The 115,343-nt window shown below is 52.6% G+C and carries 106 protein-coding genes, 1 tRNA gene, 1 other RNA gene, 1 CRISPR repeat array and 1 riboswitch (2 of these 110 cut by a window edge); of the genes, 56 read left to right on the top strand and 52 right to left on the bottom strand.

What is annotated here, in order from left to right:
- The 4 genes from HVE01_RS06090 to HVE01_RS06075 form a co-directional block, all read left to right on the top strand.
- Positions 1-139: the 3' portion of a DNA-directed RNA polymerase subunit alpha gene (locus tag HVE01_RS06090; RefSeq protein WP_009723881.1), read on the top strand. It extends 857 nt beyond the left edge of the window; the window shows 139 of its 996 coding nt (coding positions 858-996); its start codon lies beyond the left edge, outside the window; its stop codon occupies positions 137-139.
- Positions 140-178: 39 nt separating this feature from the next.
- Entirely contained in the window at positions 179-565 is a 387-nt protein-coding gene (gene rplQ, locus HVE01_RS06085) for a 50S ribosomal protein L17 (protein WP_125744952.1), read from the top strand.
- A gap of 200 nt (positions 566-765) precedes the next feature.
- Positions 766-2,190, top strand: coding sequence for a serine hydrolase (locus HVE01_RS06080; protein ID WP_146943036.1), 1,425 nt, complete (start codon positions 766-768; stop codon positions 2,188-2,190).
- A gap of 104 nt (positions 2,191-2,294) precedes the next feature.
- Positions 2,295-3,170, top strand: a complete 876-nt coding sequence (locus HVE01_RS06075) for a DMT family transporter (RefSeq protein WP_240645128.1) — start codon at positions 2,295-2,297, stop codon at positions 3,168-3,170.
- On the opposite strand, the gene HVE01_RS06070 is transcribed toward HVE01_RS06075, so the two are convergent.
- The 6 genes from HVE01_RS06070 to HVE01_RS06045 all read right to left on the bottom strand — a co-directional run bounded on the left by HVE01_RS06070 (position 3,167) and on the right by HVE01_RS06045 (position 7,325).
- Positions 3,167-3,904, bottom strand: coding sequence for a DODA-type extradiol aromatic ring-opening family dioxygenase (locus tag HVE01_RS06070; protein ID WP_146943034.1), 738 nt, complete (start codon positions 3,902-3,904; stop codon positions 3,167-3,169). The genes HVE01_RS06075 and HVE01_RS06070 overlap by 4 nt on opposite strands.
- Positions 3,905-3,975: 71 nt before the next feature.
- Complete coding sequence (locus tag HVE01_RS06065) at positions 3,976-4,383, bottom strand: DoxX family protein (RefSeq protein ID WP_146943032.1); 408 nt, start codon at positions 4,381-4,383, stop codon at positions 3,976-3,978.
- A 91-nt stretch (positions 4,384-4,474) separates the two neighbouring features.
- The gene (locus HVE01_RS06060) at positions 4,475-5,395 is read right to left on the bottom strand and encodes a LysR family transcriptional regulator (protein WP_146943030.1); all 921 of its coding nucleotides are present in this window, start codon (positions 5,393-5,395) and stop codon (positions 4,475-4,477) included.
- Positions 5,392-6,006 carry a thiamine phosphate synthase gene (gene thiE, locus HVE01_RS06055; protein ID WP_146943028.1) on the bottom strand — a complete coding sequence of 205 codons (615 nt, stop codon included), beginning with the start codon at positions 6,004-6,006 and terminating at the stop codon, positions 5,392-5,394. Before thiE ends, HVE01_RS06060 begins: the two co-directional genes overlap by 4 nt.
- Complete coding sequence (gene thiM, locus HVE01_RS06050; protein WP_146943026.1) at positions 5,996-6,805, bottom strand: hydroxyethylthiazole kinase; 810 nt, start codon at positions 6,803-6,805, stop codon at positions 5,996-5,998. The genes thiE and thiM overlap by 11 nt, the downstream gene beginning before the upstream one ends.
- A 24-nt stretch (positions 6,806-6,829) precedes the next feature.
- Positions 6,830-6,925, bottom strand: a riboswitch (TPP riboswitch).
- A gap of 55 nt (positions 6,926-6,980) precedes the next feature.
- Positions 6,981-7,325: a hypothetical protein gene (locus tag HVE01_RS06045; protein ID WP_125744966.1), complete on the bottom strand. Its 345-nt coding sequence runs from the start codon at positions 7,323-7,325 to the stop codon at positions 6,981-6,983.
- A 238-nt stretch (positions 7,326-7,563) separates the two neighbouring features.
- On the opposite strand from HVE01_RS06045, the gene gloA reads away from it, so the two are divergent.
- Both gloA and HVE01_RS06035 read left to right on the top strand, forming a co-directional pair.
- Positions 7,564-8,097: a lactoylglutathione lyase gene (gloA, locus tag HVE01_RS06040; RefSeq protein WP_125744968.1), complete on the top strand. Its 534-nt coding sequence runs from the start codon at positions 7,564-7,566 to the stop codon at positions 8,095-8,097.
- A 1-nt stretch (position 8,098) separates the two neighbouring features.
- Positions 8,099-8,464 (top strand): DUF6164 family protein, encoded by a 366-nt coding sequence (locus HVE01_RS06035; protein ID WP_125744970.1) that lies wholly within the window; start codon positions 8,099-8,101, stop codon positions 8,462-8,464.
- Between the two features lie 9 nt (positions 8,465-8,473).
- Here the strand turns inward: HVE01_RS06035 and HVE01_RS06030 are convergent, their stop codons facing one another.
- From HVE01_RS06030 to HVE01_RS06015, 4 genes are all read right to left on the bottom strand, one after another.
- Positions 8,474-9,166 (bottom strand): cupin domain-containing protein, encoded by a 693-nt coding sequence (locus HVE01_RS06030; protein WP_146943024.1) that lies wholly within the window; start codon positions 9,164-9,166, stop codon positions 8,474-8,476.
- A 122-nt stretch (positions 9,167-9,288) separates the two neighbouring features.
- Positions 9,289-10,353 carry a metal ABC transporter solute-binding protein, Zn/Mn family gene (locus tag HVE01_RS06025; RefSeq protein ID WP_146943022.1) on the bottom strand — a complete coding sequence of 355 codons (1,065 nt, stop codon included), beginning with the start codon at positions 10,351-10,353 and terminating at the stop codon, positions 9,289-9,291.
- Between the two features lie 27 nt (positions 10,354-10,380).
- The gene (locus HVE01_RS06020) at positions 10,381-11,271 is read right to left on the bottom strand and encodes a metal ABC transporter permease (RefSeq protein WP_009723865.1); all 891 of its coding nucleotides are present in this window, start codon (positions 11,269-11,271) and stop codon (positions 10,381-10,383) included.
- Positions 11,255-11,989 (bottom strand): metal ABC transporter ATP-binding protein, encoded by a 735-nt coding sequence (locus HVE01_RS06015; RefSeq protein ID WP_125744982.1) that lies wholly within the window; start codon positions 11,987-11,989, stop codon positions 11,255-11,257. The genes HVE01_RS06020 and HVE01_RS06015 overlap by 17 nt, the downstream gene beginning before the upstream one ends.
- A gap of 581 nt (positions 11,990-12,570) precedes the next feature.
- Here HVE01_RS06015 and cas1f point away from each other — a divergent pair.
- Positions 12,571-13,557 (top strand): type I-F CRISPR-associated endonuclease Cas1f, encoded by a 987-nt coding sequence (gene cas1f, locus HVE01_RS06010; RefSeq protein WP_146943020.1) that lies wholly within the window; start codon positions 12,571-12,573, stop codon positions 13,555-13,557.
- Positions 13,554-16,898, top strand: coding sequence for a type I-F CRISPR-associated helicase Cas3f (cas3f, locus tag HVE01_RS06005; protein ID WP_146943018.1), 3,345 nt, complete (start codon positions 13,554-13,556; stop codon positions 16,896-16,898). The genes cas1f and cas3f overlap by 4 nt, the downstream gene beginning before the upstream one ends.
- 2 nt (positions 16,899-16,900) lie before the next feature.
- Here cas3f and HVE01_RS06000 read toward each other — a convergent pair whose 3' ends face one another.
- On the bottom strand, positions 16,901-17,230 hold the full coding sequence (locus tag HVE01_RS06000; RefSeq protein ID WP_146943016.1) for a type II toxin-antitoxin system HicB family antitoxin: 330 nt from the start codon (positions 17,228-17,230) through the stop codon (positions 16,901-16,903).
- A gap of 16 nt (positions 17,231-17,246) precedes the next feature.
- Positions 17,247-17,498, bottom strand: a complete 252-nt coding sequence (locus tag HVE01_RS05995) for a toxin HicA (RefSeq protein WP_146943014.1) — start codon at positions 17,496-17,498, stop codon at positions 17,247-17,249.
- Between the two features lie 243 nt (positions 17,499-17,741).
- On the opposite strand from HVE01_RS05995, the gene csy1 reads away from it, so the two are divergent.
- From csy1 to HVE01_RS05970, 5 genes are all read left to right on the top strand, one after another.
- A complete protein-coding gene (gene csy1, locus HVE01_RS05990) occupies positions 17,742-19,115 on the top strand; it encodes a type I-F CRISPR-associated protein Csy1 (RefSeq protein ID WP_146943012.1) in 1,374 nt (457 codons plus the stop codon).
- On the top strand, positions 19,108-20,076 hold the full coding sequence (gene csy2, locus HVE01_RS05985) for a type I-F CRISPR-associated protein Csy2 (protein WP_146943010.1): 969 nt from the start codon (positions 19,108-19,110) through the stop codon (positions 20,074-20,076). The genes csy1 and csy2 overlap by 8 nt, the downstream gene beginning before the upstream one ends.
- Positions 20,077-20,091: 15 nt before the next feature.
- On the top strand, positions 20,092-21,117 hold the full coding sequence (csy3, locus tag HVE01_RS05980) for a type I-F CRISPR-associated protein Csy3 (protein ID WP_146943008.1): 1,026 nt from the start codon (positions 20,092-20,094) through the stop codon (positions 21,115-21,117).
- 3 nt (positions 21,118-21,120) lie between these two features.
- Positions 21,121-21,690, top strand: coding sequence for a type I-F CRISPR-associated endoribonuclease Cas6/Csy4 (gene cas6f / locus HVE01_RS05975; RefSeq protein ID WP_146943006.1), 570 nt, complete (start codon positions 21,121-21,123; stop codon positions 21,688-21,690).
- Positions 21,691-21,819: 129 nt separating this feature from the next.
- A CRISPR array of direct repeats spans positions 21,820-24,478; the repeat unit is 28 nt; unit sequence GTGCGCTGCCGCCCAGGCAGCTCAGAAA.
- A gap of 343 nt (positions 24,479-24,821) precedes the next feature.
- Positions 24,822-25,628, top strand: coding sequence for a mechanosensitive ion channel family protein (locus tag HVE01_RS05970; RefSeq protein ID WP_146943004.1), 807 nt, complete (start codon positions 24,822-24,824; stop codon positions 25,626-25,628).
- 82 nt (positions 25,629-25,710) lie between these two features.
- Here the strand turns inward: HVE01_RS05970 and HVE01_RS05965 are convergent, their stop codons facing one another.
- The gene (locus HVE01_RS05965) at positions 25,711-26,013 is read right to left on the bottom strand and encodes a hypothetical protein (RefSeq protein WP_125744988.1); all 303 of its coding nucleotides are present in this window, start codon (positions 26,011-26,013) and stop codon (positions 25,711-25,713) included.
- 364 nt (positions 26,014-26,377) lie between these two features.
- Positions 26,378-27,001 (bottom strand): hypothetical protein, encoded by a 624-nt coding sequence (locus tag HVE01_RS05960; protein WP_146943002.1) that lies wholly within the window; start codon positions 26,999-27,001, stop codon positions 26,378-26,380.
- Between the two features lie 484 nt (positions 27,002-27,485).
- On the opposite strand from HVE01_RS05960, the gene glnA reads away from it, so the two are divergent.
- The 3 genes from glnA to glnG all read left to right on the top strand — a co-directional run bounded on the left by glnA (position 27,486) and on the right by glnG (position 31,751).
- Complete coding sequence (gene glnA, locus HVE01_RS05955) at positions 27,486-28,892, top strand: glutamate--ammonia ligase (protein WP_125744992.1); 1,407 nt, start codon at positions 27,486-27,488, stop codon at positions 28,890-28,892.
- 373 nt (positions 28,893-29,265) lie between these two features.
- Entirely contained in the window at positions 29,266-30,324 is a 1,059-nt protein-coding gene (gene glnL, locus HVE01_RS05950) for a nitrogen regulation protein NR(II) (protein ID WP_125744994.1), read from the top strand.
- Positions 30,321-31,751, top strand: coding sequence for a nitrogen regulation protein NR(I) (glnG, locus tag HVE01_RS05945; protein WP_125744996.1), 1,431 nt, complete (start codon positions 30,321-30,323; stop codon positions 31,749-31,751). Before glnL ends, glnG begins: the two co-directional genes overlap by 4 nt.
- 54 nt (positions 31,752-31,805) lie before the next feature.
- On the opposite strand, the gene HVE01_RS05940 is transcribed toward glnG, so the two are convergent.
- The 6 genes from HVE01_RS05940 to HVE01_RS05915 all read right to left on the bottom strand — a co-directional run bounded on the left by HVE01_RS05940 (position 31,806) and on the right by HVE01_RS05915 (position 36,349).
- Entirely contained in the window at positions 31,806-32,654 is an 849-nt protein-coding gene (locus HVE01_RS05940; RefSeq protein ID WP_146943000.1) for a ChaN family lipoprotein, read from the bottom strand.
- Positions 32,655-32,666: 12 nt separating this feature from the next.
- Positions 32,667-32,843 (bottom strand): DUF6435 family protein, encoded by a 177-nt coding sequence (locus HVE01_RS05935; RefSeq protein ID WP_125745000.1) that lies wholly within the window; start codon positions 32,841-32,843, stop codon positions 32,667-32,669.
- Positions 32,844-33,023: 180 nt separating this feature from the next.
- Positions 33,024-33,536, bottom strand: coding sequence for a YqiA/YcfP family alpha/beta fold hydrolase (locus tag HVE01_RS05930; protein ID WP_146943119.1), 513 nt, complete (start codon positions 33,534-33,536; stop codon positions 33,024-33,026).
- A 5-nt stretch (positions 33,537-33,541) separates the two neighbouring features.
- Positions 33,542-33,676, bottom strand: a complete 135-nt coding sequence (locus tag HVE01_RS05925; RefSeq protein ID WP_125745002.1) for an entericidin A/B family lipoprotein — start codon at positions 33,674-33,676, stop codon at positions 33,542-33,544.
- Between the two features lie 959 nt (positions 33,677-34,635).
- The gene (locus HVE01_RS05920) at positions 34,636-35,175 is read right to left on the bottom strand and encodes a phosphatase PAP2 family protein (RefSeq protein WP_146942998.1); all 540 of its coding nucleotides are present in this window, start codon (positions 35,173-35,175) and stop codon (positions 34,636-34,638) included.
- Complete coding sequence (locus HVE01_RS05915; protein ID WP_146942996.1) at positions 35,138-36,349, bottom strand: glycosyltransferase family 4 protein; 1,212 nt, start codon at positions 36,347-36,349, stop codon at positions 35,138-35,140. The genes HVE01_RS05920 and HVE01_RS05915 overlap by 38 nt, the downstream gene beginning before the upstream one ends.
- A gap of 494 nt (positions 36,350-36,843) precedes the next feature.
- Between HVE01_RS05915 and HVE01_RS05910 the strand changes: the two genes are divergently transcribed.
- Positions 36,844-37,845 (top strand): porin, encoded by a 1,002-nt coding sequence (locus HVE01_RS05910; protein WP_146942994.1) that lies wholly within the window; start codon positions 36,844-36,846, stop codon positions 37,843-37,845.
- Between the two features lie 150 nt (positions 37,846-37,995).
- Here HVE01_RS05910 and HVE01_RS19815 read toward each other — a convergent pair whose 3' ends face one another.
- The 9 genes from HVE01_RS19815 to ugpB all read right to left on the bottom strand — a co-directional run bounded on the left by HVE01_RS19815 (position 37,996) and on the right by ugpB (position 45,597).
- Positions 37,996-38,136, bottom strand: a complete 141-nt coding sequence (locus HVE01_RS19815) for a hypothetical protein (RefSeq protein ID WP_167457096.1) — start codon at positions 38,134-38,136, stop codon at positions 37,996-37,998.
- Between the two features lie 173 nt (positions 38,137-38,309).
- Positions 38,310-38,678: a DUF1428 domain-containing protein gene (locus HVE01_RS05905; protein ID WP_125745011.1), complete on the bottom strand. Its 369-nt coding sequence runs from the start codon at positions 38,676-38,678 to the stop codon at positions 38,310-38,312.
- Positions 38,675-39,052, bottom strand: coding sequence for a YciI family protein (locus tag HVE01_RS05900; protein ID WP_125745013.1), 378 nt, complete (start codon positions 39,050-39,052; stop codon positions 38,675-38,677). Before HVE01_RS05900 ends, HVE01_RS05905 begins: the two co-directional genes overlap by 4 nt.
- The gene (locus HVE01_RS05895) at positions 39,049-39,894 is read right to left on the bottom strand and encodes a YciI family protein (RefSeq protein ID WP_146942992.1); all 846 of its coding nucleotides are present in this window, start codon (positions 39,892-39,894) and stop codon (positions 39,049-39,051) included. The genes HVE01_RS05900 and HVE01_RS05895 overlap by 4 nt, the downstream gene beginning before the upstream one ends.
- A 97-nt stretch (positions 39,895-39,991) precedes the next feature.
- The gene (locus HVE01_RS05890) at positions 39,992-41,218 is read right to left on the bottom strand and encodes an RNA polymerase sigma factor (RefSeq protein WP_146942990.1); all 1,227 of its coding nucleotides are present in this window, start codon (positions 41,216-41,218) and stop codon (positions 39,992-39,994) included.
- Positions 41,219-41,360: 142 nt separating this feature from the next.
- Entirely contained in the window at positions 41,361-42,413 is a 1,053-nt protein-coding gene (locus tag HVE01_RS05885; protein ID WP_125745019.1) for a sn-glycerol-3-phosphate import ATP-binding protein UgpC, read from the bottom strand.
- A gap of 1 nt (position 42,414) precedes the next feature.
- Positions 42,415-43,257 (bottom strand): sn-glycerol-3-phosphate ABC transporter permease UgpE, encoded by an 843-nt coding sequence (gene ugpE / locus HVE01_RS05880; protein ID WP_146942988.1) that lies wholly within the window; start codon positions 43,255-43,257, stop codon positions 42,415-42,417.
- 31 nt (positions 43,258-43,288) lie between these two features.
- Positions 43,289-44,173, bottom strand: a complete 885-nt coding sequence (gene ugpA, locus HVE01_RS05875) for a sn-glycerol-3-phosphate ABC transporter permease UgpA (RefSeq protein ID WP_146942986.1) — start codon at positions 44,171-44,173, stop codon at positions 43,289-43,291.
- A 98-nt stretch (positions 44,174-44,271) separates the two neighbouring features.
- Positions 44,272-45,597 carry a sn-glycerol-3-phosphate ABC transporter substrate-binding protein UgpB gene (gene ugpB, locus HVE01_RS05870; RefSeq protein WP_146942984.1) on the bottom strand — a complete coding sequence of 442 codons (1,326 nt, stop codon included), beginning with the start codon at positions 45,595-45,597 and terminating at the stop codon, positions 44,272-44,274.
- Positions 45,598-45,798: 201 nt separating this feature from the next.
- Here ugpB and argE point away from each other — a divergent pair, with 201 nt between their 5' ends.
- Positions 45,799-46,968: an acetylornithine deacetylase gene (argE, locus tag HVE01_RS05865; RefSeq protein ID WP_146942982.1), complete on the top strand. Its 1,170-nt coding sequence runs from the start codon at positions 45,799-45,801 to the stop codon at positions 46,966-46,968.
- A 99-nt stretch (positions 46,969-47,067) separates the two neighbouring features.
- Here argE and HVE01_RS05860 read toward each other — a convergent pair whose 3' ends face one another.
- The gene (locus HVE01_RS05860; protein ID WP_125745026.1) at positions 47,068-47,379 is read right to left on the bottom strand and encodes a hypothetical protein; all 312 of its coding nucleotides are present in this window, start codon (positions 47,377-47,379) and stop codon (positions 47,068-47,070) included.
- Between the two features lie 154 nt (positions 47,380-47,533).
- Here HVE01_RS05860 and HVE01_RS05855 point away from each other — a divergent pair, with 154 nt between their 5' ends.
- A complete protein-coding gene (locus tag HVE01_RS05855; protein WP_146942980.1) occupies positions 47,534-47,995 on the top strand; it encodes a YchJ family protein in 462 nt (153 codons plus the stop codon).
- Positions 47,988-48,287, top strand: a complete 300-nt coding sequence (locus HVE01_RS05850; protein WP_146942978.1) for a GIY-YIG nuclease family protein — start codon at positions 47,988-47,990, stop codon at positions 48,285-48,287. The genes HVE01_RS05855 and HVE01_RS05850 overlap by 8 nt, the downstream gene beginning before the upstream one ends.
- Positions 48,288-48,313: 26 nt before the next feature.
- Here HVE01_RS05850 and HVE01_RS05845 read toward each other — a convergent pair whose 3' ends face one another.
- The 7 genes from HVE01_RS05845 to HVE01_RS05815 all read right to left on the bottom strand — a co-directional run bounded on the left by HVE01_RS05845 (position 48,314) and on the right by HVE01_RS05815 (position 55,520).
- Positions 48,314-48,718 carry a universal stress protein gene (locus tag HVE01_RS05845; protein ID WP_146942976.1) on the bottom strand — a complete coding sequence of 135 codons (405 nt, stop codon included), beginning with the start codon at positions 48,716-48,718 and terminating at the stop codon, positions 48,314-48,316.
- A gap of 85 nt (positions 48,719-48,803) precedes the next feature.
- Positions 48,804-50,282, bottom strand: coding sequence for a Na+/H+ antiporter NhaC (gene nhaC, locus HVE01_RS05840; protein WP_125745034.1), 1,479 nt, complete (start codon positions 50,280-50,282; stop codon positions 48,804-48,806).
- A 62-nt stretch (positions 50,283-50,344) separates the two neighbouring features.
- A complete protein-coding gene (locus HVE01_RS05835) occupies positions 50,345-51,532 on the bottom strand; it encodes an acetyl-CoA C-acyltransferase (protein WP_146942973.1) in 1,188 nt (395 codons plus the stop codon).
- On the bottom strand, positions 51,529-52,812 hold the full coding sequence (locus HVE01_RS05830) for an ArgE/DapE family deacylase (protein WP_146942971.1): 1,284 nt from the start codon (positions 52,810-52,812) through the stop codon (positions 51,529-51,531). The genes HVE01_RS05835 and HVE01_RS05830 overlap by 4 nt, the downstream gene beginning before the upstream one ends.
- Positions 52,812-53,465, bottom strand: a complete 654-nt coding sequence (locus HVE01_RS05825; RefSeq protein WP_095604401.1) for a 3-oxoacid CoA-transferase subunit B — start codon at positions 53,463-53,465, stop codon at positions 52,812-52,814. Before HVE01_RS05825 ends, HVE01_RS05830 begins: the two co-directional genes overlap by 1 nt.
- Positions 53,455-54,156, bottom strand: coding sequence for a CoA transferase subunit A (locus HVE01_RS05820; protein WP_146942969.1), 702 nt, complete (start codon positions 54,154-54,156; stop codon positions 53,455-53,457). The genes HVE01_RS05825 and HVE01_RS05820 overlap by 11 nt, the downstream gene beginning before the upstream one ends.
- 5 nt (positions 54,157-54,161) lie before the next feature.
- Positions 54,162-55,520 (bottom strand): aminotransferase family protein, encoded by a 1,359-nt coding sequence (locus HVE01_RS05815; protein WP_146942967.1) that lies wholly within the window; start codon positions 55,518-55,520, stop codon positions 54,162-54,164.
- A 110-nt stretch (positions 55,521-55,630) separates the two neighbouring features.
- On the opposite strand from HVE01_RS05815, the gene HVE01_RS05810 reads away from it, so the two are divergent.
- From HVE01_RS05810 to HVE01_RS05790, 5 genes are all read left to right on the top strand, one after another.
- Complete coding sequence (locus HVE01_RS05810; protein ID WP_125745044.1) at positions 55,631-56,536, top strand: LysR family transcriptional regulator; 906 nt, start codon at positions 55,631-55,633, stop codon at positions 56,534-56,536.
- Between the two features lie 199 nt (positions 56,537-56,735).
- Positions 56,736-57,083, top strand: coding sequence for a hypothetical protein (locus tag HVE01_RS05805; RefSeq protein WP_125745046.1), 348 nt, complete (start codon positions 56,736-56,738; stop codon positions 57,081-57,083).
- Positions 57,084-57,115: 32 nt separating this feature from the next.
- Complete coding sequence (locus tag HVE01_RS05800) at positions 57,116-58,858, top strand: VRR-NUC domain-containing protein (RefSeq protein WP_146942965.1); 1,743 nt, start codon at positions 57,116-57,118, stop codon at positions 58,856-58,858.
- Positions 58,855-61,188, top strand: a complete 2,334-nt coding sequence (locus HVE01_RS05795) for an ATP-dependent DNA helicase (protein ID WP_146942963.1) — start codon at positions 58,855-58,857, stop codon at positions 61,186-61,188. The genes HVE01_RS05800 and HVE01_RS05795 overlap by 4 nt, the downstream gene beginning before the upstream one ends.
- Positions 61,189-61,204: 16 nt before the next feature.
- A complete protein-coding gene (locus tag HVE01_RS05790; protein ID WP_125745052.1) occupies positions 61,205-61,987 on the top strand; it encodes a sulfite exporter TauE/SafE family protein in 783 nt (260 codons plus the stop codon).
- A gap of 69 nt (positions 61,988-62,056) precedes the next feature.
- Here HVE01_RS05790 and HVE01_RS05785 read toward each other — a convergent pair whose 3' ends face one another.
- Entirely contained in the window at positions 62,057-62,245 is a 189-nt protein-coding gene (locus tag HVE01_RS05785; protein ID WP_146942961.1) for a helix-turn-helix transcriptional regulator, read from the bottom strand.
- A complete protein-coding gene (locus HVE01_RS19965; protein ID WP_198350399.1) occupies positions 62,242-62,433 on the bottom strand; it encodes a hypothetical protein in 192 nt (63 codons plus the stop codon). Before HVE01_RS19965 ends, HVE01_RS05785 begins: the two co-directional genes overlap by 4 nt.
- A gap of 457 nt (positions 62,434-62,890) precedes the next feature.
- Between HVE01_RS19965 and HVE01_RS05775 the strand changes: the two genes are divergently transcribed.
- Positions 62,891-64,351: a M14 family zinc carboxypeptidase gene (locus HVE01_RS05775; protein WP_146942959.1), complete on the top strand. Its 1,461-nt coding sequence runs from the start codon at positions 62,891-62,893 to the stop codon at positions 64,349-64,351.
- 92 nt (positions 64,352-64,443) lie between these two features.
- On the opposite strand, the gene HVE01_RS05770 is transcribed toward HVE01_RS05775, so the two are convergent.
- Positions 64,444-64,520 (bottom strand) — tRNA-Pro (locus HVE01_RS05770).
- 102 nt (positions 64,521-64,622) lie between these two features.
- Positions 64,623-65,627, bottom strand: a complete 1,005-nt coding sequence (gene ispB, locus HVE01_RS05765) for an octaprenyl diphosphate synthase (protein ID WP_125745058.1) — start codon at positions 65,625-65,627, stop codon at positions 64,623-64,625.
- Positions 65,628-65,912: 285 nt separating this feature from the next.
- Between ispB and rplU the strand changes: the two genes are divergently transcribed.
- The 4 genes from rplU to proB all read left to right on the top strand — a co-directional run bounded on the left by rplU (position 65,913) and on the right by proB (position 69,069).
- Positions 65,913-66,224 (top strand): 50S ribosomal protein L21, encoded by a 312-nt coding sequence (gene rplU / locus HVE01_RS05760; RefSeq protein WP_030071396.1) that lies wholly within the window; start codon positions 65,913-65,915, stop codon positions 66,222-66,224.
- A gap of 30 nt (positions 66,225-66,254) precedes the next feature.
- On the top strand, positions 66,255-66,512 hold the full coding sequence (gene rpmA, locus HVE01_RS05755) for a 50S ribosomal protein L27 (protein WP_009097313.1): 258 nt from the start codon (positions 66,255-66,257) through the stop codon (positions 66,510-66,512).
- Between the two features lie 141 nt (positions 66,513-66,653).
- A complete protein-coding gene (gene cgtA, locus HVE01_RS05750) occupies positions 66,654-67,847 on the top strand; it encodes an Obg family GTPase CgtA (protein WP_146942956.1) in 1,194 nt (397 codons plus the stop codon).
- Positions 67,848-67,908: 61 nt separating this feature from the next.
- On the top strand, positions 67,909-69,069 hold the full coding sequence (gene proB, locus HVE01_RS05745) for a glutamate 5-kinase (protein ID WP_213017573.1): 1,161 nt from the start codon (positions 67,909-67,911) through the stop codon (positions 69,067-69,069).
- A gap of 60 nt (positions 69,070-69,129) precedes the next feature.
- On the opposite strand, the gene HVE01_RS05740 is transcribed toward proB, so the two are convergent.
- Both HVE01_RS05740 and HVE01_RS05735 read right to left on the bottom strand, forming a co-directional pair.
- Positions 69,130-70,137, bottom strand: coding sequence for a DUF1853 family protein (locus tag HVE01_RS05740; RefSeq protein WP_186808809.1), 1,008 nt, complete (start codon positions 70,135-70,137; stop codon positions 69,130-69,132).
- Between the two features lie 201 nt (positions 70,138-70,338).
- Positions 70,339-70,815, bottom strand: a complete 477-nt coding sequence (locus tag HVE01_RS05735; protein WP_125745064.1) for a PepSY domain-containing protein — start codon at positions 70,813-70,815, stop codon at positions 70,339-70,341.
- A gap of 151 nt (positions 70,816-70,966) precedes the next feature.
- On the opposite strand from HVE01_RS05735, the gene HVE01_RS05730 reads away from it, so the two are divergent.
- The 7 genes from HVE01_RS05730 to HVE01_RS05700 all read left to right on the top strand — a co-directional run bounded on the left by HVE01_RS05730 (position 70,967) and on the right by HVE01_RS05700 (position 78,853).
- Entirely contained in the window at positions 70,967-71,359 is a 393-nt protein-coding gene (locus HVE01_RS05730) for a PepSY domain-containing protein (RefSeq protein ID WP_422822480.1), read from the top strand.
- Positions 71,360-71,370: 11 nt separating this feature from the next.
- Positions 71,371-72,045, top strand: coding sequence for a winged helix-turn-helix domain-containing protein (locus tag HVE01_RS05725; RefSeq protein WP_146942950.1), 675 nt, complete (start codon positions 71,371-71,373; stop codon positions 72,043-72,045).
- Positions 72,042-73,406, top strand: a complete 1,365-nt coding sequence (locus tag HVE01_RS05720) for a sensor histidine kinase (protein ID WP_125745070.1) — start codon at positions 72,042-72,044, stop codon at positions 73,404-73,406. The genes HVE01_RS05725 and HVE01_RS05720 overlap by 4 nt, the downstream gene beginning before the upstream one ends.
- Positions 73,407-73,440: 34 nt before the next feature.
- On the top strand, positions 73,441-75,360 hold the full coding sequence (locus tag HVE01_RS05715) for a metallophosphoesterase family protein (protein WP_146942948.1): 1,920 nt from the start codon (positions 73,441-73,443) through the stop codon (positions 75,358-75,360).
- Between the two features lie 131 nt (positions 75,361-75,491).
- A complete protein-coding gene (locus HVE01_RS05710) occupies positions 75,492-77,252 on the top strand; it encodes a bifunctional diguanylate cyclase/phosphodiesterase (RefSeq protein ID WP_146942946.1) in 1,761 nt (586 codons plus the stop codon).
- Between the two features lie 363 nt (positions 77,253-77,615).
- Positions 77,616-78,245, top strand: coding sequence for a histidine phosphatase family protein (locus tag HVE01_RS05705; RefSeq protein WP_125745076.1), 630 nt, complete (start codon positions 77,616-77,618; stop codon positions 78,243-78,245).
- A gap of 128 nt (positions 78,246-78,373) precedes the next feature.
- On the top strand, positions 78,374-78,853 hold the full coding sequence (locus HVE01_RS05700) for a C40 family peptidase (protein ID WP_146942943.1): 480 nt from the start codon (positions 78,374-78,376) through the stop codon (positions 78,851-78,853).
- Between the two features lie 51 nt (positions 78,854-78,904).
- Here the strand turns inward: HVE01_RS05700 and HVE01_RS05695 are convergent, their stop codons facing one another.
- A complete protein-coding gene (locus HVE01_RS05695; protein ID WP_125745080.1) occupies positions 78,905-79,525 on the bottom strand; it encodes a putative metalloprotease CJM1_0395 family protein in 621 nt (206 codons plus the stop codon).
- A gap of 113 nt (positions 79,526-79,638) precedes the next feature.
- Here HVE01_RS05695 and HVE01_RS05690 point away from each other — a divergent pair, with 113 nt between their 5' ends.
- The 5 genes from HVE01_RS05690 (at position 79,639) to HVE01_RS05670 (ending at position 84,490) form a co-directional block, all read left to right on the top strand.
- Entirely contained in the window at positions 79,639-79,866 is a 228-nt protein-coding gene (locus HVE01_RS05690; RefSeq protein WP_089039946.1) for a DUF2835 family protein, read from the top strand.
- Between the two features lie 8 nt (positions 79,867-79,874).
- Positions 79,875-80,255 carry a hypothetical protein gene (locus HVE01_RS05685; RefSeq protein WP_125745082.1) on the top strand — a complete coding sequence of 127 codons (381 nt, stop codon included), beginning with the start codon at positions 79,875-79,877 and terminating at the stop codon, positions 80,253-80,255.
- Between the two features lie 146 nt (positions 80,256-80,401).
- The gene (locus HVE01_RS05680; protein ID WP_125745084.1) at positions 80,402-80,980 is read left to right on the top strand and encodes an antibiotic biosynthesis monooxygenase; all 579 of its coding nucleotides are present in this window, start codon (positions 80,402-80,404) and stop codon (positions 80,978-80,980) included.
- A 226-nt stretch (positions 80,981-81,206) separates the two neighbouring features.
- Positions 81,207-81,878, top strand: coding sequence for a glutathione S-transferase family protein (locus HVE01_RS05675; RefSeq protein ID WP_125745086.1), 672 nt, complete (start codon positions 81,207-81,209; stop codon positions 81,876-81,878).
- Between the two features lie 86 nt (positions 81,879-81,964).
- Complete coding sequence (locus HVE01_RS05670; protein WP_125753397.1) at positions 81,965-84,490, top strand: EAL domain-containing protein; 2,526 nt, start codon at positions 81,965-81,967, stop codon at positions 84,488-84,490.
- Positions 84,491-84,549: 59 nt separating this feature from the next.
- Here the strand turns inward: HVE01_RS05670 and nhaD are convergent, their stop codons facing one another.
- Entirely contained in the window at positions 84,550-86,028 is a 1,479-nt protein-coding gene (nhaD, locus tag HVE01_RS05665; protein ID WP_125745088.1) for a sodium:proton antiporter NhaD, read from the bottom strand.
- Positions 86,029-86,469: 441 nt separating this feature from the next.
- Here nhaD and HVE01_RS05660 point away from each other — a divergent pair, with 441 nt between their 5' ends.
- Together HVE01_RS05660 and HVE01_RS05655 are read left to right on the top strand one after the other, a co-directional pair.
- On the top strand, positions 86,470-87,447 hold the full coding sequence (locus tag HVE01_RS05660; RefSeq protein ID WP_146942941.1) for a TAXI family TRAP transporter solute-binding subunit: 978 nt from the start codon (positions 86,470-86,472) through the stop codon (positions 87,445-87,447).
- A gap of 88 nt (positions 87,448-87,535) precedes the next feature.
- On the top strand, positions 87,536-89,338 hold the full coding sequence (locus HVE01_RS05655; RefSeq protein ID WP_125745092.1) for a TRAP transporter permease: 1,803 nt from the start codon (positions 87,536-87,538) through the stop codon (positions 89,336-89,338).
- 42 nt (positions 89,339-89,380) lie between these two features.
- On the opposite strand, the gene HVE01_RS05650 is transcribed toward HVE01_RS05655, so the two are convergent.
- Together HVE01_RS05650 and HVE01_RS05645 are read right to left on the bottom strand one after the other, a co-directional pair.
- The gene (locus tag HVE01_RS05650) at positions 89,381-89,929 is read right to left on the bottom strand and encodes a hypothetical protein (RefSeq protein ID WP_146942939.1); all 549 of its coding nucleotides are present in this window, start codon (positions 89,927-89,929) and stop codon (positions 89,381-89,383) included.
- 135 nt (positions 89,930-90,064) lie between these two features.
- Positions 90,065-91,033, bottom strand: coding sequence for a LysR family transcriptional regulator (locus HVE01_RS05645; protein WP_125745096.1), 969 nt, complete (start codon positions 91,031-91,033; stop codon positions 90,065-90,067).
- A 279-nt stretch (positions 91,034-91,312) separates the two neighbouring features.
- On the opposite strand from HVE01_RS05645, the gene ggt reads away from it, so the two are divergent.
- From ggt to HVE01_RS05625, 4 genes are all read left to right on the top strand, one after another.
- Positions 91,313-93,052: a gamma-glutamyltransferase gene (ggt, locus tag HVE01_RS05640; RefSeq protein ID WP_146942937.1), complete on the top strand. Its 1,740-nt coding sequence runs from the start codon at positions 91,313-91,315 to the stop codon at positions 93,050-93,052.
- Between the two features lie 259 nt (positions 93,053-93,311).
- Entirely contained in the window at positions 93,312-94,253 is a 942-nt protein-coding gene (locus HVE01_RS05635; protein WP_146942935.1) for a sodium-dependent bicarbonate transport family permease, read from the top strand.
- A gap of 483 nt (positions 94,254-94,736) precedes the next feature.
- Positions 94,737-96,269 carry a Na+/H+ antiporter NhaC gene (nhaC, locus tag HVE01_RS05630; RefSeq protein ID WP_125745102.1) on the top strand — a complete coding sequence of 511 codons (1,533 nt, stop codon included), beginning with the start codon at positions 94,737-94,739 and terminating at the stop codon, positions 96,267-96,269.
- Between the two features lie 154 nt (positions 96,270-96,423).
- Positions 96,424-97,686 carry an NAD(P)/FAD-dependent oxidoreductase gene (locus HVE01_RS05625; RefSeq protein ID WP_146942933.1) on the top strand — a complete coding sequence of 421 codons (1,263 nt, stop codon included), beginning with the start codon at positions 96,424-96,426 and terminating at the stop codon, positions 97,684-97,686.
- 88 nt (positions 97,687-97,774) lie between these two features.
- Here HVE01_RS05625 and HVE01_RS05620 read toward each other — a convergent pair whose 3' ends face one another.
- Entirely contained in the window at positions 97,775-99,082 is a 1,308-nt protein-coding gene (locus HVE01_RS05620) for a TonB-dependent receptor (RefSeq protein ID WP_146942931.1), read from the bottom strand.
- A 918-nt stretch (positions 99,083-100,000) separates the two neighbouring features.
- Between HVE01_RS05620 and HVE01_RS05615 the strand changes: the two genes are divergently transcribed.
- Together HVE01_RS05615 and HVE01_RS05610 are read left to right on the top strand one after the other, a co-directional pair.
- Positions 100,001-105,028 carry an AAA domain-containing protein gene (locus tag HVE01_RS05615; RefSeq protein WP_146942929.1) on the top strand — a complete coding sequence of 1,676 codons (5,028 nt, stop codon included), beginning with the start codon at positions 100,001-100,003 and terminating at the stop codon, positions 105,026-105,028.
- Positions 105,021-106,586 carry a hypothetical protein gene (locus HVE01_RS05610; protein ID WP_146942927.1) on the top strand — a complete coding sequence of 522 codons (1,566 nt, stop codon included), beginning with the start codon at positions 105,021-105,023 and terminating at the stop codon, positions 106,584-106,586. The genes HVE01_RS05615 and HVE01_RS05610 overlap by 8 nt, the downstream gene beginning before the upstream one ends.
- 323 nt (positions 106,587-106,909) lie before the next feature.
- Here HVE01_RS05610 and ssrA read toward each other — a convergent pair.
- Both ssrA and smpB read right to left on the bottom strand, forming a co-directional pair.
- Positions 106,910-107,288, bottom strand: a transfer-messenger RNA (tmRNA) gene (gene ssrA, locus HVE01_RS05605).
- Between the two features lie 45 nt (positions 107,289-107,333).
- A complete protein-coding gene (gene smpB / locus HVE01_RS05600; RefSeq protein WP_009723766.1) occupies positions 107,334-107,825 on the bottom strand; it encodes an SsrA-binding protein SmpB in 492 nt (163 codons plus the stop codon).
- Positions 107,826-107,951: 126 nt separating this feature from the next.
- Here smpB and HVE01_RS05595 point away from each other — a divergent pair, with 126 nt between their 5' ends.
- Together HVE01_RS05595 and HVE01_RS05590 are read left to right on the top strand one after the other, a co-directional pair.
- Positions 107,952-108,386 carry a type II toxin-antitoxin system RatA family toxin gene (locus HVE01_RS05595; RefSeq protein WP_146942925.1) on the top strand — a complete coding sequence of 145 codons (435 nt, stop codon included), beginning with the start codon at positions 107,952-107,954 and terminating at the stop codon, positions 108,384-108,386.
- Positions 108,376-108,687, top strand: coding sequence for an RnfH family protein (locus tag HVE01_RS05590; RefSeq protein WP_125745110.1), 312 nt, complete (start codon positions 108,376-108,378; stop codon positions 108,685-108,687). The genes HVE01_RS05595 and HVE01_RS05590 overlap by 11 nt, the downstream gene beginning before the upstream one ends.
- Positions 108,688-108,709: 22 nt before the next feature.
- On the opposite strand, the gene HVE01_RS05585 is transcribed toward HVE01_RS05590, so the two are convergent.
- Positions 108,710-109,156, bottom strand: coding sequence for an outer membrane protein assembly factor BamE (locus HVE01_RS05585; RefSeq protein WP_125745112.1), 447 nt, complete (start codon positions 109,154-109,156; stop codon positions 108,710-108,712).
- A 72-nt stretch (positions 109,157-109,228) separates the two neighbouring features.
- Between HVE01_RS05585 and fur the strand changes: the two genes are divergently transcribed.
- Positions 109,229-109,681, top strand: coding sequence for a ferric iron uptake transcriptional regulator (gene fur, locus HVE01_RS05580; protein ID WP_009723762.1), 453 nt, complete (start codon positions 109,229-109,231; stop codon positions 109,679-109,681).
- 124 nt (positions 109,682-109,805) lie between these two features.
- On the opposite strand, the gene recN is transcribed toward fur, so the two are convergent.
- Positions 109,806-111,479: a DNA repair protein RecN gene (gene recN / locus HVE01_RS05575; protein WP_146942923.1), complete on the bottom strand. Its 1,674-nt coding sequence runs from the start codon at positions 111,477-111,479 to the stop codon at positions 109,806-109,808.
- A 201-nt stretch (positions 111,480-111,680) separates the two neighbouring features.
- Here recN and grpE point away from each other — a divergent pair, with 201 nt between their 5' ends.
- The 3 genes from grpE to dnaJ form a co-directional block, all read left to right on the top strand.
- Positions 111,681-112,310 carry a nucleotide exchange factor GrpE gene (gene grpE / locus HVE01_RS05570; RefSeq protein WP_146942921.1) on the top strand — a complete coding sequence of 210 codons (630 nt, stop codon included), beginning with the start codon at positions 111,681-111,683 and terminating at the stop codon, positions 112,308-112,310.
- A 168-nt stretch (positions 112,311-112,478) separates the two neighbouring features.
- Complete coding sequence (gene dnaK / locus HVE01_RS05565; RefSeq protein WP_125745118.1) at positions 112,479-114,413, top strand: molecular chaperone DnaK; 1,935 nt, start codon at positions 112,479-112,481, stop codon at positions 114,411-114,413.
- Between the two features lie 110 nt (positions 114,414-114,523).
- Positions 114,524-115,343 carry the 5' portion of a molecular chaperone DnaJ gene (gene dnaJ, locus HVE01_RS05560; protein WP_146942919.1) on the top strand. 323 nt of this gene lie beyond the right edge of the window, so only the first 820 of its 1,143 coding nucleotides appear in the window; its start codon is at positions 114,524-114,526; its stop codon lies off the right edge, out of view.

Genomic DNA, 115,343 nt, shown 5'->3' with positions numbered 1-115,343 from the left:
GCTGCTGAAGACACCGAATCTTGGTAAAAAGTCTTTGAATGAAATCAAAGACGTATTGGCAGCGCGCGGCTTGTCCCTCGGTATGCGGTTGGAAAATTGGCCACCCGCTAGCCTGAAGGACGACAAGGCCTCCGCGTGAGTGTCGACTTGAGTCCCAGTTTGGTAAGGAATTACAACCATGCGTCATCGTAAGAGTGGTCGTCATCTGAATCGTACCAGCTCGCATCGTCAGGCCATGTTCAAGAACATGTCTGTCTCGCTGGTCGAACATGAAGTCATCAAGACAACCCTGCCTAAGGCCAAGGAATTGCGTCGCGTTATCGAGCCGCTAATTACCCTAGCTAAGCAGGACAGCGTTGCAAACCGTCGTTTGGCGTTTTCCCGCACGCGCTCCAAAGAAGCCGTCGGTAAACTGTTTAACGAGCTAGGTCCGCGTTATGCCGAGCGTCCGGGTGGTTACATCCGTATTCTCAAGTGCGGTTACCGCACAGGCGACAACGCGCCTATGGCGTTCGTTGAGCTAGTTGACCGTCCGGTTGTTGAAGAAGCAGCTGCAGAAGAGTAAGTCTCTGCGTTGTTGTTCAACAAAATGAAAGCCGACCCCTTAGGGTCGGTTTTTTTTGTTCTATTCATTGCGTTTTCAACTTTTATACTGCTTTCTTAATTTACTTGAAGAGTTACCGTGCTAGTCTTAGATTTCTTAGTGTGGCAAGTAGATTAATAGTTGGTAGTGTGACATTACAGCAAAACAAGAAAGGGGCATGTATGGCAACAAGGGGAATATGCGCAACGATAGTCGCGCGTTGGTGGCTTCCACTGTCGTTAATGGTATTGCTGCTAAGCGCCATATCGAGTGCTCATGCAAATCCGCGTTATGCTGGGATTGTGGTGGATTTAGAAAACGGAGAGGTACTGTACGCCGAGAATGCCGATGAGCGTCGCTACCCCGCATCGTTAACCAAAATGATGACGTTGTACCTTACATTTGAAGCATTGGAGAGTGGTCGGCTCAGCCTTAATCAGCCGCTTCCTGTGTCTGCTCAAGCTGCCGCTATGCCTGCTGTAAAACTATGGCTTTCTGCGGGCAGCACTATCCCCGTTGATTCTGCGATTCGTGCGTTAGCAGTGCGCTCTGCTAATGATGTTGCCGTCGTGGTGGCTGAAGCGTTAGGCGGTAGTGAGCAGCGTTTTGCCCAGTTGATGACCGCAAAAGCTCGCGAGCTTGGCATGAATGCCACCACATTCCGCAATGCTTCGGGCCTGCCTGATGACCAACAGGTCACCACAGCACGGGATATGGTGACACTCTCTGTGCGCGTGATGCAGGACTTCCCACAGTACTACCACTACTTTGGGCTCCAAGAGTTCACCTATCGTGGTACCCGGCACACCAGCCATAATCGCTTAGTGAAAAACTACCCCGGTGCAGATGGCCTTAAAACCGGCTTTATTCGTGCATCTGGTTTCAATGTCGCGACAACGGCCGTCCACGGAGATCGTCGCATGGTGGGCGTTGTCATGGGTGGCTTTAGCGGGGCATCTCGTGATTCTCATATGGCGAACTTGTTAGATCGCAGTTTTGCTCGTGCAGCGCTGCGTGACCAGCAAACGTGGTTGGCAAATACGACTTTCTCTAGTGAGTTTATGGCTTTCTCTGGCTCTGGCGCTCCTAGCCAACGCCCGATGTCGGCACCGCCAGTCTCGAATCGCCCTGTTATGGCTAGTAACGTAACGATTTCGAATAATTCAGCGCCCGCGAATAATTTGGCAGCGACAACACTGTCTCCTTCGCCAGCGTCTACACCTATTGTTGAAATTGAAGATCGTCTCGCACGCTCCATGGAAACACCGGCGGAAAGACCTGCCGCCCATACACCCGATCCGGTGAATACGTTTATTGAACGTGAACGCGAGTTGGCTGCTACGCCCCAACGGTCTGTGACTGCGGGTAATTGGGGGATTCAGGTAGGTGCATTTAGCCAAGTAGCACGAGCAGAGCAGTTGGCACGTCAAGCTGCTCAGCGCCTGCCTCATGAAGTAGGAGGGCGGGTGGCTATTGACACCCTAGCTGGTCAAACGCCGGTATTCCGCGCCCGTGTTGTCGCGTTGGACGAAGCGCGCGCTAGACGCGCCTGTAGAACGCTTCAGGCGCAGGGAATGGAGTGCATGGTGGTTAACGCAAGTTTGTAAAACCACGCAAGATCCACAACCCCGCCAGTGACACATTGGCGGGGTTTTTTATTAGTTGTTTAATGCCGATTGATAAAGTGTCCTTAGGGTAAAAGGAGAGCGTCGTGACAACGTCGTTAAAGGGTATCCTGTGCATGTGCTTAGGGGTTCTGTTCTTGGCCCTTGGTGACGCGGTATCAAAGTGGCTAGGCGAAGTGCATTCGCCGCTGCAGATTATTTTCTTTCGTACGCTGGTGTCACTGCCGCTCATTGCCCTGTTGGCCCATTTTGCCGGCGGGTTGCGCAAGTTACACACCAGGCGCCCACGTATCCACCTTCTGAGAGGATTGATTTATACCGCTACGATGGTGTGTTTTGTCTGGGGGCTAACCCTGTTACCACTCGCAGAGGCCACGGCAATTGCCTTTGTGGCGCCTTTGTTTGTCACCTTGCTATCAGTGCCATTGCTTGGCGAGCGGATCGATCCACCCGTATTCATGGCGTCGCTAGTTGGCTTTTCCGGCGTGCTGATTGTGGTTCGTCCCGGTGGTGATGCATTCCAGCTTGGCACGCTAATCCTCTTGGCCGCGGCTTTCTTTTATGCCCTGATGATGATTACTGCGCGGCGCTATGGCGCTAGAGAGCACCTGTGGGCAATGGTGTTCTACATGACGTTAGTGCCCTTTATCGTCACTGCTCTGAGTTTGCCTTGGGTTTGGCAAACCCCAGAGCCTTGGCACTGGCTTGGCTTTTTGGTCTCGGGTGTTTTTGGTATTGGTGCGACGGCCTTTATTACCCTGGCGTTTCGCTTTGCCCCTGCTGCGATTGCCGCCCCATTTGATTACACAGCGATGCTGTGGGCGGTACTACTTGGCTGGTGGTTCTGGGGAGAGCTGCCGGATCTGTGGGTATGGGTAGGCAGTGTGCTGATTATGGGCAGCGGGCTGGCTATTGCCTACTATGACCGCCGCACCACGTTGAAACCCCGGCCAACAGCTTAAGCGAACTGATAGATATCCATCGCCAGTACGCCATGTTCAACGCTGTGGTGTAACTGAGTTGCATCACCGCCCGCGCCCATGGCCACCAGCAAGGGCTGGAAGTGTTCAGGAGTTGGGTGGTTTTCCAGCGCTTTTGGAGCACGCTCCCAGTGGCGTAATGCCTGGCGATCATTGGCTGTAATGTGCTTGCTGACCCACTGGGCAAACTCATCCACCCAGACGGGAGCAGGGCTGCCCTGGGGCAGAGTTTCATATAAGTTATGAGTCAGGCTGCCTGAGCCAATAATCAGAACCCCTTCTTTTCGCAATGCTGATAGGCGTTCGCCTAGCGTGATTAGCGCGTCATTTTCCCAACGCACAGGTAGCGACAGGGAAACGACCGGTACATTGGCCTCTGGAAACATCAGTGAAAGTGGTACCCAAGCGCCGTGGTCAAGGCCGCGCTCTACGCGTTCGGCAGCCAATAACAGCGCAATTTGTTCAGCCAGTTCAGGGTGGCCAGGCGCTGGATACTGACACTCGAAAAGAGCTTGTGGAAACCCACCAAAATCATGGATTGTTTCTGGTTGTGCGCTAGTGCTGACCTTGAGTGTAAGGCTCTCCCAGTGGGCTGATACGACGACCACCGCACGCGGGGAAAAGCGCTTCCCCAATTCACGAAGATAAGCGTGAGCCGGCGTTTTATTCAGTGCCAGCATGGGGGAACCATGGGAAATAAACAGGCTGGGTAGCATTTTAGTACCTCCGTTAGCCTATAGAAGGCTAATAATGCCCGCACCAGCCGAAGCCAATGCGGGCAGAGTGGTTAGGCGAATTTACGGCTGACAACAGCGCTACCGCCACCTAGGCCTGCTTGTACCACCAGGGCAATCGTCCAAAAAATAGGGAATTCCCAGCCACCGCCCGGGTTCGAGAACAGCCAGCCATTACCCAAGTGTACCGAAGCCGCCCCTAGCAGCACGGGGACGAGAGCAAGGCTTACCCAGCGAGTATAAAGGCCTAGTAGCAGTGCTAGGCCACCACCTACTTCGGCAGCAATGGTTAAGTAAGCAAGAACACCCGGCAAGCCCAGGGATTCAAAGTAGCTGACAGTGCCTGGCAGGGTGAAGACAAACACCTTAAGCAAGCCGTGAGCTAAGACCATCACGCCTAAACTGATACGTAGCAAGGCGGTGGCATAAAGGGCGAGTGGTGAAGTATTGGTAGTGGTCATAGCGGTCTCTCTTAGTCGCGAGCATCACCTTGGATGCGATAGTGCCACTTTACAGATGATAGCTAGGGAGATAATCCACTGTTCCTGCACTTCACTGTTGCGATAAAGGCGACAATCCTGGCTCGACTTCCCAGATTGGCGGATCGCCCCATGCTGCCGCCAATAACTCAATAAAGCGCTCTACTTTGGCAGGTAAATAGCGTCGGGCTGGGTAAAGCGCATGGATGTCTAGCAACGCCGGCGGTAAGTTCTGCAAAATCGGTACTAAACGTCCGCTCGCAATGCTGTCAGTGACTAAAAAGCTGGGCTGCTGCGCTATTCCTAAGCCCGCTTCAGCTGCATGCGTCAGCATATCGCCATTGTTGCTCTCTAAGGGGCCAGAAACACTAAGTAGTTGCCGACCAATCCGCCAATCGCCACTATTTTGGCCGCTTCGGTAGCGAAGGCAACGGTGAGATGCCAAATCTTCACTCTTTAGAGGCGTACCGTGCTGGGCGAGGTAATCAGGTGATGCGCAAAACAGCATCCGGCACTGAGTGAGCCGTCGCGCCACTAAGCTAGAGTCGGGCAGGGTGCCAATGCGAATGGCGATATCGTAACCCTCCTCCAGCAAATCAACGCGGCGGTCGTTTAAATCCAAACGCACCTCAAGCCCCGGGTGCGTTTGCATAAACTGTGCAACCAGCGGCGAAAGATAACGTGTGCCGAAGCTCATCGGGCCATTGATACGCAGCCGCCCGTTCACCGTGCTGGTGCCACTGCCGATTTCTGCTGCTGCCTCGTCCAAAGCGATCAAAATGCTTTGCGCACGAACGAGATAGCGTTCGCCTGCTTCCGTGAGGTGCAGCCGCCGCGTGGTGCGCTGAATAAGCCGAGCACCCAATGCCGCTTCAAGTGCCATCACTTGGCGGGACACCCGCGTGCGGGAAAGGTCTAGCGCCTCGGCTGCGCGGGTATAACTGCCCAGCTCGGCGACCTTTACAAACGCCGCGATATGCTCGAGCTGGGTCATTGCGCGTTGAACGCCTGGGCCGCCAGTCGAGGGTCTGGTTGGCCACAAATAGCAGAAATAACCGCAACACCGTTTGCCCCTGCGGCTTTCACTTGAGCAACGTGTTCAGCTTTTAGCCCGCCAATCGCGACGCTGGGCAGTTGGCAAGCACTGGCAAGCCGAGCCAGCCCATCAAAGCCAATTGGCTGGGCGTGATCTTGTTTACTACCAGTTGCAAACACGGGTCCTAAACCGACGTAATTAAGCAGTTCGACGGGAGCCGCCAGAAGTTGGTCAGGCGTGTTAATTGAAAGCCCGATAATGGCGTGCTGGCCAAGTGTGTTGCGCGCTTCCTGAACAGCCGTGTCGCTCTGCCCAACATGTAAGCCATCCGCTTGGCTTGCGAGCGCAACCTTAAGGCGATCATTAATGATCAGAGGGACGCCACTACCAGCCAACATCGCCTTGAGACGTTTGGCCTGGGTGATCATGTGCTCGTCACTAGCGTGTTTATCGCGTAATTGCACCATGGTAACGCCGCCCTGCACAGCAGCTTCAACCGTTTTTTCCAGACCCATGCCAGCACAAAGACCCGCATCGGTGACTAAATAGAGTGAAAGATCAAACGGCATGCACCGCCTCCAATTGAGCAAGAGTCGAAAGGTCGTCAGGGGATAACTGATACAGCGCGTCCAATAGCGCTACTTGGAAGCTGCCCGGACCTTGAGCGTGCTCTCCTGCACGGCTTCCAGCGATGCTAAAACACGCCAAAGCCGCTAGGCTGGCCTCCAACGGCTGCTCGCGGTTTGCGGCCACAAAGCTTGCCACCAGTGCACTCAAGCCGCAGCCCAAGGTCGTCACACGGGGCATCAGCGCATGCCCGCCTGTAAGACGATAATGGTCAGTGCCATCGGTAATGAAATCGCTCTCGCCAGTCACCGCCACCACACAGTGATGTTGCTGTGCCAGCGCAATGGCAGCAGTTGCCGCTTCTTGGGTGCTAGCCGTCGCATCGACCCCACACCCCTGGCTGGCTAATCCGTTAAGTGCTTGTATTTCTGAGGCATTGCCACGAATAACGTTAGGCTGATAAGCCAGCAACGTCTCGCAAACACGCTGGCGAAATGTGGTCGCACCAACAGCCACAGGATCAAGCACCCACGGGATGTGATTTTCATGAGCAGCGCGCGCGGCCATGACCATGGCGTCAGCCCAAGGGGAAGAGAGGGTGCCAATATTAATCGATAGCGCGCCAGCAATCGCTGTGAACTCTGCCACTTCTTCTTGAGCATGCAGCATGGCGGGGGAAGCGCCTATCGCCAATAGCAAATTAGCGGTGCTATTCATCGCCACATAGTTAGTCATGCAATGTACCAGCGGTGTGGTAGCGCGCAGGTCGCGGAGATAATCGCCGAGTGGGCGTGAAGGCATAATATCCTCCCGGCTGGGAGGTGATGCAATTGCACCACGACTCCCTACGCCGGTGTTATCCGGTTCAGGTTCAAAGGGTGCTTCTCAGCCCGTTAAGCAAGGGCGCCCCTGTCGTGATGGTACTATCCTTGGCTTAGATCAATCTGTAAAGCCTGGGCAACGCGAAGCGCGTATATCAACGAAACGAGATGCGGGTTCCGTAGGTGAGCATCTCATCAGGCGTTATCGCTTTACCCTCAACACCAATCATTTCATCGCCACACTGGTCGGCAAACGTAAGCACTCCATGCGTAAGACCCAGCTGGCCAAGGGTGTCGCGAATTTCACCAGTACCCAAAAAAGTACTGACATGGCCATCGGCATTGGTTAAATCGGAGACGCCGTTAGCGTGATGGAAGCGAACCTTATAAATACCATCCATTGACTCGACTTCCACAATCGGTGAAAAGCCATTGTGTATGGCGCGGGCTAACTGCTTCAGGGTTAGGTGGGCGCCGAGGGTCATATCAATCGCGGTCATGGAAAACTCCTGTGGACGTCTCAACGGTGAGGCATCGCTTATGTTGCAGAGCCTGCTTTTTTGTAAAGCTTATGAATAATAAGTGTAGGATTTTTGTTTAGTATTGCCAGTGCGCTGACTGCGACACTGCGCTAGCGAATCCTACATGCTTGTAAGGGCTGGTATTATGGCGCTAAAGCCCTCATGGTAAGTGAGGCTCAGTGGATTCAATGATCGGCATTAGCAACAGGAGAGCAAAATGAGTTTTCAAGGCGAACAACATCCCGGAATCGCGCCCGTCGCGCCACAAACTCAAGGGTTTCGCTTAAATCACACAATGTTGCGGGTGAAAGATCCCGAACGCGCGCTAGCGTTCTACTCCAAGGTATTTGGAATGCAGGTACTGCGCCGGTTGGATTTCGAAGAGATGCAGTTTTCGCTCTACTTCCTCGCCAATCTCGAAAGCAGCGATAGCGTGCCAGAAGATGCTCAAGCACGTACTGCCTGGACCTTCAGTCAGAAAGGCTTGCTGGAGTTGACACATAACTGGGGCACCGAAGATCAGCAGGATTTTGCCTATCACGACGGTAACGCTGAGCCCCAAGGCTTCGGTCATATCTGCTTTAGTGTGCCTGATTTAGAAGCTGCTCAAGCTTGGTTTGATGAGCATGAAGTAACGTTTATCAAGCGCGCGGACCAAGGCAAGATGAAAGACGTTATCTTTGTCAAAGATGCAGATGGCTACTGGATCGAAGTGATTCAGGCAGACCGTATGGCAGCCGTGGGCGACTAATATGGCCCACTTGCTGTTTCGGCTACGCCACGTGACTGATGAAGAAGCGTTGGAAGTACGCCAGTTGCTCGATGAGCAGGGCTTTGATGTGTATGAAACCCAGGCGGGCTTTTTTCGCCTGGGGGTCGATGCCATTTGGCTGCGTAACACCGCTCAGCGTGAGGCCGCTGAAGCAGCATTGGCGGCGTATCAGCAAAAGCGCCAAGCAAACGCACGCCGAGAGCACGCAGAAGCAGTTGCCAGTGGCAGTGCGCCAACACTATGGCGACGCTTCCTTGCCCACCCCGTGCAAGTCGTATTGGTAATGGCCGCCGTGGTGCTAATCGCCCTATTAACATTGCTGCCGTTTATTGGCCTAGTGGGCTAAATTGGCAGATTAATTTGGTAGATTGGCGGCAGCTAAATGTCCGCGCTTTAGGTAAAACTGCACGCCTTCATTACCTGCGCGTAACTGAGGCGCCGCACCTACTGGGTAGCGGCACCAGCTACCGGTAGCGTATTCCTGCCCATCGCAGAGCAGAGAGCCCTCCAGCACAAACAGCTCTAAACCACCGGCAAGCGGTGGATAAGACACCAGTGTATCGGCTTCCCAACGCTCTAGGCTGACCCGCTCTGGGCCATACTGTTCTGAACTGTAGGTGTGCAGCATTTTGTAAGTAATGCCTGGCCGTCGGTCGGGCTGCCAGGGAAGTCGATGGGCAGGCACGGCCAGTTGCAAAATATCGTTTTCATCAAACTGGTGTAACTTCACCAGAATAAGTGCGCCTTCTTCGCCTATTTGCGGGGTATGACCAGTGCCAATCGGGTTGCGTAAGTAGCTGCCTGCCGGGTAGCGACCATGCTCATCGGCAAAGACACCTTCCAGCACTAAAATTTCTTCACCACCACCATGAGTATGGCGATTGAACTGGCTGTTGGGCGCGTAGCGTACCAAGCTGGTGGCTCTGGCGACTTCGTCGCCAATGCGGTCTAGCATCATGCGCTTTACACCAGCGCTGGGGGAGTCCACCCAACGGTACTGATCCGGCGTGACACTGGCAAAGTGGCTAAAATCGGCGTTCAGGCGCATGGTGTTGGCTCTTTGCAAGGGTGAAAATTTGCAGCAGTAGTGCAAGTCTCCCCATCCCTGGGACAAAATGCAACGCAAAAAAATACCGCCCGGCGGCGGTATTCAATAGTTAACTTTTGGGCTTAATGATCATGACCATGATGGTCGTGGTCGTGGTCGTGGTCGTGGTCATGATCGTGGCCATCATGGCCCGGTTCAGCTAATGCTGAGTGGAGCACGTTTGCGTTATGACGCATCATGCCCAAGTAAGTGCTGGCTTCACCCTCACTCGCCAGCGCATCGGCATACAGCGTGCCAGCAATTGGCAGGCGAGTTTCTTCAGCAAGCTGGTTGATGATTGCTTGGTTGGTCATATTCTCGTGGAACAGCGCCTGCACGTTTTCCTGCTCGATGACATCTACAAGCGCGGCCATGCTGGCGCCGCTGGGATCAGCCTCGGTAGACAGGCCGACAGGAGCAAGAAAGTTCACCCCATAAGCACTTGAGAAATAACCAAACGAATCATGGCCGGTAATCACACTGGCGGAAGCGGGAATATCGCTCAGCAACTCACGAATCTCACGATCAGCTTCGTCGATTGCTGCTAAATAGCGCTCAGCATTCGCTTGATAGCTTTCAGCATTGGCGCTGTCTGCTTCGATTAAACCATCGCGAATATTGGCCACGTACACCCGAGCCTGCTGCATATCTTGCCAAGCGTGGGGGTCATCGTCGCCATGTTCATGATCGTGGTGTCCATGGTCATGGTCGTCGTGCCCGTGATCATGATCATGATCGTCATGACTGTGTTCTTCATGGCTGTGTTCTTCGTGACTGTGTTCTTGATGATCGTGTTTGGCAAAAGCACGGGGTTGAATGCCGTTGGTTGCGGTGACCAGGGCACCGGTATAGTCGCTCGACTCAATCAAACGCTCCATCCAGCCCTCAAACAGCAGTCCGTTAAAGACCACCATATCTGCGCTGGCCAGCGCGCGGGCATCGCCAGGGCTTGGCGAATAAACATGGGCATCGCCATCAGGGCCGACAAGCGACGTCACGTCAACATGCTCGCCGCCGACGTTTTCGACCATGTCGGCCAAGATAGAGAAGCTGGTAACCACCTGAACACGGTCGTCAGCCATTGCCGCAGGCAACGCCAGCATGGCCGAAACACCCACCCACCAGCGCGATGAAGAGAAAAGCGACATACAAGGCTCCTTCAAAATAACAAAGAGTTATGACGACTGTTCAAGTGCCAGCGGCGTTGTTTTACGCCGCAGCTTAGCGGCTAAGCTGTGATAGCGGCCGAACAGTGCCGACAGTAGATAGCCCACCCCGGCCAGCAAAATAATGCTCGGCCCTGACGGGGTATCAAGATGAAACGAAATCAATAGCCCGCCGGTACTGGCGATCATGGCCAATACCACGGCAATACCTATCAAGCCTTCCAGCCGCTTACTCCAAAACCGTGCTGCTGTGGCAGGTAGCATCATTAAGCCCACCGCCATTAACGTGCCCAAGGTTTGGAAACCCGCGGTTAAATTCAGCACCAATAGCCCTAAAAAAACGCTATGTACCCAGCTGCTACGGCGGCTTTGCCCGCGTAAAAACAGCGGGTCTAAACACTCCACGACCAACGCGCGGAAAATGATCGCCAAAATAATCACAATCAGCGTGCTGATAGAGGCAATGAGCAGTAGCGCTGTGGAATTAATCGCCAAGATTGAGCCGAACAGAACATGGGTTAAATCCACGCTGCTGCCACCCATGGAAATGAGTAATACCCCGGCTGCCAGCGAGATAATAAAAAAACTCGCCATGGCGGCGTCTTCTCGCTGGCCGCCCATTTTCGACACGGCACCGGCAAGTAACGCCACCATCACGCCAAACAGAACGCCCCCGGCGCTCATCACCGGTAGAGAGAACCCAGCGAGTAAAAAGCCCAGCGCCACCCCAGGCAAAATAGCGTGCGCCATCGCATCGCCAATCAGACTCATGCCCCGTAGCACCAAAAACACGCCCAACGGAGGAGCAGCAAGCGAAAGTGCCAAGCCACCCACGACCGCACGCCGCATAAAGCCATAATCGAAAGGCGCAACAAACCACGCATCAAGCAGTGCCAGCATGACGACCTCCCAAAGCAAACGGCACGACCTTGGCCGATGCATGTTGGTGGTTAAGCGCGCTAGGCGCGATCCAGCGACCATGGCCACCATTTAGCATCAATACCTCATCAGCCAGGCAGCTCAGGTGATCCATATCGTGCAGCACAATAATGATGGTCACGCCTTCATCGGCCATTTGGCGCAAGATGCGAATCAAAATATCCACCGTATCGCTGTCCACGTTGGCAAACGGCTCATCCAGTAACAAAAGCTCCGCTTCCTGCATCAACGTACGGCCAATCAACGCCCGCTGGCGCTGGCCACCGGAAAGCTCACCCAAAGGGCGGTGGGCCAAATGAGAAATGCCCAAGCGCGCCATGATGTCGCGACCCTTGCGATAATGTGCCGCACAGTAGCCTTTCAGCGCCCCATGGCTTGGCCAACTGCCAGTCATTACCAACTCTTCCACGCTCATCGGAAAGGTAAGATCCAGCGCCAGTTGTTGTGGTAACCATGCGCGGCGTGCTTTATCAACGGTGCAAATCACTTTGCCGCTAATAGGCCGCAGTTCACCCATAATCGCCTGGATCAACGTACTTTTGCCCGCCCCATTAGCGCCGATAAGCGCCGTAATAGCGCCGGGTTTTATATCGCCATCGATATGCTCAAGTACCGTGCGACCGCCTTGGGCAAGGTGCAAGTCATGTAGTTGCAGGCGTGAAAGTGAACGCTCACTCATAGCGGCCACCCGCTTGCCCACAAAACTAAACCCCATAAACCTAGCAGCGGCAGCGCCACTAGACCCAACCGCTTCGCGGCAGATAACGACATCAGCGAAAAATGACAAGGACCTTCCTTGTTGTGGCGATGCATATGCTCACTCATTGAGTGTCCTCGCTACCAATAAATAAGTTATAACATAACAGCTGATGAAACCAATAAAGAGGCCAATATTTTACGCGCTCCTTGCGTGCTGACAAACCTGTTGCACTGACAATATTAAATCGCGCCCATTCAATTATGGCCCTGGCATGCAGCGACTACGACACAGCTAATAGCGTCAAGCAGCAATAACTTGCTGGGATGAGACAAGCAGGGCGTACTTTTGCGTAGACAGCGTGAGCAGCACCAGCGCGGAAGCCGCCAACACACGAAACATCGGTATAGCGAATTGCCCCAAATACAAAAAGTAACGCGAAGCGTAGCACGCTGCGCCTAAGGCGTTAGCGTGGAATCGGTGTGGGCTAAGTATGACTAAGGTCAATAGCGAGGTTGGGTAAAGAGTGGTTAGATGGGAGGAGACTAACAAGGAGCGCTGTCATGGATGATTTATCACCGTCAGATCTTAAAACCATCCTTCACTCCAAGCGTGCCAACCTCTACTACCTCCAGCACTGTCGGGTATTGGTGAACGGTGGCCGCGTAGAGTACGTCACCGACGAAGGCAGCAAATCCCGCTACTGGAATATTCCCATTGCCAATACCACCTCACTACTATTAGGAATGGGCACTTCGATAACACAAGCGGCGATGCGCGAACTTGCCAAGGCGGGCGTGTTAGTCGGGTTTTGCGGTGGCGGCGGTACGCCATTATTTGCTGCCAATGAAGTCGATGTGGATGTTGCTTGGCTGACCCCGCAAAGCGAATACCGTCCCACAGAGTACCTGCAATACTGGGTGCGTTTCTGGTTTGACGATACCAAGCGTCTGGATGCCGCCAGGGCATTTCAGCAGGCACGCCTTGCTCGCATTGAAGCGCTCTGGACAAATCGCGTGATGCAAGACGCTGGCTTTAGTATTGCCACTGATCACCTGCACAGCGCACTTGCTCACCACCGTGAAGCGATCAGCAAAGCACCCAGCACCGTCGACTTACTCACCCTGGAAGCCCGACTCACCAAAACGCTTTTCAAGCTGGCCGTGAATGCTGTCGACTACGGTGATTTCACTCGCGCCAAGCGTGGAGCAGGCACCGACCCCGCCAACCGCTTTCTCGATCACGGCAACTATTTAGCCTACGGTTTGGCGGCCACGGCGACTTGGGTGTTGGGAATACCTCACGGACTTGCGGTACTCCACGGCAAAACCCGTCGCGGCGGGTTGGTGTTTGATGTGGCGGACCTGGTCAAAGACGCGGTGATTCTGCCCCAGGCGTTTATTTCCGCTATGCGTGGTGACGAAGAACAGGAGTTTCGCCAAGCGTGTATTGAGCGCTTAACGCGTACCGAATCTCTCGACTTTATGATTGATACGCTCAAGGAAGTCGCCCAGGAGCTGGGGCAAAAGTTGGGGAGCGGCAAGCAATGAACGTGCTGCTGATTTCCCAGTGCAACAAGAACGCCCTTAAACAAACCCGCCGCGTCCTTGATCAGTTTGCCGAACGCCGCGGCGACCGTACTTGGCAGACACCGATCACCCAGGCTGGGCTGGATACCTTGCGCAAACTACTGCGTAAAACCGCCCGCAAGAATACCGCCGTCGCCTGCCACTGGATTCGGGGCCACGACCACAGCGAACTGATGTGGGTGGTGGGGGATGCTTCGCGGTTTAATAACAATGGCGCGGTACCAACTAATACCACGGCACGAGACATCCTTCGCCGCCGCGATGAAAATGACTGGCATAGCGGTGAAGACATTCTATTGCTCACTGCGATGGCTGCTTTACTTCACGACCTGGGAAAAGCTAGTGATGCCTTCCAGCAGCGGCTTAAAGGCAAACTGGAAGGGCGCAACTTATACCGCCATGAATGGATATCGCTACGCCTGTTTCAAGCCTTTGTAGGGGGTGATGACGACGCTACCTGGCTGGCGCGCTTAGCCAAAGGCGGTTATCAAGAGCAGGACTGGTTGGAAGGACTAGAGCGCGATGGTATGGATGGCACTACTTCTATGGTGTTCGATCGCTTACCTCCGCTGGCTGCAGCGCTGGGGTGGTTGGTTCTTAGCCATCACCGGCTACCGTTAAAACCGCCGGAAAAAGATGGTGAAAATGATAGACGCTGGGGCAGAGGCAAGGCGCCCCTTCAGGCGGAGCAACTGGGCGGATTGTTTGCTTCTATTCATGCCGAGTGGAATGAGATCCCCGAGACGCAAGACCCTAAACGGGTAGCGCCGTATTGGCAGTTCAGTAAGGGCTTGCCTGTCAGCACATCCCGCTGGCGCGAACGCGCGGTAAAGTTGGCCTCTCGGTTACAAGCGCGGCTGCAAAATGGTCATCACTGGCTGGAAAGTCGCTACGTCATGCACTTGGCGCGGCTTAGCTTAATGCTGGCCGACCACCACTATTCTAGCCTGGAAAACCCTCTGCACCGCGTGCGCGGTGAGGCACAATATCCGTTGATCGCCAATACCTTGCGTAAAACCGGTAAGCCTAATCAGCCGTTAGACGAGCATATTTTAGGCGTCGAAAAGCACGCTGCTGCCGTTGCTCGCGCGCTACCTAGCGTAGACAGTCACTTAGCCCGCTTGGCGCGCCACAAAGGTTTTCGTAAACGCAGTAGCCACCCACGTTTTCGCTGGCAGGATAAAGCCTTCGACCTCGCTCAATCACTAAGGGAGCGCAGTCAGCGCCAGGGTTTTTTTGGCATCAATATGGCATCCACTGGCTGCGGTAAAACCCTCGCTAATGGACGCATTATGTACGCCTTGGCTGACCCTCAGCAGGGCGCGCGTTTTAGCATTGCGCTAGGGCTGCGCACTCTAACCCTTCAAACCGGCCAAGCTTTACGTGACCGTTTGCATTTAGGTGAAGACGAACTCGCCGTGCGCGTAGGCGGCAGCGCCAATAAAGCGCTGTTTGAGCACTACGAACAAGAAGCCGAAGCCAGTGGTTCGGCGTCCAAGCAAGCGTTGATCGAAGAAGATGCCCACGTAGTATTTGACGGAAATTTTGATAGTCACCCAGTGCTTCGCCGTTTAAGCGACGAACCGGGCACTCGTGCGCTGATCGCCGCCCCCATTTTGGTATGTACTGTTGACCACCTAGTACCTGCCACAGAAAGTACACGGGGCGGGCGACAGATCGTGCCCATGCTGCGCCTAATGAGCAGTGATTTGGTGCTCGATGAAATCGACGATTTCGATATCAGCGACTTACCTGCGCTTACTCGCTTGGTGAATTGGGCGGGGCTGTTGGGATCGCGGGTGCTGCTGTCATCGGCCACTTTGCCGCCCGCGCTGGTAGAGGGTTTGTATGAAGCCTATCGTAGCGGTCGTGAGGCCTTTCAGCGCCACCGGGGCGAACCGGGTTTGGCGGTGGATATTTGCTGCGCCTGGTTCGACGAGCACGACCGCCAACATGAAAACTGCGCTAGTAGCGAGACTTTCAAGGCCGTGCATCAAGATTTTGCCAAGCGCCGATTAGAGCGCCTCGCCAAAAGCCCGGTACGCCGCCGCGCAGATATTTTAGCGTTGCCGCCGCTGGGCAAACGCCCTGAAGAGATAAGGCCAGCCATTGCGACCCTACTGCGTGAGAATGCGCTGGCGCTGCACCAGCAGCATTACTCTATTGATCCACATTCGAGCAAACGAGTCAGCTTCGGCCTTATTCGTATGGCCAATATCGACCCCTTGGTGGATGTGGCCAGGGCACTGTTTCAGCAGGGCACGCCAGAAGGTGTGCGTATTCACCTCTGCGTTTACCACTCTCGACACCCGTTGGTCATGCGCTCTGAAATTGAGCGCCGGTTAGACAAAACGCTGCAGCGGGCCGAACCCGAGCGCGTGTTTCAGCAGCCGGATATCCGCCGCCTGCTGGATAGCAGCGAAGAGAATGATCACCTGTTTATCGTTCTAGGTTCGCCGGTAACGGAAGTGGGCCGTGATCACGATTACGACTGGGCCATTGTCGAACCATCCTCCATGCGCTCGATTATTCAGTTAGCAGGACGGGTATGCCGCCATCGCGAACAGACCTGTGAGGTGCCAAATATTCTGCTCCTGGAAACCAATCTGAAAAACCTTGAGCGCTCGGATGAACCCGCGTTTTATAAGCCAGGCTTCGAAACGAAGATGGACTGGAAACTTAATAGCCACTCACTTAACACGCTGTTAACACCAGATGAGTATCAGGTGATTGATGCCCGCCCTCGCGTGCTGGCGCGAGAAACGCTGCACGCCAAAGATAGCCTAGTAGATCTGGAGCACGAACGGCTGCATCAACTGATGATTGAGCAGCCCGCCGAGCCGTTAACCAAAAAAGAGCTGCGCATCGGCAAGACACCCAAGCCACCGCCCTTAGGAGCCTATAGCTGGCATGTGATACCGCAACTGCATCTAACCGGTGTGTTGATTCAGCGTGACCCATTTCGTAAGCAGCTCGAACCTGAAATAACACTAGCACTGCTACCCGATGAGGGCGGCGAAACCTGGACGCTACATCGCGTAGACGATGGTGCAAGGCGTGGTGAAAAAATTTATATCCCGGTGGAAGAGAGCCTGCTGGCGCGGGTAGACCTGGCAGAAGAGCAGGGCGAGAGGATTCAGCCTTGGGGTGTAAGTGATTACTTAACGGCACTGGCTGACTTGGCGGAAGATTTGGATATCTCCCTGGATCGCGCCGCCCGCACGTTTGGAACCGCCACGGTAGTGGCTAACCCCCAAGGCTGGTGCTACCACTCGGTGCTGGGGTTTTCGAAGAGGAAGTGACGCTAGACGTTAGCTAATCGATCACTGATCAAACGGTTGAGGCTGATATTTTCCTCTGCTGCCTTAATCGCAAGCTCGCGGTGTTTCTCTGGGGGAATACGCACATTAAAACGGCCAGAGTAGTGGCGTTCAGAAAGTGGGAGCGGGGGTGTTTCACCTTCAGCTTCCATGTTGGCCACTACGTCGGAAACTAGAGAAAGAATACCTTCCAACGCTTCTTGGTGGGTATCTGCAAGCCAAGAGAGGCTGGGTAGCTCGGTGCATAAACCAACGAATTCGTTATCCTCTTCTGACCAGCGAATACGGTAGGTGTAATGGGTATGGTTCACCATGGTACTACTCCCATCGTCATGAAGATGACGACAATTTATCAATAGCAGCGAGCGCTTGGCGTACCTGATAAGCCTTGGCTTCTCCATTTTTCCCCCGCTGAATATTAACGCGCGGGTCGCCGGGCCAGGGTGTTTTATACACCCGATGGCTAGTTTTTTGCTGGCGAGGAGGGCCAAAGTAGTGATCGCATAAATAAGCCAATTCGTCGAAGCTCATGCTTTTGGGCTGTCGACGTGCTTTATCCAGAAGCTTATCAAGCTTTGCCATAAGCACTCTCAAATAGTGGTACTAATAATAGTACTGTATTGATTGGATGTCACGCTGGAGACTGCGTGTTCGGCAGCTAAAAATTGCAGCGCATTACTTTTACTGAGCTGTATGTCCAACAGATATTAAAGGATAGCACAGGAAATGATATGCTGCGCACTACTTGGTTTGCAAAAAAAATGGGGCTTGGCCTAGTGTGAATACAGCTTCATTCTAATTAAGTGAGTCCCTTAAGGATGATCTATGGAAAATACTCAGCAGAAGGGTGCTCGAAGCATCATTGAGCAGTTTTTAAAAGAGCGCTTCGATGCCAAAGCGGAAAAGCTAGCTCCTGACGATCCAAAATACCAGGCATTGGTTGAGCAATTTCAATTCGATACCTGGATCAACGATGCGGCAAGGCGCGTTGGTCAACTGCAAGTCGTCACCCACTCCCTCAAGCCTATCCATCCCGATGCTAAAGGCTCCAATCTTTACGCCCCACCGGATTCGCTAAACAAACATTTTCTTGCAGGCAGTCACGCGCTACCCGCTGACTTTTCGGGTGACGTAGTAGGTAACGCTGCAGCACTGGATGTGTATAAATTTTTAAAGTTAGAGTTTGAAGGCAAATCTCTGCTTGAGCGTGTGCTAGAAAACGATACTGAACTGGCAAACGCGTTAAGCGATAATCCCGAACAAGCTCAGGCGTGGATCATCGCCTTTGCGGCGATTACCGAACCGCGTGGTGAGCATGCCTCGCATACCCGAGGCAAACAGCTCTACTGGCTGGTGGGAGATGATGCAGCAGACATAGACAATGACGCTGAGAACTTCCATCTGCTAGCACCGCTCTACGCCACTTCTCTGGCGCACCGTGTCTTTCAAACTATTAACCATGATCGCTTTAGTGAAGAAGCCAAGGAGGCGCGCAAGGCCAAGCGGGAAGGTAAATACGCGGAACAATCCGTGCACAATTACCCCAACCTAGCGGTACAAAAAATGGGCGGCACTAAGCCGCAGAATATCTCACAGTTGAATAGCGAGCGGGGAGGCAACAACTATTTATTGGCATCGCTTCCGCCCAGCTGGAATATCCGCGATATTCGCCCGCCGCTAAAAGTCACCTCCGTGCTTTCTAACCCAGGGGTCTTTGGTAGTCGCTCAGAAGTGCGCTCTCTTGTCAGAGACCTTAAGCGCTTTCTTGAGACCAATCCCTCTACCGACATGCACACCCGCGACCTGCGCGATGACTACACCGCCATGTTGATGGATGAGTTGGCTCTGTTTGCTATGCAGATGCATAGCCTGCCTGCGGGTTGGAGCGACGATGAGAAATGTGAACTAGTCGCCGAAGAAGCCTTCTGGCTAGATCCTGGTCGTGCTGAAGAGGATGTTCCTTTTCGTGAAGCTCGAAACAGTGTGGAGTGGGCAGACGATATTCGCCACCGCTTTGCTAACTGGCTGAATGCCGCGTTAGGCGGAAAGCTGCCTTTGGGTGATGTGGAATTCCGCCACTGGAAGAAAGCGCTGGCGAAAGATACGACCCATCAACGTTTATTAGATCGTGACCGCCGCTGGATGGAAAGCCTAACGGAAGACCTAACTAACCTGCCAGGAGGTGATGACGATGAGTAAAGTGCAAAACCTCTTGGTCCTGCCGCGCCTGCGGGTACAAAACGCCAATGCCATTTCCAGCCCAATGACCTGGGGCTTTCCTTCAATGAGTGCTTTTGTGGGCTTGATGCATGCCCTGGAGCGCAAGCTTTGCGCCGCAGGAATTACCGTTGCTCTCGAAAAGGTCGGTGTTATTTGCCACGACTTTGAAGCCCAGGCCACTGAAGGTGGTTACATTCGCGGCTTTCACCTAACTCGCAATCCAGTAGACAAAACCGGCGGCACAGCAGCGATTGTAGAAGAAGGGCGCGTCCACCTTGATATCACGCTGATTTTCACCGTTGATACGGCTGCTGCCGAAAACGAGCGTGGGCATATTGCCGAGCAAGTCGGCGAGATGGTAGCGGGAATGCGTATCGCTGGGGGCAGTGTGGTGCCTAACCGCAGCGTGCCAAGCTATAAACAACGCCCGCAATGGGTAGCGCTGGATGACGATGAAGGCGAACGGCAAAAACAGTTTGCCAAGCTTAAGCGCCGCTGGTTGCCAGGGTTTGCGCTCACCCTGCGCGATGACTACCTCACCGAACATTTCCAAACGCTGCAACAGCATAATCCCGAGGCGAGTTTGCTGGATGCGTGGCTAGACCTTTCACGGCTCAATCACGATTGCGTTATGGAAAACGAAGGCGAACCGAACGAGAAGCCCGTTTGGCAGGCCCAGCGTCCCTACCGCGGCTGGCTGGTGCCTATCCCCGTGGGGTATGGCGCTATCTCTGATCTTTTTAATTCTGGAGAAGTGGCCAACGCCCGGGATACCAAGACCCGGTTCCGCTTTGTCGAAAGCCTCTACTCTATTGGCGAATGGGTTAGCCCGCACCGCATGAAGCAACCCGAAGACCTGCTTTGGTACGTTGATAACGACGAAGAAGCGGGCCTCTACCGACTCAATAACGACTACCACCTTCGCGCCTCAGCACAGTAAACAAGGAGCTTTATCATGGCTAAAAACGATACCCTTAAAACCGCTTCCGTCCTCGCTTTTGAGCGCAAGCTCGACCCTTCCGATGCGCTGCTTTACGCCAGCAACTGGGATAAGCGGCAAGATGAACCGCAATGGCAGCCGGTTAAGGTGCGTGAAAAATCGGTACGCGGCACTATTTCCAACCGTCTAAAAGCCAAAGACCAAGACCCCGCTAAGCTAGATGCGCAGATTGAAAACCCCAATCTACAAACCGTCGATGTAGCCACACTGCCTCACGATGCAGATACCCTAGTTGCCCGCTTCACCCTGCGCGTACTGGCTGGCGCCGGAACGCCTTCGGCCTGTAATAACGCTGAGTACCAGGCCAAACTGGAACAGGCCGTTGCCGAGTATAAACAAGCGCAAGGCTTTGGCGAGCTGGCGCACCGTTACGCCAACAACCTCGCTAATGGTCGCTTTCTGTGGCGTAACCGCATGGGCGCAGAGCAAGTAGAAGTTAGTATTCGCCAGTTAGCTCAAGGCAAAGCCACCAAAGAGTGGACGTTTGATGCACTGTCACTCTCGTTGCGTGCCTTCGAGGATACGGCCGAGCTGAAAGAGCTTGCGAGCGTCATCGCTTCCGCGCTGGCGGGCGAGCAGCACTTACTGCTAGAAGTGGTGGCCTATGTCCGCATGGGTAGCGGACAAGAGGTGTTCCCCTCTCAAGAGCTGATTCTTGATCGAGGCCGGGGCGACAAGAGCAAAACGCTATATCACGTCAGCGAGATTGCCGGTATTCACTCGCAGAAGCTGGGTAACGCTATCCGTACCATCGATACCTGGTATCCCAATGAAAATGGTGAAGATCTTGGCCCCATCGCCGTCGAGCCTTATGGCTCGGTGACCACCCAGGGCAAAGCGTATCGCCAGCCCAAGCAGAAAGCTGACTTCTACTCACTGCTGGATAACTGGATGATCAAAGACCAAGTGCCTTCTGAGGAGAACCAGCACTTTGTGATGGCAACTCTGATCCGTGGTGGTGTGTTCGGCGAAGCGGGGTAAGCCATGGATAAATATATCGATATCCGTTTAAGGCCCGACCCGGATTTTCCAGAGCCAATGTTAATGGGCGCGCTTTACAACAAGTTGCACCGGGCGCTTTTCGACCTGGAGGCCAATGATATTGGCGTCAGCTTCCCAGATCATAAGCATGGTGTTGGAGCGAGAACACTAGGTGGCCATCTGCGTTTGCATGGCCCCCATGCGCGGCTGAAGCAACTGATGGGCGCTGACTGGCTAACCGGTATGCGCGACCACACGCAAGTCAGTGAGCTGCTTGCCGTGCCTGAAGGAGCGAAGCATATCAACGTGGCGCGCAAGCAGTTCAATACGGGCAGCCCAAGCCGCGCAAAACGCTATGCTAAACGGCATAACATCACAGAAGATGAGGCACGGCAGATCTATGCCAAGTTGGCTGAACGACGTATAGAGCTTCCCTTTGTGCAGATTAATAGCCGTTCTACCCAGCAGCGATTCAGCCTGTTTATAGAACACGGCAAGCCTCATGAAAACGCAGTAGCGGGTGCCTTTAACCACTATGGTTTAAGCAGTAACGCTACCGTGCCGTGGTTTTAACCCTTTTTTCTAACGTGAAAATTGGCAACCAATAATCAACCACTTAGCGGTGTCGCTCAAAAAAGGGTGATACCGCTTTTTTTGGCTAAAGCTCTTTAACAATCAGCACATTAATTTTGATATGCTCTAGTGCGCTGCCGCCCAGGCAGCTCAGAAAGTCCAGTAGCTGGTCGGCAAACGAGTCGAAGCGTGCGCTGCCGCCCAGGCAGCTCAGAAAAGAAGAAGAAACGCCCGCCCCTAAGCAGAAGCGTGCGCTGCCGCCCAGGCAGCTCAGAAACAATCACGGCAGCGGGAAGAGGAAAGCAAGGTGTGCGCTGCCGCCCAGGCAGCTCAGAAATGGTGCTAGTGATTAAATCATTGGGGGCAGTTGTGCGCTGCCGCCCAGGCAGCTCAGAAATCCAACGATTGCTACAGCACCGTTATTGGCTTGTGCGCTGCCGCCCAGGCAGCTCAGAAAAAAGGGAAATCACTGGCCTGGTGCTAACTATGGTGCGCTGCCGCCCAGGCAGCTCAGAAATTTGGGCTATAGCCACGAGGACGGCAGCACAAGTGCGCTGCCGCCCAGGCAGCTCAGAAAAAAGATTGCTCAACGAGCAATCAAAGCAAAAAGTGCGCTGCCGCCCAGGCAGCTCAGAAAATCAAGACCGGAGAACTCTAAATAAAAGTAACGTGCGCTGCCGCCCAGGCAGCTCAGAAAAACCGCGTGCGCGGGTTCAACGAACTGTTCTCGTGCGCTGCCGCCCAGGCAGCTCAGAAAACAACCAAGCCGACGAGCTGGCGAACCTGCTAGTGCGCTGCCGCCCAGGCAGCTCAGAAATTGGCCCATTTTGGGGAGTGACTGGCTTTCGTGTGCGCTGCCGCCCAGGCAGCTCAGAAAAGTTTCGCCATGAAACCAGCCGAGAGCAAGACGTGCGCTGCCGCCCAGGCAGCTCAGAAATGCTGCTCGGTCTTGTTATTCGATAGCACCTGGTGCGCTGCCGCCCAGGCAGCTCAGAAAAGTGGCAAGAAAGTAAGCTTTACGGTGTGTTTGTGCGCTGCCGCCCAGGCAGCTCAGAAATCCGCGCCCAGGCCCTCCAACGCAAGATGGAAGTGCGCTGCCGCCCAGGCAGCTCAGAAACGTGGAAACGAAATCGTCCTGCCCAGCGTGAAGTGCGCTGCCGCCCAGGCAGCTCAGAAATTGCCGACGCCAACGACCGCTTCTTTCGTCTGGTGCGCTGCCGCCCAGGCAGCTCAGAAAGCGATCGTTTTATGGACAAAGTACGGACTCAAAGTGCGCTGCCGCCCAGGCAGCTCAGAAAAGAAGTGATTTATCGAGCCAACCCGCTACCTTGTGCGCTGCCGCCCAGGCAGCTCAGAAACTTTCATGTGATGGCCGTCATGCTCACTGCTAAGTGCGCTGCCGCCCAGGCAGCTCAGAAAATGCCGGGTGATCATGCACCCGGCCGCAGGTAGTGCGCTGCCGCCCAGGCAGCTCAGAAATCGACCCAATCCCCCCAAATACGTTCTCCTTCGTGCGCTGCCGCCCAGGCAGCTCAGAAATGGCTGATGGGTAGTGAGCGCACCATGAAAGCGTGCGCTGCCGCCCAGGCAGCTCAGAAATCATCTAGCAGCGCGGACTGATCAACCATCTCGTGCGCTGCCGCCCAGGCAGCTCAGAAATGCAGCCGCTCAACGCGAACCTTGGTAATTTCGTGCGCTGCCGCCCAGGCAGCTCAGAAACTGCGCAAGTTTTGGCAAATGGCCCGCTTCACGTGCGCTGCCGCCCAGGCAGCTCAGAAATTCGGCGCGGTGGTTTTACGTGTTGCCATGTGGTGCGCTGCCGCCCAGGCAGCTCAGAAAAAGAGATGACTGCCGCCGATCGCAAGCGGATGGTGCGCTGCCGCCCAGGCAGCTCAGAAAACGTTGGAAGCATCCAGCATGCCGATCTCTCTGTGCGCTGCCGCCCAGGCAGCTCAGAAAAGCACCAGGCGCTTCCATTCGTTGCCGAAGATGTGCGCTGCCGCCCAGGCAGCTCAGAAAGCTGAAATCCCAGTCAACGACTCTGAATTCGCGTGCGCTGCCGCCCAGGCAGCTCAGAAGTGAGATTGCTAGTCCTAGTATGTGCGCTGCCGCCCAGGCAGCTCAGAAATGCATAGTCCATTTCGCACAGCACAACCCTGGGTGCGCTGCCGCCCAGGCAGCTCAGAAAAGCGAGCAATACAGGTAATGCGCGGCTTGCTCGTGCGCTGCCGCCCAGGCAGCTCAGAAAAGCACGTACTCCAGGTCGTCGATGCTCAGTTTGTGCGCTGCCGCCCAGGCAGCTCAGAAATGCCCGATGATCGCCGCCGTAAACAGGAAGGCGTGCGCTGCCGCTCAGGCAGCTCAGAAAAGAACCACCTAGCGCTGGATGAAGAACTAGAAGTGCGCTGCCGCTCAGGCAGCTCAGAAATGCTCTTCAAGATAGTCGTGTCTGTCGTACACGTGCGCTGCCGCTCAGGCAGCTCAGAAAATTTTCCATTATTAGACCAAGAGAAAACACAAGTGCGCTGCCGCTCAGGCAGCTCAGAAATTACACGCCCAAGCGGCGGCTTTCACCTCACGGTGCGCTGCCGCTCAGGCAGCTCAGAAAAGTGACTGGTTTCAAGAGCGGTGGCCTACCCCGTGCGCTGCCGCCCAGGCAGCTCAGAAATAGGTACACCACGAGATGGGATGAATTACCCGGTGCGCTGCCGCCCAGGCAGCTCAGAAAGTGGTCGCTGGGGGCGCGGTGTCGTTCGGAAAGTGCGCTGCCGCCCAGGCAGCTCAGAAATCTAATGTTAGATTTGATTTAACCGGGCCAGAGTGCGCTGCCGCCCAGGCCGCTTTGGTGCTACCTGAAACTGGTATCGCTGTGCAGCGTTTTCGCGGGTGCGCTAACGCTTACGCCGCGCTACTCGAAATGTGCATTACCTTCATTAATTCGTAGGTTAGATGTTGCCGCCCAGACAGTTCAGTGTTTAGTCGGTGTGAATGCTCTCTCAGTTTCGGCGTCATCATCACAATGGTGCTTTAATTGTTAAATATGGTGAGGAAGAGAGTGTTCAAAAATAAAACTGCTTTAACATAATGATTGGGGTGTGTTTCGGTAACTGCCATCTAGAGGATATTACGTCGTGGAAAACTTTCTTGAGCAATTTGGAGCTTACGTTCCTTTGATTATCAATGCCGTGAAAGCATTGTTGGTATTGATTGTGGGCTGGATGGCTGCTGGGATCGTCAGCAGCTTAGTGCGTAAGCGGGTGAATGCGATACCGCGTATCGACCCTACTCTGGGCAATTTCCTTGCAGCCTTGGTGAAGTGGGGCATTCTACTGGTTGTATTTATTACGGTACTGGGTCTGTTTGGTATTCAGGCTACTTCGCTAGTTGCTGTGTTGGGCGCAGCCACGCTGGCTATTGGCTTGGCGTTGCAGGGCACGCTGAGTGATTTAGCGGCGGGGTTTATGCTGATTGTGTTTCGTCCTTACAAACTGGGTCAGTTTGTGGATATTGGGGGCACGTCCGGTACGGTAAAAGATCTCAACCTGTTTGTGACGGAATTAGTGACGCCTGACAACGTGCAAATTATTGTGCCTAATGGGCAGGCTTGGGGGGCTATCATCACTAACTTCTCTCATCACTCGACACGCCGTGTCGATCTGGTGTTCGGGATTGGCTATGACGATGATGCTGATCTGGCCATGGCGATCATCAGCGGCTTGGCGGAGGCCGACAGCCGTATCCATGGTGATCCTGCACCTTGGGTAAAAGTTACTAACCTGGGAGCCAGTAGTGTGGATCTTAGTGTGCGGCTTTGGGTCGATGCCGCGGACTATTGGGATGTGAAATTTGATATGACGAAAGCCGTCAAAGAAGCCTTTGATAAGCAAGGTGTTTCAATACCTTATCCGCATTCGGTGGAAATTCAGAAAGCGGGGTAAATGTTTCCGTTGATTCGGTTTGGCAAGGCGCGCCCTTTAAAAGGGCGCGCCTTGCTTTTGTCGTTTGTGATGGCGGTTACTCTTAATCGTCCTCGTCCCAGTGTTCCATCGCGCGTTTGTCATCGGGAAGCCGGACGATGTCACCTACGTTAAGCTCGTGGTGGGAATCGTGGTGGTGCCCGTGACGATCAAGAATAGCGGCAACGGTGCCGATGCTGACGGCATCTTCATCACGATAGGCTTCTACTTTTACCCGCACAATGCGGCCTAGATAACGGGCTGAGAGCATGGCGCCTGGGTAGGGCGGATTGTGGTCGGGGTCATTTTTAAAAAACTCTACAACGCTTGCACTGCCAGGTTCATCCCATTCGATATGCTGGTGCATTGTCAGTGTCCTTTTGTTGAGCGGTATTAGGTAGCGTGATGTTTAAGTGTAGTGTGCGTTGGTGCGATAGAGCCAATGACTGCTGAGGCATTAAGGTGTTTAGGCCCGTTGTAGGCGCATTCGCTGGTTGATTAGTCTGGTGTTCCGAAGAACTTGTCCTTCAAAGAGCTTGTGTTTAAAAGCAGTCTAGGTAGTGCCTTTCTTTGTGCTGTTTATAGCTTGGTTAGTGCATTAACCGATTCTTGCCGATGGTATTGGCTTATTCGTGGTGAATAATATGGTTAACACTATGACAGCGATGGGAGTGCTCATTGGTAAACATTTGAGCGTCTAGCCAGCAGGAAGTCCTAAGCTATAAGTGATGTTAAGTATCCGTATGCGAACTGGGAGGAGGCCGGTAGGGTTTGTTACTCCTTGATAGCGAGCCGCGAGTAACCCCTGATGCGTCTATGCTGAAGGTTTGTAAACGGGTAGGGCATGCATAAAGGCGCTGAAGTAAATCAGCCAGCGCTGCTTCATCTAACTCTGGGTCTAAGCCTCCCAAGCGCTCGAACCACGTGCGCCTGATGGCTATGTAGGGAGGAATAGCGACGCTTGCGCCTAAAAAGCATTGGAGTAAGCGTTCGGATAAGCGGGGTGGCTCGCTGCCAATCAAAAAAGCATCCAGCGTGTACGTGTCTAGCTGGGGGTAAAGTAAACACCATAATTTGGCTACCGGCGTCTGTTGTTGCATTGCAATTAGCAACCAGTCCGCTTGGCTGAGATACGCTGCACGATTGATCCTTGCGCCTAATGGCTGGGAAGGGGTGACAAGAAAGTGAGCATGGTAGCGTTGCTCAATGTCCTGCATGCGTGGGTCGGGAGTGGCGCTGGTCACGATAATGGGAAGTGTGTGGTCTGCAAAGCCTGTTTGGCGAATAGTGCGCAGGTGACGTGGTAAAAGGGCACCTGTGACTGACGCATCAACAATAAAGCAGACCGTGCCCATGCGAGTGGCTTCCTGTGTTGTGAAAACCTGTTGTGAAAACCGTTTGTTATTAAATCTATCTGTTTGTAATCAATTGTAGGCGTGAGTTTCTTTTGGTATCAAGCTAAAGTTTAAAGTGATGAGGAAAATAGTCGATGTTTGATGTGCACCACATTGGTGCCTGCCAGTCTCTGCTTGTTCTTTATTGGTGCGTTTTTCTGAGTTAAATGACTATTTTAGGCGAAGCTCGTTATTGTAGGCAGTGTTATGCTACATGAAGAAGCACGATGCCTTATTTTTTAGTCTTTTAAAAATAAGGTCTTAGAGTTAATGTATGCTATGTTGGTGCAGGGTTGGCATGCTCTGTGCTTAGTATTAGCCAGCGGCTAGCGGGTCGTAGGCAGATGCCTCTCGGCGTGCTACAACGATAGCCGGTTTGTTTAATAACTCTTTAATCGGTAGCTTACTGTCACAAGCTTAAGCCACGTTCCTACCGGAGGACACTATGTCAGCCAAGACTCTCGCGCTAATCGAAGAGCATGATGTTAAATGGGTAGATCTGCGTTTCACCGACACGCGCGGTAAAGAGCAGCACGTCACCGTACCGGCACGGGACGTGGACGAAGAGTTTTTCGAAAATGGTCAGATGTTCGATGGTTCCTCTATCGAGGGCTGGAAAGGCATCAACGAATCCGACATGATTCTTCGCCCTGAAGATGGTACTGGTTTCCTCGACCCCTTCACCGAAGACGCTACCCTGATCCTGCGTTGCGATATCATCGAGCCTGCCACTATGCAGGGCTATGACCGTGACCCGCGTTCTATTGCCAAGCGCGCAGAAGCTTACCTGCAGTCCACCGGCCTGGGCGACACCGCCTTCTTTGGCCCTGAGCCTGAGTTCTTCATTTTCGACGAAGTTCATTGGAAATCCGATATTCAGGGTTCCATGTACAAAATTACCTCTGATGAAGGCGCTTGGGCGACCAGTAATCAGGTAGAAGGCGGTAACTTAGGGCACCGCCCGCGCGTTAAAGGCGGCTACTTCCCGGTTCCCCCGGTTGATAGTTTCCATGACATCCGTGGTGCAATGTGTAACACCCTGGAAGCGATTGGCCAGACCGTTGAGGTTCACCACCACGAGGTTGCTAACGCGGGTCAGAACGAAATCGGCGTTAAATTCAACACGCTGGTGAAGAAAGCTGACGAAGTTCAGGAAATGAAATACGTGATCCACAACGTGGCCCACGCTTACGGCAAAACCGCGACGTTCATGCCGAAACCGCTTGTTGGTGACAACGGGTCTGGTATGCACGTGCACCAGTCGTTCTGGAAAGATGGTCAGAATCAGTTCGCGGGTGATGAGTACGCTGGGCTTTCCGAAATGGCGCTTTACTACATTGGCGGTGTGATCAAGCACGCCCGTGCTCTGAACGCCTTCACGAACGCCTCTACTAACTCGTACAAGCGTTTGGTGCCTGGCTTTGAAGCGCCGGTTATGTTGGCTTATAGCGCTCGCAACCGTTCTGCGTCTATCCGTATCCCATACACCGCTAGCCCGAAAGGTAAGCGTGTTGAAACACGTTTCCCTGACCCGACCGCCAACCCTTACCTGTCGTTCGCGGCGCTGCTGATGGCGGGTATCGACGGTATTAAGAATAAGATCCATCCTGGCGATGCCATGGATAAAAACTTGTACGACCTGCCGCCAGAAGAAGGTAAGTCAGTACCGACCGTTGCTAACAGCCTGGACCAAGCATTGGAAGCGCTCGACGCAGACCGTGCGTTCTTGACCGAAGGCGGCGTGTTCACTGATGACATGATCGATGCATACATCGACCTCAAGATGGAAGAAGTGGAGCGCATTCGCATGACCACTCACCCGATTGAGTTCGATATGTACTACAGCTGTTAAGAGCGATAGCTAAACATATCTGCTAGTACCACCCCAGGGTGTGATTGGCCTAAAACCCCGCTTCGGCGGGGTTTTTTTATACCACAGGTTTTTTTATACCACAGAATAGTGAGTCGAAGAGGCCTGTTGGCGGGGAAAGCGTTGTCTGCAGTGCCGCACTGATGGGGTGATTATTTTTATTGTTGATGGGTCGCGTGCACTATAATGGTGCAATAGGTGGGCGGCTGACAGCACGGGCTGTGCCATAACAGCTCGCTACGCCCCTGTCTCCTGCTCATTAGCCGTGCAAATGGTTAATTGGCGCGCTTTTTGCAGTTTCTCTTTTATACGCTCGATTAACGCTATTTTTTACAGCGACGCTTCAGGATACGCCATGTACCAGCGCTTACTTGAACACCTCACCACTGCAGTCTTACTGCTAGATGGTGAACTCCGTGTTCGTTGGATGAACCCGGCAGCGGAAGCGTTGCTAGCGGTGAGTTTTAGCCGTGTGCAGGGCATTAGTTTAGACACGCTGTTAGGGGGCGATGAGAGTATTGATGATGTCCTCGCTAAAGCGCGAGATGCCTTTCATCCCTATACCCAACGCGAAGCACGTATTACGCCGCAGAACAGCGAGCCATTAACGGTGGACTACACCGTGACCCCGCTTTCAGCCGATGAATTGTTACTTGAAGTAGAGCCCCGTGATCGGCTGATGCAGATTTCCCGGGAAGAAGCGCTGACCACCCGGCAAGAGACAATCAAAGTCTTGGCGCGGGGCTTGGCTCATGAAGTTAAAAACCCCTTAGGCGGGATTCGCGGTGCTGCCCAATTATTGGAGCGCGATCTGGACGATCCTGCACTACGTGAATTCACCCATATTATTGTGGAAGAGGTGGACCGGCTGCGAGATTTGGTCGACTCCATGTTGGGCCCCAATCGCATCGTCAAACATGAGCCGGTCAATATCCATAAAGTGTTAGAGCGGGTGCGAGCCCTGCTGATTGCCGAGCATCCGCATGTTGAAATCCGTCGTGATTATGACCCGAGTTTACCGGATCTTTCTGGTGATGAGTCTCAGATGATCCAAGCGGTGCTGAATGTGGCACGTAACGCGGTACAGGCCATGAGTGATGCAGCAACGCCCTCGCCGGAGCTTACGTTGCGCACCCGCGCCCGGCGCCAATTTACGCTGGGCGCTGAACGCCATCGTTTAGTTAGTGAAGTGGGGGTTATTGATAATGGCCCCGGCATACCTGAAACGTTACGTGAAACGCTTTTCTATCCCATGGTTTCTGGGCGCGCAGAAGGTAGCGGCCTTGGGCTATCAATTGCTCAATCGATTTTGCACCAACATCAAGGATTGATCGAATGCGACTCACGCCCTGGACATACCGAATTTCGTTTACTGATTCCATTGGTTGTTAATTTCACCGGAGAAGCGTCATGACTGAGGCGACACAAACCGATGTGGCACGAGTGGTTATTGTCGATGATGACCGCGCCATCCGTTGGGTATTAGAGCGGGCCTTAGCGCAGCCAGATCTGGATATCGAGTGTATTGAACGCGCCGATACCGCATTGGAGCGATTGTTAGAAAATCCACCGGATGTGCTGGTAACTGACATTCGAATGCCCGGCATTGATGGGCTGGATTTAATGTCCCGGGTGCGTGACGCACACCCTGACCTGCCGGTGATTGTGATGACCGCGCATTCGGACCTCGACAGTGCCGTGGCATCTTACCAAGGGGGCGCCTTTGAGTATCTGCCTAAACCCTTTGATGTGGACGAAGCGCTGGCGCTGGTGCGCCGTGCGGTCGCTCATGCAAGAGAGCGCCAACGCCCGGTCAGCGTGCCGGAAGGGTTAAGTGCGGAGATTATTGGTGAAGCGCCTGCTATGCAGGAAGTGTTTCGCGCCATTGGGCGGCTTTCCCACTCCCACATCACGGTGTTAATTAACGGTGAGTCTGGCACCGGTAAAGAGCGTGTTGCTCAGGCGCTGCACCAACATAGCCCACGGGCAGGCAAGCCGTTTATTGCGCTGAACATGGCGGCAATTCCCCGCGACTTGATTGAGTCTGAACTATTCGGCCATGAGAAGGGCGCGTTTACCGGGGCAGCGCAACAGCGCCAAGGCCGCTTTGAACAGGCTAACGGTGGAACGCTGTTTCTCGATGAAATTGGTGACATGCCCGCTGAAACGCAAACGCGCTTGCTGCGTGTGTTAGCCGATGGTGAATTCTATCGCGTGGGTGGCCATACGCCTGTAAAAGTCGATGTACGTATTATTGCCGCTACCCATCAGAATCTGGAATCGTTAGTTGACGATGGGCGGTTTCGGGAGGACTTGTTCCACCGCTTAAACGTGATTCGCGTTCATCTGCCGCGGCTTGCCGAACGTCGGGAAGATATTCCGCGTTTAACCCGCCATTTTTTAGCGGAAGCAGCCAAAGAGCTGGCCACCGATATCAAGGTGTTAACGCCCGAAGCAGAAGCGCATCTTACCCGCTTGCCGTGGCCGGGCAATGTGCGTCAATTAGAAAATATTTGTCGTTGGCTAACGGTAATGGCCTCTGGCCGCGAAATTCTTATTGAGGACTTGCCCCCAGAATTGCGCTCGCTCAGCGCTTCGGAAGGCAGTGTTTATGGCGATTGGCGTTCCGCGTTCAGGGATTGGGCTGACCACGCGTTGGCGGAAGGCCACACCCACCTGTTGGAAGAAGCCGTGCCGGATTTTGAGCGCATTCTGATTGAAACGGCGCTAAAACATACCGGCGGGCGCAAAGGAGAAGCCGCCGAATTACTCGGCTGGGGGCGCAATACACTGACCCGCAAATTGAAAACGCTGCTGCCTGCGCTGGCAGATGATGCCTAACTGCCCCTTCATTGAACAAACAGCCTGTTAGTGGCGCGCCCCCTTTGTCAGCGGTTACTCTGCCGCTGGCAGTACAAATACAGCGTCTGCTAATGCAGGATCGGGTGGCTCACAGGTTTCTGTTGACCAGGGTAGTAAGCTGAAGGTGTGATCTACCCCCAGCCCATCAAGTTGGTGGGGCACACCATCTTGGTAAATTACATGGCCTAAACCCATTAAGCCAACGGCCAATTTACCCTCTAAGGCGGCGTCAGCCAGCCCTTCAGCCATCGCGACATCCCAGCTAAGCTGGGCCTGTAAAAAGCGCTTCATCATAGCGGGGTCGTCACCCATTGCATGCTGGTCAAATACGTCTTTTAAGCGCATTTCATAGCCAGCGCTTGGCGGTAACGGAGCAGGTATATAGTGTCGCTGGTCGATAGGCACACTGCCGAAGCCGTCACGAGCTAAGCGCTGACGCAGTTCGGGCGTAATGTTTAGGGCGACCAAGGGAATCCGTTGAACACGCGCGAAATGAAGAATGGGTAAGTAAAGGTCAGCATCGAACCCCCAGTGCTCCCCCCAGCGGGACTGCTCCAGCAGCTCTTCTTCGGTTAACAAGCCCGCAACCCAGTCATCAAGCACGGGTTGCGCTTCCCGGGGCAGCATTTCTAGCCCAATGACCATATCGTCACGCAGCGCGTAAAGCCCCGCGAGGGTATGTAACTGCCAGCGGTGGTGGTCCATGGCATCATGCTGCTCGCCCAATAGGACGACCTGATGCTGTACCGCTTGGGCTAAAATAGCGCTGTTAGCAACAACATATTGCGATTGCCACCACTGGCCAGGAAGAGGACAGCTATTAGCATTAGCCGCTAAAGGTAGCCAGCTTAGAGCCATGGCAGCAATGAAAGGATGGCGCATGAGCATAGAGTCCTAGCGTGCTTCTGCTTTAAGGCGATTGATCTCAGTCAGAATAGCTTCTGCTTCTTCCGTCAATGTGGCGTTAGCTCTCATGTCACCATTGCGCGAAGCTTGCATTGCGGCCTGTAATTTACGCTCGTAATCTTGCTGGAGTTTTTTCTTAGGATCGCGTTTGAATAGACCAAACATGAGCATTCCTCTATGGTTTGTACATTACTTGTATAGCTTTGTTTGGCGTATGTCGACTATTTGTTGTAACACTTCGTTAGCCAAAGTACGTTTGCGGTTCATGTTGAGCTAACTAGCGCGGCTTTAAGAGCGTTATTTTCAAAGGCATGGTTTTTAAAGAGATAGTTTTTAGAGAAATCGCTATTGAAGACACAGCTCTAAAAACCGCTCGAAATCGGCAAGTATGGTATCGAGACTGTTCTGCAGGCGATGGTCATCGTCAATCATGCGTAATGAAAGTCGCTGACAGCGGGCATGCTCAATGACGGGGCCTGGCGGTACGACATCGTCTCGCCAGCCATGAATGATATGCGTGTGCTGTGCTTGCAGTGTGAGTGAGGTTTGCGGGTAGTCTGGCAAACCAAGCGCGGGGGCTAATAAAAAGCAACCGAGCACGGGTTCCTGGGCACTCACCGCTGCACTTAACCACCCGCCGAGACTGGAACCCGCTAAAACACAGTTAGCCAGCGTGTCGTTTCGCTGATCAATCACGCTAAGTAAATGCTCTAAACGCTTCTGCGGCTCTTTTAAGCCACGGTAGTCCATGACGACCGGTTCGCAGTTCTCAAATTTCTCAGCAACCCCTTTTAGCGCTTGTACTTTCAGGGCACCAGGCCCGCTTTCCAGGCCGTGTGAAAGGTAAATCGTCACCATGGTCATTAGCTACCTGCGGAGCGCTGAATAGCTTCGCCGCCTCGTTCAATATCTTCGCCTGCGCCGCGAATGGTGTTGCAGCCACTAATCAGTAGAAGTGTCACCATCATCAATACACTGATCGCTATTGCACGCTTCATCGAAAGAATCCTCATTAGCTGAGTGCTTGTAGAGCAGTTTTAGGTACGCTGTTATTAAAAATAATCGCTGCGGGCAGCTGATGCCATCAATTTCCCGTCGTTTGCGTGCTGGCTGGCCGTGCGATTTTGTCGCATGTGTCAGTTTTAACCATAAAATCGCTGCGTTTCGTGCTAGGTTAGGTGCTGGTAAAATATTTCAAGTGTTTGTTATTTATATGCTTTTTTGTTTAAAATGGCATTTGGCCTATTGTCTGCAACAACCTGACTACAGTCGTAAGCTTGTTACTCGAACTTTTAGCTGAGGACTAACCGCCAAAAGCGCTTCGCAGTAGCGTCAGCCACCATTGATAGTTAGCCATTATGGGTAAAAAAAGCGTGAGCAGGCTAATAGGTAATTAGGGAAGGCATGGAGCCATATTAGCAAAAGGACGTGAAAGGACATTTAGCCTGCTCACCCTTATCAGCGTAAGGAAACGCTGATCATCACTGCCAGGGAATAGCATCGATGCAAAATCACCATCTCGTGAGAGCGAGGTGGTTTTTTTGCGTTATTTAATTTTTTTTAACACTTTGATTCTTCTGGATATTTAACTTGTAAAGACATTTTGAACAACTTTTGTATCAATAAGTGTGACATTTTGGTCTATCCTCTGGTGTAAACCAAAATTTAGCGGTTAGAAGACGTCAACGTAGCAGCCGCACACTTCCAGGGACAAGCGCTATGGCGATGGTATTGATGGTATGCATGTTTGTGCTGTTTCTAGGGTTTTCGGGAGTCGGTCTTTACATGATGTTCAAAACATCATTTATGACCACAATAGAGGACCGTGACGATATACCTCCCGATATGTAGATAATTAAAACGATAGGCCATTAATTGATCACACCAAAAGCCACCTGCGTCTACGTTGGTGGCTTTTTGCTTTTATTGATACGCCATTGAGTAACCGGTGACCGAGTTACCCCATCCAGTAAAGGCTCAGTAGCGCAAAACCATAGCCCATGGCTGCGCCGGCAATGACATCACTGACATAGTGCAGCCCAAGCCCCACCCGCGAAATGGCAATCAGTAAACTAAGGGGAATCACAATAGGTAGCAACCAGGGGGTATGGGCGGCCACCAATACGCTGAACATCACCGCATGCATGGTGTGGCCGCTGGGGAAGCTGTATTTGTCTCGGGCAGGTTCGCCGCAGTGGACGCCACCTAGGTAAGTGATAAACGGGCGTTCGCGACAGAGCCGCGTTTTTACCAGCTTATAAATAGCGACTGCGAACAGTGCGATGGCGCTGTACTGCATGATTCGCCAAACGCCGTTAGGCTGTAACCAGGGCTGTGCTGCAATTAATAAGACCCAGACAGGCCAGTCTCCCAGCTTGCTTGCCGTCTGCAGCGTTAGCCGCCAGGGGCGATAAAGCGTTAGCTGTGTTACCCGTTGGCAAAGCTGCCATTCAAAGACATCAAGACGATCGAATACGACAAGCGGACGCGGACGCATGGTGAGTCTCCTGGGCATTTTGTAAATAGCGTAAGAACTGCTCTGCGATTCCCGGCCAGCTTTGCTCTAGTGCACGTAGGCGTGCGGTTCTACCTAGGCGGGCGTAGTCGGCAGGGTGCTGGCATAACGCGACGGCAGCCTGTTGAAAGGCAAGCGTATCGCCAGGGGGCACGGTGATGCCGTTGTGCCTGCTTTGAATCAGCTCAGCGCTGGCAGCGTGATGATAGGCCACGACGGCCAGCCCGCTAGCCATGGCCTCAGTCACCACATTTCCCCATGTTTCTGACTGAGAAGGGAAAATAAAAATATCGGCACTGGCATAGTGGCGTGCTAGTGCCTGTTTATTTATAAAACCGGTGAAGTGAGCATCGGGTAGCGCTTTCTGTAACTGAGCGCGGCCTGGACCATCGCCAACAATGACGTGTGCCATATCGGGGCGCACGTCACTCATGGCCTGCAACGTTTCTTGCAGCAATGCGAGGTTTTTTTCCGGGGCTAAGCGGCCCACATGCAGAGCAACAGGTTGATGTTCGCTGACTCCCCACTGTGCGCGTAGGGTGTTGTCGCGGTGGGCTGGGGAAAATATATCGCCATCAATGCCGCGTGAGAGCACCTTTACACCGCGGATATCCTGAGCGCGCAGAGCATCCGCCTGTTGTTGTGTAGGCACAAGGGTAAGGTCGCAGCCGTTATGGAAGTAGCGTAAATATCGCCGCGTGGCGGCCGCTAGCCACGGCACCCCATAGTCATGGCAGTAGTGATCGAAATTCGTATGCCAGCCAGCCACTAGAGGTATGTTCAGTTGGCGTGCAGCCTGCCGAGCTGCCCAGCCTAGAGGGCCTTGGGTTGCTAGATAAATAGAGTCGGGGCGTTGCTTCTGCCAGAAACGGCGCAGTGTGGACGGTCTGGCAAGGCCAATCTGCACAGCGTTATACCCAGGCAGCGCTAATCGCCGAACCTGAAGCTCTTGGGATGGTTTTTGATACGGTTCTTGATACGGCTCTTGAGAAAGCCCTTGAGCGGCATTGACGGCACTGGCAGCCATGCTTGGTTTAGGGCGAATAACATCCACTGTTACCCCCAACCGAGTGAGTTCACGACATAGCCTATTTAAGGTATGCGCAACACCATTTATTTCTGGTGACCATGTTTCGCTAACGATACAGAGTCGCATGGGCGATCCATCCCTTTATCACGTTTTTACTCACTATTGCATGCACTGTTTCATTGACTATGCGTAGCGACAGTGACACTGCCAAGACAGCCTAGTGAACATAGGATGACAGGCCGCCATTTTTAATGGCGAAACTCTCCAGTGAATGGTGAAGCCCCCTAGTGAATAGTGATGCCTTAGCAGATCAAGATGTCGGTCAGGTTGCACTTTTATGGTTGTCAAAAAAACGCTAAAAAAATAAAACTTTAAGAAGAATGACATATATCGGTTTTAAGGTGGCTGACGACGAGGTAAACATATCCTCGATTGTGCCTTCGCAATGCACAATTAAAAGCTCAGTAAACAGCTTAAACATAATTTTTCGATTTTTATGATGACCCTTTTCTGACGCGTTTAGGGTTAAGTAGAAATTAAGTTAGAAGACTTCAGTGTCTGAATTTTCTTGCAACTAAAAGTGCTGGTAACAAGCGCTAACTACTTTAATGGGATCAATCATGTTTAAAAAGGCGACACTTGCTCTAGCTGTTAGTGGTTTGTTGGGTGCCTCTGCGGCTCAAGCGGCAGTGGTTTATGACCAAGACGGCACGACGCTAGATATCTACGGCCGCATCGCCATGGGGTTTGAAGGCGGTGGCGAAAAAAATGGCGTTGATAATGGAGAAGAGTTCCGTAATTTCGGTTCTCGTTTGCGCTTTACGGCAGGCCATCAAATCAACGCAGACCTGCGCGCGTTTGCACGGGTAGAGTGGCGTTTTACTGGGGATGAACGCAGCCGCCCGGGCTTTGACGAAGTGCGTAATAGCTATCTGGGTCTTGAAAGCAAGCAGTACGGTACCTTCATGGCGGGTAACTATAACAGTTACTACGATAACTACGTGATGACACCGTTCGATGTTTATGTAGAGCGTGGCTATGAATTTGCCGGCGGTGGTCTTCAGGCGCGTGGCGACTCTCTGGGCTATAAAACGCCTGAAATCAACGGTTTCCAGGCTGTTTTCTCAGCAAAACATTTTTCTGAGCGTGGTCTCACAGAAGCGCAGCAGTCTAACGAAGGTAGCGTTATCGCCACCCAGGGTGGTGTCGTTTACTCGACTGGCCCCTTACGTTTCGCGCTTGGCTATGTAGAAGATTCCGTACGTGGCGGTGGCAATGGTGAAACACGTTTTGGTACCACGGCCGAGTACGAGATCAATGATGCTTTCTCTGCGCGTTTAGGTTATGAAACCCGTGGTGATAACGATAAGCGTGGAGGCGGTTTCGACACAGTAGGCCTAGGTGGTAGCTTTGCTACCGGCGCTTGGACCTTCTATCTCGATTATTACAACATTGACCTAGAGAATGCTGATAAGGATCGTGACGCTTGGGCAGCTGCGGCGCATTACGATGTTTCTAACAATTTTGATGTGTTTGTTGAGCTAAATGACGCTAATAAAGATGCCAATGATAACTTCGAAGATGATCTTTATTATGCAGTGGGTGCCCGCTATCACTTCTAAATGATAAATAGCTTCCTTAGCGCTTTAGCCACTTATTAAGATCGTTTTGCCGATGTGCTAAAAGCACATCGGCTTTTTGCGTTATGTTATTTATTATAATAGCAACTAGTGTTCGATACCTTGTAGGGCATACGCCTTGGTAATGTGTGGTTAGTCTAAGGGCTTCTTTGTCGCTGGCGTTTGGCGCTTTTTCTCGCGGCGGCGCTGCTTGGCTAATGCGTTGCCGTTAGCCAGCTCCTCTAAGTAGGCGATTTCTTCGTCGCTGAGTGGTTTGCGCGGTTGGTTTGTCATTGATATCACCACATTGTCAGGCCTTTCTAGCACGCTAACGATGAACGATGACATCAATATGAAAGGAGCCATTAAGATACGCTTTAGTCACTATGGGGGTGCGCTAGGGGAAGTCACTAACCAAGCGGAAGGGCTTGCGAGCCGTTTCTATGGATTGAAACGGCTCGGCGTCCTCACATAGCCATGATGCTTTCAAAGCCTCCATAAATAAGGCGCTTGCCGTCAAATGGCATGGGGTTAACGTCGCTTTGTAAGCGTGGATCTTCCATGACTTTTGGCATAGCGACATCGCGTATCGCTTTGGAAGGCCACTCTATCCATGAAAAAACCATGCTTTCGCCATCTTTTCGCTTAACCGCCAGGGAGAACGAGGTGACTTCGCCTTCAGGAACATCGTCTTCCCAGCACTCGACCACCCGTAGTGCGCCAAACTCTTTGAACACTTCTGCGGCGGCACGGGCGTGCTCAATATACTGAGATTTATTCGCGGTCGGCACCGCAGCGATGAAGCCATCGACATAGGGTGTGGCGTTAGTGTTCATGCGGTATCTCCTGGGGTTGTTTTGGGTGGCAGTTCTCGGGCGGGGCGTACTTCAATGCTGCCAAGCCGAGCTGGCGGGATGCGGCTCGCCAATTGCAGCGCCTCATTCAAATCGTGAGCTTCTAGTAGGTAGAAACCAGCCAGTTGCTCTTTGGTTTCGGCAAAGGGGCCATCGGAGATTAGTGTCTCGCCATCACGCACGCGCACAGTGGTTGCGGTTTCCGTTGGCTGTAACGGCTGCCCGGCGAGGTAGTTGCCGCTGGCGCTCAGGCGCTCGACCCCTGCAATACACTCCTGGTTGAGATCGTGCCACTCCTGTTCGCTCATGGCATTGATGATTTGCTCTTGGTAATACACTAGCGCAACGTACTTCATGGAGCGTCTCCTTCGGTGGCCAAGGGGCAGTTTTCTGACGAAACGTTAACCATCCAGCCGACGCCAAAGCGGTCGGTTACCATACCGAACCCAGGCGACCAGAAGGTGGCTTCGAAAGGCATGACAATCTTTCCGCCCTCCGCTAGCTGAGCAAAAGTGTGTGCGGCCTGCTCGATATCCCGATACTCCAGTTGAACCTCTACCCCTTGTGGCGGTGTATAACAGTCAGCCGCCATATCGGCACCCATCAAGCGGCGCCCACGTAGGTTCAGCGAGGCATGGATGATGCGGTCGTGAAGGGCGGGGGGCATGTGTTCAGCGGCGGGTGTTTCAGCGTAAGTCAGAAGGCATTCCAACTGGCCACCAGTGATATCGGCATAGAACTGCATGGCTTCACGGCAGGTGCCGGGAAAAGCGACATGCACGTTCATGGCATCCGGCACACGAGCAAGGTTACGGTGCTGCTCAATGCCGGCACTGGGCTCAAAATCCTCCAGCGAGAAGTAGCGCCGCAGCTCAAGTGTCACGTTGCCATCGGCATCTTGGGTGGGCCACTGCTGAGCCCAATGAATGGCCTCTTCCAGCGTTGGCGCTTCTAGTACGCTGTAGCCAGCAATGCGCTCACTGGGGTGAGAAAAAGGTCCTGGGATAACGGTGGGAGTACCCTTATCGAAGCGGATCAGGCAGCCATCGCTGGTTGGACGTAAGCCATCACCGCCTAAAAATACACCAGCCTCAGTTAAACGCTGGTTATAAGCGGCCATGTCGGCAAGCAGTTCTTGGGAGGGCATAACGCCGTTTTCGGTATTGGTATCGGCACGGCGAATTAGCATGAATTTCATTGAGAGTCTCCTGGATGAACCGAGGGGGTACTCTTACTAATCGTTTGGGGCGAGCGGAAATCGACATGGTCGGACTATTTTTTTATCACGTTTTTTATCAATGCTGTTTTAGCTCAGACAGCCGCCTGCGCAAAAAGCGCTTCTCTGGATCAAGCGTCGCCAGCACGAGCGCCTGCTGATAGGCACTGCGCGCTGCATCATATTGGCCTTGGCGGCGCAGTAAATCCGCTTGTGCCGCGTATAATAAGTGGTAGCGGCTCATTTGTGGGTGATGGGCTAACTCATCGAGAAGCTGCAAGCCGGTTGCCAGCGCGCCATTCATGGCGATGGCCACTGCACGATTGAGTGCCAGAATGGGCGAGGCATTGTGGCGGCATAGCGCATTGTAGAGCCGCACGATTCTTCCCCAGTCGGTCTGTTCGGCGCTGCTAGCCTGTGAGTGTTCCGCGGCAATTGATGCCTGTAGGGTGTAGTAGCCGGTTGGAGTGAGCGCTAGTGCCTGCTCAAGCCATTCGATACCACTATTGATATCCTCTTGGTGCCACAAATCTCTGTTTTGTTCGTCCAGGGTGACTAAGTCACCCGCGCTGTCTTGGCGTGCATCGCGACGAGCATCATTAAGCCGCATCAGTGCCATCAACCCGAACACCTCGCCACTGGGTAGCAGCCTTGCTAACGCCTCACCGAGGCGCATGGCTACCTTCGTCAAGCTAACATCAACGACCTGGCTGCCCATGCTGCGTGAGTAGCCTTCGTTGAACACTAAATAGATTACCTGGAGTACATCCGGCAAGCGTTCGGGAAGTGCTTCGCTGTCAGGTACTGCGTAGGGGATGCGGGCATCGCGAATTTTGCGTTTAGCGCGTACGATGCGTTGCGCCAGCGTAGTGGGTTTCATAAGTAACGCACTCGCCACCTGTTCGGTAGTGAGGCCGCACATTTCCCGCAGGGTTAATGCCACGCGGGCTTCCATGCTCAGGCTTGGGTGACAACAGGTGAACAACAGGCGCAGTGCATCGTCTTGAATCGTCGCTGGTTCTAGATCCAGTGTCTCTTCGGCGGGTAACAGCAAATGAGCTCGGCGGCGTGCCGTGCTGCGTTGGCGAATTTGATTAACCCCACAGTGGTAGCCGGTACGAATTAACCAGGCTTGAGGGTTGTCGGGTGAACCGTTAATTGGCCATTGTTGAACCGCTGCCACAAACGCATCCTGCATTGCTTCTTCGGCAAGCTCAAAATCCCCTAGTAAGCGAATCAGAGTCGCCTGTACGCGTCGGGAATGATCGCGGTATAAGCTGTCGAGGTCATTACATTCTGTCTTCATAGACCAGTATTCATCATAGAGATCCATACGCTACTACCGGCAAAAATAGCTGAGCAGCGAGTTATTGTTATTAGCTCAAACGTAGCGCATGAAGTCTCCGATGATGTGCTTTTCTTATGCAAGTTTTTCTTAAGTCGCGCTGTCAACCATCGGTGCGCTTTTGAGTGGTGCTGTTAAAAGGATGAAGAGCATCGCGGGGCACGTAGAAACGTAGTGCTTCACCTTCACGAACGGCTGGCTGGCCCGCGGTGCGAATCACCGTGGGTTGCTCGCTGTCGGCGAGATTAACGTACAGATGGCTTTCCGCGCCTGCCGCCTCAAAGAGCATGAGTGTTGCGTCGATGGCTAGGTGTGGCGCATCGGGTGCGGTGAGGTGCATGTCATCTGGGCGAATGCCGAGGGTATCGGTGCCTTCGGGGAGGTGTTCCAGCATGCTGCTGTTTTGAGTACGCAGATAATCCAGCGGCAACATGTTCATTGCCGGAGAGCCAATAAATTCCGCAACGAACATGGTAGCCGGGCGGGCGTAGATCTCCATCGGGGTGCCTACCTGCTCAATTTGCCCGGCATTTAGCACGACCAAACGGTCGCCCAGGGTCATGGCTTCCAGCTGATCGTGGGTGACATACAGGCTGGTGGTTTTTAGGCGACGCTGTAGCTGTTTAATCTCCACCCGCATTTGCACGCGCAGCTTGGCATCCAGGTTGGAAAGCGGTTCATCAAACAAGAAGGCTGAAGGCTCGCGCACCAGCGCTCGGCCCATGGCTACCCGCTGGCGCTGGCCGCCGGAAAGCTTGCGCGGTTTGCGCTCCAGGAAGTCTTCAATCTCCAGCATCTTGGCCGCTAAGCGCACGCGTTTATCGATGTCATCTTTTTTGAAACCGCGGTTCTTTAAGCCATAAGCGAGGTTGTTGTAGACGGTCATGTGCGGATAAAGCGCGTAGTTTTGGAACACCATGGCGATATCGCGCTCGGCGGGCTCTAACTTATTGACTACCCGGTCGCCGATTTTGAGCGTGCCTTCGGTAATGGTTTCAAGCCCCGCGACCATGCGTAGCAGGGTCGATTTGCCACAACCGGATGGCCCGACGAGTACTACAAATTCGCCATCTTCAATCTGTAAGTCGATGCCTTTGACGGCGTGAACATCGCCGGTATAGGTTTTCTTCAGCCCCTCCAAGGTAATACTGGCCATCTTATTTCTCCGTCTCGGTCAGGCCTTTCACAAATAGGCGTTGCATAAACAGAATCACCAGTACCGGCGGCAGGGCGGCCATTACCACGGCAGCCATAATCAAGTGCCACTGGGGGTTCTCTTCTGAGGTCATGCGCTGAATACCCATCACAATGGTGTAGTAGTCAGGGTCGGTGGTGATCAGCAGTGGCCACAGGTATTGGTTCCAGCCATAGATAAACATGATCACAAACAGCGCAGCGATATTGGTCACTGACAGCGGCATTAAGATGTCTTTAAAAAACTTCAGTGGCCCGGCGCCGTCGACGCGAGCAGCTTCGAGCATTTCTTCGGGAATGGTCATAAAGAACTGGCGGAACAGAAACGTTGCAGTGGCCGAGGCAATCAGCGGAATCGACAGCCCGGCAAAGCTATTGAGCATGTTGAGATCCGCAACGACTTGAAACGTCGGAATAATGCGTACTTCCACCGGCAGCATCAAGGTGACAAAGATCACCCAGAAAAAGAACATCCGAAAGCGGAAGCGGAAGTAGACGATGGCAAAGGCGGAAAGCAGCGAAATAGACAGCTTACCTACCGTGATCGCCATGGACATAACAAAACTGTTCCATAGCATCATGCCTGCTGGCGGTGCGCCTGCGTTGGAAACGCCGGACTGCCACATACGGGTAAAGTTTTCGATACCGTGAGCGCCGGGCAGCATTGGCAGCGTACCGCGTAGTAGATCACCCGGTGCCTGGGTAGAGGCCACCAGCGCAACGTACACGGGGAACACCACCACCGCGACGCCAATCATCAACGTCAGATGAGCAAAAAAATTCGCCCAGGGTCGGTTTTCAACCATTGAAAGTCTCCCAAACAATTAGCCAGTGGTGTTAGTAATTCACGCGGCGCTCGATAAAGCGGAACTGCACCACGGTGAGTACGACCACAATGGCCATTAAGATCACTGACTGAGCGGCCGAAGAACCCAGGTTGAGCCCCACAAATCCGTCGGCATACACTTTGTAAACCAAGATATTGGTCGACTGGGCGGGGCCGCCTTGGGTTGTCGCATGAATAATGCCAAATGTATCGAACATGGCGTACACCACGTTAACCACCATCAAGAAGAAGGTGGTTGGCGTGAGCAGCGGGAAAACAATCGTCCAGAAGCGTTTCATGGGGCTTGCGCCATCAATGGAGGCGGCTTCAATCAGCGATTGTGGGATTGACTGTAGGCCCGCTAGAAAAAATAGAAAGTTATAGGAGATCTGCTTCCAAGCGGCGGCAAAAATCACCAACAGCATAGCGTCTGCGCCTGAGTTACGGTGATTCCACTGGTAGCCGACCATATCTAGCATATAGGGCACAATGCCAAGCGATGGGTTGAAGATAAACCACCACAAAACGCCCGCAATGGCAGGGGCAATCGCATAGGGCCATACCAGCAGCGTGGTGTAGGTACTGCGTGAGCGGATCATGCGATTAACCGTGCTCGCTAACAGCAGCGCAACGGACATGGAAAGTAGCGTGGTACCGACGGCAAACACCACTGTCACGGAGAGCGAGTTAAGATAAGCGCCATCGCGAAACAGGCGAGCGAAGTTTTCCAAGCCCACAAAAGTGGTGCGTAGCCCGAAGGCGTCTTCTCGTAACAGTGATTGATAAAGCGCTTGGCCAGCAGGCCAGATAAAGAAAATCAGTGTGACAATGACCTGAGGAGCCAGTAAGGCGTAGGGCAAAAAACGCCCAGGGAAGGTCATGCGTTTGGTTTGCATAGGCGACGTATCCTGCGTCTATAAACGCCACCAATAAGTGGGGCACTTAAAAATAGGCACGCCGCCTGCCAGGGGCAGGCGGCGGAACAAGTGCTTACTTACTGGTTGGCGGATTGAAAGTCGCGTAGCAACTGATTACCACGTTCAACGGCTGAGTCGGCAGCTTCTTGGCCAGATTTGCCACCGGTCATGACGGCTTCCATCTCTTCGGAGATAATGTCGCGAATCTGTACAAAGTTACCAAACCGCAGGCCCTTCGAGTTCTCGGTCGGTTCGTTTAGCGTCATCTGCTTCAGTGAAATATCGGCGCCAGGGTTCTCATCGTAGTAGCCCTGCTCTTTGCTCAAGTCCCACGCTGCTTGAGTGATGGGCAGGTAACCGGTTTGCTGGTGCCACTCGGCTTGTACCTCAGGCTGTGAGAGGTACTCAAAGAAGGCGGCAACGGCTTCATACTCGTCATCGGTGTGGCCTTGTAGTGCCCACAGGGTGGCACCGCCAATGATGGAGTTCTGTGGCGCGCCATCTACGTCGTCATAGTAGGGCTGCATACCGAAACCGACTTCAAAGTCAGAGTTAGCAGCGACATCCGCACGGGAAGCAGAAGAGCCGAAGAAAATTGCGCAGTCTTGTGAATAGAACAGCGGCTCTGAGTCAGGGCCAGAACCGGGGCCGCCCCACTTAAAGACATCCGCATCCTGCCAGGCCTTCAAGTTGTCCCAGTGTCGGGCAACCAGTTCGTTGTTGAAATTAAGCTCGGTTTCCAGGCCGCCAAAGCCGTTCTCTAATGTTCCTAGCGGCGAGTTATGCATAGCAGAGAAGTTTTCCAGCATCACCCAACTTGGCCATGAGGTAGTGAAACCACAGTTGGCCGCCCCAGAATCGACGATTTGGCGTGAAAAATCGGCCACTTCAGACCAGGTTTGTGGCGGCTGATCAGGGTCTAGGCCCGCTTCCTCAAACATGTCGCGGTTGTAGTACATAATCGGCGTAGAAGAGTTGAACGGGAACGACAGCATGTTGCCGTTGGTGTCGGTGTAATAACCAACCACGGCGGGCAGGAAGGCTTCGCGATCAAACGCGCGGCCATGCTCTTCCATCAACTCGTACACTGGGTAGATGGCGCCTTTGGCGTTCATCATGGTGCCGGTGCCGACTTCAAAAACCTGCAGAATATGCGGCTGCTCGCCCGCACGGAACGCCGCAATGGCGCCGGTCATCGTTTCGGTATAATTGCCGCGGTAGCTGGGTGTGACGTGGTAGTCGTCCTGAGAAGCGTTAAACTCCTCCGTCATTTCTTCAAGGATTTCACCAAGCTGGCCTCCCATGGCGTGCCACCAAGTCACTTCGGTCGCAGAATGGGCAGAAAGGCTAAACGTGGCCGTAGCCACCCCTAGGGCAAGCGCGTGCAATGTGAAACGAGACATAACGGCTCCTTGTGGGTCGTTCGCAGTACGTTTATTAAGTTTTTGGGTGCACTGAACAGTAGAAAGTGTAGATGACGTTTTCATGAATGCACGATGAACTCGACGTGACAGTCAACGTTTGGCTGTGCGTCGGCCTGCTTAGTAGGCAAAGGAGAGAGGCGGTGATAGGGTGATGTGAAGAGCCTAACTGACGAGAGCAGTATGACTGACGCGACCACATTACTGGCGAAGCTAGTATCGTTCGATACCACTTCCAGTGAATCTAATTTGGCCCTAATTGAATTCGTTGAGCACTATCTAGCCGATTATGGTGTGGCTTCAGAGCGGGTGATGAGCCCGTGTGGCAGCAAAGCCAACCTGATTGCCCGCGTAGGCCCTGACGCCCCTGGCGGAGTGATGCTTTCTGGGCATACCGACGTCGTACCGGTGGCTGGTCAACCATGGTCGAGTGATCCGTTTACCCTGCGTGACGGTGGCGATGGGCGTCTGTATGGGCGTGGTACCTGTGATATGAAAGGCTTTATTGCCTGTGCGTTAGCCATGGTGCCTACCTGGGTCAATGCGCCGCTGAAACAGCCCATCTATTTCGGATTTTCTTACGACGAAGAAATTGGCTGTGTGGGCGCGCCGAGTCTTATTAAACGCTTTTACGAGCACTACTCCACCACCGCCCACGTCATTGTTGGTGAGCCTACCAGCATGCAGCCGGTGGTCGCGCAAAAAGGCGCAACTAATCTGCGCACTACCGTGATTGGCCAGGAGGCCCACAGTAGCCAAGTGAATCAAGGCACCTCAGCTATCCATGTTGCGGCAAGGCTCGTCACGTTCATTGAAGACACCATGGCGGCATTGGTAGAAGAGGGCCGCGTCGATGAGGCCTTTAATGTGCCTCATACCAGCCTGCACGTTGGCAAAATAAAAGGCGGCACGGCAATCAATATTATGGCGCGGGAGTGTCAGTTTGAGTGGGAAATTCGCCATCTGCCCACGGACACCTTCGATGAAATATACGCGCGCTTTGATGCCTATTGCGCCCAGCTAAGCGCTGAGCTGCAGGCTAAAGGCAAGCACGTTGAAATCACCACCGAGCCGCTAAACGTAACAGTGCCGGGCTTGGCCGACCGCGCAAACGACCAGGTGCTTCGTTTAGCCAAAGATCATCTGCCACACGCCTGCTGTAATCATGCGGTCGCTTATGCCACCGAGGCCGGGCAGTTCCAAGGCCAGGGCTTGCAGACAATCATTCTTGGCCCTGGCAGCATCGCCCAGGCGCATCAACCCGATGAGTATATTGAGACGGCGCAGTTGCACGAGTGTACGACGTTTATGCAGCGATTAGGGCAGGCGCTAGAAACACCCCATTCGGGATGATGGTTGCTAATTAGCCCGCAATATAAATAGCCCACAATAAAAAACACCCGCCAATATAAACTAGGCGGGTGTTTTCTTGAGACGCTTACGGACTGGCTGTTAGTGCTGATGCTGCTCTTCGTAAAGCTCTGCTTTCGCATGGCGCATCACATCTTCGCAGGCCTGCTGGCGGGCAAGCTGGGTCAGCAGCCGCTGAGTCACCTCAAACCCTTTTCCCAAACAGGTATCAACTTCGTCTCGGCTAACGTGGGGAGAGACGTTATAGTCGATTTTTACCGTACGGCCACTGCCTTCTAGTCGATCGGCGATTTGTCTAAGCCGCCAGGCGATTCGCTCTTTCCAGGTTGCTGATTCTACCGCGCCTTCGTTTACGCTAAACGTGCACTGCCACTCGGGTTTGTAAACCTTCATAGGAGAACCTCCACTGGGTTTGGAAAGAATGCTTGGTCGTGTGTCGTACTCCGTCTGTCTAATGATGTAGCTCTGGTACTATATCTAACTCTGTACCAATACCGAAACAAAACGTATACCTAATCTATAGCCCAAACAATACTGAGCCTTTAATATGACGCTTTCAACGCCTGTCATTTGCCCGTGTGGCAGTGGTGCTGCATTTGCGGCGTGTTGCCAGCCTTATCACCAAGGTGCAACGCCACCTACGCCGGAAATACTAATGCGTTCGCGTTATACGGCATTCGCGTTGAATAGCTGTGATTACCTACTCGCCACTTGGCACGCATCAACGCGGCCAATACAGCTCCTGCCCGACCCAAACACCCAATGGAAAGCGCTCACGATTGTGGCGGCACCGCCAGCAAAAGAGGCTCAGGGCACAGTACATTTCTTAGCCTATTTCCGTGAACAAAACCGCTGGCATGTGCTGGAAGAAAACTCACGGTTTGTGTTTGAAGACGGGCGCTGGTGGTATGTGGATGGCATGCCGACCATTGAACGCCTCAAACCCCGGCGAAACGAGCGCTGTCTATGTGGTAGTGGTCGAAAAATAAAGAGTTGTTGCGGTGAGTAGTATCAATACCGATGCCCAATGGTTCCTCTACTTACTTGAGTGCAAACGCGGCACCTACGTGGGGATTACCAATAACCTAGCGAAACGTTACCAAGCACACTGCGACGGTAAAGGCGCCCGCTATACCCGAGCGAATCCACCGATAGCACTGCTCGGCGCGCAACCTTTTGCAGATCGCGCCGCAGCCAGCCGCGCTGAATATACGCTGAAGCGCCAAACGCCAAGCCGAAAACGTCAATGGGCCACTCAGTGGCCGGTTAGCGATTTTTCCGGCTCGGCGTTGGATAGGTAACTTGCGCCGCTGATCGAATGACCGGTCTACCGAACCACCGTCACGGTACACGCTGCCTGGCGTACAACATTGAGGGCGGTGGAGCCCATAAAATGGTCGGGAAAACCAGGGCGATTCGAGGAAATAATGATGCAATCGACGCCGTTGCGTTTGGCAAACTTGACCACCTGATGGGCGGCATTGCCTTCTACAATATGAATCTCGTAGTGCTCGTCGCCAATTTTCTTACGAATACCGTCCTTAATGCGTTGCGCGGTGGTTTCGCGGTAATCACTGGGCAGTGATGGTGCGATATAAGGGGGAATACGCTCCATTACCGAAATGATCTGTATGGTGCTGTCGTTGTCTGCCAGCTTACGTGCCACTTCGATTTTTTGCAGGATATTGGAGTTATTGTCTGCCGCCGTTGTGATTAGAATATTCTTATACATGCGAGGTGCCCTCAGGTTGATAGGCAGTGGTGCGAGGCGACAACTCGGCCGCCCCTGGCCACGTGTTGGTCTGATAGGTGGCGATCTACTTCGCTAGCTCGGCTTGCGGCAGATTTTCGGTGTTTGGCTGGTTATAGGTGTTGACGTCGTTACGCTCGCCTTCACGCCAAATGCAGATATTGAACAGGCCGTACACAATGGCAATCACGGGAGTGATAATGGCGAGGAAGGTCCAACCCATGTAGTCCCACGCAGAGACATCCAGCACGCCCATGTAGTAAGCACCGCCGAGTCCCCAAGGAACGAGCGGCGAAGTGACCGTGGCCGAGTCCTCACAGGTGCGCGAACATACCGATGGCAGAATGTTGAGTTTGCGGTAGGCGGGTACGAACATGCGGCCCGGAATAATAATGGCAATATACTGGCTAGCCGAGAACAGGTTGGTGGCCAATGACGAGAACACATGAGTCACGATGAGCCCGCGTGAATTACTGACCAGTTTGCCCATCTTTTCCAATAACACTTCGAGCATGCGGGTCTTCTCCAGCAGGCCACCCAGGCTAAGTCCGATAAAGCCCAGCGAGATGGTCCACATCATGCCTTGCAAACCGCCACGGCTAAGTAAGCTATCAACGGCTTCAACACCAGTTTCCGAGACATAGCCGTAGTTCATGTAATTCATCATGCTGCCCAGCCCAACCCCTTGAGTGGCGACGGCAAGTCCCGCTCCCAATAGGCTGCCAATGACCATGACAGCCAGGGCATTGATGCGCCGATAGGCCAAAACAACCACCACTAATGGGGGCAGGAAGGCGAGCAGACCCACTGAGAAATTATCGCTAATGCCTGACAGCAGTTCCGCAGTGCGGGAAATATCAGCGCCTTCGCCGTCAAACTGCATGCCGATAAAGAAGAACAGAATAATGGTAATGATCAGTGCCGGGCCGGTGGTATAGAACATCGAACGGATATGGTCGAACAGGTTGGCCTCGGCAACCCCGGCAGCGAGGTTGGTGGAGTCTGATACTGGTGAAATCTTGTCACCGAAGATAGCACCAGAAATAACCGCGCCCGCGGTCATCGCCGGAGAGATATCCAGACCGCTGCCGATGCCGATAAAGGCTACGCCGAAGGTGGCCGCGGTGGTCCATGAGCTGCCGGTGACCAGCGAGGCAACGGCACACACGATGACCGCCGTGACCAGGAAATAGGAGGGATTGATCAGTTGAAGACCATAATAGATCAGCGAGGGAATTGTGCCGGAGGCAATCCAACTGGCGACTAACACACCGACCATCATTAAAATCAGCATCGGCAGCATGGCAATTTCGCAGCCATACAAAATGCCTTTCTGAACATCCTGCCAACTGAAGCCGGAGTACAGCGCGATGATGGCGCAGACCACAATGGCAAAGATCAGCGAGATATGGGTGACCCAGTCTTCACCCAGTAAAAAGATCTGCGCAAACATCATAAAGCATAAGAAACCGATGCCAATGATGGCGCCCCAAAACGAGGGCCGCTTGTTTTCGTCGTTGGTTATTGTTGACGTTGTTGTCGACATTATTGTTCTCCTTATAAGGAGTTAGTGTTATTTGCCGCTTGGTTAAACGGCTTCTCGTTGTTTTAGCGTTCTAAAATGATGGCGATGCCTTGCCCACCGCCGATGCAGGCCGCCGCGCAGCCATAGCGTTGCTGGCGGGAGTGAAGAAGTCGGCTAAGCGTGCCAGCTAGGCGGATGCCGGTCGCGCCTAACGGGTGCCCCAGCGCCATGGCGCCACCCCAGATATTGACGCTCTCAGGGTCAATCGAAAGCTCTCCCATGGCATGCAGCGGCACCGCGGCGAAGGCTTCGTTGATTTCCCATACGCCGATATCCTGCGGTGTCAGCTGGGCCTGTTTCAGCGCACGACGAATGGCGGCGGCGGCACCGGCGCCCATCTCCTCTGGCTTGACGCCGCAGTCGGCGATGGCTACAACGCGTGCTAAGGGACTAATGCCGTGCTGGCGCAGGGCAGATTCAGACATCAGCAGCGTGGCAGCGGCACCAGAGGTCAGCGGCGAACTGTTGCCGGCGGTCACTACGCCACCTTGCATAAACACCGGGTCCAGCCCCGCCAGGCGCTCAGCGCTGGTATCCGCGCGGATGTTGCTGTCCGCGCTGACCGGTTCGCCTGCCGCGTTGTTCAGGGTTAAGCGCTCAGCGTCAAAGTGACCTGCTGCGTTTGCCTTAGCGGCACGCTGGTGGGAACTGAGGGCGAGTGCGTCCATCGCCTCACGCGAAATACCGGCAGCCTTGGCCAGTCGTTCGGCGGTCAGCCCCATGTTGAGCACCACGTCGAGTGCCAGCCAGTCGGCTGTTTGCAGCGTTTGAGGGCTGGTCAGCACGCCTTCCTTAAACAGTGCCGGGCCCATGGGTACACGGGTCATGTTTTCCACGCCGCCGGCCATGCCAACCTCAACCGCGCCCGCCTGAATCTCCCGTGCGGTGCTGCGCAGCGCGGCAAGTCCCGAGCCACATTGCTGATCAATCTGGCGGGTAGCGCAGCCCTGGCCACGTGCTCCCAGCCGCTCGGCAAGCCACAGCGGGTAACGCCCACCAAAGCTCCACTGCTCTTTTACTGGCAAGGCGCAGCCAATGCTCAGGTCTTCCACCACCGCGCCGTCAACGCCGCTACGTGCTAATAAGCCATCGAGCACGCTGGCCAGCAGGGCATCGCTGCGGGTATCGGCCCAGGCATCGACCTCGGGTTTGCGGGGATGAGCGCGGCTGAAGGCGCTGCGCGCATAGTCGGCGAGATACACGTCTCTCATGAGTGGGTCTCCTGGTTGTCTACCATGTGCGCCCAGCGATGGATGAATAGGGCGTAGGTGGTTAGCACGTGGCGGATTGAGTCGATGTTGACGCACTCGTCTACGCCGTGAATGCGCTGAGCAACCGGGCCGTAGCAGGTGCCGTTGATCTCGCCGGAAACGTGAAAGGCCCTCAGGTCAGTGGTGCAGGTGGACAGGTAGTGGGCAGGTGGTTCGCCGAGCAGCGCTTCGTGGCACTCCGAGAGAAGCCGGATGCCTGGGGTATCGAGATTGACCACATGTCCTTCGGAACGAAAACCATGGAAGCTGATCGTGGGTGGTGGTGTGGCGTCGTCAAGCTCGGCGTGGCGGGTCATCAGGGTGTCGCGGACCCGCTGCATGGCCTCCTCTGGTGACATGCCCGGCGGGAAGCCAACACGCCCTTCCAGAATGGCGTGGGCCGGTACGCTGGAAGCCCAGTTGCCCGCATCTACGCGGCCAACGCTAAGGTTGAACGGGTGAGGGTGGTCGACGTACAGCGCAGGCCGTGGCAGCTCATTCATTTCCGCTTCCAGGGCTTTCAGTGCGGGTAGGTAGTCCTGTAGGGCTTCAATCGCATTGCGCCCGGCGCTTGGGTCAAGCACATGGGCGGGCACGCCATCCAGGCGCATTCGAAACCAAAGTACCCCCACTTGGCCAGCGTAGATCTGAGCGCCGAAAGGTTCTGGTATCAGGACGAAATCGCCGCTAAAGCCTTGATGCAGGCAGGCCAGTGCGCCGTTGCCGGTGCACTCTTCTTCAATGACGGTTTGCAGGGTGAGCGGGAAGTTGATCTCGACGCCCGCCTGGCGCACCGCCTCAACCGCCATCACCATGGCGGCAATCCCTGCCTTCATATCACCCGCGCCACGGCCATACAGCCAGCCATCTTTTTGCCATGGCTCCCAGGGTGGGCGGGTCCACATATCGATGGGTTCGGCAGGTACCACATCGAGATGACCGTTGAACACTAAATGTGGCCCTGGAGCGCCGGGGTTAAGGTCTGAAATAACATTGTAACGGCCGGTGCTGGGCCATTCGGTGGGGGCACGATGGGGGTGCTCCTCAAAGCCGGGGGCATCCAGGGGGACGCGGGTGACCGGCAGACCCAGGCGTTCCAGATGGCGCTCCATGGTATCCAGTGCACCCTGTTCCTGGCCAAGGACGCTATAGCCCCGCACCAGATCACTGGTCAGTTCCAGGGTGTCGTCCATCAAGGCATTGCAGCAGGCAATGATGCGTTGTTCGGTGGCGTCGAGCATCAGAATCTCCCTAAACGTGATTCATCAATCAGCAGAGGGGCGTCGGTAGCTTCGCGCAGCGCTTCAACGCTCAGCCCTTCGGCGATTTCTACTACCTCAAGTCCTTCCGGAGTCACATCCATCACGGCTTTCTCGGTGATAATGCGGGAAATACAGCGACTGGCGGTCAGCGGTAACTGGCAGCGGGTGAGGATCTTGGGGTTGCCGTGCTTATCGTTGTGGGAGCACAGCACCACCAGTCGGGCGACTTTCTGGGCCAGCTCCATAGCACCGCCAATGCCCGGCGAGAATTTGCCGGGGATCTTCCAGTTGGCTAGGTTGCCTTCCTGATCCACCTCGAAGGCACCCATAAAAGTAACGTCCACACGACTGCGGCGGATCATTGCAAAGGACGTGGCGCTATCGAACACGCTAGCCCCTGCGCGGGTGGTGATATACGCACCGCCGGAGTCAATCATGTCGATATCGGGCGCTTCACCTTCTTGGCGGGGGCGGCAGCCCAGCACGCCGTTTTCGGAATGCACCAGGACATTCATGTCATCGGGCAGGTAGTGGAACAGCCGTGTCGGCAGCCCGATCCCCAGGTTGACGATCTGGCCGTCGATGACTTCACGGGCGGCGCGGGTCAACATACGCTGCTGATCAGAGAGCATGGGGGCGAACTCCTTGCTGGCTGGAGGCACGGGCAACCTGCACCACATGACTGACAAAGGCGCAAGGCGTATGAATGGTGTCGATAGGCAGGTCGCCGGGTTGGTCGATACGGTAGGTTTGGGCAATCACTCGCTCGGCGGCCATGGCCATTAAGGGGTTGAAATTGCTGGCTGTGGCGCGATAGATCAGGTTGCCGTAGCGGTCGGCTCGCTCGGCATGAATTAGCGCAACATCAGCCTGTAAGGCTGGCTCAATCGCCCAGGTGCAACCTTCCACACTGATTTCCTGACGGCCTTGGGCAATTTCCGTACCGATGCCGATATCGGTAAGAAAGCCGCCATGGCCAACGCCTGCACAGCGAATTTTTTCAGCCAGCAGCCCCTGCGGATGAAAAATGACCTCCATCTCGCCAGCATTCATAGCGTCAATGGCTGTTCGATTGAGGCCTAAGTGAGAGGTAATCAAGCGCTTTACACGGCCTGCCTCAATGAGCTTGCCGATACCGATCCCAGGTTCATTGGCATCGTTTTTAATCAGCGTCAGGTTGCGTTGTCCGCTGGCGAGCAGGGCGTCGAGCAACGCAAAGGGCGTGCCCGGCGAGCCAAAGCCGCCGACCATGATGGTCGCACCATCAGCAATCTCGGCGATAGCCGCGTCAATATCACAGCATTTTTGGTTTAGCAGCGTCATGGTGTTTAGCGCTCCCGGGAGAGTTGTGGGTGCAAATCAGCGGCGCTAAGCTCTTGATCAAAACGCGCCATGGCACGCGCTAAGCGTTCCAGCAGAGTGTCGACTTCCTCGGGCTGAATAGTCAGCGGCGGGCAGACCAGGAAATGATCACCGGCCACGCCATCCAAAGTGCGGCGAGGGTAGATCAGCAGGCCCTCCTGCTTGGCTAGTGCGGTGATCTGGGCGAAACGGTTTTGCTCGGCCGGGAAAGGCTGACGCGATTCGCCATCAGCAACCAGTTCGACGCCCCATAACAGGCCCGCGCCGCGCACATGACCGACCCAGTCGTAGCGCTCGGCAAGCTTGCGCAACCCAGCTTCCAGCTGCGCGCCACGTTGGCGGGTATTTTCCAGCAAATCTTCGCGCACAATGGCCTCAAGCACGGCTAGGCCGGTGGCGCAGGCCAGTGGGTTGCCTGCATAGGTGTGGCCGTGCTGGAAGCCGCCGCTGGCCATAACCGTTTCGACGATAGCGCTGCGGGCGAGCAGCGCGCCAATGGGGTAGTAACCCGCGCCCAGCCCCTTAGCGGTGACCAGGATGTCCGGCACCACATCGTAATGCTGGCAGGCAAACCAAGTGCCAGTTCGACCCACGCCGGTGAGTACTTCATCGGCAATCAGCAAGCAGCCGAATTCATCGCATAAGGCACGAATGCCTTGCAGGTAGCGTTTGCCTAACAGCCGTGCACCGGTACTGGCACCGCCGATGGGTTCGATGACAAAGCCTATTAGTGATTCAGGGCCAGCGGCTTCCATGGCGGCGCGGGTCTCTGCCAGGATGTGGTCAACGTGGGTGTCATCATCACACGCCTGATGACGATAGAAATCCGGCCCCGGCACCTTGATGGACGCATGGGTCATGCTGGTGAAGGGCGCTTCCAGTGGCTGATAGCCGGTCATGCCCAGTGCCCCCATGGTGCTGCCATGATAAGAGGGGCGCAGCGATACAAAGCGCTGGCGCTGAGGCTGGCCAAGGGCGTAAAAGTACTGCCTCGCCAGCTTGAGAGCCGACTCCACTGCCTCGGAACCGCTGGAAATGAAAAACACCTTGCCAAGTTCACCCTCAAATAGCTCGACCAGCCGATGACCAAGCGCAACGGCGGGGGCGCTTTCAAACTGGGTGCGATAGGTGAAGGCCACCTTATCCATCTGGGCGAGCATGGCGTCACGAATATCCTGTCGACCATGGCCAAGGTTGCAGGAAATAGCCCCGGAGCAGCCATCCAGATAATCCTTGCCCTGGGTATCCCAGAGCATAACGCCATCAGCGTGGCTGACTTCCGGCAGGGCAGGACCTGCCTGGTAGAACAGCGGGGAGTCGGTCATCACGTTTTCCGTTTTTTATGGTGTGGTGAAAAATCTCCCTTGCAGTCTAGGTAGGCTTGTTAATATATTTCAATATATGATCGTTTTTCGAATATCAATGAGTAAAAGTCATGCCTGAAGTTACCATTAACTCGTTGAAAGCATTAGCAACTTTTAAGACGCTGTATGAAGTGGGTAGCGCTTCAGGGACGGCACGCCTGCTTGGCATGACGCAGTCGGGGGTCAGTCGTTCGCTGGCGCAGCTTGAAGAGAACCTGGGGATTCAGCTCTTTCTACGTGAAAAAAACCGCTTGCTCGCAACGCCTGAGGCACGCGAGCTGTACGATGAGATTCTCAGGCTGATGGGCAATATTGAAGAGCTACGCCATAGCGTGTTGGCGCTTAAGGAGTTCGGCACATCACGCTTGAGAATTGCCGCTATTCCCGGGCTATGTTTTGGCTTTGTGCCCCAGGTAGTCGCTGCGCTACTAGCTGAAAATAGCCGGATAAGTATTAGTTTGGACATGATGTCGAGCCACGATGTACAAACAGCGGTGGAATCAAGCCATGCGGATATCGGCTTTATCACATTGCCAGCGACGTCTCCCCAACTCTTAACAGAAACACTGCTGGTGACAGAAGCCGTGGCGCTGGTGCCTGACAAGCTTGAATTAGCCACGCGTGAGGTGGTTGAAGTCAGTGATTTGCGTGGTCAACATTTAGTGATCAGTAACCAGCCAAGTGTCAGCACGAATCCACTACTGGAACTTGTCGCCGAGCACGGTGTTAAAATCTCAGGTAAAACGGAAGCTAATATCGGCACGATTAGCGCCTTGGTAGCTAATGAGGTCGGTGTCACGGTAATGAACCCGATTACTGCACAAGATCAGCTATCGCGCCACGACCATGTCAAGGTGCTGCCTTTTAGGCCAGCGTTGTCGTTTGGTTTTGGCATTGTTTATCGCCCGGAGTGGCATGAGTCTAAAGTGCTGGCGTCGCTTAAGCGCAAAGCGAAAGAGACACTAATGAATTACTAACGTTTAAAAATCATTTTGTTCGATTAGCAGGTATAGTACAGATATAGAGCGTTACGTCTTGGCTTCGGCCATGCCTGAGGGTCAGGAATAGGCCGAAGGTGACAGTTGCACTAGAATCGGGCAATCTAACGCCCTTTTTCGCCAGTGCTAATGGGCCAAGCTCATTAAATTTCAATCATCATTCAGCATGGAGTGCAGTGTGGCAGTTTACGGCGGTATTCAGGCACATGAATTGGAACGTTGGTTAAATGCATTAACCAACGCGGCCTATGATCGACGCTGCCCGCTTTCCAAAGTGCACGGCGGCAACGCCCGTGCCCGCACTGCTCGCCAGGACTTGCTGCATCTCGCCCAGGTTTTCCGTAGTGGTGAACGAATTCGCGATGACGTGGCCGCTAGCTTAAGCCGCTGGTGCCAGCATTATCTGACAGAAGCGGAATGGTATGTGCTGGTGGGGAGCCGCCAGCCTGTTGCCCAGTCAGAGGCGTCATCCTCTGCTACTGATGACGATGCGCTGGATGCACTTTATCAGCATCGGGTGGGTTAACCTGCTTCATCAAGCACTGTTACAATGGATAAATGAACAGTGCTCCTATCGCATCAGCGACCGCCTCTTTAGATGACCCTTTCTACTATCTGACGAACTTTCGTTACGTGTTGGCGTGGGTAGAAGCCCGCCACTATGATCTATTAAGTGCTGCTGAGCGCGACGCTATTGGTCATTTTGAAATGTTACCCCAGGATTCCCAAGCACTATTGGTGCGCATGGTGATGCGTAAAGGGGAATTATTTCGTCTGGATAAATTGAGCTATGCGGAAATCGGTGACGCCAAGCAGGCCTTGGCGCCGTTGGTGGGGCTTGGCTGGGTAGACAGTGCCCCACTGTTAAGCAGCCGTGAGCTATTTCGCCTGTTGCGACTGAGTGAACTGCGCCAAGCATTGGCTGGCGAGATGGCCAGCGCAGGTTTGCCCCGCAATAGCACAAAAGCTGCGCTTCAAGCAGCACTTGAAGAGTTGCTAGAAGCGTCTGCCCCCCTTCAGCAGTGGTGGCCAACGGCAACGACGCAGATTGTGCGGCTAACGGTGATGGCGCTTTGTGATCGACTTCGGCTGATGTTTTTCGGCAATTTGCGCCAGGACTGGGCAGAGTTCGTGCTAACGGAGCTGGGCCTGCAGCGCTTTGAGCAAGTACCGTTTAGCGCGGAATCACGCGCCTTCCAAAGCCGCGATGACGTAACTACTTACTTAACGCTGCACCGCTTGCGCGAACGCTTGGACGACGGCGAGCTGCCGCAAGCACTTTCCATCGAAGTGCCTCCAGCTTCTAGCAACCGTTGGTTAGCCTCTCGGCGGGCGCGGTTGCTGCTTGCCATGGGACGCGAGGCCGAGCGCGGCGGTGACGCAGAGTTAGCGTTAACACTCTACGCTGACGCCAATAACAGTGATGCGCGTATTCGCAGATTGCGCGTGTTAGAGCGTCTGGGTCGTTATTCAGACGCTTATGAACTCACGATCAGCGCGCTGGACGCGCAACCAAGCGAGGCCGAAAGCCAAGCGCTTATGCGGCTGCTGCCGCGTTTAGCACGCAAATTACCCCAGCAGGTTGAGCGCTCGACTGGGTCTGATCAACAAGCGGTCCAGGCGCCTACTTTTGTGCTTCATTTACCTGGCCCTCAGCCAGTTGAGCGTGCCGTTGCTGACGACATGGCGACCCCTAACGCGCCGGTGTATTACGTTGAAAATAGCCTGCTGACGGGGCTATTTGGCTTGCTGCTCTGGCCGGCCATTTTTAAACCCCTGCCAGGGGCGTTTTTTCACCCGTTTCACAGCGGGCCTGCGGATTTATACCGCGAGGATTTTGTCGCTCAGCGGCAAGTCGAAATCACCGCCTGCCTAGCCCAGTTGGATGACGGCCGCTATCAGGACACGATACTGCGCACGTGGCACGCCAAGCAGGGCATCGCCTCGCCCTTTGTTCACTGGGGAGTTGTCAGTGAAGAGCTGTTAACGCTTGCGCTTAAGTGCTTGCCGCCTGCCCATTTGCGGGCCTGTTTTATGCGGCTATTAGATGACCTTAAACATAACCGTGCAGGCCTACCTGACCTGATTCAGTTGATGCCGGACGCACCGCCCGGCGAACCACGCTACAAAATGATAGAAGTGAAAGGGCCGGGGGATCGTCTACAAGATAACCAACGCCGCTGGATCGGCTTCTTTTGTCACCACGGCATGCCCGTTGAAGTATGTCATGTGCGCTGGCAGTCAGCATCTGAAGCACAAGGGTCTCAACCAGAAAGGTTTGAACGAGAAGATGCCGAATGAGCCGTTACCGGGTAGCGGTGCGCACGCTTTGTGATTTCACCGCACGGGAGGGCGACCTTGATCACCGCTTTACGCCAGCACCCAGCGCTCAGGAAGGTATCGAAGGGCATAGGTTAGTGGCTAGCCGCCGAGGCGAGGATTACCTAGCCGAATTGCCGCTTTCCGGTGAGTATCAGGGGCTTCGCGTGGCAGGTCGCGCTGACGGTTTTGATCCCAGCGCTAAGCGTTTGGAAGAGGTCAAAACATATCGTGGCAATCTAGATCGCATGGCAGCTAATCAGCGTGCGTTGCATTGGGCCCAGGTGAAAATATACGGTGCGCTGCTGTGTGCCGAGCGCGGCCTTGAGCGGGTCACGCTGGCGTTAGTGTATCTGGAGATTAGCAGCGGTCAGGAAACGCTGCTGGCCCACGAAGCCAGTGCCACTGATCTGCAGGCGTTTTTTACCGCTAAATGCCAACGCTTTTTGGCCTGGGCAGAGCAGGAGTCTGCCCATCGCCAACGCCGCGATGAGTGGCTGGCGACGCTGGCGTTTCCCTATCCTGATTTTCGCCCTGGGCAGCGGGCGTTGGCGGAAGATGTCTATAAAGCAGCCAGCACCGGTCGCTGCCTACTGGCCCAAGCCCCTACCGGTATTGGCAAAACCCTTGGCACGCTGTTTCCGATGCTGACTGCAATGCCCCGTCAGCAGCTGGATAGGCTGGCCTTTCTGACCATGAAAACCCCGGGCCGCCGTGTAGCGCTGGATGCGCTGGCGCGTCTTGCTACCCCCAGCTCATCACATCCTGCTTCATCACCCTCTACTTTATCTTCCTCCACAGCGTCTGCACTCGCATCGCCGCTGCGGGTGTTGGAACTGGTGGCTAGGCAAAAAGCCTGCGAATACCCAGGTACCGCTTGCCAAGGCGATGCTTGCCCGTTGGCAGCGGGTTTTTATGACCGCTTGCCTGCCGCCCGTCAAGCCGCGGTGGCACGTCGCTGGCTAGATCGTGCCGGATTGCGTGAGGTGGCCCTTTCCCACAGTGTGTGCCCGTATTATTTAGGCCAAGAGCTAGCCCGCTGGGCAGACGTCGTCGTGGGCGATGTGAATCACTGGTTTGATAGCCATGCGCTGCTGCATGGTTTAGCCCAAGCCAACGACTGGCGGGTAGGCCTGTTGATAGATGAAGCGCACAACTTAGTTGAGCGAGCGCGGGGCATGTACAGTGCCGAGCTTTCTCAGCAGCGCTTGAGCCGTCTGCGTCGCCGCTCACCTCCCGCGCTTGCTAAACCGCTCGCTCGTGTCGGCAGGCAGTGGCAGGCACTAACGAAGGCCGTGAACCCCGATGCAGCGGTGTCACAGCGTTACCATTTACTTGAGGCGCTGCCCAACAAGCTGGTGGCCGCAATGCAAACCTTGGCTGGCGCGATCACCGATTATTTGGTTGAGCACCCCGACGCCTCAAGCATTGAGCTTCAAGAGCTGCTGTTTGACGCATTGACCTTCTGCCGTTTGGCGGAGCAGTTTGGTGACCACTCACTTTGCGACCTTGCCAGTTATGGCCGAGGCGACGCAGTGCTAGGGCTGCGCAATGTCATTCCTGGGGATTTTCTAGCGGCACGCTTCAAGGCTGCCCACAGCGCTGTGTTGTTTTCGGCCACATTGACCCCGTTTCACTACTACCGCGATTTACTCGGATTGCCGCAAAACAGTGTGTGGCGGGAAGTGGCCTCACCGTTTGCCGCCCGCCAGTTAGACGTACGTATTCGCGCCGATATTTCCACTCGCTATCATCACCGTGAGGCCTCGGTGGCGTCTATTGTGGAAGTCTTAGCCGATCAGTATCAGCGTCAACCTGGCCACTATCTGGCGTTTTTTAGTAGCTTTGCTTATCTGGAGCAGGTGATGGCGCAGTTTCAGCACGCACATCCCAGCGTACCGATGTTTGCCCAAACCCGTGGAATGCAGGAAACCGAGCGCGACGCCTTTCTGGCGCGCTTTACCCCGGGTGGGCAGGGCATCGGCTTTGCCGTGCTAGGCGGCGCTTTCGGCGAAGGCATCGACCTGCCTGGCGAGCGCCTAATCGGCGCATTTATTGCCACCTTAGGCCTGCCACCGTTTAACGACTTTAACGAAGCGCTGAAAGCGCGCCTGAACACCCACTTCGGCCAGGGCGACGATTACACCTACCGCATACCCGGCATGATCAAAGTGGTGCAAGCCGCTGGAAGGGTGATTCGCAGCCCCGAAGATGAAGGGGTTGTGATATTAATGGACGACCGTTTTGCCCAAGCTAAAGTGCGCGCTTTGCTGCCACGCTGGTGGGGGCTAGACAACCACTCATCTTCTTAGAGGCCATGCACGCGCAATGACAGATTTACTCTGGTACCAATACCTTCTCATCGGACTTATTTTTGCTTGGAGCGGCTTTGTTCGCACTAGCCTTGGTTTTGGTGGGGCCGTGCTAGCGCTGCCTTTTCTGCTGCTGGTGGTCAACGAACCGCTGGTCTTCCTACCGATTGTGGCCATTCATCTGCTGATTTTTTCCAGTTGGATTGCCTGGAACGGCCATCGTCAAGTGCAGAAAGCGGGTGTGGGAGGTACGTCGCCGGAAAGTAATATCGACTGGGGCTATTTAACCAAAGCCCTGAAAATCATGATCGTGCCTAAGTTGGTCGGGGTGGTGGGGCTGTTGACGCTGCCTTCTCAGATCATGACCAACATTATTTTCGGCATTGTGATCATTTATGCCATTGGCTATGTGCTGAACAAACCGTTTAGAAGTAACAACAAATACGTCGATATCGTGCTGCTTGCTCTCGGCGGCTATGTCAGCGGCACCTCGTTGATTGGCGCGCCGCTGATTGTCGCGGTGTTCGCCACCCACGTCGCCAAAGAGCAGCTGCGCGACACCATGTTTGTGCTGTGGTTTATCCTGGTGATGATTAAAATGGCGTCGTTCATCATCGCCGGCGTCGACCTCCAGCTAATTCATCAACTATGGCTGCTGCCCTGTGCATTTATCGGCCATTTGCTAGGCGAAAAAGCCCACCGCTACATGCTAAAAGCAGACACCGGGCTGTTCTTCCGCGTACTGGGAGCCGTGCTGATCTTGGTCAGCGTGATAGGGCTGATTCACCCACCAGGGTAGAGAAGGCTTTTACAGTTGTGGGGGCGGCAGACTTTGCAGTCGCCCCATGTACTCAAAAGATGGCTTCAATCATTCCTCAAAAATATTTTCAATCCTGGTCTCAAATACTCGTGAAATAACAAAGGCAAGAGGCAAACTTGGGTCATATCTATTATTTTCTATAGAGTTAACTGTTTGGCGTGAAACCCCCAGTCGACTTGCTAACTCACTCTGAGACCAGCCCCGCTCTAAGCGCAATATCTTGACTTTATTTTTCATCGATACCGTATATTTCCTATAGCAGTTCCAAGCACCCAGAAGCTAGCCATCATTGGCCAAACTACAAACATGCTAATTTTCGGGAAGCCTACGTTTTCAAGAAAGCCATAGCTGAAGGTCAGCAGGGCTGTTGCAGCAAACGCTAATACAATTGCTTCAAATTGTATTTTGCGCTGTAGCTCATCCATTTTTCTGACGCCTCTAATGATCACCCAGCCTACGACCAATGCTGGCACCACAGGCATCAGAGAAACCAATACAGGCCAACTAACCTAGAGTTAGTGAGTACGCTAGCGTTACCCCATATGCTATCAGGCTTAACCCTAACTCTAAGAAATATCGATACTTCATTGGAGTCATCACTTAATGTAAAGGATGCTTTACATTAAGAGGTGCGCAGCTGTATGTCAAGCATGCTTTACATAGACAGCCGCGACAGGATGAATGCCGTGTTTCCCCTTATGCCCTGAACCCGTTGGCAGTTTTTGAGCAAGAGTACTAAAGTAAGTAAGTGGTATATTAGAAATCTTATTATAAGGTTTCTAAAACAATAAGTTAGGCTAGGGTGAGTAGCCTTTAAGATATCTTCCCATATTGGATAGGGCAGTGGACAAAGGCCCCGGACCCGTTAAAGGAATAATGATTATGGAGCTTCAGGATAGCGGTAAAATAGTACAATCAATCTACTTTTCTCTACTTGGTCGTGCGGCAGACCCCGAGGGGTTTGGTTTCTGGCAGGAGCGGCTGGAAAGCGATGGACTTCAGGCCGTATTGTCTGAAATTGCGAGCTCGAAGGAAGCTCAGACGTACATGCAAGAGGCATCTGATAGCGAATATGTTGCTGACCTCTATGAGCAGCTGTTTGCTAGAGCGGCGGACACGGAAGGTCATGACTTCTGGGCTGGCAAGTTAGAAGCCGGTGAGCTAAGTCGTGCAGAACTCCGCGGGGCTGTGATACAGGCCGCGGCAGACACTGATACAGAGGCTTTGAATGCCAAGCTGGCGGTTGCCGACTATTATAGCCAGAACGTATCAGCAGAGAATTACAGTGCCGAGCAGTCTCTGGTCATGGAGAGCCTTCACAGTAATGAACAGCTATATGCTGAATTGCAGCGCCTGGATACTGAGTACGAATCCATGGACCTTTCTCAGGTTGGAGAGTCCGTGGAAGGTAACCCGCTTTACAAAGCGGTAGTCGGTAGTGGACCCAAGACGCTGATGATTGCTACTCAGCAGCATGGGGACGAGCCGCTGGGAACCGAGGCGGCTTTGTACCTGCTGGAATATCTGGCAGGAGATAGTGTCGAAGCTAAAGCATTGCGAGAAGAGGTAACCGTAGTGGTCATGCCTCGAGTCAACCCGGACGGCTTTGCCCGCTGGGAGCAGCAGGTTGCAGGAGCTGAAGATGTGCTCGACCCGCGTCGTAACTCGAATGACATCGATCTCAATCGTACTTATGACCCCAACGAGGAGCAGAATCCTGAGCAGGCTCCGGAGTCGGCGGCGGTAAGAGAAGTCGTCAAGGAGTATCGGCCCGACTTATACCTCGATTACCATCACCAGAACAACTACCGGTCTGAGGATGAGACGCTGGATAGCATGTCGGTGCTCTGGGCGACCAGCGATGAAGTGGAGCCTGCCTTGATGGAATCGGGTCAGCGCGCTGTGGTTGCCATCAAGGAAGCCTTGGAAGACTTCGAGCATGACAGCCTGACCCTGTTCCCTGGTAGTGATAACCCGGCTATCAGCCGCAACGGCTTTGCACTTGATGGTACGCCCACGTTGTTGATCGAGCAGCGTGGACTCCAGGAGATGGATCAGCTTGCTCAAGGTCTTGACCTAGATTACAGCGCATTAGCTGCAGCTCTGACTCTGGAAGGGTGGCTCAGCATGATAGGTGTGATCGAGTTCATGGCATCGGGGGAGTTCGACTCTCTGGACCCGGCTATTGCACAGCAGATAGCTGAACGCTCTGAATATGTCGACTTTGCTGACCTGTATAGTGACGATGCGGCTGTCGCGAATATTGCTGAAGAGGCAGGGGGCTTTGAAGAGGCCTTTCTGGCTGGAGTGTCGCAAGGTCTGGAGGATGGTCTAGTTGGGTAAACCCACTAGGTTGTTCACGGAAATGCCTAGCGGCCATTAGCAAAAACGGCCACTTAGCTCTCAGAGCAAGTGGCCGTTTTTTCTGGAATTCTTGGTCGGAATAGCAGGATTCGAACCTACGACCTCTGCCTCCCGAAGGCAGCGCTCTACCAAGCTGAGCTATATTCCGAATATTGTCGCAGCAGCGCTCAACAACGGAGCGAATCATACGCAGGCGAAGGTTTTTTTTCAAGTCCCTTTTTACGCGCTGTGTTGCTTTGTTGCGCAGACTTTATGCTTTGCGATCAACCGCTAACCGAGCGATGTTAGCCATGCTATCTCGATAAGGGCTGGGTGGCAGAGCATCAAGTTCGGCTAGGGCTTTATCGGCCATCTCAACGGCTCGTGCGCGGGTATATTCCAGTGCGCCGGTGGCATTGATGATCTCAAGCACCTCGTCGAGCTGTTCTAGTCCGCCTTTGCGAATCACTTGGCGGATTAGCTTTGCCTGTTCCGGTGTGCCGCGTTCCATGGCATGAATTAGCGGTAGGGTCGGTTTACCTTCTGCTAGGTCGTCGCCGACATTTTTGCCCATGGCTTCGGCATCGCCTTGGTAATCCAGCAAGTCGTCGATGAGCTGGAAAGCCAGGCCTAAATAGCGGCCGTAGTACTGCAGTGCACGCTCTTGCTCCGGTGTGGCGTCGGCAAGCACAGCACCGCTGTGGGAGGCGGCTTCAAACAGCATTGCTGTTTTACCTTGAATGGTTTCAAAGTAATCCGCTTCAGAAATGCTGGGGTTACCGATATTGGTGAGCTGTAGGACTTCGCCTTCGGCAATCACGCAGGTCGCGCCGGAAAGAATTGCCATAATGCGCATCGACCCTACGTCCACCATCATTTGAAACGAACGCGAATAGAGGAAGTCACCCACCAGTACAGATGGCGCATTGCCCCAGGCATCGTTGGCGGTTTTTTTGCCACGCCGCATATGCGATTCATCGACCACGTCGTCGTGCAGCAACGTGGAGGTGTGCATAAATTCGATTAGCGTGGCTAGGGTGATGTGTTTGTCGCCCTCATAGTCTAGCGCCCGGGCAGCTAGCAGCACGAGTAAGGGACGCAGGCGTTTGCCGCCGCTTTCAATAATATATTGGCCGATGGTTTCGACCAGCGGCACCTTGGAATTCAGCTGCGCGACAATGGTCCGGTTTACGGCGTCAAAGTCATCGGCCACCACGGCGTGCAGCGGTGAAGGCGTTGGGCTGGCAAGCGGGGGTTGAGAGACGTTGGCTGTCATGGGTTCCGTTCATCGCGGGGGTGGGATAGTTGGAGCCATGCTATGGGGCTGTCTGTGAGGCGTCAAGGTAGCGTTAGACGTTCGTGGTGCGATGTATGATTGACAATGCCCGGTGGTCTTGTGGTAAACCGCGATAATCGCTATAATTCGCGACCCACTCATCATGCTCCCTGTCAGATGGCTGCCAAAAGGGGCGCCACTCGCAGCAGGTCGATAAGAGCGGAAGGCGATGAGCGTTGGTTACGCGAGGCGTAACCGGCATTAACGACAAGTCCGGAGAGCGACATGTACGCAGTTATTAAAAGCGGTGGCAAACAGTACCGCGTTCAAGAAGGTCAAACCCTCAAGCTCGAAAAAATCGAAGTCGCTACCGGCGAAACGATTGAGTTTGATGAAGTGCTGTTGGTTGCAGACGGCGATGATGTCAACGTTGGCGCGCCTTTAGTAAGCGGCGCCAAAGTGTCCGCTGAAATCGTTTCCCACGGCCGTGGCGATAAAGTAACGATCATCAAGTTCCGTCGCCGGAAGCATCACATGAAGCGTCAGGGCCACCGTCAGTGGTTCACTGAAGTCAAAATTACCGGAATTTCTGCGTAAGCAGTCGATTCCCTTTAGGAGGATTTTGCAATGGCACATAAAAAGGCAGCCGGCTCCACGCGTAACGGTCGCGATTCCGAGTCCAAACGCTTAGGTGTGAAACTCTTCGGTGGCCAAGCAGCCAGCGCGGGTAGCATCATCGTTCGTCAGCGTGGCACTCGTTTCCACGCAGGCACTGGCGTTGGCCTGGGCCGTGATCACACGCTGTTCGCTTTGAACGACGGCTTCGTGAAGTTCGAGACCAAAGGTCCGAACAACCGTAAATTCGTTAGCATCGTTTCTGCCTAAGCAACAGCTGTTGCGCAGAACGAAGATGACGAAATAAAAGCCCCGCCATGGCGGGGCTTTTTTGTCTTTTCGATCCCTTTTGCCTGTTAGTAATGGGCGGGATATTGCAGTTAGGGCGGCGGAAGCGGCCGGGAGAATCCAATGCAGTTCGTCGATGAAGCCTCGATTATTGTTGAGGCAGGTAAAGGCGGCAATGGCTGTCTGAGCTTTCGCCGCGAAAAATATGTGCCCAAAGGTGGCCCTGATGGTGGCGATGGTGGCCATGGTGGCAGTGTCTACCTGATAGGTGACGATTCACTGAATACCTTGATTGATTTCAAGTTTCAGCGTTTTTACAAAGCGGAAAACGGTCAGGGTGGCATGGGCCGCCAGATGAGCGGTAAAGCCGGTGAAGACCTGCATGTGAAAGTGCCGGTGGGCACCACGGTGATCGATGAGGACACCCTTGAGGTGATCGCCGATGTCACGGATATCGGCCAGGTGGTACTGGTGGCCGAAGGTGGTCGCCGTGGGTTGGGCAATATTCACTTTAAATCTTCGACCAACCGTGCGCCACGTCGCACCACGCCGGGCACCGAAGGCGACCGCCGTAACCTGCGCCTGGAAATGAAGGTAATGGCCGACGTCGGCCTGCTGGGCATGCCGAATGCGGGTAAGTCCACGCTGATCCGTTCGGTATCCGCGGCTAAACCCAAAGTGGCGAACTATCCGTTCACTACCCTGGTGCCTAACCTGGGTGTTGTGAAGCTGGGTATGCACGAGCACTTTGTGATGGCCGATGTACCAGGTCTGATTGAGGGTGCCTCTGATGGCGCGGGCTTGGGTCTGCGTTTCTTGAAGCACCTGACCCGTACACGTCTGCTGTTCCATGTGGTGGATGTGGCGCCGTTTGACGACTCCGATCCGGTGGAGGCGGCGCAGGCGATTATTCACGAGCTAGGCCAGTTCTCGCCGGCGCTTTCTGAGCGGCCGCGTTGGTTAGTGCTGAACAAGTTTGATCTGCTGCCAGAAGATGAGCGCGAAGCCCGTGCCGAGGCAATTATCCAAGCACTGAACTGGGATGGCCCGGTATTCCGTATCTCGGCAATCAGCAGCGATGGCACTGATAAGCTAGTACAGGCGGCGTATCGCTGGCTGACTGAGCAGCAGCGCCTGGAAAATGAAGATGAAGAAGCCCATGCCCGCGAGCAAGAAATGCGCCGCCGCATGGAAGAAGAATCAGTGGCCCGTACGGAAGCGCGTCTTGGCCGTCGCCGTAAGCGTGATGACGACGATGAAGATGACGACGACTTTGACGATGATGATTACGATGTCGAGGTAGAGTACGCCCCATAACCGATCCGTCGGTTGAATGGGTGACGTCAGCAGGGTTAGCGGAATCAAACGCGTGAGCGGAATGGCTTGGGAGAGTCGCGACGTGGAAAGCAATGAGCAGTTGCCCGGCCGTGAGGCGTTAAGCAGCGCCCGCCGGGTGGTGGTTAAAATTGGTAGCGCGCTGCTCACCAACGATGGCCGAGGCTTGGATGAGCCGGCTATTGGCGGCTGGGTCGACCAGATTGCCACGCTGCATCAGCAGGGCAAAGAGGTTGTGCTGGTATCCTCCGGGGCAGTAGCGGCGGGCATGGTGCGCTTGGGGTGGCAGGCGCGCCCCAGTGCCGTTCATGAGCTGCAGGCGGCCGCTGCGGTAGGCCAAAACGGCCTCACCCAGTGCTACGAGCAGCATTTTGCTCGCCACGGTATGTTAACGGCTCAGATTCTGCTCACCCACGATGACCTTTCCAACCGCAAGCGCTATCTCAATGCGTTGTCAGCGCTGCGTACCTTGGTTGAGATGCGTGTGGTGCCGGTGATCAACGAAAACGATACCGTGGTCACCGACGAGATTCGCTTTGGCGATAACGATACGCTTGGTGCGCTAGTGGCCAACCTGTTAGAAGCGGATGCACTGTTGCTGCTCACCGATCAGGAGGGGCTGTTTGACGCTGACCCTCGCCATGACCCCAATGCTCAGATGATTGCTGAAGGCCGTGCCGACGACCCGCGCTTAGCCGCTGTTGCTGGTAGTGGAGGCGCCTTGGGGCGTGGTGGTATGAGTACTAAGGTTCGCGCTGCACAATTGGCTGCCCGTTCCGGCGCGGTCACCGTGATTGCGAGTGGCCGCCAGCCGGACGTTATTGCCCGCATCATGGCGGGCGAGGCGCTGGGTACTCTGTTGCGCCCAGCTCAAGCACCAATCGCTGCGCGCAAGCGCTGGCTGGCAGGTCAGTTGCAGGTGCGTGGTACCTTGGTACTGGATGCTGGGGCTGTCAATGTGCTGCGTGGCAAAGGCTCTAGCCTGTTGGCGGTGGGCGTACGTGAAGTGCAGGGCAGCTTTAAGCGCGGTGATATGGTGTTGTGCGTGGATGAACAGGGCGCTCGCGTGGCTAAAGGATTGGTGAACTACGGCGCTGATGAAGCCCGTCAGTTAGCGGGCCAGCCAAGCCACCAGATTGAAGCAATTCTGGGTTACGTGGAGGCTCACGAGCTGATCCATCGCGATAACTTGGTGGTTGTTTAACGAGCTGGTTGTTTAACGAGCTGGTTGTTTAACGAGCTGGTTGTTTAACGAGCTGGTTGTTTAATCGCGAGTACGGGGTGGTAGCGGTATTTGGCGTGGCCAGTCATCAGGCACGATGACTAGCCGCTCCAGCGGCTTTTCCCCAGTGAATGCTTTTGCCTGCGGGTCGTATAGCACTACTTGCTGCGGCCCGTAGCGATGGATAAGTGGTGTCACGTCTGCCATATGTTTCTTGGCAGAGGAGAACCTAGCCATTGGCGGCGGTGCTAGCCAGTGAGGCTTCTCTAGCCAAGCCATTTTCAGTGTCTCGCCTCGCTGGGCTGCGAATTGCGGCCAATCCCTTAAATAACACCACTTACCACGTCGATGATCGACCGTTGCACCGCAGGGTGGCGGTAACGTTGCGTGCCAGGGATAAAACAGTACGCCAGGCATCGCAAGGCGCTGCGTCAGTGGATGGTGGAGTGGTGGAGCGGGGTCTATATCCCTGGGTGCTAGCCAGTGGGCGATGATCGCTTGCGCGGTGGCAGTGCGCGAAATTGGCAACTGATGATGGCGAAGATGGCTACATTTCAGCGCTAGGCTATCCAGTCCGCCGGGGCCAATCCAACGGCTTTGGCAGGTGGCATCGCCAGGCCCTTCTGGTAGGCCAAGATAGAACTTTATCGCCACTTCCAAATGGATGGGGGTGGGGTTGTCCCGTGTTCGATAAAGCATATCCAGTTCGCCCAGGGTGTTGCGCCGCTGGGTAATACGCAGGTTTTTGGCGAGTAGCCGTGTGTTGGGCGCGTTATCTAACATCAGGTGCCACAGCCGCTCATGGTAGTGCCCCATGCGCGTCGCCAGTTGGCCATCTAGCGCACTCACTAGTGACGAAAGATTCGCCAACCACTCATCAACTGAATCTACTAAGCCAAGCTCCTGGCGTGTTGGCCTACCTGGGTAAGTAGGCGGCTCCGTTAGCTCAATCAAGTCAGGCGTGGCAAGTAACCACGCAAGATCACGCAATACCGAATGCGCTAGGCGGTCGCTTACGCCTTCTGCGGTGGCGGGTAGCGTCAAAGGCATCTCCTAAGAAGTGCGCAGTCAATGACTATTGGTGATGCGTACCACATTACAACGCGTGGCTAGCAATGTCCCACTGGCTAATTAAAAAAGTAACTGACGGCACTTATTTGGCGTATCAAACATTATGAACTACCAACAAAAGCGGGCCTAAGTGGCCCGCATAATAGTTTGCGTGAGTTAATGTTGGGTTGTGCTATCCCGTTAGTCGCGGTCAACGTTGCTCACTTCGAAGGAGTCTTGGCGTAGACTGACTTCTATTTCACGACCATTTTCATCGCGGCCTTCCACATCAATCATGCCGCCTTTATCAATGTCGATATCTTCAAATTCGATCATGCCCTCTTGGCTTGCTACCTCGAGTGCTTGGCGAATATCATCTTCACTCATGCCCCAGGCACTGGTGATTAGGCGCTCTCGCTCTTCTTGCAGCGTTTCGCCGCTATCGATTGAAAACTCAATGTCAGCGTACCATTCGTCATCAAGCCAGCCTTCAACCTCGGCACGGCCACGGCTCTTAATGCTGATCTCTTCATAATGGGTGAACCCATAATCAGTGGCATGGGTTAGCACACTGTCAATCTGATCAACCGGCAATGTATCAGCTTGCACGCTACCTGCAGCCGCAGTTAACAGCAGTGCAGAGGTCGGGATCAGCAACATTTTTTTCATAGCGTTCATATCAAATTCCTTCTTGGTTTGTTAAATGACGTCATCTGTTGAATGAGACAGCATTCGTCATAAGGCAAAACAGTTATAACAGCGCGGTTCTTTCCGTAAGCTGACAAAGCCATTCATCTAACGTTCATGTTGCTTTTGGCATGCTAGTACGATGAACAAGATGCCCCTCACGCTAACCATTTCACGCTATTGGCAGCGCCTGACACGCATGCGCTTGCGCAAAGCGATGTCTGTTAACGTCGTTATCGCGGTATTTGCTAGTGCACTGGCTGGTAGTGCCATTGGTGATCAGCCCTGGGAAGCGTTGCACAGTGAAGTGCAGCGAGGCGATGTCGTGCCCTTAGAGTCCATTTTGGACTGGCTGGAGGCTAATTATATCGGCGAGGTAATAGAAGTAGAGATCGAGCGTGAGGATGGTCATGTAGAGTATGAGATCAAACTACTGGGCGCTCAGAATCAAGTGGTTGAGTTTGAGTTTGATGGCCATAGTGGACAGTTAATGAAAATAGAAGGTGTGCGTATTAACGAGATGCGCCGCCAATAAGGTAGCTATTCATGAAGTGTTTACTGGTAGAGGACGACCAGGCGCTCGCCCGTGAGCTTATTCAAGCGCTGCGGGAGGGAGATTGGCTGGTAGAGCATGCGGAAAATGGCCAGGAAGCCGATTTTCTAGTGCGCACGGAAGCCTATGACACGGTCATCCTTGATGTGGGACTACCCGATGGTGAAGGCACACGCTGGCTCTCTGCATGGCGTGAAGACGGTATTGATCTGCCTGTGCTGATTCTAACGGCTCGCGAGCGCTGGGCTGATAAAGCGGCGGGCTTTACCGCAGGGGCCGATGACTATGTAACAAAACCCTTTGAACCTGCCGAGGTTATGTTTCGGCTGCGTGCTCTGGTGCGTCGTAGTCATGGTCATGCTCATCCCGTTTTAAAAGTGGGTGAGTTACGCTTGGATACCCATACCCAGCATGTCACGCTGGCGGGCAGGCCGGTTAGTATAACCGCTCAGGAAACACACCTGCTCAGTTACTTAATGCATGCTGCCCCTCGGGTGGTTAGTCGCAGCGAGCTGTCAGAACATGTCTATGACCGTGATCATGAACCCGATTCCAACGTAATTGATGTTCAAGTGAGCCGGTTGCGGCGTAAATTAGGCGCATGGCGGATTGCCACGCTACGTGGTCAGGGGTATCGCTTACTCGCTGAAGAGCCTTCCGACGCATGAAGCCAGCTATTACCCGTTGGGCTCAGCGTTGGTCGACCCGTTCGATTACGTTGCGTCTTCTACTCGCGGCACTGTTAATGGTGTTGCTAGCGTTGCCAGTGGCGGGTTGGCTGCTTACTCACCATTATCGTACGTCAGCAATTCATGCTTTTGATGAACGCTTGGAGACAACGCTGAACGTGATCATTGCGGGGGTGACCTTTGATCCGGTCGCCCAGCAGATCAGTTACGATCGATCGCTGGGTGACCCGCGTTTTGAACAGGTTTATTCCGGCTGGTATTGGCAAATTACCGATCGTGACCACCTTTCGGCAACGTCGCGCTCGCTGTGGGATCAGCGTCTTCCGGTTATCGATAATAAAAACCTAGCGGCTCGCACACTGGGAGGTCCGCGAGGTCAGCAGTTGCGAGTTGTCGAGCGAGATATTTACCTTGCCCCGTTGGAAACCCCGCTGCATGTTAGTGTTGCCGCCCGAGATGATGCGTTGCGAGAAGATATTCAACAGTTTCAACAAGCTTTATGGCTGGGGCTGGTGGGCCTGGGAGCGCTGCTATTAGGTGTCCTGGCGCTGCAGGTGCGCTGGGGGTTGGCACCCTTGCGACGCATGAATGCCAATCTCCGGGACGTTGAGCAAGGGCAGGCTGAACAGCTCGATACCCACCTGCCCGGTGAGCTGGCTATACTAGCGGAGTCAATGAATGCCGTACTTATTCGCGACCAGCGTTTAATTGAGCGAAGCCGCCACACCGCAGGTAACCTTGCCCATGCGCTAAAAACCCCGCTAAGCGTCATGCGCTTACTGGTTAAGCAATTGCCTAGTGAAAGCCGCGCTCATTGGGACGTTGAGCTTTCGCGCATCGACAATGCGGTGCGTCACCACTTAGCGCGGGCATCTGCTGTTGGCGAGGGCGCGCGTTTTGCTCCAATTGCCGTACAGGATACGTTAGCAGCGTTGATCACTGGGCTGACACGTTTGGCGCGGCGCCGCCATATTCAACTGCAGCAACACATAGACAGCAGCGTGCGCGTCCATATGGATGGGCAGGATCTTCAGGAAATCGTCGGTAACCTGTTGGACAACGCACTTCGCTGGGCGACCAGCGAGGTGAGCATTCGTCTGCAAACCGATGGCCAACGACTGTCGCTGCGAGTGAGCGATGATGGCCCAGGTATGTCCGCGCAGGAGTGCCAAGCTGCTGTGCAGCGCGGGAAACGTCTTGATGAACAACGTTCTGGTAGTGGACTGGGGCTAGCCATCGTGACCGACCTTGTCGCGCTGTATCAAGGGCAAATGCACCTGCAACGCGCCCAGGTGGGTGGATTAGAGGTGGTTATTGAGTTACCTGTGGTGGCTCGGTAGTTACTATGCATGACCTAAACCAAGAGACAATGACATGACGCAAATCGCCAAGACATTGCCGGACGTACTGGTGGGGCCACTGTTGCGTCGCCTTTCGCCTTCGCGGCTAGTGCTGTGGCTAGTTGCTTCGCGCCCACTAACCATGCAGCTGGTGCTTTGCCCTGAGCAAAAGGGTGCCCAGACGCACTCATTGGATAAGTCGCATCAATGCCTGGCGATTGGCCAGCACGCCTATATTCATTTTATTGACCTGAGCTTGCCGGCCGCACTGCCCACCGATGAGCGGATTGACTACGATCTGCAGATACAGGACACCCAAGGTAACTGGCAACGCCTGCCGGATTGGGCGCCCTGGTTATGTCATGAGGGCCAAGCGTATCCAGGCTTTGTGCTGGCCTCTCGGCATCACCGGTTGATGCACGGTTCGTGCCGTAAACCCCATCACAACAGCGCCGACGGCTTGGTACGGGCTGATACTTGGTTAGCTGAACGTCAGTCAGACCCGCACGAGTGGCCAGCTTGGCTGCTGATGACCGGTGACCAAGTCTATGTTGATGATGTAGCTGGCCCGATGCTGCGTGCGGTACACGCACTCATTGAGCGTTTGGGATTGGTAGACGAGCAGTTGGAGGGAGCCACGGTAGATGACAGTCAAGCGCTTTACGCGGCCCCCGAAAGCTATTATCACCGTGAAGCGCTGTTGCCGGATGTGACCAGTAACGCTGCACTGCGTGAGCGTTTCTTTGGTGGTGTTAAAAAGCCCGTGTTTACCTCTGCAAATGCGCAAAACCACTTAGTGACACTGGCAGAAATGCTCGCCATGTACTGCCTGGTATGGTCCCCAACACCCTGGCAGCTCATTGCCGTTAAACCGCCAGAGTTGGGCGATAAAGAAACTGACGCTTACCAGCAAGAGCAGGCGGTGATTGACGACTTTGTGGCTGGGCTGCCCCGGTGCGCGCGGCTAATGGCCCACGTTCCCAGCCTGATGATCTTTGATGATCACGATGTCACCGATGACTGGAACCTGACGGCTGACTGGGAGCGTTGTGCCTACGGCCATCCGTTTTCCAAGCGTATTATCGGCAATGCGTTAGTGGCTTATTTAGTGTGCCAGGGATGGGGCAATGCACCGGATAAGCTTAATCCGCTGTTGCTTCAAGCCTCAACGTTATTTGAAGAAGGTGGCTCGCTTAACGCGAGTATCCAGGATAATTTCATCGAGCGGTTGCTGCGCTTTCAGGGCTGGGAGTACCAGGTGCCTGGCACGCCTGCTCTTATCGTGCTGGATACGCGTACTCGCCGCTGGCGCAGCGAAAGAAATCCCAACCGTCCCTCGGGTTTAATGGACTGGGAGGCGCTGATGGAAATGCAGCAGGCGTTACTGGGCACTAAAAGCGCTGTTATCGTCTCGCCAGCTCCGATGTTCGGGGTCAAGCTCATCGAGATCATTCAAAAGCTGTTTACCTTGGTGGGCAAGCCGTTAGTGGTGGACGCTGAAAACTGGATGGCGCATCGCGGGGCTGCCAATGTGCTACTGCATATTTGGCGACACTCTAAAACGCCGGGTAACTACGTGATTTTATCTGGCGACGTCCACTACTCATTTGCCTACGATATTGTTGTACGTCGGCAAAAGCAGGCGCCGCATCTTTGGCAAATCACCTCCAGTGGGATCAAAAATACGTTTCCCCAACAGCTGTTGAACACGTTTGACCGCTTGAACCGTTGGCTCTATGCGCCGTTTTCACCACTCAACTGGTTCACCAAGCGCCGCAAGTTGAGTATTCATCCCCGCGATCCAGACCGGGCCAGCGCTGGAGAGCGGCTATGGAATGCCAGCGGGATTGGGCTGGTCAGTCTGGATGAGCAGGGCCACCCAACGGATATTCGCCAGCTAGATGTCGATGGCGGTGATGTGGTGTTTCCTCCGTCTGAGCTCCCGCGTTCTTAGTCTGCGGCCTGTCATACAAACGACATGGAAATGTCGCACGATTGCTATCCGAATGCTTTCCTGATGGCGCTTTAGAATCAGCTGGAGCTAGAGTCAAAGGAACGGGCGACGTTTGATAGGGCCGCAGGTATATGACCGCACAAGAAGCACAGTGGTTGAATCAGATTATTGCAACAGAAGATCTGCAGGTGTTGTTTCAACCCATTGTGAATGCCAATCAGCAGGCTATTTATGGCTATGAAGCGCTTATTCGTGGCCCGCAAACATCACCACTTCACTCACCGTTACGCCTGTTTGAGGTGGCGACTCAGGCAGGCTTGTTAGTCGATTTGGATTTACTGTGTCGACAGCTAGCGATTTACCGTTTTGCAGAACTTGAACTGCCCGGACTGCTGTTTCTGAACGTGATGCCGCTGACGATTGTTGAGCGTGACTTCCGTGAAGGCTTAACGCTGAGCTTCATCCAAGATAGTGGCCTGCCGCCAGAGCGGGTAGTCATTGAGCTTACTGAACATGTGCCTATTCATGATTACGAGCTGATGCGTCAAGCAGTGGCCCACTATCGCGACATGGGCTTTCAAGTGGCGTTAGATGACTTAGGCGCTGGCCATTCCAGTTTGCGCCATTGGTCTGAGCTACGTCCTGATTTCGTCAAACTAGATCGCCACTTTATTTCCGGGATTGATCAAGAGCCGGCCAAACGTGAGTTCTTACGCTCGATTCTCGATGTAGCGCGCAGCTTAGACTGCCAGCTAATTGCTGAGGGGATTGAGACTGCCGCCGAGCACCTCTGTCTGTGGGAGTTAGACCGAGGGTTGACGTTGCTTCAAGGGTTTTACTTTGCACGACCAAGCCTTCACCCGCCCTTGCAGCTACACATACTGCTACCGGCCACGACACAGTTAACAGGTCCGGCGGGACGAACCGCCCACTCTATTTTACGTTCGATAAGCGCTGTGTCTCCAGCCTGCTCCGTGCCAGAGCTTGCTGAGCGCTTTCGTGATGTGACAAGCCTACGCTGCGTGGCGGTGGTAGAAGATGGCGTGCCGATAGCCGTGGTGCGTCGTAATGCGTTTTTAACGCTATTTACCAACCCCTATAGCCACGCGTTGTACGCAAAGCGCCGGGTGCTAGAGATTGCCGACCCTAAAATGCTAGTGGCCGACGCCGATTTGTCTCTTGAGGCGCTTAGCCAGCAGCTAACCGATAGCCGCGATATTGAGCAGGAAGATTTCGTGATTGTAGATAGTCGCGGTTGCTATTTGGGAATGGGGACGATAGTGGACCTATTGCGCGAAATTACCGCCATTCAGGTGCGTCAGGCTCGCCATGCCAACCCGCTTACCGGGTTGCCGGGTAATATTCTGATAAACGAAACGCTGGTTACTTATCTCGACCAGCACGAAGGGTTTGCGGCCGCCTATGTTGATTTAGATAATTTCAAAGCCTTTAACGATGCTTATGGCTATGCCCGTGGCGATCACGTAATTATTTCCTTATCGCGTTTACTTCAGGCGCAAGTAGAGAGCGCTGGCGGATTTATCGGCCATATTGGTGGTGACGATTTTATGATGCTGCTTCCCCTAGAGCAGTGGGAGGGCGTTTGCCAGCAAATATTGCACTCTTTTGAAGTGATGGCCCCAGGGTTTTATGAGGATGCAGACCGCCAGCAAGGAGGAGTTCATATAGAAAACCGCCAAGGAGCGGTGGCGTTTATTCCTTTTGTAAGTGTTTCTATTGCTGTTAAACCGGTCACTGATACCACTCGCTGCAAGGCGTTAGACATTGCTGCCCAACTTTCTGAGTTAAAGCACCAAGCAAAAAAAATAGTGGGTAACAGTTTATTCGTAGAGCGTCGAGGATGCTGTGTGGCGCCAACGTGGAGTAGGTAACAGTGAGTTTTACCCACTGAACTGTCGCTGAGCGGTCATGCGTTTGTCATTTTAGTGTCTCTTCGCTGTCATGGTTGGCCACCACCATAGCGGCATTGCTAAATAACCCGCTCAGGTGATGCCGCGCTTAATTGGCCTTTCAACGTATCGACTGGCCTATCAATCTACGTGATTCGTCAGTGATTAGCATTACCGGCAATAATGGTATTGGCTTGTAGCTCAATGCCTCAATTAACAGCCTCGCCTGGAATCCAGTTAGCGTTATCTATGTGATGATTTTGGCCACGGTGCTGATGCCCGAGTGGCTCTATGCCTGTGCGCGCTACGTGATCATCGAGTCAGCTTGTTAAGGAACAAAAAACCATGCGCTTTCCAAATGCAGACATCACCACCATCGATATTATGCGCCATGGGGAGCCAGTCGGCGGGCGCATGTTACGTGGCAGTACCGACCACCCGCTGAGTGAAAAGGGCTGGAAGCAAGTGAGTGATGCCGTTATGCGCCACACGGTGGACGGCAGGCCGCCTTATGATGCGATTGTCAGTTCGCCACTACTGCGTTGCCGCGAATTTGCGCTGTGGCTGGGCGAGGAGTTTGATGTGCCTGTACAAGTTGATGACGACTTGGCTGAACTTCACTTGGGGCGCTGGGAAGGCAAAACGCATGCCCAGGTATTTGCCGATGAGGGCAGTGAGCCAATGAGCGCGTTTTGGTTTAACCCCTGCCAAGTCGCGCCCCCAGAAGGAGAAACATTGGCAGCGCTGGATGCTCGGGTTAGTGAATCCTGGCAGCGACTGTTGGCTAATCCGCCCGGTAAGCACGTGTTGGTGATTGCACATCTATTTGTCTGCAATGCGCTGCTGCGCCAAGTGCTGGGACAGCCGCTTGGTAACGGGTTAGTGATGGATTTACCTTATGCTGCAATGAGCCGCTTGCGCCACGAGCGCCATGCGCTGGGCGAAAGCACATTTGTTGAGTGGATAGGGCGTTAGTCACAGGGTGTTAGTCATAGTGCGTTATTCATAGTGTATTAAGTAATAACAGCCTACGAATCAGTAGCGGGTAAGCTGCGTATAGGCCATGATATAAGTATTGCTAACATGCTGAGTCGGAGCGATGTATGCCGTTTATCCGTCTGTCCTCACTGTTAACGCTATCCACGCTGTTGCTATTAGCAGGATGTGCCAGCAAGGAGATCACGACTGCCCCCGGCGCCGGTGATCAAGCGGGTATGTCGATGGAGCGTGCGCTGATTCTCTCTCATGCCCAGCAAGCGATTGGCACACCGTACCGCTTTGGCGGTAACACGCCGGAGGGGCTGGATTGTTCGGGACTTGTGGAAATGACTTATCGCGCCGCAGGCATCCGCGTGCCCCGCACTGCTGACGACCAATTCCGCGCGCTGCCGCAGGTAGAGACGCCGCGCCCTGGTGATTTACTGTTCTTTGGGGACGGCGCCAAAGCCACGCACGTTGGCATTTATGGCGGGAATCGGCAGATGATACATGCCCCTGGTAGCGGTCGAAGCGTGGTCAGCGTGCCACTGGATATCGATTACTGGAATCAGCGCTTTTTAGGCGCTGCTTCGCCAGCACCCTAGGCGACATTAATAGGGGGAGCAATTGCAATCCAATGTAGGAAAGCCAACCGATCAGGCTGCCTGCTCATCAGCTGTTGTGGTCACTTCTTCTGTATCTGTAGTAGCCTCCCCAGCACTTCGCGCAGCATTCATTTCGCTCTGCTCGCGAGCGGCTTCCAGTTTGGCTTCCAATAAATACTGTCTTGCCTGAGCGGCTACCTGTATATCTTTAGAAGATGGTTCTGCCGGCGCCAACGCTGCCGCGATGACCGTTTGCATCTTGTCAATAGTCGCCGTGGGGTTACCTGGTACGGGGCCGTAGTCAATGGGAACTTCGCCTGCCACTGCATAGCGTTTGCCATCTGGCCCAACTTCGTACTCATAGCTGGCACCGCCGGTGTAGGGGCCACCTACTGTCTGGTGGGCCATTTCATGCTGGCGAACTTCCCGGTCAGTTTGCTTAAGTTGTTCTAAAAGCTGGACCTCTTCCGGTGCTAGCGGCGTACCGTCTGGGCGCGTAGGACCGGTCGTTTCGCGACTGGCGGATGAGTCCGTCTCTTCACTTGCTGGTGTAGTTTCAGAGGCGCGGGCTTTCTGTTCTTCCGACGGCATTCGCTCAGCCTGTGGGTCGCTTACCTTAGGCTGCGGTAACGCATATGAAGAAACAAATGGGGTTAGGGTAGAAAGATCCATAAGCAATTACCGAAGGATAAGCTGTTTGCGTTAGCATAGAGCATCTATGTAGAAATCGCAGCACGTGTTGTGCCTAAAACGACCGCTTAGCTATTGTTTGGTTAATCATTCACATGCCTATCATCGATGTTGTTATCCATCTGTCAAAAAGTGAGTGCCTGGCGCATTACGAAGGACGCTACTCGAATGTGCGAGCGCGCAGCGTTGATGGCCGCTGGGTCATTTTTCCTGCGGAAGCGCTGCGCCGCGTAGTAGGACAAGAGGGCGTTCATGGCGTTTATCGATTGGAATTTTCTGACCAGAGTCGTTTTATCAACATTCAGCCTCTCTCAAAGAGTTGACTTGGCATATGCACCATAGCGATGCAAATCTAACGCTCCATGAACTCATTTATGCCGTTATACCCAATCTAAATAGAGCCGAAAAATTAGTGCTCAATACCCTGGAGAGCCTAATCGAAGTGGCAGAAAATCCATTGGATGTCGTTAAGCGTAACGAACAAAAACATGCATTCTCGCTAGAAGTGCATCGTGTGCGTATCAACATAGAACACCTTTTGGAACGCTATCGTGCTGATGTGGATAGGGTTTTGCGCTCAGGAGGGGAGGTGAAAGGGCCTATCGTGGTACCTGATGCCCTAGAGGCCGATGCAATTCGCAGCGCCATTGATATTTACTTACACGTTAGGTCTTTTCAGCGTGGCGAACGTCGTCAGCCACTACCTGGCTAGTAGTTACCCCCTTGTCACTACTCCAATGTCATCACATGGCATCATCTTTGCCTGTATAATGCGAGCACTGTTTTTGGGATTACCCACCTGAAGACAAACAGCTTGCCTACCCGGCAATTCGCTGTGATCACATTAGGAGATATATCATGTCTGCCTCACCTGTCACGTTAATGGTAGCCCGTCGAGTGGCGAGCGGCCGTTACCATGATTTTAACCGTTGGTTGAACGAAGGCCGCGACTTGGCGGCTGACTTTCCCGGTTATTTGGGGTCCGGTGTTTTGGCACCACCCAATAGCGATGACGAATATCAAATTATTTTCCGCTTTAGTAGCAGTGACACGTTAACAGCCTGGGAGCACTCGGCTTCGCGAAATGCATGGCTACAGCGAGGTAAGGGGTTGTATGACGCTCCGCATGAGCACCGTGCCACCGGTCTAGATGCTTGGTTTCAGTCCAGTTCGGGTACGACACCTCCGCGTTGGAAACAAGCCATCGCCGTATGGTTAGCTTTTTTCCCCATTTCACTGCTGTTTAACTGGGTATTTGGCAGTATCTTAGCGGACTGGCCCATGGTGCCTCGTGTTCTGGTCAGTACGATGATGTTGACGCCTGTCATGGTGTTTTTATTTATTCCACTTTCTACGCGCTTACTGGCACCTTGGCTGGAAGGGAAATGGTCGCCATTAGATATATTGTCTCGTTGGCGTCATGAGCATAGAACGTAGTGCAGAATGGGTGAGAGTGTGCCTGTATATTAAAATGAGTTAAAACATGGGCTTAATTTTATCTAATAACATCTTAAGCCATGCTCTTTGGGTTTCTTTAACAACGTGAATAATTGCTAAACTTCATGGGGTTCAACGCTGCAATAGTGCTAAGCTAAATACGCTTGCAGTAAAAGAGTAACTGACGTTGGTGCACTAGCGTACCAAGTCGCCCCATGGAGTCGTTATGATCCGCGTTCACCATCTCGAAAAATCCCGCTCGCACCGTATTTTATGGCTTCTGGAAACACTTGGCCTTGATTACGATATTGAGGTTTATCAGCGCGATCCTAAAACTCAGCTAGCCCCTGAATCACTTAAAAAAATTCACCCGCTGGGTAAGTCGCCGGTGATTACCGACGGTGAGCTGACCATAGCAGAGTCTGGGGCAATTATTGATTATCTCGTCAACAGCTACGGTAATACCAAAGGTCAGCTCTTTGAAGAAGACCGTAATGAGTGGGTAAATTATCGTTACTGGCTCCACTATGCTGAAGGTTCATTAATGCCGCTGCTTGTGATGGGGCTGGTCTTTAGCCAATTGCCTAAGCAGTCTCCGTGGCTGATTAAACCGTTAGCAAAAGGAATTAGTTCAACGGTGCAGCAGCGGTTTATTCAACCCCAACTAAAACAACATCTAAGCATAATTGAGTCTCACCTAGGCAAACGAAGTAATTTTGCGGGTGACTGGCCGAGCGGGGCCGATATACAAATGAGCTTTCCGTTACAGGCCATCGCCGCGACACAATCGTTGGCAAAGTATCCGGCTATTGCTGCGTTTGTGGCACGTATTGAAAGTGATCCTGCCTGGCAACGTGTAGTTGAGCGCGCTGGCCCCCTTACCATGCCGGGTGCGTAGGTTTATCTATGTTCCAGACGTTGAGCTGTTGCGGACCTCGCTCCTCTGCTACTCAAAAGGGGGCATTGTGCGTGCTAGCCCACGTTATGTCGGGAACATTACTGCTAGCTGGATGTTTAGCAACAACTCGCGTATCGGCCGAGACACTGACCGTTGGTGTGTACCATAATCCGCCAAAACTCTTCGCTGACGATGAAGGTCGCCTACGAGGCGTGCTAGGCGACCTTTTGCAAGCGATTGCCGAAGAAGAGCAATGGCAGCTTGAAAGCCTTCAATGTGACTTTCAGCAGTGTCTTGCGCTATTAGAGCAAGGGGACATTGACTTACTCCCTGATGTTGCCTGGAGTGAGGAGCGTGCCCAGCGTATCGCGTTTCATGAAGAGCCGGTGATGCATAGTTGGTCGCAGCTTTATCAGCACGAAGGGGCCAAGATCGGCGCTATTTTTGATCTTGAGCAGCAGCGTGTAGCTGTAGTATCAGGCTCCGTTCAGCAACGCTATTTGGAGACGGTAACCGAGCGTTTTGATATCAACGTCACTTGGCTGCCCGTAAGTAGTTTCTCTGAAGGGTTTCAGGCAGTGGCGGATGGAGATGCAAACCTTGTGGCCGCCGACCATCTATTTGGCGGCTGGCGGGCTCACGATTATGGGTTGAGTGACACACCTGTTATTTTTCAGCCAGCAAGGCTGTTCTATGCTGCATCCCCACAACTTCCTGATGAGGTATTGAGTCGTATTGATGATGTTCTACGTCGATGGAAGCAGGATAAAGGCTCTGCTTATTATGAAACGCTAAGTGCATGGCGGGCTACGCCAGGACCATCCCAGCTAATTCCCGCCTGGGCATGGTGTGGTATTAGCTTGCTAGTGTTACTGCTTGTTGTAGCGCTTTTAGGCAATATAATGCTTAAACGCCGTATGAAGATTAATCGAGAACAGTTAAATACCCATGAGGCACTATTGACGACGATTTTAGATAGTGTAGATGCATATATCTATATAAAGTCTTCCTCGCTAAAGTATCGTTACGTCAATCGTCGAATAAGTGAACTTTTTAAGCGGCCAATAGAGGATATTGTTGGAAAGTATGATGATGATTTTTTTAGTGCCAAAAGCGCTGAGGAAATAAAAGAAATTGATAAAAATATTTTAGAATCAGGAAGGAAAGTAACGATTGAAGAGCATCATATGCTACAAGGTGAGGAGCATGTGCGTACTTTTCTATCAATTAAGATGCCATTGACAATGGCGCCAGGTGAAGCGCCTTGCTTATGCGGTATCTCCACTGAATTAACTGAGTATCTGGAGATGCAATCTAAAACCCACCATTTGGCGTTTTATGATGCATTGACTGGCCTTCCGAACCGTCGTCGCCTTATGGAATTATTAGCCGATGTCACGGATAAAAATAATTGCACAAAAAACTTCAGCGCAATCTTTATTGTTGATTTAGATAGTTTCAGATTGGTGAATGATATCCAGGGCCACGAGAGTGGCGATCAATTACTGATTAATGTCGCCCAAAGTTTGCAAATACATTTGCCTCAGGAGGCAACCGTTGCCCGCTTTAGTAGCGATGAGTTTGTCGTACTGTTAAATACATTAGGTGAGCAGCAAGGTAAAGCAACACACAATGCTGAGCGCCTTGCAAGGCAGCTCTTAGGGGCGGTTGCTAAGCTGCGTAACGACAGGGCTATGCCGATTACCGCCAGCATTGGTATTTCACTGTTTAAGTGTTTGGATTTGAGTGTGAACAGTGTTTTACAACAAGCCGACATGGCGCTACAACAAGCCAAAGCGGCTGGCGGAAATTCGTTACGCTTTTTTAATATGGAAATGCAAACCAGCGTGTTGGAGAGGGCTAAGCTTGAGGGGGATCTGCATCAAGCCTTAGAGCACAATGAGCTGTCGCTACATTACCAAGTGCAGGTTAATCATCAAGGCGTTACTACTGGCGTTGAGGCCTTATTACGCTGGTATCACCCACAGCGGGGCTGGGTATCACCAGCCACCTTTATTCCCCTTGCGGAAGAAAACGGGTTGATTCTGCCTATTGGGCACTGGGTGTTGAAATCAGCCTGTGAGCAGTTAGCAAAATGGGCGCAGCAGCCTGCTTATGAGGCGCTCACTATCTCAGTTAACGTGAGTTCGGTGCAGTTCCAGCAGCCTGGGTTTGTACGAGATGTAGAAAGCTTGTTAGCACAAACCCAGGCACCGCCTAGTCGTTTAGTGTTGGAAGTGACTGAGAGTCTATTGATGAGCGAACCCACGCGAGTACGCAGCACCATGTTAAAGCTTCGCTCCCAAGGTATTCGCTTCGCGCTGGATGATTTTGGCACGGGCTACTCGTCGCTGAGCTATCTGAAACGCTTACCATTGGATGAGCTAAAGATTGATCAGTCGTTTATTCGTGAATTGTTGACGGACAAAACCGATGCCGCGATTGTGGACACCACGATTCTTTTAGCGGTCAGCCTCGGTTTAAACGTAGTGGCTGAAGGCGTCGAGAAAAAAGAGCAGTTTGATTGGCTTAAAGGGCATGGCTGTTATCGCTATCAGGGCTATTTATTTGGTCGCCCGACGCCAATTGAGTATTTATTTGAGGCGTACTAAAAAGCCCGCGTAGCGCTTGTTAGCGCGTGACGCGGGCTTGAACTGCTGTTAACAGCTCGTTAACCAAAGACGGCGAAGCTATTGGCGTTAAGCCACATATGCACAATGATACTGGCGACGTAGCCTAGAAAAATAGCCGGTGCCCAGCGTAGGTGGCCCATAAAGGTATAAGCGCCACGCGCTTGTCCCATCACGGCAACCCCAGCTGCGGAGCCAATAGAGAGCAAGCTTCCCCCTACACCGGCCGTCAACGTAATCAGTAGCCAGTGCCCGTGGGACATTTCTGGTTCCATGGTTAGAACTGCGAACATTACCGGAATGTTATCGACTACCGCTGACACAACCCCCAAGATAATATTGGCCCAGGTGGCGTTCCAGCCGGTGTAAAGCGCTTCGGAAAGCAGTCCAAGGTAGCCCATAAAGCCAAGGCCCCCTACGCACATAACCACCCCGTAGAAGAACAGCAGTGTGTCCCACTCGGCGCGGGCGACACGATTGAAAACATCAAACGGCACCACGCCACCCAACTGCTCAAGCTTTTTATTATCGCCTTGGCGGCTGTAGCGTTCACGCTTGCGCTCCAGCGAGCGGGGCAGGCTGCGACGTAGGTAATAGCCGAAGAACTGTAGGTAGCCAAGCCCGGTCATCATGCCGAGTACAGGCGGCAAGTGCAGCAGCGTATGGCACAGTACAGCAGTGGCAATAGTAATCAAAAACAGCGCAATGATTCGCCGTGCGCCGCGTTTGAGCCATACATCTTCATAAACGCTGCTGGGCTTCTGATCCTTAATAAATATACTCATGATGACAGCAGGAATCAGGAAATTGACCAAGGCAGGTAGGAAGAGGATGAAAAACTCCTGGAACTGGATAATACCTGCTTGCCAGACCATCAGCGTGGTGATGTCGCCAAAGGGGCTAAAGGCACCGCCGGCATTGGCGGCTACCACAACGTTGATACAGGCAAGATTAATGAAGCGTTTATCCCCTTCAGCAACCTTGGTGATAACGGCACACATTAGCAGCGCTGTGGTTAAGTTATCGGCAATGGGAGATAGTACAAAGGCAAGGCCGCCCGTTAGCCAGAACAGCTGGCGGTAGCTAAAGCCTTTGCGCAGCATCCACGAGCGCAGAGCATCAAATACACGGCGCTCCTCCATGGCGTTGATATACGTCATGGCAACCAGCAGGAACAGCATTAGCTCGGTGAACTCCAAAAGTGTCACACGAAACGCATGCTCTGACGTATCGGACATGCCGTTTTGGACGTACACCCAGCCAATGAGTCCCCAAATAATACCGGCAGCAACCAGCACCGGTTTAGACTTACGCATGTGGATCTTTTCTTCTGCCATTACTAAGGCATAGGCAAGCACGAAGATTGCTACGGCAAAAAATCCGACGCTTGATGAGGTTAAGTCTATATCTCCAGTCACTGCAAAAGCGGAAGGACTCATGCATAATAATAAGGCTGCTAACAAAAAAGGCCAGCAACGAGAAACTCGAAGCTGGCCTGGGTCATTATGTAACGTCGGCATGGCGTGTTTATCCTTATATTGGTTAAAAGGTAGGGGGAATAAGCGCCGTTAGTTTAACAAGTTATATTGCATTGCAATACGGAATTAAACCGAATGAAATGCTTTGATAAGCAAGTAATTACGTCTTTTTTTTGGAAATTATCCGTTTAGCTAATAGTAATATGGCAAAATAAATGTAAAGAGTTTAATCATAAATCAGATAAACATAATAGAATGACGATATTTATTGGTCTCCGTTGCTTTGTAAGTCTATTGGCTGCCTGTAGGTCGCTCTTCAGGCTGTAATAAAATTGAGCAACATGCGCGACCATATTGATGGCTGCGTTGGTATGGTTGATCATTATGCTGCGTCTAAAGGCTTGCAATTTAGCTTTTGTCGTCACTTTTAGTCAATAAAAACGAGGCCACACAGCTGGCCGTTGGACACGTTAAGGAACTCATATGCACCACTCACTTCGCTCCCTTTATCGCACGTTAGGCGTCTCGGCCGCCACGCTTGCCCTGGCCGCTGCTGCCATGACAGCACAAGCAGAAACACGGGTTACTTATAAATCAGCATCGGCGGGTACCGCCTATTACCAGATGGGTGTTGAACTCTCTGAGGCAGTGCGCCAAGGCACTGACGATGCCATTATCCTGACGTTAGAAGAAAGCCAGGGTTCGGTGCAGAATGTGATGGAGGTGATGGCTCGGCAAGGAAACTATGTCTTCACTACGCCGCCAGCCTTAGTTGAACAGGCTATGGCTGGGGAAGGGGCGTTTGCCGAACGTCAGCACCCTCGTTTCCAAGAAATTCGCGGCCTGTTTCCGATTCCCTCTATCACCATGCATTTTGTGATCGCAGGCGATGACGGTGTGACCGATATGGCTGCGCTTGAAGATAAACACATCTTAATCGGCCGAGGTACTTTTGGCGCTCGGGAAGCTACTCGGTATCTAGAGCTGTTTGGGCTAGAAGAGAAAGTGCGTGTTGCTGACGCTTCTATTGGAAGTGGGCCAGATGCGTTAAAAAATGGTCAGATTGATGCCTTTGTGACGGCCAGCTCCTTCCCAACCCCGAATGTTATTGAAACGGCTGCCAGCATGCCAATCACTCTGGTGAGCTTTAGCGATGAGCAGATAGCGCAAACAGGCGCTGCTCGTCAGACGATTCCTGGTGGCACGTACCCTGGCGTGGACGAGGATGTGCAAACCACGTCACTACCGGTCATCGCTTACACGACCACACAAATGGATGACGATACCGCGTATGCCCTGACAAAAACCTTCTGGGAACGTCGCGATGCCATGGCTGAAGAAACGGCTTGGTGGAGCAGTATCTCGCCCGATATGCTGAGTAATATGGCCGGTACGCTGCACCCCGGTGCACTGCGTTATTATGAAGAAGCAGGAGTCGATGTGCCTGATGCTCTTCGATAGAGGCTGCCTTAGCAGCGTTTTTTTGGCACTGATAATACGCAACGGTCTGTAGGCCGTTGCGTTGTTTTATAGGGATAGGCAACTCGGCATGCATGCTCTTTTTTCGTCTCAGACGGCTGATAACGCCACACCGAATGCGGTGGCGTCCCCTGGTTGGATTGCGTTAGGTGTCATTAGCGTTGGGTTTCATTTAGGACTTATTTTTTACGGTTTAACGCCCGCCCTGGTGAGCAGGCCATTGCATATGGCGTTACTGCTGCCTTGGGTGTTGATTTATATGGCGAAAACTCCTTTTCAGCGCATTAGCGGCTGGGGGCTGACGCTATTGGGGGTAGCCGCTTGTGGCTACATCGCGCTTAATGAAGCCTCACTGGCGAATCAGTATGGCTTTATTGATACCCATCTGCAGATGGCGATTGGGCTTTTCTTAATTGTACTGGCCCTGGAGGCCGCTAGGCGTGCGATTGGTTGGCCGCTGCCGTTGGTGGCGTTAATGGCACTACTTTACGGCGCTTTTGGCCAGTATGTGCCTGGCGCATTTGGTCATCCTGGTTTGCCGCTGCAAAGCATGGTGGGGTCATTGACGATTGCAGAAGGGGGGCTATGGGGCTCGCTAACAGGGGTTAGTGTTGGTGTCGTGGCTATCTTTGTGATCTTTGGTGCGGTACTGAATGCTGGCGAAGCTGGCCAAGGTTTCATGAATTTAGCGAGTGCCGTTGCTGGGCGCTTAACCGGTGGTGCAGCCAAAGTATCGGTAATTTCATCGGCGTTGATGGGATCCATTTCAGGCTCAGCCTCAGCGAACGTTGCTTCTACTGGGGCGATTACGATTCCCTCTATGGTACGTTTGCGCTATCCGCGTTCGTTTGCGGGCGCGGTAGAAGCGGTAGCGTCTTCAGGCGGGCAAATAATGCCACCGCTGATGGGGGCGGGAGCATTCGTCATGGTAGAGCTAACCGGCACGCCCTATACACAAATCATGGCCGCAGCAACGCTACCCGCTGTGCTCTATTTTCTGACGGTATGGATGGGCATTAATGCCTACGCAACGCGCCATGACTTGCAGCCGATTGATGCCAGCGAGCAGCCAGCCGCCAAAGAAGTGCTGATCACGTCACTCTTTTTTGCGGTGCCGTTTGTACTGTTGTTAGAGCGTATTTTTAACGGCGGGTACACACCTCAATATGCCGCCAGTATTGCGATATTTGCCGGTGCAGCGCTGCTGCTGGTTGATGTTACGCTGCGCTTCTCAATTGCTGGGTTTGCAAATCGCTTAGCGGATGCGGTGGTGACCGCGGGGCGTCAAATTGCCACTATTGGCGCGATTATTTTGTGCGCCTCTCTAGTGATTGGTGTGCTCTCGTTGACAGGTCTTGGCGTAAAGATTACGTCGGGTATCTTATCGCTCTCAAATGACCTGCTATGGCCTGCGCTATTGTTAACCGCACTGGCCTGCCTGATCTTGGGGATGGAGGTGCCAACAACAGCAGCCTATGTCATTTGTGTGTCGGTGGCAGGACCCGCGCTTATATCGCTCGGATTAGAGCCGTTGTTGGCGCACCTGTTTGTGTTTTGGTATGCGCTGCTTTCGACGATTACGCCGCCTGTCTGTGGAGGAGTGTTTATCGCGGCGGGAATGGTAGGTGAAAACTGGCTGAAAGTAGCGCTTAAGGCCATGGCTTTGGGCATAGGGCTGTACATCATTCCATTAGCGATGGTCGCGAATCCTGACGTTATTCAGCTTGCTTTTAATCCAGCGGGTGCTTTGCTCGATGGTTTAAAAATAGCCGCTGGTTTAACGGCTATTTCGTTTGGTGTCATCGCCCGTAAAGCCATTTGGCTGCGGATAATGCTCGTGGTGGCGGGCGCGGCTGTTATCTTTATCGTTTAAGGGTATTTGCTTAATAGCAAACAGCACTTGGTTAAAAGGTCGCTAGCTTAAAAGCAGCGGTGACGTGGACGGTAACGGGGTGGTGGCATACACCACCCAGGTATCTAGTGCAGGCCCCAGCGACGCCACCAGCTTAAGTTGCTCAGGCGCTTGACTCATGACCTCTTCAGCGCAAATCCCGGCCTCAAAGGTACCCGCTAGCAAGCCTTCAGCCACGGCAATCGTCGTGGGCGCTTCGATAATATCGCCAAAGCTGCTTAAATCTGTGTAATGGCGGGTAGCTGGCTGAATAGCCACATGGCGAGGGGTGGCTATGCCGCGTTGAGCAACTAATGCTAAAGGCTTGCTGCCTGCAATAAAAGCATCGACCGGGTAGGCGCGGTGCATATAGCGGCCTACACAATCGCTGTGGGCAAAGTGAGCAGTGCACTGGAGCAGGTGGCTTACTTGCCCTTCAATCAGCGCTTCAAACGCCTCTTCAAACTGTTCGAAAAGATGCAGGTTGGTGGATGGCTGAGCATGCTTTGCTAAATAGCGCAGAGCAATTAATTCATGATTGTTGCCGCTAGGGCCGAGGGTGGCAATTTGCACAGCGAATTCCTTCGAAAATAGTTATGTTGACTGCAAGGTAGTAGGGAGCCACTCAGCAACGCATTGTGAGAAACGTCATCTAACTTTTAAGCATTAACGGGCGTTGTTGCGTCTGCAAGTTAATTAATCGAAGCCCTAGCCACGCAAGGGAAACGTCGGGTAGGCATTCAGCAAGGTGTCTAGTTCATTGCATACAAAGCGCGGTTCAATCCACTGTGTCAGGTGCTCGTGAGCGTAGTGAAGAAAGCGTTGTGCTGACTGCGGAAGGCGCTGATCATTACGCACGATAAATTGCCAGTGGCTCTCAATAGGTAGCCCCTGAACGGGTAACACCACGAGGTCAGGATGCTCATTAGGCAACACGTGTTCAGATAACACTGCAACGCCCATATTGGCGGCCACGCTTACTCGTATGGCCTCGTTGCTGGCCATCTGTAATGTTTTTTGCATGGTCAGTCCGTGCTCTTGCAGCCAGCTGTCTAATAGCATACGTGTGGCAGAGCCTGGCTCGCGTAGCAGTAAGCGCTCACTTAGTAGCTGCTCCATCGTCACGGTTTCCTGTTGAGCCAGGGAGTGGTCGGCGGCGGCAATGGCAACTAAGGGGTTGCGCATAAAGCGTGACGCGACCGCGTGAGCAAGCGCAGGCGGATGGCTAAAGACGTAAAGATCATCTTCCTGACGCTCAAAACGCGCCAATACCTGTCGACGATTACCGATATGCACAGTGACATCGACATCAGGGAACGCCTGGCTAAAAGGTCCTAAGAGGCGTGGTAAAACGTACTGTGCAGTATTCACGAGCGCAATACTAAATCGCCCCTTGCTGCCATACTGTAAGTCACTGAGCTGATCTGCGAAGTCGTCAAAGCGTCCCAACACATCCCGGCTTGCCTGATAAAGCGCTTGCCCTGTGGCGGTCATCGTCAGTTGTTGGGCATGCTGTTCTAACAACGGGCTACCTACCGCTTCTCGGAGGCGTTTCAACTGCTGTGAGACGGTTGGCTGGGTAAGGTGAAGCTGTCTTGCGGCTTCGCTGATGGAGCCACATCTAACGACGGTTACGTATACCTGGAGCAACCTAAAGGTCAGATGGCGAATATTCATAGCAACCGAAACTCCTGGGGCGTCTCTTAATGCATCATTATTGGGTCGTGGTGTCGATCAGCTTTATCAACGAATACCCAGCAAGCCATTATGGAAAAGCTAGCTATTCTTTCCCGTTAATGGACAGGTGAAGACAAAAGAGTTTAAACCACATTACACTAAGGTGGCGCACGTTGGGTTACTCTCAAGGCCAAGAATATGGCTTTGAATAGCGTTGCAGAAAAGTATGCTGTTATATTTGAAATGTTTCTAAGCTAATAACTATAAGGAATTCCACCTATGATGATTCCCTTTTTAACTTCGCGTCCGCTTAAAACGCTGACGGCCAGTTTATGCATCGGCGGGTTGTTAGTCTCTCCACAGGCATTCTCTCAGCAAGCGATCTTGGAAGGTGAGCGCTTTCATCCCCAAGAGAGTAGCCATGGCATGGTCGCTACCAGCCACTTTCTCGCCTCAGAGGTTGCCCGTGATGTGCTTGCTGAAGGAGGCAATGCCGTTGATGCTGCCGTAGTGGCAGGCTTTGCGTTAGCGGTGACTCAGCCCCGTTCCGGTAATATTGGTGGCGGTGGATTTATGCTGATCTCGGATGAAACAAGCGATGAAGTCATTGCCATTGACTACCGCGAGATGGCCCCTGCCGCTGCCTTTGAAGCTATGTTCCAAGATGAAAATGGCGATGCAGTGACCGAGCGCTCCCGCTTTACTCACTTAGCCGCGGGTGTTCCCGGCACCGTTGCGGGGCTAGCTCTGGCCCTGGAAGAGTACGGTACGTTAAGCCTTGCTGAAGCACTGGAACCCGCTATTCGTCTTGCTGAAGATGGCTTCGCCGTACCTCCACGCTTTGTTCAAGGGCTACAAGAGACCAGAGAACGTTTTGAACCCTGGGATGCGAGCATGGCCAAGTTCTTCAAGGAGGACGGTAGCGCCTACGAAGTTGGCGATATTTTCAAGCAACCAGATCTAGCCGCGACACTCAGGCGCATTGCTGAACAAGGGGCGCGCGAGTTTTATGAAGGAGAAACAGCGGAGCTGATTGTTGCCGAAATGGAGCGTCACGATGGGCTGATTACCATGGAAGACATGGCTAGTTACGCTCCTATCATCCGTGAGCCCAGTCACGGTACTTATCGCGGCTACGATATTTACGCCATGAGTCCTCCTTCTTCCGGTGGTGCTCATATTGTGCAGATGCTGAATATTCTCGAAGAATACCCTATCGGTGAACTTGGCTTTGGCTCTGCTGAAAGCATGCACCTAATGGCTGAAGCCATGAAGCGTGCTTACGCTGACCGCTCGGAGTTCCTGGGCGATACTGACTTTGTTGATGTGCCTTTGGCTGGCATCACCTCAAAGGAGTATGCAGCCGAATTGCGTAGCCAGATTGGCGACCAAGCTACCCCTAGTGCAGACATTGCGCCTGGTAATCCGAACGACTACGAATCTAATGAAACCACTCACTTTTCCATCGTAGATGACGGTGGCCTGGCAGTTTCAAACACGTACACCATCAACTTCAGCTATGGTTCTGGCATCGTCGTGGATGGCGCGGGCTTCTTGCTCAACAACGAAATGGATGATTTTTCAGCCAAGCCTGGTGTGCCCAACGCCTATGGATTGATTGGCGGCGAAGCCAATAAGGTCGAACCTGGCAAACGAATGCTTTCGTCTATGACGCCCACTATCGTCAAACAAGACGGCAAAAACTTCCTGGTGACTGGCAGCCCCGGCGGTTCACGTATTATCACCACAACGCTACAGGTGTTAATGAACGTGATTGATCATGATATGAATATCCAATCAGCGGTTAGCGCACCGCGCATGCACCACCAGTGGCTGCCTGATGAAATTCGCGTTGAGGCAGGCTTTAGCCCAGATACGCTTAACTTGCTGGAAGAGCGTGGTCACACGGTCAGTCAGCAGTCCGCCATGGGGGCTGCTCAGTCAATCATGATCAAAGACGGGATGTTCTTTGGTGGCGCCGATCCTCGCCGTTCCACCTCATCTGCTATTGGCCTATAAGGTTACGTTAAACGTTGAGCACTCCGCCCTGAATTCTCAGGGCGGGGTCTTCCCGGCATCGCGCCTAGCGGCTCTGTTAGGTCCTTAATTAAATTATCACCACTAGCTATTAGCTATCACCACTGCTTATTAATGAGTAGCGATGAGGTAATGTTAGCGGTATAGAGGATTATCTATGTATTTCTTTTAATATATTATTAGTTATCTAGTGCCATCGCTCGCAGAATGCAGTCTCTTTTGATCCTGAGGAGCAGTGGTGATGCCAGATATTGTGGTGATGTTTTTTTTATTGGGGCTAGTCGCCGGAGCAGTAAAGTCGGATCTTCAGGTACCTAAAGCTACTTACGACACCTTAAGCCTGTTATTAATGCTCACCATTGGCTTAAAAGGGGGAATGGCGCTGCATGGCAATATCCATTGGGGATTGATGCCAGAACTTACCGGCGTAGCGCTGTTGTCAGCGTTTATACCGCTAATGCTGATGCCGGTGTTGCGCCGCTGGGTGCGGCTTTCCGCCGCCGACAGCGCTAGCATTGCTGCTCACTATGGTTCGGTTAGTGCTGGCACGTTTGCGGTCGCTCTGGCGTATGTAGAGGCACGTCAGTTAGCAGTGGGTAGTGAAGTAACGCTCTATTTAGTTGCTATGGAGCTACCCGCGATTATGGTGGCGATAGCTCTATTTAGGCGCTATCAAGGCGCCGCTGTTAAAGAGAGTACCCGCAAATTATGGCATGAAACTTTAACCAACCGGGGCGTTATTCTGTTAGCTGGTGGGGTTGCGATCGGCACGCTATATGGGCCATTTCAAGGGGAAGAAGTCACTGCACTGTTTACTGGGGCTTTTAAAGGCGTATTGGCGTTATTCCTGCTAGAAATGGGGTTGACCGCCGCGCAGACGCTACGCCCAATGCCCTGGCATCATTGGCGCTTAGTGACCTTTGCGCTGGTCACACCACTGCTGTTGTCACTGCTGGGGATTCTGGTAGGTACGCTAGTTGGTTTGCCAGTGGGGTCAGTGGTGATTCTTGCCGCATTGGCTGCTAGTGCTTCCTATATAGCAGCGCCGGCCGCAATGCGTGCAGCTATTCCGCAAGCAAACATTGGCCTTGCGATGTTAGCGTCACTCGGCATTACTTTTCCTCTCAACGTAATGCTTGGGATTCCACTTTACCATAGACTACTGGAGTACTTAGTTAACTAACTAATAGGTTGGGCTATCGCCTCAATTTGACTCCCCTGTTATTGGAATAACTTATTGTTTAATTGAAGTTTAACGCCAGTTTATTGCTGATGAGTCTGGCGTTTTTTAGTTTATTTTTCGTTTCTGATAGGTCTTATAGATAAATTTTAATAGTTTCTTAACGCAGCTAGCTCAGAAGCATTATTGGCTGAACCATGGGGATTTCCCCTGGAAGCAGCACGAAAAGCCGAGGAATAGACACGTTAAGTCATCGTTACCCTCGTATTCTTTTGTAACAGTGATGTGATCGCAATGCTGTTGAAGTGTTGAAAGTGCGATGACGCATTGTGATTAATTAGCTGGTATAGATGAAAGGGTGGTGTACTTCTAGGAAGTATTTCTATTGCCAATGCCTTAGATGATAAATCTAAAAAACTCCTGCTGAACGAACAACATCGCTGCTGATAAACCTATTAAAAACTCAATAATAACGAGGTCTATAAGATGGAAGATAAACCAAAAAGGGTTCGTCAAAAACCCAGTCTCGGGCTTGCGCTTGTGCCCGTTGTGCTGACACTGGTCGCCATTGGGGTGCAAATTTTCTATTTTGGTGACTTCACTCCACATATCCCGCTGGCCATTGGTCTAGCCATTACCTCGCTGGTTGGGGTCAAACTTGGCTTCCGCTGGAAGCGCATAGAAGACGGTGTGTTTCACGTTATCAACGTGTCCTTACCATCGGTTTCGGTGTTGATCTTAGTGGGCATGATTATTGGCGTCTGGATTGCTAGCGGCACCGTGCCCAGTCTGATCTATTACGGTCTACTGCTGTTGTCTCCTGCTTTCTTCCTTGCCGCGGCGATGCTGATCTGTGCGGTGGTATCGGTTTCTTTGGGAACCTCATGGGGCACCGTGGGGACGGTGGGTCTAGCCCTTGTTGGTATTGGTGCCGGGTTTGAAATTCCGCTTTACTGGACCGCCGGCGCGGTTGTTTCCGGCGCCTTCTTTGGCGACAAGATTTCGCCACTGTCAGATACCACTAATCTGGCCTCTGCGGTGACCGGCAATGATGTGTTCTCGCATATCAAAAACATGATGCCGACGACGATTCCAGCCATGCTGATTGCGTTAGTTATTTATCTGGTGGTGGGGTTCACCATGATTGATGATCAGGTGGCATCGTTTGAGCGTATCGACGCTATTACTGCATCATTAGATGAGCACTTTACTATTTCTGTCTGGCTACTGTTGCCAGCGCTGTTGGTTATCGGGTTGGCTGTTAAGAAAATGCCGCCGATTCCTTCCCTGTTTGCTGGCGTAGTGGCCGGTGCGATAACTGCCATGCTAGTTCAAGGTGTTGGTCTCCACGACATCGTTACTTATGCCAACTATGGATACTCCATCGAAACGGGTGTGGAAGCCATGGATAGCCTGCTGAACCGCGGTGGTATCCAATCGATGATGTGGACCATTTCGTTGATTCTAATCGCTTTGGGTTTTGGCGGGGCGTTGGAAAAAACGGGCTGCCTGGAGACTATCATCAAGGCCATTATGTCCAAGGTGCGCTCGTTCAAAGGTGTTCAAACCTCGGCAATTGCTACTTCCTTTGCAACTAACCTAGTGGCAGGCGACCCCTACCTATCTGTTGCGTTACCGGGACGCATGTACGCGCCGACTTATCGTGGCCTGGGCTACTCGACCCTGAACCTGTCACGGGGGGTTGAGGAAGGTGGAACATTGATGTCGCCACTTATTCCTTGGAATGCTGGTGGCGCTTTTGTCATTAGTGTACTAGGGCTAGGCATTGGCGAAGGTAGCGTTGAGAACCTGCTCTATATACCGTTGGCCTTTGCCTGCTGGTTATCGCCCTTAATCGGTATTCTATACGCACAGATGGGCTGGTTCTCGCCCAAGGCAACCGATGCAGAGCGTGCCATGTGGGAAAAACAGGGAGAAGCGATTGCCTCTTCCGAAGCATTGGGAGCTGCTGCTGACGCAGCCGTTACTAGCCCGACGCCAGCTCCAAGCTCGAGTTGATCGTCACTAGTCGTTACGTATTTTACCGATAAGACAGCACCCCAGCTTGCCAAAGGCGGGGTGTTTGTCTTTTGAAATAAGCATTGTTTGCCGACAACTGAATTGCTGCAACTTGGGCTTGCTTGCACGCCTGAATGAAACCAGGAGGAGAGTAATGACTACAACGCATTCAACCGTGGTCATTGGTGGTGGCATCGTGGGTATTTGCTGCGCGTTATATCTGCAAAAAGAGGGGCTCGATGTAACGCTCGTAGAGCCCGCTATGCCTGGCGATAGTACCGCTAAGTGGAGCTGCGGGCAGATTGCGGTAAGCGAAATTATTCCTCAGTCCAAGCCTGGTATTATCAAAAAAGTGCCTGGGTGGCTGTTAGACCAAACAGGACCGCTGGCGCTGCGGCCATCAGCATTACCAGGGCTATTACCCTGGATGCTGCGTTTTATCACCCATGCGCGGCGTTCGCGCATTGATGCTATTGCTCATGAGCTAGCGACCTTAACGCGCTGTGCTTTCCAGGATTATGAACCCCTGCTTGCGCAGTGCCGTCGTGACGATCTGATTGGTCACCAACCAACCCTTGAACTATTTGACGATGCGGCTGGGTTGGCCCATGAGCAAACTTATGCAGAGCTGCGTCGCGCGCAAGGGTTTGCTTCCGAAACGCTGAATGCAGAACAGATTGCTGCGATGGAGCCAGCGCTTGCGGGGCGTTTTTCTTACGGCCTGTTATTGTCGGATTGGCGCACAGTGTGCGATACCGAGACCTTTCTAACCGAGCTCGCTGACAGTTTTGTAGAGCAGGGCGGCAAGCTTGTTCAGGATAGTGTGTCGCGTATTGAAAGCCAGAGAGGGCGTGCCGTTGGTGTAACTCTGGCTAGCGGTGAGAGGCTGCCAGCCGAGCAACTGGTGGTCGCCGCAGGCAATGGCAGTTCGGTGTTTTTCGAAACATTAGGCATTAAGGTACCGTTGATTAAGGTTGGCGGCTATCAGGTATTGCTACCCACCCCTGGTGTCGACTTAACCCACGCCACTTTTTATGCTGACGGCGGATTTGGCCTGATTCCTATGGAGCGAGGGCTACAGATCGGTGGCACGATTGAGTTTGCTGGCAAGCATGCTAAACCGAACTTCAAGCGTGCGGAGATCATTCTAGAAAAAGCCAAAACGATACTGCCATCATTGAATACGGCTGGTATGGAGTTTGGCGCTGGCTGGCGGCCTTTGTTGCCTGACACCAAGCCGGTGATTGATAAATCACCACTGCTTGAAAACGTGGCGATGGCTTTTGGCCATGGCCAACTGGGGCTGACTCTAGGTGCCACGACGGGGCGGTTGGTAGCTGACATGCTACAAGGGCGTGAGAGTCAGGTGGATCTCAGTCCTTTCAATGCAACACGTTTTACCATGACTGGTGGCTGATTGCCGACACGGGGGCAAGCAAAGGGGAGGGCCCGTCTCTTGGCTAGGAGACGGGCTGTTTATCTGCACTATCTACGATTTAGCGCACTTAGTGATTATGTCCTGCATGACTGCCAAACGTTGCGTTGAACTGAACCATTCCGACCCACTGCTCATCATGCCCTGCAAAGTCTTCGCGGGTCAGTTGCGTGCGCACGAACATGTTATCGCGCACATGCCAAGTAAGCTGTGCGCTTTGCCGCCAGGACGTGTCTTCTGAAACGATCGTGGTAGGGTGGGTTCCCATCACTTTATTGGTTAACCCTAAGGCTTCTGCCCGCAGACCAACTTCCCAGCGTGGCGCGATACCGTAAATAGCGTCGATGTAAGCACCATCTTGTTGCTCAGTGTAGTGATCGTGTGCATGAAAGTGATCATGGTGTTGCACATGTTCTTGCAAGTCACGTTCGCTATAGAAATATTCCGCACCTAATTGCCAGTTGCCTTGGTAACCGGGCTTTTCCGCATCGTAGTTAAACCGCGCATCTAAGCCTGCGAACCAGTTATCGCCTTCAGCGGTATGGGCATGGTGGCCATGGTCATCGACACGCACATACTGGCTGTTCATACCTGCAGACGTTCCCAGCGTTAGCTGCTTATTCGCACCGATGTTTGGGCGGTATTTAGCGAAAATTGTGCCCACGCGAGGGCCGCTGGCACGATCCTCATAACCCCCTTCATCAAAGCGGCTGAAGCCTTCTCCCTCACCTTGAAACAGCTCGCTACCCAGCGTCCAGGTGCTGTTTGGAGACCAGGTTAGCTGTAGACCGGTATCCAGAAGGCCGTGCTCTCCAAACAAATACTCATTGACCAGTGGGCGCTCAACAAAATCCCAAGCGTGAGGATGTCGGCTGTTGATATAGCCTATATCGGAAAGAAATTTACCGGCTTGTAAGCGCAGCCCGTTAGGCAGCGTACGCGTCGCAATAAAAGCCTCTTCCAGCGTGATATCGTCTTCTGTTAGCGAAACAACGGCTTTGCCTTCAAAGTGGGCGGTTTGCCCTTCGATGGCTACTTCAGAGTGTCCCAGGTTAAATCCATTGTCGAGATCATGGCTATGGCCACTGTGGTCATGCCCTCCTTCATGATCGTGACCGCCTTCGTGCCCCTGGCTGAAGCCAGCAGGCGAGTTCTCATCTCCTGAAAAGCGATTGTGGTAAATGCCTTCCACAACTAAGGAAACGTTGATGCTATTTTCAGTGTCGTCATGATCATGGCTATGGCCAGTATGATCATGGCTATGGCTAGTATGATCATGGGCGTGGTCGTGCCCATGATGGTGATCATCTGCATAGGCAGAGGAGCTAATAAGCAGAGCAGCGGCAAGCGGTGTAAGCAGAAATAAAGAGCGTGACACAGATGTATTCCCTTTAACGTTAGAATTAAGCGCATCAAAGGATATGTTATATTGTATCAATAATGCAATTGTGCTGAATTCTGTCGCTGCACATGATTAGTTTCGAGGGAGCTGGGCGTTTAAGAAAAGCTAACCGAAATGTTGCCCGCTATGCCTAAACAGGTCATTTTCAGACCGCGGGCACAAAAAAAGCACCCGTAGGTGCTTGATTTGTAGGGGGAGCTGGTGGAGGCGGCGTCCCGCACAGTCGGAAATATACTCAAGTTCAGAGCAGATCGGGTAGTTAATGGTAAGCGATTGCGCAAGAGGAATGGTTGTGGTGCTGTTTGGACCATAGAAAGTGTCTACCCGTAATGCTTGAATGGTGGCTCTGGTTGCGCAGGTGAGTTTGTTTTACCCGTCATGAGGTTGGCATCCATCAGATACCTCTCGAATGACAATGGATAATTGAGCAACTGGAGCCACCAAGCTTACAAACCTGATAATAAAAAATTATCGCCAATTTTGAACTGTAAATCGCCAGCTAATAGAAAAGTTGGAAACTCCTAAAATTAGCTTAAGCTCCTGTAATAGGGGCTTTTGGTGTTATTACTCTGATCAGCTTTCCTAGAAATCCGGGACATACCCAGGGGGTGAAAAACGTTATAAAGAAGGGAAGATGTCGTATCAAAACGTCAATTCGGCGCCAGCAGGGCGAATCCATGACAATTGCAAAGGACTTGTGACTCTGCAAATTCGTAGGTGGTGTAGTAAGCTTATCCTAAGTCAATATGCCAAAAGCGTAATTTCAGTCGGAGCAAGACTTTAGCCAATGGCGTTCTAAGAGGTGACAGAGGATAGAGGCTGACTAATCACAATTAATGCAAATAAATTGAAGCAGAAATGTTGACAGATAACTAAAATTTTAGGAGCAATGTAATGCAAGTAAAGCTTCTCGGTGGGTCTGGCCTACATGCCAGTGAAGTTAAAGCAGTCCGAAAGATGGAAGAAGAGCTAAGAGGTAGTTGGTTTGCTTATGCAAGCTTGCTTGTAGTTGATGATCAAGGATCAATGGATGTTGATACACTAATAATAACACATGATCGATTGCTTCTTGTTGAGTTGAAGGAATGGAATGGAAATATTGAAAGCTCTGATGGACAATGGTATTTAAATGGCACGTCCAGAGGTAAGAGTCCCTATGAAATAAAACGTGTTCACGCTTTGCGTATACAAAAGTTAATCCAGCAAGAGTTAGAACATAAATTAGGATATTTTCCTCAAGTAGAGGCTCACGTAGTACTATGTGGATCCGCAACGCCAGAAAATCTTTCGTCCTCTGAAAAACGTTTTGTTCATAGTCTTGATGATTTTCTCAAAATATCAAGCAGAGAAGGATATGAAGCATTAGTTCAAGATCGTAGCAAAGCAATATATTATATTTTTGATAGACTTGGTAAACCAAGACCAAATAGTGATGAATGTCTTCCTGTTATTCGTAGTTTTTTTGGCGGTCACAGAGTGAAGCCAAAAGAGTACAGGCAGCACCATTTTATTGCAGAACCTACACCATGGTTTAACCATAGAAACGGACTTTATAAAGAATACAAGGGTTACCACGAAGAGCTAGCTAATGAAATAGCACTTATGCGTAGGTGGGATTTTACTCAATTAGGTATTGGTAATGCAACTCAGTCCCAATGGGCTGAGATTGCTCTTCGCGAGAGTAGAGTGATTAGGCATGCCAAGCAGAATAGCTCACCGCTAGAAGAATATCTTCTTAAACCTTTAGTGCCTTTGGGTGAAAGTGATATCACAGAGGATGTCACTGAGCTTTATGAATTAAGAAGAACTTTTTTTCGTCTTGATGAGTATATAAATGGTCAGGGTAATAGGGCCTCTCCTGAGACGCGCCTCGACTGGGTGCGTGCACTCTTAGCACCTTTTTCAGAACTACATGGCTTAGGGATTGGCCACAGAGATGTAGATCTTCACAACTTATGGTATGCAACTGAGCAAAGAAGTATTCTGGTTTCGGGGTTTTCAACTTCATTTTATCCTGAAAGAGGAACTGTTAACGATCTCCGCTCGCATTTGCAAGGTTCGCATATGTATTTGCCCGAAGATGCCTTGTGGGAAGATGGTGATATTCAGGATCCATTTCGACAAGATGTCTTTATGTTAACTGCTGTAGCCTATAGCCTTTGCTATCCAGGATCTAAGTTGGAAAATGGCGATAGCCGGGTCCCAAATTGGGCGCCTCCTAAAGAGGATCCCTACAATGGATTATTAGATGAATGGTTTCAAAAAGGACTTGACTGGGATCCAAGAAACAGACATGCAAGTGCAAACCAACAGCTTGCAGAATTTAACTCTCTAACTAAGCGTAAGTATGAAGGTGAGGTTGATACTACAGAACTTCTTGAGTCTCTTTCAAAAGGTAACTTTATAAAAAGAGGCTGGAGTACATTCAATATATATCAGATGTTCCCGCCTTTGCCTGGAGAAAATCCTGGTGCAGGTAGCAAGTTAACATACCTTTGTTCTTATGAAAGTAAAACAGCATTATGTAAGCTGTGGCCTCAGGTTACTGTAGAGCCTAGTTTGCCTGGAATAAATCGTAGAGTTTCAAATTTCAGAACAAGAGTGGAGAAGGTTAAATCTAGCTTTTTGTCGACACCAGCAGTGCTAGATTATGGCCTTTTGGAGGCGGGTGGCCTTTATATAATTACAAGCTATGAGTTAGGGAATCCATGGCGAGAGTTTACCCAATCCCTTAGCAGTGAGCAGCGCTTAGAATTAGGGTTTTCACTGTTAAAAGCAGTTGAGCAATGCCATGACCAAGGTATATCTCATGGTGATCTTCACCCTGAAAATTTATTAGTCCTCGCTTCAGGGGACACACTGGAAGGCAATGAAGAAGAGAGTGATAACACGCCGAAAGTTATTCTTCTAGATTTATTAGACTATGGTGCAGCTTCAGAGCCATATAATTTGGAATATGGTCCTGCAAATCCAGCAGCAGCGGACGCTATGGCAAGAGACCGATATGCAGTCTATAAATTGATTGAGGAGGTGCTCTGTGAAGGTCCATTGAGCCATATCGTTCATGAGGAGATTGCTCGTGGCTTGGAGCAGCCTGGAGGGATCCCTGCTTCACTTGAACCACTTCAAAATGCCTTAGAGGTTTCACTGCAGCCTAGTCTTGAAAGTAATGAAGAGTTAAGTGAAGAGGTACTCGAATCACTTAATATTTTGTGGGGACGTTCTAATTTTCCAGATCAACCGATTGATTTGGAGATGGATGGAGGGATTTATTATTTTAATTGTAGGTGGGATCGAAAGAACCCTGATTTAATGTTTTGCTACCTGACTGGTGTTAATGCCTCTTTAACTGTTGTAGTGAACCCTGAGCTTCGGCAGATACAACAAATCCGTTTGACAGAGGGCCTCCTCCCTTTAAGTGACTTAATAAGTGCAGCCAGCAAGGCCACCGCCCAATTAACTAGGCCTATCACAGTTGGGCGAGGAAGTCTTGATCCCGAGACCTCGTCAAATTTGATTAATTTATTATTTGACCTTGATCCTGTTCTTACGCTTCTAGAAGAAAAATATTCATCAGAAACTGATGGTGACGTATACGAAGGGGACCCAAATGATGGCGAAATTCCAACAATATCTCCCAAAAGGCTATGGAATTCACTTGCCTCTACGGAAGGAGAGAATCTATTAACATTAGAAATTCTTGAAGGTGAAATTAATGAGAATCAGAGTGGCAGGATCATCATTCCTTATCAAACGCTAGATGGGCGGCCCTTAGATTTCGATAGTGACGATAAAGTATTTATTAGCTTGCGTGATGATGAATATCCTTTGGGTGAACTTGATATTATTGAAACCACTCCGGACTTCATTGCTTTAAAACCTAATCGCCCTCGATTACATAGTATCTTAAAAGAAGGTGCAGTCCTTACACTAGAATCTCTGCAGAGTAAAGCTTCTCGAGATCGTAAGCAGAAGGCTCTGGAACGTGTCCTCGATCATGCTTCTGTAATACCAAATCTGTCTGAATATTTTGATCCAGAAAGAGTTCCCAACTTAGTTGCGCAGTCTCATCCCCCCATCAGTAAAAAGCTACGTGAAAAATATGATGGTGTTGAAAAAAAATTAAATGATAAACAAATAGAAGCTTTTCAGCGGCTTATAGAATATGGACCAGTTGGTGTACTACAAGGACCGCCAGGAACAGGAAAAACTTCGTTTGTCTCGCAGTTTATTCATTATATTTTTGAAGTTGAGGGTGCCAGAAACATATTACTAGTAGGTCAATCACACACATCCGTTGATGCAGTTGCCATAAAGGCCAGAGAAGTATGTTATGACAAAAGTACAGACCTTTCTATAGTAAGAATGGGTCAAGAACGCATGGTGGCAACTGGTATGCTTGATACTCACTCAAGTGCTCTGCAAAGGCAGATGCGCCATGCTTTTCATAGAGAGTATGATCAGCGAATAAAGGTATTTTCAAATCGCTTCGGACTTCCAGAATCTCTTATCGACGAAGCTCTCATATTGCATCGTACTCTTTCGCCCATTCTATCTTCACTAGTTTATTTTAGAAATAAAATTAAAAGCAAATACATCAAGGAGAAAGTTGATGGCGAGTTCGACGATGATTTGCTAGAGCAAGAAAAGAGTTTGAAAGATCTAGTTGGGAAGATATTACACCAGCGTTGTCCAGACTCAGCTGAGGAAATTGTTGAGATGGACGATATAATGGGGGGTGTTATAAGTCTTCTTTGTGAGGAAAATAGTGTAAATAACCCTGCTGCTATATCTAGACTTACTTCATTGTTAGACTTGAGCCATGAGTGGCTGAATGTGCTAGCGACTGGAGATGCCAATTATGATAAGTTTTTAGTTCAAACTAGACAGCTTGTTTGTGGCACTTTGGTTGGTATGGGAAAAATTAGGTATGGTATTGCTGAAGCAGAATTTGACTGGGTAATAGTTGATGAAGCAGCAAGAGCTCAAGCCAGTGAGCTAATGATAGCGCTTCAATCAGCTAAGAGGGTGCTTTTGGTTGGTGATCACCGTCAGCTTCCCCCTCACTATGAAAAGCAGCATTTACGGGCGGCCGCGCGGAAGATAGGCCAAGGGTTAGATGCTTCTATTTATAAAGTTACTGATTTCGAACGGGCTTTTCTTGCTACTAAAGGCGTGACTCTTGATACCCAATATAGAATGGTTGAACCTATTGGTAAGTTGGTTTCAAGCTGTTTTTATAGAGATGAAGTTGCCTCACTAAAAACAGGAAGGGGGCCTTCACCTGCATGGTTTGATAGCCTCCCTTCGCCATGGGATAAACCTGTAATTTGGTTAGATAGTGCATGTGGAGAATCAGCTACTGGCGAGAGTGAGATTATACCTGGACGCTATGTCAACTATCACGAAGCAAACCAAGTTATGAATCTTTTAAAATTACTTTCTGACAGCAAAACTGTAGCTTGTTTAAGAGAGTTTATGGGTGAGGATAAAGGGTTTCCTATTGGCATCATAACAATGTACCGCGCCCAGAAGGATCTTTTAGAAAAAGAGCTTAGCAAGGGAGAGTGGGCTGTTACTTTACGAGATCTTATACGTATAGATACAGTTGACTCTTATCAAGGGCAGGAGAATAAAATTGTTATTCTTAGTTTAGTCCGTGACAACTCTGAGGAAAAGCAAGGTTTTCTTAAAGATAGAGCGAGAATAAATGTTTCTATTTCTCGAGCGCAGGAAAGACTTGTAGTAGTAGGGGCTGTTCGTATGTGGAGTAAACGTAACTCAGCAAGTGCTCTTGGCGAGGTTCTTTCGTTTATTAATAGTAGAGTTGATGTGGCTGATCCAGGCTATCAGATTATTAAAAACCCTATACGGGATAGCCAAGTTGGTTCTTCACTGTTAGAGGAGATGGTCAATGCTTGAATATGCTGATGATACTCAAGGGGAAGTAGTTGGCCATCGGCGTCACGTTAATACGATTTCACTATTGCTTCCTGCAAAGCAGTATAGCCTTAATTGTTCATGGACTACAGAGAGGCCTCTGCCGGCAATAGAGGAGTTTTCATGCAGACTAATACTTCTATTTGATGGTGTAGCTCCGTTTGAAGTTAGAGAATATTTTGGATTATCTGAAATTGAGTTAAACGGGCTGATAGACAGTTTATTGAAGAAGCGTCTCATTGAAATGGATCCTAATGGCTTAATTAAAGCGTCATCTATTCTCCGCCTAAAAAATAATAATGATCAGGAAGTGCCTACGCTTACAGCGTATGATACCCGTGAAGAAAGTGCCGTGTTTGACCTCTTAACATTGAGCATTATACCTCGTCGTAGCTATCAGGGAATAAAATATGGACTTCCAGAAATTCCTCCACCAGAAAAATTTGGCTCTGTTGGCCTTGAATCTATAGTGGAGCAGTTTGGAAGGCAATATAGGATTCACTTAGAGAATACTAGAAGTAGCGGAGCCGAAAAAACTCGACTATATAAAGTTTCCCATTGTAGGCCTGTGCGGACACTGCAAGTGCCGATTGATATGGAAATTAGTTTAGAAGTGGTTTCTGGAGAAGGCATTCGTGTATATCGAGATGCCGTAGAGCGAGTTGGTCCAGTTCGTAAGAATGCTTTGTCAAATGAGCTAGAGGCGCAAATTGCAGATTATTTGGCGAAGCTTGCTGTCCCTAGTCATGGCCATTCATTTCAAGATTTTTGCGAAGCTATTGGCGATGAAATTTTATCCAAGTACTCAACACCTGAAGGGTTCGATTTAGTATCATGGTTGCAAGATAGAGAAAATAAGAAAACTGGATATGGTTCTAGTACAACAAGAGGCATTCTTGGGCCTGTATACTTGGAAAGCAATGCTATAGCAATAAGCAAGACTCTCGGTAGCCTTGTGCGAGAAGAAGGAGCGGATGTACCTAATATGTACTGGTATCCGGCTAGTGTCCCTTTGTGGGGCGCGAATGGTACCGATTTAGAAAAATTCATTAGTAGATTAGAGAAAGAGTTAAATTCTAACTCTGAATCTGTTTCTAATATCATTACATTTTTCAATATTCAGGAAAATAAAGAAATTAGAGCTATAAAAAAATCTTTTAATGCGCGATTGCCCCATGGCGTGTCACTTCAAGGGGGTAGCCCACAAGATCGTGTTGAAATTATAGTTATTCCAGGATTTTTAGCAATTGCCCAATACCATGTTCAGCCAAATAGTGATAGTTGCGTAACTATTCCTGTTGGGCTGTTAACAACAGATCCTGTACGTATGAAAAAAATTGAAAATTTACTACAACTTAGAATGCAGGGTTCAACAGGTAGTGAAATTCTTTGGTCGAGGAGTAATGTGTCTAGTAAGGAATTGATTGATAAAGAATTTCTGAGATTAGAATCTAGGCCTCAAACTGATGATTTGAAAGAGTTTAGTGGTGACCAGAAGAAGCAGCCTTCTATTAAATGGAAGGCTAAGAAGAGATTCTGACTAAGATTCTATGCCTCATCTAAGTGTAAGAGCTGTCGCCATCCATTATGTGGTTGGTGACCAGTTCTATATCAGGAGAATTTTTTGTGCCCATAGATACTGTTCAGCGCCATTTTCGTCAAACTCTAGTTCTAGTATGGGTAAGCATGCAGAGAAATGAGGAGCGCCAGCTCAGCAAAAGCGAGCCGAATTTTTGTAACAGCATAAGAAAATGAACACGATGTCACAGAAAAGCAGATGTAAGGTATGACTTTATTTGATGGTTAATAGGTTGGCTTATAAACAAAAAAAGCACCCGTAGGTGCTTGATTTGTAGGGGTGTCTGGTGGAGGCGGCGGGAATTGAACCCGCGTCCGCCAGCACGCGCCTATTGGCTCTACATGCTTAGATTTCGTCATTTGCTTTAACGCAACTGACTCCGACGATCAGGATTCAGTCACGCGAGCCTTCTAAGTTTAACGATTGATGAGAAGACACCACCAACCGCGGTCCTATCAGCTTTAGCTCGTATCCCATCAGTGATGAATAGGCACATCACCTTTGGGCCAGACAAGAAGCTAACAGTGTTTAAGCTGCTAGCGCGCCTTGAGCGTAGTTTTCGTCATTTGCGACTATTTTTCGTGATGTGGGATTTACGAGATACATCACGCTCTCGGCATGCACCGCAAGGGTTGTCACCGGCGTCGAAACCATGTCGCCCCCTGATTACAGATGAGCATTCTAACGTGCTCACACCGAATTGACCAGTTATGCCTTGTTATGTTCCCGCATTATCCGACCTTTCTGACGGCTCCAGTCGCGATCTTTCTCGGTGGCACGCTTGTCATGCAGCTGTTTGCCGGTCACCAATGCCAGCTCACACTTCACCTTGTTGCGTTTCCAATAGAGCTTGAGCGGTACGCACGTGTGGCCTTTGTCCTGGGTCACCGAGAAAATTTTGGCAATTTCCTTGCGGTGCAGAAGCAACTTGCGCGTGCGCGTCGGATCAGCAATCTCGTGGGTGCTTGCTGTATTAAGCGGCATGATATGGCTGCCTAGTAAAAAAGCCTCGCCATTACGAACCAAAATATAGGTGTCGGTAAGCTGTGCTTTACCAGCGCGCAGGCTTTTAACTTCCCAGCCCGCGAGTACCAAACCTGCTTCTAAGGTTTCGTTGATATGGTACTCAAACCGAGCCTTCTTGTTTTGGGCAATAACGCTGCTGCTAGGGCCCTTACTGTTACCTTTCTTAGTGGCCATGGAACCTCATCGTTGATCTGTCAGTAGCACCCCCTTCGTTATGACGGGAGGCGTGATACCATTTAAGGTCTACAAAAATGTTTCCCATGATACGCTTTGGGCACTGTGAAGTCAGCGGAGAGGTCAATGCCAACCGTTAATCGTACCGCCTTGGTGCGGCACACCCCCCAACAAATGTTCGATCTGGTTAATGACTTCGAACGCTATCCCGAGTTCCTGCCGGGGTGTCGCCGTGCGCGCCTGCTAGAGCGTGACGAGGCACATTTGGTTGGCGAGATGACCCTTGGTCGTGCGGGTGTGGAGCAAACAATCACGACTCGAAATGATTTATATGCCCCCGAGCGGATTGAACTGTCGTTAGTAAAAGGGCCATTCAAGCAGCTTAAAGGGCGTTGGCTATTTATCCCGATGGGAGACGACGCCTGCAAGGTGAGCTTGGAAATGGAGTTTGTATTTGCCAATCGCTTGCTTAGCATGGCGTTTGGGAAACTATTTCAGCAAATTGCGGGGCAGCTTGTCGATGCCTTCACAAAACGTGCTGACGAGCGCTATGGCCGTTGATACGTTCGCGGTAGAGGTTGCCTTTGCCTTGCCGCGCAAACAGCGCCTAGTGGCCTTACAGGTGCGTAAGGGCACGACTGCACGCCAAGCGGTAATGATGGCAGATCTACCCAGCCTGTTTCCCGAGATTCCCAGTGACACCTTTGAACAGGCACCGCTGGGAATTTTTGGCAAAGCGCTGCGCCAGCCCGAACAAGAGGCGCTGCGTCCAGGCGACCGCGTTGAGGTGTATCGTCCATTAGAGATAGACCCCAAAGCTGCCCGCCTGGAACGGGCAAAGCGTCAAGCCAGAGGCGGGTAATTTACGCGTAAGGCATCATTGGCTATGGCGCTGTGGCTTCTGACGAAGGCACGCGTTGAATAGGTGTGTTGATACCGGTGATTGGATCTGTTGTTTCTGTTGCAGGGCCTACGCCGGTATCTGCACTGATCGGTAGATCATTAGAGAAATCACCTTGCTGCTCAATGTTCACCAAACGCCCCATATTATCGAATGTGAGGGTGACACGCCGTTGCTCAACACCTGCGTACGCCTTATCAATCCGATAAACGTAATCCCACTCCCGCGTGTCAAACGGCGCTTCCAGCAACGGGCGACCCATCACATAAGTGACTTGTTCACGCGTCATTCCTGGCTGTAATTGGCTGACCATTTCTTCGGTCACCAAGTTGCCTTGAGGGATGTCGCGCTTGTAAACGCCAACGTAGCTGCAGCCGCTAACAACGGTTAGGGCCACTGAAAGAGTAATGATACGAGTCAATTTTTGCATTTGAGCCTATTCTTCACTATCGTGGTTTCGGTCGATCATACCCGACCTAACCTGTTACTGCGAAGAGCAACCATGGCCGATCAGAACCATGAACTACGCAAAGCCGGGCTGAAAGTGACCCTGCCGCGCGTCAAGATCCTGCAGATTCTCGAAAATGCTTCGGGTCAACACCACCTTAGCGCAGAAGAAGTGTACAAAACACTGATTGATGCGGGCGAGGATGTTGGCTTGGCTACCGTTTACCGCGTGCTGACTCAATTTGAATCAGCAGGCTTGGTGATTCGTCATAATTTTGACGGTGGCCACGCGGTGTTCGAGATGACTCAAGAAGACCACCACGACCATATGGTGTGTTTAGAAAGTGGTGAAATCATTGAGTTTGTCGATGAAATCATCGAGCGTCGTCAGCAAGAGATCGCCGAAGAGCACGGCTATGAACTTGTGGACCATGCCCTGGTGCTTTACGTACGCCCCCGTGGGTCGGACGTAACACGGCAGGACAGCGGCCCCACAAATAAAAAATAGTCGCGCTAAATAAAACGCCCCCAGGGTGCGAGTGATGACTCATTCGCGCCCTGGGGGCGTTTTTTATGGTTTGTGGCGTTTGCTAGCGCGTTGCCGCTTGAAAAAAGTGCTTAGTAAAAAGTGCTTAGTGCGGTGGTCGTTGGCTAGCGTGCAGCATTTCGCGGGCGTGGGCGAGTGTTTGGTCAGATAGCGTTACACCGCCCAGCATGCGGGCGAGCTCGCTGATGCGCCCCTGTTCGTCCAGTAGCGCCATATGGGTCAGCGTGCTATCTCGTTTGGCGCGTTTTTCAATATGTAGGTGCTGATGCGCCTGGGCGGCGACCTGAGGCAGGTGAGTGACGGTCATTACTTGGCCGTTTTCACCGAGCTTGCGTAGTAGTTGACCGACAATTTCGGCTGTCGCTCCTGAGATACCCACGTCCACTTCATCGAAGACCAAACTGGGAATAGTGGAGTGGGAAGCGGCCACCACTTGAATAGCAAGGCTGATACGCGATAGTTCGCCGCCCGAGGCCACTTTGGTTAACGGCCTAGCGGGCTGGCCCGGGTTCGCGCTAATCAGGAATTGGACGTGATCCAGGCCTTCCGGCGTAGGTGTTTCACGCGGGGTAACGTCCACCTCAAAGCGTGCTTTACCCATGGCCAAAAAACCTAGCTGTTGTTGCACTTCTTTGCCTAAGCGAACGGCGGCTTTTTGTCGCGCCTCGCTTAATTGTTTGGCATCGCTGCGATAGCGCTCGCGGTATTCTGAAACTTGGTTGCTTAACGATTCCAGGTCGTCGTCGCTGGCTTCTAGTAGTTCGACTTCCTGGCTGAGCTGTGAGTGCAGTGCGCAAACTTCTTCCGGAGCAACGTGGTGTTTACGGGCAATACGGTGGATATCGCCAAGCCGTTCTTCTACCCAGGCTAAGCGCTCCGGGTCTAGTTCGGTAGTGCTGGCAAGGCGATTGAGTTCGCTTGACGCTTCCTCGACTTGAATGCGCGCATCGCTAAGCATAGCCAAAGTGTTGGCCAGAGTGCCTTTATCACTGCCGGGTAGCGCGCTTAAATGGGCATAGGCTTGATTTAACAGCGATAGAGCACCGCCCTCGTCGCTTGCGCAGCAGTCGGCGGCAAACTGGGTTTCACGTAGTGTCTCTTCCGCATGGGCGAGGGTGTGTTGCTCCTCTTCTAGCGTTTGCAGCTCACCCTCTGCCAGTGCCAGTTGATCTAATTCTTCTACTTGGTAGCGCAGCAGTTGCCGCTTTGCCTCAACTTCACTGCCTTCTTCGCTGAGTTTTTTTAATCGCCGCCGGGCACCGCGCCATTCGCGGAAGGTTTCAGCCAACTGCTGACTGCGTTCACGCAGCCCGGCATAATCATCCAGCAGGGCGAGGTGGGTTTCTTCACGCATGAGTGCTTGATGAGCATGCTGTCCATGGATTTGAATCAACAGTTCGCCCAGCGATTTTAGGTCAGCGATGGTGGCAGGGTGGCCATTGATCCACGCCTTGGAGCGACCGCTGGCGGTAACCACACGGCGCAGTAAGCACTCTTCAGCAGGCAGCTCACGAGCAGTCAACCACTGTGTGGCAGCGGGTAGATGTTGAATATCAAAACGCGCGGAAAGATCGGTGCGTTCACGCCCATGGCGGACGCTGCCGGCATCGGCACGCTCACCCAAACATAGGCCAAGGGCGCCGAGTAAAATCGATTTGCCTGCCCCGGTTTCCCCGGTAATCGCCGTCATACCACGGGTTAGATCGAGTTCAAGGCGGTCAACAATAGCGTAATCTTGGATTGCTAGCTGCGTGAGCATAAGGCCTCCTGAGGCGGTGCGGCACAGAAGCTGGATACTTATCCAATAATTGTTGTTTTATACAGTAGTCTATAACTCACTTCAATGCCCCTCTTGAGATGGCTTTTATAACCCCCATATAGCGTCCATACGTGGTTAATACTCGTGACTTAACCGAGGTGGCCGTTAATGCCACCGCTGCATACTTTTCAGGAGCTAGGCATGGCAAAAGAACCGCAAACCCCATTAGAAGATGAGCTGGCCCGCCAAGAGCAAGAGGCGGAAGTCACCGAGCAAGCGGCTGAAGAGCGCCTGGTCGAGGGTGAGCTGGAAGGCTTAATCGAGGACGACGCTGTGTTAGAGGACGGCGTGGGAAACCCGGAAGCCGATATGTTAGCCGCTCAGGTGGAAGAGCTTGAGCAGAGCTTGGCGGAAGCTAAAGACCAAGCGCTACGTGCCGCTGCTGAAGCTCAAAACGTGCGTCGCCGAGCTGAGCAAGAAGCTGAAAAAGCACGCAAGTTTGCTTTAGAAAAATTTGTTAAAGAGCTATTGCCCGTTGTTGATAGTCTGGAAAAAGCCCTAGAGAGCATGGAAGACGGGGCCTCTGACGTACATCGTGAGGGCGTTTCCATGACCCTCAAAATGCAGTTAGGCGTATTGAATAAATTTGGCGTGGAAAGCGTTGAACCCCAGGGTGAACCCTTTGACCCCCAAGTTCACGAAGCGATGGCGATGGTGCCGAATCCCGAGCTTGAACCCAATACCGTCATGGACGTGATGCAGAAGGGTTATTTGCTTAACGGCCGCCTAGTTCGCCCCGCGATGGTGGTGGTTAGCCAAAAAGCCAATTAAGCATTGGCTGACGCAAAGCAAAAAAAGCCCCTTGAAATGCTGCAAGCGGCCCCCAAATAAAGGGCAACCCGCGGGAAAACCCGCAAACGCTTTAAATTTCAAAAAGCAGATTTTTGACATCAGCTTTCAAACATCAGTTTTGTAACAACCGAATTCGAGGTTTTTGCTATGGGACGTATTATTGGTATCGACCTGGGCACCACCAACTCTTGTGTGGCAGTGCTCGATGGTGACAGCGCTAAAGTCATTGAAAACGCCGAAGGTGGCCGCACTACGCCTTCCATCATTGCTTACACCGACGATGGTGAGACGCTGGTAGGCCAAGCGGCAAAACGTCAGGCCGTCACCAACCCTGAGAACACCCTTTATGCGATCAAGCGCCTGATTGGCCGTCGCTTTAAAGATGATGTCGTACAAAAAGACATCAAAATGGTGCCTTACAAAATCGCCGAAGCCGACAACGGTGATGCCTGGGTTGAAGTAAAAGGCAAAAAAATGGCGCCGCCGCAGGTAAGTGCGGAAGTGCTGAAGAAAATGAAGAAAACCGCCGAAGACTACCTCGGTGAAGCGGTAACTGAAGCGGTCATCACCGTACCGGCGTACTTTAACGACAGCCAGCGCCAGGCCACGAAAGATGCGGGCCGTATCGCCGGTCTTGATGTTAAACGCATCATTAACGAGCCGACCGCTGCTGCATTGGCCTACGGTATGGACAAATCCCGTGGTGATAAAACCATCGCGGTATATGACCTGGGTGGCGGTACTTTCGATATCTCTATTATCGAAGTGGCTGACGTTGACGGCGAAACCCAGTTTGAAGTGTTGGCCACCAACGGTGACACCTTCCTGGGCGGCGAAGACTTCGACTTGGCGCTGATCAACTACTTAGTTGACCAGTTCAAAGCGGACAGCGGCATGGATCTGTCTGGCGACAACCTCGCTATGCAGCGCCTGAAAGAAGCGGCTGAGAAGGCCAAAATTGAGCTTTCAAGTGCCCAGCAGACAGACGTTAACCTGCCGTACATCACCGCTGACAACACTGGCCCGAAACACCTTAACGTGAAGGTGACGCGTGCCAAGCTGGAGTCGCTGGTTGAAGATCTGGTACAGCGCTCGCTCGATCCGTGCAAAATGGCGCTGAAAGATGCTGGTTTGTCTGCCTCTGAAATTGACGAAGTGATTTTGGTCGGTGGCCAGACGCGCATGCCGATGGTGCAGAAGAAAGCCGCTGATTTCTTCGGTAAAGAAGCGCGTAAAGACGTCAACCCAGATGAAGCAGTTGCTGTGGGCGCGGCGATTCAGGGCGGTGTTCTTGGCGGCGACGTAAAAGACGTACTGCTGCTGGACGTGACGCCGTTGACCCTGGGTATTGAAACCTTGGGTGGCGTAATGACGCCGCTGATCGACAAAAACACCACCATCCCCACGAAGAAGACGCAAACCTTCTCCACGGCGGATGACAACCAAACGGCTGTGACGATTCACGTCGTTCAGGGTGAGCGTAAGCAGGTCTCGCAGAATAAATCGCTGGGTCGTTTTGATCTTGCCGACATTCCGCCCGCACCGCGTGGTGTGCCGCAGATTGAAGTAGCCTTCGATCTGGATGCCAACGGCATTCTGAACGTATCGGCCAAAGATAAGGCGACCAATAAAGAGCAGTCTATCGTCATTAAAGCGTCCAGCGGTCTCACCGATGAAGAGATCGAGCAAATGGTACGCGATGCGGAAGCTCACGCCGACGAAGACAAAAAGTTCGAAGCGCTAGTGCAGCTGCGTAACCAAGCAGATGGCATGATTCACGCCACTCGTAAAACCGTGCAGGAAGCCGGTGATAAAGCAAGCGATGACGAGAAGCAAGCCATTGAGACCGCGATCAGCGAGCTTGAAGAAGCCGTGAAGACTGACGATCAGGACAACATCCAGCAGAAGCTGGACGCGCTGACCGAAGTGTCTGGCCAATTGGCGCAGAAGATGTACGCCGAGCAGGCGGAAGCTGCTCAGCAGGCGGACGGTGAAGGTGCTGAAAATGCCAGCGCCAAGCCAGAGGATGACGTGGTTGACGCCGAGTACGAAGAAGTCAACGACGACAAAAAGAAACAGTAAATCACCTCTATCTGCTAAGGAATGCGGTGGCGCGGGAGACAACTCCCGCGTTGCTGTTTCCGAAGCAGACGCCTAATTAAGTGCGTAGCTAACCAGGAGGCGTAGGACCCATGTCCAAACGCGATTATTATGAAGTCCTGGGTGTCGAAAAAGGGGCTGATCAGAAAGAGATCAAAAAGGCCTACCGCCGCTTGGCGCAGAAATTCCACCCTGATCGAAACCCGGACGATAACACTGCAGCGGAAAAATTCCGTGAAGTGTCAGAAGCATACGAAGTCTTAAGCGATGGCGAAAAGCGCGCGGCGTATGACCAATTTGGCCATGCCGGTGTTGATGGCCAAGGCGGTGGTGGGTTCGGTGGTGGTGGCGCTGGCGACTTTAGCGACATCTTCGGTGATGTGTTTGGCGATATCTTTGGTGGCGGTGGTGGCCGTCGTCGTGGACCTAACGCCCCCGCGCGTGGCAGTGATCTGCGCTACAACTTAGAGCTGGATCTGGAGAACGCCGTTTCCGGCACGACCGTTGATATCCGCGTGCCACGCCATATCGAATGTGACCGCTGCGATGGTGAAGGTGCTGAGCCTGGTTCTAGCAAAGAAACCTGCCCCACGTGCCATGGCCACGGCCAAGTGCGTATGCAGCAAGGCTTCTTCGCGGTTCAGCAAACCTGCCCGACCTGTCACGGTAGTGGCCAGCACATTAAAGTGCCGTGCCACAAATGTAACGGTGAAGGCCGCGTGCGGGAAACGCGCACGCTATCGGTGAAGATTCCTCCGGGAGTGGATACGGGTGATCGCATTCGCCTGAATGGCGAAGGTGAAAGTGGTATTAACGGTGGCCCGCCCGGTGACCTGTATGTTCAGGTATCGATCAAGCCACACCACATCTTCCAGCGCGATGGCAAACACCTGCAGTGTGACGTGCCAATTA

This window comes from Vreelandella venusta (genome assembly GCF_007989605.1).
GTDB classification, from domain to species: domain Bacteria; phylum Pseudomonadota; class Gammaproteobacteria; order Pseudomonadales; family Halomonadaceae; genus Vreelandella; species Vreelandella venusta.
This window is presented reverse-complemented; position numbering and strand designations above follow the sequence as displayed.

Coding starts and splice junctions, on each gene's coding strand:
- HVE01_RS05590 (WP_125745110.1), top strand. CDS start 108,376: ATGGCCGTTGATACGTTCGCGGTAGAGGTTGCCTTTGCCTTGCCGCGC.
- argE (WP_146942982.1), top strand. CDS start 45,799: ATGACTGACGCGACCACATTACTGGCGAAGCTAGTATCGTTCGATACC.
- HVE01_RS05960 (WP_146943002.1), bottom strand. CDS start 27,001: ATGGGCACGGTCTGCTTTATTGTTGATGCGTCAGTCACAGGTGCCCTT.
- thiM (WP_146943026.1), bottom strand. CDS start 6,805: ATGCCTTCACGCCCACTCGGCGATTATCTCCGCGACCTGCGCGCTACC.
- glnA (WP_125744992.1), top strand. CDS start 27,486: ATGTCAGCCAAGACTCTCGCGCTAATCGAAGAGCATGATGTTAAATGG.
- HVE01_RS05700 (WP_146942943.1), top strand. CDS start 78,374: ATGCCGTTTATCCGTCTGTCCTCACTGTTAACGCTATCCACGCTGTTG.
- HVE01_RS05800 (WP_146942965.1), top strand. CDS start 57,116: ATGAACAGTGCTCCTATCGCATCAGCGACCGCCTCTTTAGATGACCCT.
- csy3 (WP_146943008.1), top strand. CDS start 20,092: ATGGCTAAAAACGATACCCTTAAAACCGCTTCCGTCCTCGCTTTTGAG.
- HVE01_RS05655 (WP_125745092.1), top strand. CDS start 87,536: ATGCATGCTCTTTTTTCGTCTCAGACGGCTGATAACGCCACACCGAAT.
- ggt (WP_146942937.1), top strand. CDS start 91,313: ATGATGATTCCCTTTTTAACTTCGCGTCCGCTTAAAACGCTGACGGCC.
- HVE01_RS05735 (WP_125745064.1), bottom strand. CDS start 70,815: ATGAACGCTATGAAAAAAATGTTGCTGATCCCGACCTCTGCACTGCTG.
- nhaC (WP_125745102.1), top strand. CDS start 94,737: ATGGAAGATAAACCAAAAAGGGTTCGTCAAAAACCCAGTCTCGGGCTT.
- ugpB (WP_146942984.1), bottom strand. CDS start 45,597: ATGTCTCGTTTCACATTGCACGCGCTTGCCCTAGGGGTGGCTACGGCC.
- HVE01_RS05835 (WP_146942973.1), bottom strand. CDS start 51,532: ATGAGAGACGTGTATCTCGCCGACTATGCGCGCAGCGCCTTCAGCCGC.
- HVE01_RS05855 (WP_146942980.1), top strand. CDS start 47,534: ATGACGCTTTCAACGCCTGTCATTTGCCCGTGTGGCAGTGGTGCTGCA.
- HVE01_RS05715 (WP_146942948.1), top strand. CDS start 73,441: ATGACGCAAATCGCCAAGACATTGCCGGACGTACTGGTGGGGCCACTG.
- HVE01_RS05915 (WP_146942996.1), bottom strand. CDS start 36,349: ATGCGACTCTGTATCGTTAGCGAAACATGGTCACCAGAAATAAATGGT.
- HVE01_RS05660 (WP_146942941.1), top strand. CDS start 86,470: ATGCACCACTCACTTCGCTCCCTTTATCGCACGTTAGGCGTCTCGGCC.
- HVE01_RS05680 (WP_125745084.1), top strand. CDS start 80,402: ATGTCTGCCTCACCTGTCACGTTAATGGTAGCCCGTCGAGTGGCGAGC.
- HVE01_RS05795 (WP_146942963.1), top strand. CDS start 58,855: ATGAGCCGTTACCGGGTAGCGGTGCGCACGCTTTGTGATTTCACCGCA.
- cas1f (WP_146943020.1), top strand. CDS start 12,571: ATGGATGATTTATCACCGTCAGATCTTAAAACCATCCTTCACTCCAAG.
- HVE01_RS05585 (WP_125745112.1), bottom strand. CDS start 109,156: ATGCAAAAATTGACTCGTATCATTACTCTTTCAGTGGCCCTAACCGTT.
- HVE01_RS05820 (WP_146942969.1), bottom strand. CDS start 54,156: ATGACGCTGCTAAACCAAAAATGCTGTGATATTGACGCGGCTATCGCC.
- smpB (WP_009723766.1), bottom strand. CDS start 107,825: ATGGCCACTAAGAAAGGTAACAGTAAGGGCCCTAGCAGCAGCGTTATT.
- proB (WP_213017573.1), top strand. CDS start 67,909: ATGGCTTGGGAGAGTCGCGACGTGGAAAGCAATGAGCAGTTGCCCGGC.
- HVE01_RS06025 (WP_146943022.1), bottom strand. CDS start 10,353: ATGTCGCTTTTCTCTTCATCGCGCTGGTGGGTGGGTGTTTCGGCCATG.
- HVE01_RS05930 (WP_146943119.1), bottom strand. CDS start 33,536: ATGGTGACGATTTACCTTTCACACGGCCTGGAAAGCGGGCCTGGTGCC.
- HVE01_RS05610 (WP_146942927.1), top strand. CDS start 105,021: ATGCTTGAATATGCTGATGATACTCAAGGGGAAGTAGTTGGCCATCGG.
- cgtA (WP_146942956.1), top strand. CDS start 66,654: ATGCAGTTCGTCGATGAAGCCTCGATTATTGTTGAGGCAGGTAAAGGC.
- HVE01_RS05710 (WP_146942946.1), top strand. CDS start 75,492: ATGACCGCACAAGAAGCACAGTGGTTGAATCAGATTATTGCAACAGAA.
- HVE01_RS06080 (WP_146943036.1), top strand. CDS start 766: ATGGCAACAAGGGGAATATGCGCAACGATAGTCGCGCGTTGGTGGCTT.
- HVE01_RS06060 (WP_146943030.1), bottom strand. CDS start 5,395: ATGACCCAGCTCGAGCATATCGCGGCGTTTGTAAAGGTCGCCGAGCTG.
- HVE01_RS05920 (WP_146942998.1), bottom strand. CDS start 35,175: ATGCGTCCGCGTCCGCTTGTCGTATTCGATCGTCTTGATGTCTTTGAA.
- HVE01_RS05705 (WP_125745076.1), top strand. CDS start 77,616: ATGCGCTTTCCAAATGCAGACATCACCACCATCGATATTATGCGCCAT.
- recN (WP_146942923.1), bottom strand. CDS start 111,479: ATGCTCACGCAGCTAGCAATCCAAGATTACGCTATTGTTGACCGCCTT.
- grpE (WP_146942921.1), top strand. CDS start 111,681: ATGGCAAAAGAACCGCAAACCCCATTAGAAGATGAGCTGGCCCGCCAA.
- nhaC (WP_125745034.1), bottom strand. CDS start 50,282: ATGTCGACAACAACGTCAACAATAACCAACGACGAAAACAAGCGGCCC.
- HVE01_RS06020 (WP_009723865.1), bottom strand. CDS start 11,271: ATGCTGGCACTGCTTGATGCGTGGTTTGTTGCGCCTTTCGATTATGGC.
- ugpE (WP_146942988.1), bottom strand. CDS start 43,257: ATGGTTGAAAACCGACCCTGGGCGAATTTTTTTGCTCATCTGACGTTG.
- HVE01_RS05675 (WP_125745086.1), top strand. CDS start 81,207: ATGATCCGCGTTCACCATCTCGAAAAATCCCGCTCGCACCGTATTTTA.
- cas3f (WP_146943018.1), top strand. CDS start 13,554: ATGAACGTGCTGCTGATTTCCCAGTGCAACAAGAACGCCCTTAAACAA.
- rpmA (WP_009097313.1), top strand. CDS start 66,255: ATGGCACATAAAAAGGCAGCCGGCTCCACGCGTAACGGTCGCGATTCC.
- HVE01_RS05845 (WP_146942976.1), bottom strand. CDS start 48,718: ATGTATAAGAATATTCTAATCACAACGGCGGCAGACAATAACTCCAAT.
- HVE01_RS05785 (WP_146942961.1), bottom strand. CDS start 62,245: ATGAAAAATAAAGTCAAGATATTGCGCTTAGAGCGGGGCTGGTCTCAG.
- HVE01_RS06000 (WP_146943016.1), bottom strand. CDS start 17,230: ATGGTGAACCATACCCATTACACCTACCGTATTCGCTGGTCAGAAGAG.
- HVE01_RS05830 (WP_146942971.1), bottom strand. CDS start 52,812: ATGCTCGACGCCACCGAACAACGCATCATTGCCTGCTGCAATGCCTTG.
- HVE01_RS06045 (WP_125744966.1), bottom strand. CDS start 7,325: ATGACCGCGATTGATATGACCCTCGGCGCCCACCTAACCCTGAAGCAG.
- HVE01_RS05910 (WP_146942994.1), top strand. CDS start 36,844: ATGTTTAAAAAGGCGACACTTGCTCTAGCTGTTAGTGGTTTGTTGGGT.
- ugpA (WP_146942986.1), bottom strand. CDS start 44,173: ATGCAAACCAAACGCATGACCTTCCCTGGGCGTTTTTTGCCCTACGCC.
- HVE01_RS06035 (WP_125744970.1), top strand. CDS start 8,099: ATGGCCCACTTGCTGTTTCGGCTACGCCACGTGACTGATGAAGAAGCG.
- HVE01_RS05690 (WP_089039946.1), top strand. CDS start 79,639: ATGCCTATCATCGATGTTGTTATCCATCTGTCAAAAAGTGAGTGCCTG.
- HVE01_RS05595 (WP_146942925.1), top strand. CDS start 107,952: ATGCCAACCGTTAATCGTACCGCCTTGGTGCGGCACACCCCCCAACAA.
- csy2 (WP_146943010.1), top strand. CDS start 19,108: ATGAGTAAAGTGCAAAACCTCTTGGTCCTGCCGCGCCTGCGGGTACAA.
- HVE01_RS05895 (WP_146942992.1), bottom strand. CDS start 39,894: ATGAAATTCATGCTAATTCGCCGTGCCGATACCAATACCGAAAACGGC.
- HVE01_RS05825 (WP_095604401.1), bottom strand. CDS start 53,465: ATGCTCTCTGATCAGCAGCGTATGTTGACCCGCGCCGCCCGTGAAGTC.
- HVE01_RS19815 (WP_167457096.1), bottom strand. CDS start 38,136: ATGACAAACCAACCGCGCAAACCACTCAGCGACGAAGAAATCGCCTAC.
- glnL (WP_125744994.1), top strand. CDS start 29,266: ATGTACCAGCGCTTACTTGAACACCTCACCACTGCAGTCTTACTGCTA.
- HVE01_RS19965 (WP_198350399.1), bottom strand. CDS start 62,433: ATGGATGAGCTACAGCGCAAAATACAATTTGAAGCAATTGTATTAGCG.
- HVE01_RS05615 (WP_146942929.1), top strand. CDS start 100,001: ATGCAAGTAAAGCTTCTCGGTGGGTCTGGCCTACATGCCAGTGAAGTT.
- dnaK (WP_125745118.1), top strand. CDS start 112,479: ATGGGACGTATTATTGGTATCGACCTGGGCACCACCAACTCTTGTGTG.
- HVE01_RS05995 (WP_146943014.1), bottom strand. CDS start 17,498: ATGGCAAAGCTTGATAAGCTTCTGGATAAAGCACGTCGACAGCCCAAA.
- HVE01_RS05775 (WP_146942959.1), top strand. CDS start 62,891: ATGGAGCTTCAGGATAGCGGTAAAATAGTACAATCAATCTACTTTTCT.
- ispB (WP_125745058.1), bottom strand. CDS start 65,627: ATGACAGCCAACGTCTCTCAACCCCCGCTTGCCAGCCCAACGCCTTCA.
- fur (WP_009723762.1), top strand. CDS start 109,229: ATGGCCGATCAGAACCATGAACTACGCAAAGCCGGGCTGAAAGTGACC.
- HVE01_RS05725 (WP_146942950.1), top strand. CDS start 71,371: ATGAAGTGTTTACTGGTAGAGGACGACCAGGCGCTCGCCCGTGAGCTT.
- HVE01_RS05815 (WP_146942967.1), bottom strand. CDS start 55,520: ATGACCGACTCCCCGCTGTTCTACCAGGCAGGTCCTGCCCTGCCGGAA.
- HVE01_RS05885 (WP_125745019.1), bottom strand. CDS start 42,413: ATGGCCAGTATTACCTTGGAGGGGCTGAAGAAAACCTATACCGGCGAT.
- HVE01_RS05860 (WP_125745026.1), bottom strand. CDS start 47,379: ATGAAGGTTTACAAACCCGAGTGGCAGTGCACGTTTAGCGTAAACGAA.
- nhaD (WP_125745088.1), bottom strand. CDS start 86,028: ATGCCGACGTTACATAATGACCCAGGCCAGCTTCGAGTTTCTCGTTGC.
- HVE01_RS05740 (WP_186808809.1), bottom strand. CDS start 70,137: ATGCCTTTGACGCTACCCGCCACCGCAGAAGGCGTAAGCGACCGCCTA.
- HVE01_RS05810 (WP_125745044.1), top strand. CDS start 55,631: ATGCCTGAAGTTACCATTAACTCGTTGAAAGCATTAGCAACTTTTAAG.
- HVE01_RS05720 (WP_125745070.1), top strand. CDS start 72,042: ATGAAGCCAGCTATTACCCGTTGGGCTCAGCGTTGGTCGACCCGTTCG.
- HVE01_RS06030 (WP_146943024.1), bottom strand. CDS start 9,166: ATGCGCCTGAACGCCGATTTTAGCCACTTTGCCAGTGTCACGCCGGAT.
- HVE01_RS05905 (WP_125745011.1), bottom strand. CDS start 38,678: ATGAACACTAACGCCACACCCTATGTCGATGGCTTCATCGCTGCGGTG.
- HVE01_RS05685 (WP_125745082.1), top strand. CDS start 79,875: ATGCACCATAGCGATGCAAATCTAACGCTCCATGAACTCATTTATGCC.
- rplU (WP_030071396.1), top strand. CDS start 65,913: ATGTACGCAGTTATTAAAAGCGGTGGCAAACAGTACCGCGTTCAAGAA.
- HVE01_RS05695 (WP_125745080.1), bottom strand. CDS start 79,525: ATGGATCTTTCTACCCTAACCCCATTTGTTTCTTCATATGCGTTACCG.
- thiE (WP_146943028.1), bottom strand. CDS start 6,006: ATGCCGTTTGATCTTTCACTCTATTTAGTCACCGATGCGGGTCTTTGT.
- HVE01_RS06015 (WP_125744982.1), bottom strand. CDS start 11,989: ATGAGTGAGCGTTCACTTTCACGCCTGCAACTACATGACTTGCACCTT.
- gloA (WP_125744968.1), top strand. CDS start 7,564: ATGAGTTTTCAAGGCGAACAACATCCCGGAATCGCGCCCGTCGCGCCA.
- rplQ (WP_125744952.1), top strand. CDS start 179: ATGCGTCATCGTAAGAGTGGTCGTCATCTGAATCGTACCAGCTCGCAT.
- HVE01_RS05635 (WP_146942935.1), top strand. CDS start 93,312: ATGCCAGATATTGTGGTGATGTTTTTTTTATTGGGGCTAGTCGCCGGA.
- HVE01_RS06070 (WP_146943034.1), bottom strand. CDS start 3,904: ATGCTACCCAGCCTGTTTATTTCCCATGGTTCCCCCATGCTGGCACTG.
- HVE01_RS06065 (WP_146943032.1), bottom strand. CDS start 4,383: ATGACCACTACCAATACTTCACCACTCGCCCTTTATGCCACCGCCTTG.
- HVE01_RS05790 (WP_125745052.1), top strand. CDS start 61,205: ATGACAGATTTACTCTGGTACCAATACCTTCTCATCGGACTTATTTTT.
- HVE01_RS05670 (WP_125753397.1), top strand. CDS start 81,965: ATGTCGGGAACATTACTGCTAGCTGGATGTTTAGCAACAACTCGCGTA.
- HVE01_RS05900 (WP_125745013.1), bottom strand. CDS start 39,052: ATGAAGTACGTTGCGCTAGTGTATTACCAAGAGCAAATCATCAATGCC.
- HVE01_RS05730 (WP_422822480.1), top strand. CDS start 70,967: ATGAACAAGATGCCCCTCACGCTAACCATTTCACGCTATTGGCAGCGC.
- HVE01_RS05925 (WP_125745002.1), bottom strand. CDS start 33,676: ATGAAGCGTGCAATAGCGATCAGTGTATTGATGATGGTGACACTTCTA.
- HVE01_RS05935 (WP_125745000.1), bottom strand. CDS start 32,843: ATGTTTGGTCTATTCAAACGCGATCCTAAGAAAAAACTCCAGCAAGAT.
- HVE01_RS05890 (WP_146942990.1), bottom strand. CDS start 41,218: ATGAAGACAGAATGTAATGACCTCGACAGCTTATACCGCGATCATTCC.
- glnG (WP_125744996.1), top strand. CDS start 30,321: ATGACTGAGGCGACACAAACCGATGTGGCACGAGTGGTTATTGTCGAT.
- HVE01_RS05965 (WP_125744988.1), bottom strand. CDS start 26,013: ATGCACCAGCATATCGAATGGGATGAACCTGGCAGTGCAAGCGTTGTA.
- HVE01_RS05625 (WP_146942933.1), top strand. CDS start 96,424: ATGACTACAACGCATTCAACCGTGGTCATTGGTGGTGGCATCGTGGGT.
- cas6f (WP_146943006.1), top strand. CDS start 21,121: ATGGATAAATATATCGATATCCGTTTAAGGCCCGACCCGGATTTTCCA.
- HVE01_RS05645 (WP_125745096.1), bottom strand. CDS start 91,033: ATGAATATTCGCCATCTGACCTTTAGGTTGCTCCAGGTATACGTAACC.
- csy1 (WP_146943012.1), top strand. CDS start 17,742: ATGGAAAATACTCAGCAGAAGGGTGCTCGAAGCATCATTGAGCAGTTT.
- HVE01_RS05940 (WP_146943000.1), bottom strand. CDS start 32,654: ATGCGCCATCCTTTCATTGCTGCCATGGCTCTAAGCTGGCTACCTTTA.